General features: G+C 52.6%; 106 protein-coding genes, 1 tRNA gene and 1 other RNA gene (1 of these 108 running past the window's edge). 61 read left to right on the top strand and 47 right to left on the bottom strand.

The window, feature by feature from the left end:
* Positions 1-35: 35 nt before the first annotated feature.
* The 5 genes from lsrF to lsrA are packed head-to-tail and all read right to left on the bottom strand — an operon-like array spanning position 36 to position 5622.
* Positions 36-911 carry a 3-hydroxy-5-phosphonooxypentane-2,4-dione thiolase gene (lsrF, locus tag KGP26_RS16180; RefSeq protein WP_059201010.1) on the bottom strand — a complete coding sequence of 292 codons (876 nt, stop codon included), beginning with the start codon at positions 909-911 and terminating at the stop codon, positions 36-38.
* Between the two features lie 34 nt (positions 912-945).
* Entirely contained in the window at positions 946-1968 is a 1023-nt protein-coding gene (gene lsrB / locus KGP26_RS16175; protein ID WP_021806688.1) for an autoinducer 2 ABC transporter substrate-binding protein LsrB, read from the bottom strand.
* A gap of 44 nt (positions 1969-2012) precedes the next feature.
* Positions 2013-3014, bottom strand: a complete 1002-nt coding sequence (lsrD, locus tag KGP26_RS16170) for an autoinducer 2 ABC transporter permease LsrD (protein ID WP_021806687.1) — start codon at positions 3012-3014, stop codon at positions 2013-2015.
* Positions 3011-4060, bottom strand: a complete 1050-nt coding sequence (lsrC, locus tag KGP26_RS16165; protein ID WP_115158816.1) for an autoinducer 2 ABC transporter permease LsrC — start codon at positions 4058-4060, stop codon at positions 3011-3013. The genes lsrD and lsrC overlap by 4 nt, the downstream gene beginning before the upstream one ends.
* A complete protein-coding gene (gene lsrA / locus KGP26_RS16160) occupies positions 4054-5622 on the bottom strand; it encodes an autoinducer 2 ABC transporter ATP-binding protein LsrA (RefSeq protein ID WP_021806685.1) in 1569 nt (522 codons plus the stop codon). The genes lsrC and lsrA overlap by 7 nt, the downstream gene beginning before the upstream one ends.
* 249 nt (positions 5623-5871) lie before the next feature.
* Here lsrA and lsrR point away from each other — a divergent pair, with 249 nt between their 5' ends.
* The 4 genes from lsrR to KGP26_RS16140 all read left to right on the top strand — a co-directional run bounded on the left by lsrR (position 5872) and on the right by KGP26_RS16140 (position 9986).
* The gene (lsrR, locus tag KGP26_RS16155; protein WP_059201007.1) at positions 5872-6837 is read left to right on the top strand and encodes a transcriptional regulator LsrR; all 966 of its coding nucleotides are present in this window, start codon (positions 5872-5874) and stop codon (positions 6835-6837) included.
* Positions 6838-6889: 52 nt separating this feature from the next.
* The gene (lsrK, locus tag KGP26_RS16150) at positions 6890-8482 is read left to right on the top strand and encodes an autoinducer-2 kinase (protein WP_223664280.1); all 1593 of its coding nucleotides are present in this window, start codon (positions 6890-6892) and stop codon (positions 8480-8482) included.
* Between the two features lie 11 nt (positions 8483-8493).
* A complete protein-coding gene (locus KGP26_RS16145; RefSeq protein WP_094981370.1) occupies positions 8494-8844 on the top strand; it encodes a cupin domain-containing protein in 351 nt (116 codons plus the stop codon).
* A gap of 131 nt (positions 8845-8975) precedes the next feature.
* Positions 8976-9986: an AI-2E family transporter gene (locus tag KGP26_RS16140; protein WP_223664279.1), complete on the top strand. Its 1011-nt coding sequence runs from the start codon at positions 8976-8978 to the stop codon at positions 9984-9986.
* A 104-nt stretch (positions 9987-10090) separates the two neighbouring features.
* On the opposite strand, the gene KGP26_RS16135 is transcribed toward KGP26_RS16140, so the two are convergent.
* Together KGP26_RS16135 and KGP26_RS16130 are read right to left on the bottom strand one after the other, a co-directional pair.
* Positions 10091-10223: non-coding RNA, RtT sRNA (locus tag KGP26_RS16135), on the bottom strand.
* Positions 10224-10268: 45 nt separating this feature from the next.
* Positions 10269-10358: transfer RNA gene (locus KGP26_RS16130), tRNA-Ser, on the bottom strand.
* 224 nt (positions 10359-10582) lie between these two features.
* On the opposite strand from KGP26_RS16130, the gene ghrA reads away from it, so the two are divergent.
* From ghrA to KGP26_RS16115, 3 genes are all read left to right on the top strand, one after another.
* On the top strand, positions 10583-11524 hold the full coding sequence (gene ghrA, locus KGP26_RS16125) for a glyoxylate/hydroxypyruvate reductase GhrA (RefSeq protein ID WP_223664278.1): 942 nt from the start codon (positions 10583-10585) through the stop codon (positions 11522-11524).
* Between the two features lie 106 nt (positions 11525-11630).
* Positions 11631-12368 carry a phosphatase gene (locus KGP26_RS16120; protein WP_021806677.1) on the top strand — a complete coding sequence of 246 codons (738 nt, stop codon included), beginning with the start codon at positions 11631-11633 and terminating at the stop codon, positions 12366-12368.
* A 38-nt stretch (positions 12369-12406) separates the two neighbouring features.
* A complete protein-coding gene (locus KGP26_RS16115) occupies positions 12407-12985 on the top strand; it encodes a molecular chaperone (RefSeq protein ID WP_021806676.1) in 579 nt (192 codons plus the stop codon).
* Between the two features lie 40 nt (positions 12986-13025).
* Here the strand turns inward: KGP26_RS16115 and KGP26_RS16110 are convergent, their stop codons facing one another.
* The 4 genes from KGP26_RS16110 to mdtH form a co-directional block, all read right to left on the bottom strand.
* Entirely contained in the window at positions 13026-13589 is a 564-nt protein-coding gene (locus KGP26_RS16110) for a lipoprotein (RefSeq protein ID WP_024486936.1), read from the bottom strand.
* A 144-nt stretch (positions 13590-13733) separates the two neighbouring features.
* Entirely contained in the window at positions 13734-15374 is a 1641-nt protein-coding gene (locus tag KGP26_RS16105; RefSeq protein ID WP_059201004.1) for an AarF/ABC1/UbiB kinase family protein, read from the bottom strand.
* Positions 15375-15405: 31 nt separating this feature from the next.
* Positions 15406-16053, bottom strand: coding sequence for a glutaredoxin 2 (grxB, locus tag KGP26_RS16100; protein ID WP_223664277.1), 648 nt, complete (start codon positions 16051-16053; stop codon positions 15406-15408).
* Between the two features lie 169 nt (positions 16054-16222).
* A complete protein-coding gene (mdtH, locus tag KGP26_RS16095) occupies positions 16223-17428 on the bottom strand; it encodes a multidrug efflux MFS transporter MdtH (RefSeq protein WP_024530481.1) in 1206 nt (401 codons plus the stop codon).
* A 334-nt stretch (positions 17429-17762) separates the two neighbouring features.
* On the opposite strand from mdtH, the gene rimJ reads away from it, so the two are divergent.
* The 5 genes from rimJ to KGP26_RS16070 all read left to right on the top strand — a co-directional run bounded on the left by rimJ (position 17763) and on the right by KGP26_RS16070 (position 22233).
* Positions 17763-18347, top strand: a complete 585-nt coding sequence (gene rimJ / locus KGP26_RS16090) for a ribosomal protein S5-alanine N-acetyltransferase (RefSeq protein ID WP_021181129.1) — start codon at positions 17763-17765, stop codon at positions 18345-18347.
* A 10-nt stretch (positions 18348-18357) separates the two neighbouring features.
* Positions 18358-19002, top strand: coding sequence for a YceH family protein (locus KGP26_RS16085; protein ID WP_024486701.1), 645 nt, complete (start codon positions 18358-18360; stop codon positions 19000-19002).
* The gene (locus tag KGP26_RS16080) at positions 18995-19912 is read left to right on the top strand and encodes a Gfo/Idh/MocA family protein (protein WP_059201002.1); all 918 of its coding nucleotides are present in this window, start codon (positions 18995-18997) and stop codon (positions 19910-19912) included. The genes KGP26_RS16085 and KGP26_RS16080 overlap by 8 nt, the downstream gene beginning before the upstream one ends.
* Before the next feature lie 119 nt (positions 19913-20031).
* Entirely contained in the window at positions 20032-21567 is a 1536-nt protein-coding gene (gene murJ / locus KGP26_RS16075) for a murein biosynthesis integral membrane protein MurJ (protein ID WP_024530484.1), read from the top strand.
* 303 nt (positions 21568-21870) lie between these two features.
* Positions 21871-22233: a nitrogen fixation protein NifS gene (locus KGP26_RS16070; RefSeq protein ID WP_166732709.1), complete on the top strand. Its 363-nt coding sequence runs from the start codon at positions 21871-21873 to the stop codon at positions 22231-22233.
* A gap of 312 nt (positions 22234-22545) precedes the next feature.
* Here KGP26_RS16070 and argS read toward each other — a convergent pair whose 3' ends face one another.
* Positions 22546-24276, bottom strand: coding sequence for an arginine--tRNA ligase (argS, locus tag KGP26_RS16065; RefSeq protein ID WP_059200999.1), 1731 nt, complete (start codon positions 24274-24276; stop codon positions 22546-22548).
* Positions 24277-25123: 847 nt separating this feature from the next.
* Here argS and KGP26_RS16060 point away from each other — a divergent pair.
* From KGP26_RS16060 to KGP26_RS16050, 3 genes are all read left to right on the top strand, one after another.
* A complete protein-coding gene (locus KGP26_RS16060; protein WP_021806670.1) occupies positions 25124-25693 on the top strand; it encodes a VOC family protein in 570 nt (189 codons plus the stop codon).
* Between the two features lie 233 nt (positions 25694-25926).
* Entirely contained in the window at positions 25927-26676 is a 750-nt protein-coding gene (cutC, locus tag KGP26_RS16055) for a copper homeostasis protein CutC (protein WP_037376006.1), read from the top strand.
* Positions 26677-27421: 745 nt separating this feature from the next.
* Positions 27422-27919, top strand: a complete 498-nt coding sequence (locus KGP26_RS16050; RefSeq protein WP_179253855.1) for a hypothetical protein — start codon at positions 27422-27424, stop codon at positions 27917-27919.
* Positions 27920-27977: 58 nt separating this feature from the next.
* On the opposite strand, the gene cmoB is transcribed toward KGP26_RS16050, so the two are convergent.
* The 5 genes from cmoB to KGP26_RS16025 form a co-directional block, all read right to left on the bottom strand.
* On the bottom strand, positions 27978-28949 hold the full coding sequence (gene cmoB, locus KGP26_RS16045; protein ID WP_021181137.1) for a tRNA 5-methoxyuridine(34)/uridine 5-oxyacetic acid(34) synthase CmoB: 972 nt from the start codon (positions 28947-28949) through the stop codon (positions 27978-27980).
* Positions 28946-29689: a carboxy-S-adenosyl-L-methionine synthase CmoA gene (cmoA, locus tag KGP26_RS16040; RefSeq protein WP_021806664.1), complete on the bottom strand. Its 744-nt coding sequence runs from the start codon at positions 29687-29689 to the stop codon at positions 28946-28948. Before cmoA ends, cmoB begins: the two co-directional genes overlap by 4 nt.
* A 95-nt stretch (positions 29690-29784) precedes the next feature.
* On the bottom strand, positions 29785-30180 hold the full coding sequence (locus tag KGP26_RS16035) for an MAPEG family protein (RefSeq protein WP_021806663.1): 396 nt from the start codon (positions 30178-30180) through the stop codon (positions 29785-29787).
* Positions 30181-30281: 101 nt separating this feature from the next.
* The gene (locus KGP26_RS16030) at positions 30282-31097 is read right to left on the bottom strand and encodes a DUF72 domain-containing protein (protein WP_021806662.1); all 816 of its coding nucleotides are present in this window, start codon (positions 31095-31097) and stop codon (positions 30282-30284) included.
* A gap of 246 nt (positions 31098-31343) precedes the next feature.
* Positions 31344-31916 (bottom strand): hydrolase, encoded by a 573-nt coding sequence (locus KGP26_RS16025; protein WP_223664276.1) that lies wholly within the window; start codon positions 31914-31916, stop codon positions 31344-31346.
* Between the two features lie 201 nt (positions 31917-32117).
* Between KGP26_RS16025 and KGP26_RS16020 the strand changes: the two genes are divergently transcribed.
* The 7 genes from KGP26_RS16020 to ruvB all read left to right on the top strand — a co-directional run bounded on the left by KGP26_RS16020 (position 32118) and on the right by ruvB (position 37812).
* Complete coding sequence (locus tag KGP26_RS16020; protein ID WP_021181142.1) at positions 32118-32348, top strand: FmdB family zinc ribbon protein; 231 nt, start codon at positions 32118-32120, stop codon at positions 32346-32348.
* Between the two features lie 82 nt (positions 32349-32430).
* Complete coding sequence (aspS, locus tag KGP26_RS16015) at positions 32431-34215, top strand: aspartate--tRNA ligase (RefSeq protein ID WP_021806659.1); 1785 nt, start codon at positions 32431-32433, stop codon at positions 34213-34215.
* Entirely contained in the window at positions 34215-34661 is a 447-nt protein-coding gene (nudB, locus tag KGP26_RS16010; protein WP_021181144.1) for a dihydroneopterin triphosphate diphosphatase, read from the top strand. Before aspS ends, nudB begins: the two co-directional genes overlap by 1 nt.
* A 21-nt stretch (positions 34662-34682) precedes the next feature.
* Complete coding sequence (locus tag KGP26_RS16005; protein WP_021181145.1) at positions 34683-35426, top strand: YebC/PmpR family DNA-binding transcriptional regulator; 744 nt, start codon at positions 34683-34685, stop codon at positions 35424-35426.
* Between the two features lie 67 nt (positions 35427-35493).
* Positions 35494-36015, top strand: coding sequence for a crossover junction endodeoxyribonuclease RuvC (gene ruvC / locus KGP26_RS16000; protein WP_021181146.1), 522 nt, complete (start codon positions 35494-35496; stop codon positions 36013-36015).
* Between the two features lie 156 nt (positions 36016-36171).
* On the top strand, positions 36172-36786 hold the full coding sequence (gene ruvA / locus KGP26_RS15995; RefSeq protein ID WP_094981360.1) for a Holliday junction branch migration protein RuvA: 615 nt from the start codon (positions 36172-36174) through the stop codon (positions 36784-36786).
* 18 nt (positions 36787-36804) lie between these two features.
* Positions 36805-37812, top strand: coding sequence for a Holliday junction branch migration DNA helicase RuvB (gene ruvB, locus KGP26_RS15990; RefSeq protein ID WP_021806657.1), 1008 nt, complete (start codon positions 36805-36807; stop codon positions 37810-37812).
* 42 nt (positions 37813-37854) lie between these two features.
* Here ruvB and znuB read toward each other — a convergent pair whose 3' ends face one another.
* Together znuB and znuC are read right to left on the bottom strand one after the other, a co-directional pair.
* Positions 37855-38640, bottom strand: a complete 786-nt coding sequence (znuB, locus tag KGP26_RS15985) for a zinc ABC transporter permease subunit ZnuB (RefSeq protein WP_021181150.1) — start codon at positions 38638-38640, stop codon at positions 37855-37857.
* Entirely contained in the window at positions 38637-39395 is a 759-nt protein-coding gene (gene znuC / locus KGP26_RS15980) for a zinc ABC transporter ATP-binding protein ZnuC (protein WP_021181151.1), read from the bottom strand. Before znuC ends, znuB begins: the two co-directional genes overlap by 4 nt.
* 78 nt (positions 39396-39473) lie before the next feature.
* On the opposite strand from znuC, the gene znuA reads away from it, so the two are divergent.
* From znuA to lpxM, 3 genes are all read left to right on the top strand, one after another.
* Positions 39474-40415: a zinc ABC transporter substrate-binding protein ZnuA gene (gene znuA, locus KGP26_RS15975; protein ID WP_059202041.1), complete on the top strand. Its 942-nt coding sequence runs from the start codon at positions 39474-39476 to the stop codon at positions 40413-40415.
* 21 nt (positions 40416-40436) lie between these two features.
* A complete protein-coding gene (gene mepM, locus KGP26_RS15970; RefSeq protein ID WP_223664274.1) occupies positions 40437-41759 on the top strand; it encodes a murein DD-endopeptidase MepM in 1323 nt (440 codons plus the stop codon).
* 192 nt (positions 41760-41951) lie between these two features.
* Positions 41952-42920: a lauroyl-Kdo(2)-lipid IV(A) myristoyltransferase gene (gene lpxM / locus KGP26_RS15965; protein ID WP_037376004.1), complete on the top strand. Its 969-nt coding sequence runs from the start codon at positions 41952-41954 to the stop codon at positions 42918-42920.
* 221 nt (positions 42921-43141) lie between these two features.
* Here lpxM and KGP26_RS15960 read toward each other — a convergent pair whose 3' ends face one another.
* From KGP26_RS15960 to KGP26_RS15945, 4 genes are all read right to left on the bottom strand, one after another.
* Positions 43142-43294: a Hok/Gef family protein gene (locus KGP26_RS15960; protein ID WP_021181155.1), complete on the bottom strand. Its 153-nt coding sequence runs from the start codon at positions 43292-43294 to the stop codon at positions 43142-43144.
* A gap of 292 nt (positions 43295-43586) precedes the next feature.
* Complete coding sequence (locus tag KGP26_RS15955; RefSeq protein WP_021806653.1) at positions 43587-44468, bottom strand: leucine-rich repeat domain-containing protein; 882 nt, start codon at positions 44466-44468, stop codon at positions 43587-43589.
* Positions 44469-44543: 75 nt separating this feature from the next.
* Positions 44544-45986, bottom strand: a complete 1443-nt coding sequence (gene pyk / locus KGP26_RS15950; RefSeq protein ID WP_021181157.1) for a pyruvate kinase — start codon at positions 45984-45986, stop codon at positions 44544-44546.
* Between the two features lie 190 nt (positions 45987-46176).
* The gene (locus KGP26_RS15945) at positions 46177-47043 is read right to left on the bottom strand and encodes a MurR/RpiR family transcriptional regulator (protein ID WP_037376120.1); all 867 of its coding nucleotides are present in this window, start codon (positions 47041-47043) and stop codon (positions 46177-46179) included.
* Positions 47044-47435: 392 nt separating this feature from the next.
* Here KGP26_RS15945 and zwf point away from each other — a divergent pair, with 392 nt between their 5' ends.
* The 5 genes from zwf (at position 47436) to KGP26_RS15920 (ending at position 53627) form a co-directional block, all read left to right on the top strand.
* A complete protein-coding gene (gene zwf, locus KGP26_RS15940; RefSeq protein ID WP_021181158.1) occupies positions 47436-48911 on the top strand; it encodes a glucose-6-phosphate dehydrogenase in 1476 nt (491 codons plus the stop codon).
* Between the two features lie 343 nt (positions 48912-49254).
* On the top strand, positions 49255-49896 hold the full coding sequence (locus KGP26_RS15935) for a bifunctional 4-hydroxy-2-oxoglutarate aldolase/2-dehydro-3-deoxy-phosphogluconate aldolase (protein WP_021181159.1): 642 nt from the start codon (positions 49255-49257) through the stop codon (positions 49894-49896).
* 49 nt (positions 49897-49945) lie between these two features.
* A complete protein-coding gene (locus tag KGP26_RS15930; protein ID WP_223664272.1) occupies positions 49946-50161 on the top strand; it encodes a hypothetical protein in 216 nt (71 codons plus the stop codon).
* Positions 50162-50248: 87 nt separating this feature from the next.
* The gene (locus KGP26_RS15925) at positions 50249-51535 is read left to right on the top strand and encodes an HlyD family secretion protein (RefSeq protein WP_223499905.1); all 1287 of its coding nucleotides are present in this window, start codon (positions 50249-50251) and stop codon (positions 51533-51535) included.
* Complete coding sequence (locus tag KGP26_RS15920) at positions 51528-53627, top strand: peptidase domain-containing ABC transporter (protein WP_223499904.1); 2100 nt, start codon at positions 51528-51530, stop codon at positions 53625-53627. Before KGP26_RS15925 ends, KGP26_RS15920 begins: the two co-directional genes overlap by 8 nt.
* Positions 53628-54072: 445 nt before the next feature.
* Here KGP26_RS15920 and KGP26_RS15915 read toward each other — a convergent pair whose 3' ends face one another.
* The 6 genes from KGP26_RS15915 to KGP26_RS15890 form a co-directional block, all read right to left on the bottom strand.
* On the bottom strand, positions 54073-55647 hold the full coding sequence (locus KGP26_RS15915; RefSeq protein WP_223499903.1) for a TcdA/TcdB catalytic glycosyltransferase domain-containing protein: 1575 nt from the start codon (positions 55645-55647) through the stop codon (positions 54073-54075).
* Between the two features lie 48 nt (positions 55648-55695).
* Complete coding sequence (locus tag KGP26_RS15910) at positions 55696-55872, bottom strand: hypothetical protein (protein WP_173409193.1); 177 nt, start codon at positions 55870-55872, stop codon at positions 55696-55698.
* A gap of 286 nt (positions 55873-56158) precedes the next feature.
* Entirely contained in the window at positions 56159-60301 is a 4143-nt protein-coding gene (locus tag KGP26_RS15905) for a non-ribosomal peptide synthetase (protein ID WP_223499902.1), read from the bottom strand.
* Between the two features lie 4 nt (positions 60302-60305).
* Positions 60306-64121, bottom strand: a complete 3816-nt coding sequence (locus tag KGP26_RS15900; protein WP_223664271.1) for an AMP-binding protein — start codon at positions 64119-64121, stop codon at positions 60306-60308.
* Positions 64118-64588 carry a toxin-activating lysine-acyltransferase gene (locus KGP26_RS15895; protein ID WP_209523624.1) on the bottom strand — a complete coding sequence of 157 codons (471 nt, stop codon included), beginning with the start codon at positions 64586-64588 and terminating at the stop codon, positions 64118-64120. The genes KGP26_RS15900 and KGP26_RS15895 overlap by 4 nt, the downstream gene beginning before the upstream one ends.
* Positions 64589-64608: 20 nt before the next feature.
* The gene (locus tag KGP26_RS15890) at positions 64609-66138 is read right to left on the bottom strand and encodes a hypothetical protein (RefSeq protein WP_179247580.1); all 1530 of its coding nucleotides are present in this window, start codon (positions 66136-66138) and stop codon (positions 64609-64611) included.
* Between the two features lie 820 nt (positions 66139-66958).
* On the opposite strand from KGP26_RS15890, the gene KGP26_RS15885 reads away from it, so the two are divergent.
* The 9 genes from KGP26_RS15885 to mdtI all read left to right on the top strand — a co-directional run bounded on the left by KGP26_RS15885 (position 66959) and on the right by mdtI (position 75559).
* Complete coding sequence (locus tag KGP26_RS15885) at positions 66959-69769, top strand: sigma 54-interacting transcriptional regulator (protein WP_223499898.1); 2811 nt, start codon at positions 66959-66961, stop codon at positions 69767-69769.
* A 137-nt stretch (positions 69770-69906) separates the two neighbouring features.
* Positions 69907-70323, top strand: a complete 417-nt coding sequence (locus KGP26_RS15880; protein ID WP_371822638.1) for a PTS sugar transporter subunit IIA — start codon at positions 69907-69909, stop codon at positions 70321-70323.
* Positions 70324-70328: 5 nt separating this feature from the next.
* On the top strand, positions 70329-70814 hold the full coding sequence (locus tag KGP26_RS15875; protein ID WP_021806650.1) for a PTS sugar transporter subunit IIB: 486 nt from the start codon (positions 70329-70331) through the stop codon (positions 70812-70814).
* Between the two features lie 32 nt (positions 70815-70846).
* Positions 70847-71593: a PTS sugar transporter subunit IIC gene (locus KGP26_RS15870; protein ID WP_223535647.1), complete on the top strand. Its 747-nt coding sequence runs from the start codon at positions 70847-70849 to the stop codon at positions 71591-71593.
* Positions 71593-72453 (top strand): PTS system mannose/fructose/sorbose family transporter subunit IID, encoded by an 861-nt coding sequence (locus tag KGP26_RS15865; protein WP_161629439.1) that lies wholly within the window; start codon positions 71593-71595, stop codon positions 72451-72453. Before KGP26_RS15870 ends, KGP26_RS15865 begins: the two co-directional genes overlap by 1 nt.
* Before the next feature lie 10 nt (positions 72454-72463).
* Complete coding sequence (locus KGP26_RS15860; RefSeq protein WP_223535645.1) at positions 72464-73588, top strand: DgaE family pyridoxal phosphate-dependent ammonia lyase; 1125 nt, start codon at positions 72464-72466, stop codon at positions 73586-73588.
* On the top strand, positions 73575-74321 hold the full coding sequence (locus KGP26_RS15855; RefSeq protein ID WP_223664270.1) for a KDGP aldolase: 747 nt from the start codon (positions 73575-73577) through the stop codon (positions 74319-74321). The genes KGP26_RS15860 and KGP26_RS15855 overlap by 14 nt, the downstream gene beginning before the upstream one ends.
* Before the next feature lie 553 nt (positions 74322-74874).
* Entirely contained in the window at positions 74875-75243 is a 369-nt protein-coding gene (gene mdtJ / locus KGP26_RS15850; protein ID WP_021181165.1) for a multidrug/spermidine efflux SMR transporter subunit MdtJ, read from the top strand.
* Positions 75230-75559 carry a multidrug/spermidine efflux SMR transporter subunit MdtI gene (mdtI, locus tag KGP26_RS15845; protein WP_021181166.1) on the top strand — a complete coding sequence of 110 codons (330 nt, stop codon included), beginning with the start codon at positions 75230-75232 and terminating at the stop codon, positions 75557-75559. Before mdtJ ends, mdtI begins: the two co-directional genes overlap by 14 nt.
* Positions 75560-75622: 63 nt before the next feature.
* Here the strand turns inward: mdtI and KGP26_RS15840 are convergent, their stop codons facing one another.
* Positions 75623-75967, bottom strand: a complete 345-nt coding sequence (locus tag KGP26_RS15840) for a RidA family protein (protein WP_021806645.1) — start codon at positions 75965-75967, stop codon at positions 75623-75625.
* A gap of 133 nt (positions 75968-76100) precedes the next feature.
* Between KGP26_RS15840 and KGP26_RS15835 the strand changes: the two genes are divergently transcribed.
* The 5 genes from KGP26_RS15835 to rnd all read left to right on the top strand — a co-directional run bounded on the left by KGP26_RS15835 (position 76101) and on the right by rnd (position 82602).
* Positions 76101-78002: an ATP-dependent DNA helicase gene (locus KGP26_RS15835; RefSeq protein ID WP_021181168.1), complete on the top strand. Its 1902-nt coding sequence runs from the start codon at positions 76101-76103 to the stop codon at positions 78000-78002.
* Positions 78003-78074: 72 nt separating this feature from the next.
* Complete coding sequence (tsaB, locus tag KGP26_RS15830; protein WP_037376119.1) at positions 78075-78776, top strand: tRNA (adenosine(37)-N6)-threonylcarbamoyltransferase complex dimerization subunit type 1 TsaB; 702 nt, start codon at positions 78075-78077, stop codon at positions 78774-78776.
* Between the two features lie 105 nt (positions 78777-78881).
* Entirely contained in the window at positions 78882-79472 is a 591-nt protein-coding gene (locus tag KGP26_RS15825; protein WP_046808505.1) for a Slp family lipoprotein, read from the top strand.
* A gap of 230 nt (positions 79473-79702) precedes the next feature.
* The gene (gene fadD / locus KGP26_RS15820) at positions 79703-81391 is read left to right on the top strand and encodes a long-chain-fatty-acid--CoA ligase FadD (RefSeq protein WP_021806642.1); all 1689 of its coding nucleotides are present in this window, start codon (positions 79703-79705) and stop codon (positions 81389-81391) included.
* 89 nt (positions 81392-81480) lie between these two features.
* A complete protein-coding gene (rnd, locus tag KGP26_RS15815; RefSeq protein ID WP_039996064.1) occupies positions 81481-82602 on the top strand; it encodes a ribonuclease D in 1122 nt (373 codons plus the stop codon).
* Between the two features lie 234 nt (positions 82603-82836).
* Here rnd and minE read toward each other — a convergent pair whose 3' ends face one another.
* From minE to minC, 3 genes are read right to left on the bottom strand one after another with little or no spacing between them, the layout of a single operon-like run.
* Positions 82837-83106, bottom strand: coding sequence for a cell division topological specificity factor MinE (gene minE / locus KGP26_RS15810; RefSeq protein WP_021181173.1), 270 nt, complete (start codon positions 83104-83106; stop codon positions 82837-82839).
* Positions 83107-83109: 3 nt separating this feature from the next.
* On the bottom strand, positions 83110-83922 hold the full coding sequence (gene minD, locus KGP26_RS15805) for a septum site-determining protein MinD (protein WP_021806640.1): 813 nt from the start codon (positions 83920-83922) through the stop codon (positions 83110-83112).
* 25 nt (positions 83923-83947) lie between these two features.
* Positions 83948-84640 (bottom strand): septum site-determining protein MinC, encoded by a 693-nt coding sequence (gene minC, locus KGP26_RS15800; RefSeq protein WP_021806639.1) that lies wholly within the window; start codon positions 84638-84640, stop codon positions 83948-83950.
* Positions 84641-84775: 135 nt separating this feature from the next.
* On the opposite strand from minC, the gene KGP26_RS15795 reads away from it, so the two are divergent.
* The 4 genes from KGP26_RS15795 (at position 84776) to KGP26_RS15780 (ending at position 87575) form a co-directional block, all read left to right on the top strand.
* Positions 84776-85048 (top strand): YcgL domain-containing protein, encoded by a 273-nt coding sequence (locus KGP26_RS15795; protein ID WP_021806638.1) that lies wholly within the window; start codon positions 84776-84778, stop codon positions 85046-85048.
* 87 nt (positions 85049-85135) lie between these two features.
* Entirely contained in the window at positions 85136-86170 is a 1035-nt protein-coding gene (locus KGP26_RS15790; protein WP_371824919.1) for a lytic transglycosylase domain-containing protein, read from the top strand.
* Between the two features lie 89 nt (positions 86171-86259).
* Entirely contained in the window at positions 86260-86916 is a 657-nt protein-coding gene (locus KGP26_RS15785; protein ID WP_021181178.1) for a fumarylacetoacetate hydrolase family protein, read from the top strand.
* Between the two features lie 212 nt (positions 86917-87128).
* Entirely contained in the window at positions 87129-87575 is a 447-nt protein-coding gene (locus KGP26_RS15780; protein ID WP_021181179.1) for a YcgN family cysteine cluster protein, read from the top strand.
* Between the two features lie 232 nt (positions 87576-87807).
* Here KGP26_RS15780 and KGP26_RS15775 read toward each other — a convergent pair whose 3' ends face one another.
* The 4 genes from KGP26_RS15775 to nhaB form a co-directional block, all read right to left on the bottom strand.
* On the bottom strand, positions 87808-88245 hold the full coding sequence (locus KGP26_RS15775; RefSeq protein ID WP_094981347.1) for a universal stress protein: 438 nt from the start codon (positions 88243-88245) through the stop codon (positions 87808-87810).
* Positions 88246-88385: 140 nt separating this feature from the next.
* Positions 88386-89285, bottom strand: coding sequence for a Kdo hydroxylase family protein (locus KGP26_RS15770; protein WP_021806635.1), 900 nt, complete (start codon positions 89283-89285; stop codon positions 88386-88388).
* A gap of 669 nt (positions 89286-89954) precedes the next feature.
* The gene (gene dsbB / locus KGP26_RS15765; RefSeq protein WP_021181182.1) at positions 89955-90485 is read right to left on the bottom strand and encodes a disulfide bond formation protein DsbB; all 531 of its coding nucleotides are present in this window, start codon (positions 90483-90485) and stop codon (positions 89955-89957) included.
* Between the two features lie 122 nt (positions 90486-90607).
* On the bottom strand, positions 90608-92182 hold the full coding sequence (nhaB, locus tag KGP26_RS15760; protein ID WP_223664269.1) for a sodium/proton antiporter NhaB: 1575 nt from the start codon (positions 92180-92182) through the stop codon (positions 90608-90610).
* Positions 92183-92425: 243 nt separating this feature from the next.
* On the opposite strand from nhaB, the gene fadR reads away from it, so the two are divergent.
* Complete coding sequence (fadR, locus tag KGP26_RS15755; protein ID WP_021181184.1) at positions 92426-93145, top strand: fatty acid metabolism transcriptional regulator FadR; 720 nt, start codon at positions 92426-92428, stop codon at positions 93143-93145.
* A 67-nt stretch (positions 93146-93212) separates the two neighbouring features.
* Here the strand turns inward: fadR and KGP26_RS15750 are convergent, their stop codons facing one another.
* Positions 93213-94748: a SpoVR family protein gene (locus KGP26_RS15750; protein WP_021806633.1), complete on the bottom strand. Its 1536-nt coding sequence runs from the start codon at positions 94746-94748 to the stop codon at positions 93213-93215.
* 526 nt (positions 94749-95274) lie between these two features.
* Here KGP26_RS15750 and KGP26_RS15745 point away from each other — a divergent pair.
* Together KGP26_RS15745 and dadX are read left to right on the top strand one after the other, a co-directional pair.
* On the top strand, positions 95275-96579 hold the full coding sequence (locus tag KGP26_RS15745) for a D-amino acid dehydrogenase (RefSeq protein ID WP_021806631.1): 1305 nt from the start codon (positions 95275-95277) through the stop codon (positions 96577-96579).
* 23 nt (positions 96580-96602) lie between these two features.
* Positions 96603-97679 (top strand): catabolic alanine racemase DadX, encoded by a 1077-nt coding sequence (dadX, locus tag KGP26_RS15740; RefSeq protein WP_223664267.1) that lies wholly within the window; start codon positions 96603-96605, stop codon positions 97677-97679.
* Positions 97680-97681: 2 nt separating this feature from the next.
* On the opposite strand, the gene KGP26_RS15735 is transcribed toward dadX, so the two are convergent.
* From KGP26_RS15735 to KGP26_RS15725, 3 genes are all read right to left on the bottom strand, one after another.
* A complete protein-coding gene (locus KGP26_RS15735) occupies positions 97682-98875 on the bottom strand; it encodes a multidrug effflux MFS transporter (protein ID WP_021806629.1) in 1194 nt (397 codons plus the stop codon).
* 122 nt (positions 98876-98997) lie between these two features.
* The gene (locus KGP26_RS15730; protein WP_223664265.1) at positions 98998-99558 is read right to left on the bottom strand and encodes a 3'-5' exonuclease; all 561 of its coding nucleotides are present in this window, start codon (positions 99556-99558) and stop codon (positions 98998-99000) included.
* Positions 99559-99853: 295 nt separating this feature from the next.
* Positions 99854-100336 (bottom strand): hypothetical protein, encoded by a 483-nt coding sequence (locus KGP26_RS15725; protein ID WP_223664263.1) that lies wholly within the window; start codon positions 100334-100336, stop codon positions 99854-99856.
* Positions 100337-100658: 322 nt separating this feature from the next.
* On the opposite strand from KGP26_RS15725, the gene KGP26_RS15720 reads away from it, so the two are divergent.
* Positions 100659-102776 (top strand): TonB-dependent siderophore receptor, encoded by a 2118-nt coding sequence (locus KGP26_RS15720; protein ID WP_223664262.1) that lies wholly within the window; start codon positions 100659-100661, stop codon positions 102774-102776.
* Between the two features lie 45 nt (positions 102777-102821).
* Here the strand turns inward: KGP26_RS15720 and KGP26_RS15715 are convergent, their stop codons facing one another.
* Positions 102822-102998, bottom strand: coding sequence for a GhoT/OrtT family toxin (locus KGP26_RS15715; protein WP_021181193.1), 177 nt, complete (start codon positions 102996-102998; stop codon positions 102822-102824).
* A 359-nt stretch (positions 102999-103357) separates the two neighbouring features.
* Here KGP26_RS15715 and cspA point away from each other — a divergent pair, with 359 nt between their 5' ends.
* The 6 genes from cspA to KGP26_RS15685 all read left to right on the top strand — a co-directional run bounded on the left by cspA (position 103358) and on the right by KGP26_RS15685 (position 106848).
* The gene (gene cspA, locus KGP26_RS15710; protein ID WP_024485401.1) at positions 103358-103570 is read left to right on the top strand and encodes an RNA chaperone/antiterminator CspA; all 213 of its coding nucleotides are present in this window, start codon (positions 103358-103360) and stop codon (positions 103568-103570) included.
* Positions 103571-103982: 412 nt separating this feature from the next.
* Complete coding sequence (locus KGP26_RS15705; protein ID WP_021181194.1) at positions 103983-104543, top strand: fasciclin domain-containing protein; 561 nt, start codon at positions 103983-103985, stop codon at positions 104541-104543.
* Positions 104544-104603: 60 nt separating this feature from the next.
* Positions 104604-105158, top strand: coding sequence for a sigma-70 family RNA polymerase sigma factor (locus KGP26_RS15700; RefSeq protein ID WP_021806624.1), 555 nt, complete (start codon positions 104604-104606; stop codon positions 105156-105158).
* On the top strand, positions 105155-105817 hold the full coding sequence (locus tag KGP26_RS15695) for an anti-sigma factor domain-containing protein (protein ID WP_223664261.1): 663 nt from the start codon (positions 105155-105157) through the stop codon (positions 105815-105817). Before KGP26_RS15700 ends, KGP26_RS15695 begins: the two co-directional genes overlap by 4 nt.
* 97 nt (positions 105818-105914) lie before the next feature.
* Positions 105915-106166, top strand: a complete 252-nt coding sequence (locus KGP26_RS15690; RefSeq protein ID WP_209526967.1) for a hypothetical protein — start codon at positions 105915-105917, stop codon at positions 106164-106166.
* 247 nt (positions 106167-106413) lie between these two features.
* Positions 106414-106848: a DUF2570 family protein gene (locus KGP26_RS15685; protein WP_223664260.1), complete on the top strand. Its 435-nt coding sequence runs from the start codon at positions 106414-106416 to the stop codon at positions 106846-106848.
* A gap of 214 nt (positions 106849-107062) precedes the next feature.
* Here the strand turns inward: KGP26_RS15685 and KGP26_RS15680 are convergent, their stop codons facing one another.
* Both KGP26_RS15680 and yeaG read right to left on the bottom strand, forming a co-directional pair.
* Positions 107063-108331 (bottom strand): YeaH/YhbH family protein, encoded by a 1269-nt coding sequence (locus KGP26_RS15680; protein ID WP_037375997.1) that lies wholly within the window; start codon positions 108329-108331, stop codon positions 107063-107065.
* 117 nt (positions 108332-108448) lie between these two features.
* Positions 108449-110383: a protein kinase YeaG gene (gene yeaG / locus KGP26_RS15675; protein ID WP_021806619.1), complete on the bottom strand. Its 1935-nt coding sequence runs from the start codon at positions 110381-110383 to the stop codon at positions 108449-108451.
* Between the two features lie 493 nt (positions 110384-110876).
* On the opposite strand from yeaG, the gene KGP26_RS15670 reads away from it, so the two are divergent.
* Positions 110877-111581, top strand: a complete 705-nt coding sequence (locus tag KGP26_RS15670; protein ID WP_037376116.1) for a MipA/OmpV family protein — start codon at positions 110877-110879, stop codon at positions 111579-111581.
* A 120-nt stretch (positions 111582-111701) separates the two neighbouring features.
* On the opposite strand, the gene KGP26_RS15665 is transcribed toward KGP26_RS15670, so the two are convergent.
* Together KGP26_RS15665 and gapA are read right to left on the bottom strand one after the other, a co-directional pair.
* Entirely contained in the window at positions 111702-112577 is an 876-nt protein-coding gene (locus KGP26_RS15665) for a D-hexose-6-phosphate mutarotase (RefSeq protein ID WP_223664259.1), read from the bottom strand.
* Positions 112578-112660: 83 nt separating this feature from the next.
* Positions 112661-113656 carry a glyceraldehyde-3-phosphate dehydrogenase gene (gene gapA / locus KGP26_RS15660; RefSeq protein ID WP_021181204.1) on the bottom strand — a complete coding sequence of 332 codons (996 nt, stop codon included), beginning with the start codon at positions 113654-113656 and terminating at the stop codon, positions 112661-112663.
* A 347-nt stretch (positions 113657-114003) separates the two neighbouring features.
* Between gapA and msrB the strand changes: the two genes are divergently transcribed.
* Together msrB and KGP26_RS15650 are read left to right on the top strand one after the other, a co-directional pair.
* Positions 114004-114417 carry a peptide-methionine (R)-S-oxide reductase MsrB gene (gene msrB / locus KGP26_RS15655; protein WP_021181205.1) on the top strand — a complete coding sequence of 138 codons (414 nt, stop codon included), beginning with the start codon at positions 114004-114006 and terminating at the stop codon, positions 114415-114417.
* A gap of 64 nt (positions 114418-114481) precedes the next feature.
* On the top strand, positions 114482-114754 hold the full coding sequence (locus KGP26_RS15650) for a YeaC family protein (RefSeq protein WP_021181206.1): 273 nt from the start codon (positions 114482-114484) through the stop codon (positions 114752-114754).
* Between the two features lie 41 nt (positions 114755-114795).
* Here the strand turns inward: KGP26_RS15650 and KGP26_RS15645 are convergent, their stop codons facing one another.
* A protein-coding gene (locus KGP26_RS15645) for a glycoside hydrolase family 18 protein (protein WP_223499890.1) crosses the window boundary here: on the bottom strand, positions 114796-115343 show its end. 733 nt of this gene lie beyond the right edge of the window; the window shows 548 of its 1281 coding nt (coding positions 734-1281); its start codon lies beyond the right edge, outside the window; its stop codon occupies positions 114796-114798.

Here is a 115343-nt window from a genome sequence, read left to right as displayed (position 1 = left end):
GGCGGGCCTGGAAACCGGCCCGCATTTCAGCCGTATCAGCCTTTTTCGCTGAGGAAGAGTTCGTAGGCGTGTTCTACCGTTTCGTTCTGATGAACGATGGCGTGCACCGCCTTGATCATGGCAACCGGGCTTGCTGACTGGAAAATATTCCGCCCCATATCGACCCCGGACGCCCCTTGATCGATGGCCTGGAAGCACATCTCCAGCGCCTCGCGCTCTGGCAGTTTTTTCCCACCGGCGATGACGATAGGGACTGGACAGCCAGCCACAATGCGTTCGAACCCTTTATCCACGTAGTAAGTCTTGATGATTTGCGCCCCCATCTCGGCGGCAATACGCGTGGCCAGTGAGAAATAGCGCTGATCGCGCGCCATATCTTTCCCTACGCCGGTCACCGCCATGGTGGGCATGCCGACTTTAAGACCTGCATCGACCAGCTGGATGATGTTTTTAATCGACTGGTGTTCATGTTCCGTACCGATGTAAACCTGCGCGGCGACGGCACAGCTATTAAGACGGACCGCGTCGTCCATGGCGACAGCCACCGCCTCATTGCTCAATTCGGTCAGAATGGAGTTTGCTCCTGAAGCGCGCAGGACGATGGGTTTGTTAGTGGCAGGCGGGATCACGCTACGCAGAATACCCCTGGTACACATCAACACGTCTGCATGCTGAAACAGCGGTGCAATATTGATATCAATCCGCTCCAGCCCGGTCGTCGGGCCTTGGAAATAGCCGTGGTCAAAGGCCAGCATCACGGTTCGGTTAGTGCGGGGGTTGAAAATGCGTGCCAGGCGGGACTGCATACCCCAATCCAGCGCACCACACCCTTTTAAACTAAACAGGGCATTTTGCTGCGGCCGGTCAATATGGAAGTCTTTACCGTCTTTGATGTCATCTAAATCAGCCATTGTCTTACTCCCTCCAAATAATCGGGGCGATAGGTTAGAAGTTGTATTTGTCGATATTGTCTTTATTGAACACCACGCGCTCAGGTAGCAGCACGATGCCATTGCCTTTTGCCTGGTAGTCATAGCCTTGAACGCTGTTTGGCGAAACCTCTACCTGGCCCACACCAGGGATGTCGAGCTTGTCGCCAACCTTCAATTCACCGTTTTTCAGCAGGGCGTTGGCCACGTAAACCGAAATTTTCCCTTGTTCGACCACATCCCACAGGCCGAACTCTTTAACCGTGCCGCGCTGAATATAAGGGCGCATGACGTTTGGGGTGCTGAACCCCACAATCGCCACGTTGTCACGCTTGAGGTTTTCTGCCGCCTGGGCCGCTGCGGGCAGGGCATTGGCATCCGGGGCGATGATGGCGTCCAGATCGCCGTAGGCTTTCAGGATCCCTTCGGCGGTTTGCAGTGACTTGGTGGCATCGTTGTAACCAAACTGGGTGGTGACCACTTCCCAGCCCGGATGGTCTTTCTCGATTTTACGTTTGGCTTCATTCACCCACTGGTTTTGGTCGGTGACCGTCGGGCTGGAATAGAAGAAGGCGACTTTGGCCTTTTCTTTCTTCACCTGATTGGCTGCCATATCGACCAACATGCCTCCGAGTTGGGCTGGCGTACCCTGATTGATGTAATAAGAGCGGCATTCGGGCTTGGTGTCTGAGTCCCAGGTCAATACCTTCACGCCACGCTGCATGGCTCGTTTTAATGCCGGGCATAGTCCTTCCGGGGAGACGGCAGAGACGATAATGGCGTTATAGCCCTGGTTAACGAAGTTATTGATCAACTGAACCTGGCCGGAAACACTGGGCTCGGTTGGGCCATCGTAGGTTACGTCAACGCCCAGCTCTTTCCCCGCCTCTAATGCTCCATTACCGCCGCTGGTGAAAAAGCCGACGCCCACCAGCTTGGGGATAAAGGCAATGCGCTCTGCTGCCTGTACGCCAATGCTTAGCGAAGCCATGCCGAGTACGCTTAAAAGCGCGATTTTTTTGATACGTTGTAGGCTCATGTTGTTCTCCGTATATCGCGTTGTCAGAAGATGTATGTCATCGTTCAAACCTGATGGATGCTGCTGCGCCGTTGGATCCACTCTCTGATTTGATGCCGATGCAGGCTGATGGAGCGGCCAACGACGACAATAATCAGCAGCGCTCCGGAAAGTGCGCTGGAGATCTGATTGGGCACGCCAGCCATTTGTAATCCTTGTTGCAGATAACCGACCAGCAAGACGGCTACGGCGGTACCGAGAATGGAACCTGAGCCGCCGTAAATATTTGCCCCGCCAAGTACTACCGCCGTGATGGCTGGCATCAGGAAAGAGGCGCCGAGGTCGGAACGAGCCGAACCAAAGTAGGAAACCAGCAGCACCGCAGCGATGGCTGAAGCAAAGCCGGTCATTGCATAGAGTGCGTACAGCGTTCGGTTAACCGGGATCGCACTGTATTGCGCCACGCGCTGGCTTTGGCCAATCAGGAAGATGTTGCGCCCTGCATGTGTCCGGTGCATCAGCAGCCAGCACAGCAGCACACAGACCATAAAGAAGGTCAGCGGTACTGGTAGGCCGAACACGGTCAGGTTGGCGAAATCGGTAAAGACCATCGGGAATCCGCCGATGCCTTCATAGCCGGTGGCACCAGAGATGCCCGAAAGCAGCAGGGCGCTACCGCCAAACAGGTACATGGTGCCGAGGGTGATCACTAGAGGATTGATACCGGTGTAGATGATCAAGCCGGCGTTGATCAAACCGCACAGGGCGCCCAGGGCCAGCGTTATCGCTATTGCCAACGGCAAGGGCAGGCCCGCCTGGAACATCACTCCTAGCGCAATGGCGCACAGGCCAATGGTGGAACCAAATGAAATATCAATGCCGCCACTGACGATCACCATGGTTAACGGCAGTGCCACAATGCCAATACAGATAAAATCGCTGGTGCTGAACAGCAGGACATTAATGTCCAGCATGCGTGGATTTACGACCCCGAACGCCAGGATCTCAATCAGCAGCAGGGCGGCCAGCGCCAGTTCCCAGCCGAAACGTCGCCATTGTGCCATCATGCGATCTCCCGTTTTTTTCCCTGGGCAGGGCGTTGGGTGGTGTGAGGGGATGTGGGGGCCGAGGGTGGAGGATCGATAAACCTGGCATACTTCTGGCGGCGGATATTCTTTTGCAGGGCACAGCGCAGGCGGCCATCAAACACCAGAACCCCCAACAAAACCAGGCCAGCGATAAAGTCGTTCCACCAGGCAGGAATGCGCAACAGTACCAGCACGCTGTCGATCTGCGTCAGGAAATAGGCTCCCAAAATGGCCCCCACCACCGTGCCAGAGCCACCAAGCAGGCTGATGCCTCCCAGCACGCAGGCGGCAATAGCCTTCATTTCCAGGCCGGTGCCGGTTTGATTTGGAATAAAGCCAATCTGTGCGGCAAACACGATCCCGGCGAGCGCTGCCATTAGCCCATTCAGTGAGAAAGCGATGATGCGGATGGCCTCGGTGCGGATCCCGAGTTGACGAGCCCCCTGCAGGTTGTCACCGGTGGCATAGAAGCTGCGGCCGAATGAGGTTTTCAACAGTAGCCAGGCCATTAACGCCACCAGCAGTAAGGTTAGCCAGCCAATCGGTGAGATGCCCAGCAGCACCGGTGAAGAAAGCTGCTTGAGCGAGCTTGGCAACCCTTCGATCCATTTACCGCCGGTCCATAGCAGCATGATGCCACGATAAAGACCAAGGGTGCCCAGGGTGGCGACTATGGCAGGAATTTTAAACCAGGCGACCAGCACGCCATTAAAAAAGCCCGCCAGCAAACCGAGTAGCAGCGTGACGCCAAAGGCGACGGGCAAGCTGTACCCGGCATTGAGCGTTATCCCAAGCAGCACCGCACACATCCCGGTGATGGAACCGACGGAGACATCAATGTTACGGGTCAGCATGACCAGCGCCGCGCCGATGGCCAGCAACATCAGGATTTGCGAACTGCTGAAGATCATGGTCAGCGTCTGAAAACTGAAATAGCTGCTATCAATGCTCCCCAGTAGCGCAAACAGAGCGATGATGGCCAGCAGCGCCGTCAGCTCTCGGTTGTTTTGTATTATCTTTAGCATGAGGTCTCCCCGTTGGTATGAGGTTGATAGGAGGAGGGAGATACGACGTGTTGTTCGCCAAAGGCCATATGCATGATGGTATCCACAGTAATCTCGTTGCCACACAGAGCGCTGCTTGCCACCTCGCCCTGGTGCATGATGCAGACGCGATCGGACATCATGGCTATCTCTTCGAGATCGGATGAAATAAACAGGATAGCGACATGCTGTTGGGCAATGCTCCGAATGAGCTGATAGATATCGTTGCGTGCACCGACGTCGACGCCACGGGTCGGTTCATCAACGATCAGCAACTGTGGCGATGCTTCCAGGCATTTGGCGATCAGTATTTTTTGTTGATTACCGCCAGACAGGGTGCGGGCCGGTTGTTCTGGGTGGTTGAATTTGATATTCAGTGCCCGGCGATAACGTTCAAGCGTAGCGTTATCACGCTGTGGATGGGCCCAGAACCCGCCGTTATTATGGGTCAGGGCACAGACGTTCCAGGATAACGATGAATCCAGATACAGCCCGGAAGACTGCCGGTCTTCCGGTAAATAGATCAGCCCGCGCTGCAACCGCTGGCGGGTGCTCAGTTGCGCGATCTCTTCACCATTGAGCAGGATGCTGCCCGCACTGGCTGGGCGTAATCCATACAGCGTTTCAGCCAACTCGGTGCGCCCGGAACCGACCAGGCCAGCCAGACCCAGGATTTCCCCGGCGTGGACGTTGAGTGTCACCTGCCGGAAGCCTTCTCCAGTGAGTTCCCTCAACTGCAATACGGCTTTGCCCTGAGGGTTGGCTGGCCGATTGCCAGGCAGTTCGAGCCACAGTTTCTGGCTAGCGGAGAGATCCACATTACGGGCGGCTGGGGTGATTGCCTGAATAATCTCATCCGTGGTCAGCGAGGCGGTTTTCCCCGTCAGGGCGATTTTGCCGTCACGCATTACGCTAACGCGGTCGGCAATCTGGCGGATTTCCGGCAGCTTATGGGAAATAAAGACGATACCGACACCTTTGCCAAGCAGTTCATGCAGGCGGGCAAATAGTCTGTCCGTTTCGGCAGGCGTCAGCGACGCCGTGGGTTCATCCAGGATCAGGATCTGGGAATCACGCATTAATCCCCGCATGATCTCTACAATCTGGCGGTCAGCCACATCCAGCGACCCTGCCATACTGTTGGGCTCAAGCTTGCATCCCAACAGTTCGAGTAATTGCTGCATTTTTTCAACAGCAGCCCGCTTGGCAGGCAGACCAAACAGAATATTCTCTTTAACCGACAGGCTGGGGAACAACAGCGGTTCCTGCGGCACCAGATAGATCCCCAGTTGATGCGCTTTTACCGGGGTCAGGCTGGCACAACGCTGGCCATTGATCTCGATAGCGCCGCCGTCCGGTGGTACTACGCCAGCAATGATCTTCATCAGCGTGGACTTCCCTGCGCCATTGCCACCGAGCAGGGCATGTACCTCCCCGGCGTGCAAGGTAAAGTCGATGCCTTTCAGCACCGCAACACCGGAATAGTGCTTATTGATATTTTGTACACAGAGCAGAGGTGGGTCTGGGTATTCACCGGTTTGCATCTTGCCTCCGTTCACTCAAAGATGAGCGACTGAGTTGAATAAATATTTTTTAGAAAACTAATTGTTCATAACCTTAGTCATGGTTTGGCGATAAAACCATCACTGCGATCACGTTTTTTGAATAATTGTGTTCTGTAGAAACCGATGTTCAAATTTGGTGTATATTTGTGGCATGACTCACAGCTATTGTTGAGCGATAGCGGAACAATTGTGTTCAAGATTTAAAAATGTTCAAAGAGAAGCGGATTTATGACGATAAATGACAGTGCATTGATTACCGAACATGGCATGTGCGAGGAGGAGCAGGTTGCCCGCATCGCCTGGTTCTATTATCACGATGGGCTGACGCAAAGTGAGATCAGTACCCGGCTTGGGCTAACGCGGCTTAAAGTTTCGCGTTTGCTGGAGAAAGGGCATCAGTCTGGGATCATTCGGGTGCAGATTAACTCCCGCTTTGAAGGTTGCCTACAGTATGAAGATGCGTTGAAAAAACATTTTGACCTGAAAAACATTCGCGTATTGCCCTCTTTGGCCGATGCTGATGACAGCGCGAGGTTGGGGATCGGTGCGGCACACATGCTGATGGAATCGCTGCAGCCGCAACAGATGTTGGCGGCGGGATTTGGTGAGGCTGCCATGAGCACCTTGAAAAGGCTCAGCGGCTTCATTTCTTCGCAGCAAATTCGCCTGGTTACGCTTTCCGGTGGTGTAGGGCCTTATATGACCGGGATTGGTCAGTTGGATGCGGCCTGCAGCGTCAGCATGATCCCAGCGCCATTGCGCGCTTCCTCTGCCGATATTGCCCGTACCCTGCGGGATGAAAATAGCGTCAGGGACGTGCTGCTTGCGGCCCAGGCTGCCGATGTCGCCGTCGTTGGGATCGGTGCGGTGAGTCAAAAAGATGCCGCTACCATTTTACGCGCTGGCTATATCACCGAAGGCGAGCAACTGATGATTGGCCGCAAAGGCGCTGTTGGCGATATTCTTGGCTACTTTTTCGATGCCAGCGGCGACATTATTCCCGACATGCAAATTCATCAAGAATTGATAGGGCTGAGCTTGAGCGCGCTTGCCACCATACCTACCGTTGTCGGGGTTGCGGGGGGAGTAGCAAAAGCCGAAGCGATCGTGGCGGCATTGAAGGGCGGCTATATCAACGCGTTGGTCACCGATCAGGACACGGCGGCAGAAATGCTCAAACTTATTGGAAAGTAAAGGTTAATAGCGATGTAACAGACTGTCTCAAACACCAGCCGAGGACAAACTCATGGCTCGACTCTGTACTCCTGCCACATCAGGCCAATACCTGATGGCTCTGGATGCCGGTACCGGCAGCATCAGAGCGGTAATTTTTGATTTGCAAGGCAATCAAGTCTCAGTAGGGCAAGCCGAATGGCAACATTTGGCGGTCCCTGATGTACCGGGCTCCATGGAATTCGATCTTGCCAAAAATTGGCACCTCACCTGCCAATGCATCCATCAGGCGTTAAAGATGGCGGCCATTGCACCGGAGGCGATTGCGTCCGTAGCTGCGTGTTCAATGCGTGAAGGGATTGTGATCTATGATGCAGAAGGTCAGCCGATTTGGGCATGTGCCAACGTAGATGCACGGGCAACGCGTGAGGTCAGCGAGTTAAAAGAGATCCACAACCATACTTTTGAAGATGAGGTTTACCGTTGTTCAGGGCAGACACTGGCACTCAGCGCCATGCCCCGGCTGCTGTGGTTGGCGCATTACCGCCCTGATATCTATCGCCAGGCAGCCGCGGTTACCATGATCAGTGACTGGCTGGCTTATATGCTCAGCGGTGAACTTGCGGTCGACCCATCAAATGCCGGGACTACCGGGTTGCTTGATCTGGTCACTCGAGACTGGAGAAAAGGCCTGTTGGAAATGGCGGGCCTGCGCTCTGACATCCTTTCACCGGTAAAAGAGACGGGAACGCCGTTGGGGTCGGTGACGGCCAACGCTGCTGCACTTTCAGGCCTGCGGGCAGGCACACCGGTGATTGTCGGGGGAGGTGATGTCCAACTGGGATGCGTGGGTCTTGGCATTGTCAGACCAGCACAGACCGCCGTATTGGGCGGAACGTTCTGGCAGCAGGTGGTGAACCTTCCTGCGCCGGTTACCGATCCCAATATGAATGTGCGCATTAACCCGCATGTGATCCCGGGAATGGCTCAGGCTGAATCCATCAGCTTTTTTACCGGCCTGACCATGCGTTGGTTCCGCGATGCCTTCTGCGCCGAGGAGAAGCTGATTGGTGAACGTCTGGGCGTGGATACCTATGCCTTGCTGGAAGATATGGCCAGGCGGGTACCATCAGGTGCTCATGGCGTGATGCCCATCTTCTCCGATGTCATGCGCTTTAAGAACTGGTATCACGCCGCCCCCTCATTTATCAACCTGTCGATCGATCCGGAAAAGTGCAACAAAGCTACGTTGTTCCGCGCCCTTGAAGAGAACGCGGCCATCGTGTCGGCCTGTAATCTACAACAAATCGCCGAGTTTTCAGGTGTCAAAGCCGATTCGCTGGTGTTTGCGGGCGGTGGTTCAAAAGGCACGCTCTGGAGCCAGATCCTGGCCGATGTCACCGGGCTGACCGTACGAGTCCCGGTGGTTAAGGAAGCTACCGCGCTGGGATGTGCTATTGCGGCTGGTGTGGGGGTAGGGGTCTATTCGTCGTTGGCAGATGCGGGGGAGAGCCTGGTGCGTTGGGATAGGGAACATATCCCGAACCCAGATAACAGTGAGGTTTATCAACAGGCACGTCAAAAATGGCTGGAGGTGTATCTGGATCAACTTGGTTTGGTTGATCACGGGTTGACGACCTCAATGTGGAAGGCTCCCGGCCTTTAAAGGAGGGTATCATGATCAAGACCAATGAAATGGATCACGACTATCGCTTCGGCGACAATGGCCCCAAATACCTGATCCGTGGGCCGATGTGCGATATGGGCGTCGTGGTGTTACAGCCAGGGCAGTCATTTAGAAATCACCGTCACAAGGAGGTTTGCGAAGTCTTTTATACTGTTAGTGGAGAAGTGTGCCTGTATCTGGAAGGGGAGATGCACATGCTGCGTGAAGGGGATGTGTTGCAGTGTGATCCTGGCGAGGCGCATTTCCTGGTCAATACTGGCTCGATACCGTGGAAAGGGGTATTTGTGAAATCGCCGCATATTTTAGGGGATAGCCATCCCGCAGAGCCTGAGAGCTATTAGGGCGAAACCCTGAGCTCCCGCCTTGAAGCCAGGTGATTTAAGTTGTCGTGTTCTGTTTGGCATGTTAAATAAAACATAATACTAAAACAGATACTTAAAAATCCTATCCTCTCAAGGACAAGCGAGTAACAATGCAGATAATGAATGTCAAACAGGCCAGGATAATCAGTTTCATCTTTGTGATGGGGGGGATCCTGCTGCTGTTGCCGTTGCATCTTCTTACCTGCTTTATGGCGGGTTTTCTGGTTTACGAAATCGTGAATATCCTTACGCCACATTTTCAGAAGGTGATCGGCGGCCATCGGGCCAGATGGCTGGTGGTGGCGGTGATCAGCACGTTGGTGGTCGGCCTGTTGATCACCATTGTGGGGAGTATCGTCGGCTATCTGATGCAGGATATGAAGAACATCTCTGGCATCAACACCCGTATTGCGTTCATCCTGCAGGATGTCCAGCAAGAGGTGGCAAAATATATGCCGGGCTATCTGCCGTTGAGTGTGGCAGAACTGAAGAACGAGATCCTGAGCCGTCTGCAACAGCACATAGCGCTGCTGCAGACTATGGGTAAAAGCGTACTGCATGGCCTGGTGACCATGCTGATCGGGATGGTGCTCGGTGCCATCGTCTCACTGTATAACATTGATAGCAGCGAGGAGCGGCCATTACTGAAAAGTGAGCTGATGAAAAGGATTTCCCTGCTATCGCAGGCGTTCCGCAATATTGTGTTTGCTCAGGTTAAAATATCGGCAATCAATACCTTCTTCTCGGCTATCTTTATCCTTGGTGTGCTACCGCTGTGCGGGATCCATATCCCGCTGGCGAAAACGCTGGTGGTGTTTACCTTTATCTTTGGCCTGCTGCCGGTGATCGGCAATCTGATCTCCAACACCATTGTTTTCATCTCTGGCCTGTCGGTTTCACTCGGAGTGGCGCTGATTGCGTTGCTCTACCTGATCGTCATCCACAAGTTTGAGTATTTCCTCAATGCCCGTATTGTTGGCACTAAAATCAGGGCTAACTCTTGGGAGATCTTGCTGGCGATGTTGGTCTTTGAGGCGGCATTTGGTCTGGCTGGTGTGGTTGCCGCTCCTATCTATTATGCTTACCTGAAAAGTGAACTTAGAGAAGCTAAGCTGATTTGAGGACGTGCCATTTTTTCGAACCAGTCGAGGCTTCTCACCCCTCCCTGAGTGTGGTACATGCAATAAAAAAGCCTGAATGTGAATTCAGGCTTTCACATTTAATATGGCGGTGAGGGAGGGCTTGATTCGCAAGCTCACCCTGCGGGCGGCCGGTCGGCCGTCCAAAATGTCCAAGCGGTGCGGGCCATTTTGTCGAACCCTGTCGAGGCTTCTCATCCCTCCCAGATTGGGGGATATGCAAAAAAAAAGTCTGAACGTTAGCTCAGACTTCTTCTTTAAATATGGCGGTGAGGGAGGGGTTCGAACCCTCGATACACTTACGCGTATACACACTTTCCAGGCGTGCTCCTTCAGCCACTCAGACACCTCACCGTTTTGTCATCGGCAACGTTTACGCTGTCGACGGGCGCTAATGTAGGAGAATCTGATCCCAGCGTCAATAGCCTTGTGACATTACCGTGTGCGTTTAGCCAAACTTCCAGCAATCTGCTGATTTGTCGCACGATAATTCCGCCCTCCCAGTGTCAGTTTATTCTTGCATCGTGCGGCAAAGCGCGAAAGGATAGCTAAAAATCTACCCAACAAGGGAACCGGCAGTGAATATCATTTTCTATCACCCGTTTTTTGATGCGCAAGAGTGGCTGGCAGGCATGGCGAAGCGCCTACCACAGGCGAATATCCGGGCATGGCGACCGGGCGACGATCGTCCGGCGGACTACGCGCTGGTATGGCGGCCACCTTATGAGATGCTGGCCAACCGCCGCGATCTGAAAGGGATCTTTGCTCTGGGGGCTGGCGTAGACGCCATCCTTGAACAGGAGCGCCAGCATCCCGGTAGCCTACCGGCGGGAGTGCCGGTGATCCGGCTGGAGGATACCGGCATGGCACAGCAGATGGATGAATACGCGTTGGCCGGCGTGTTGCGTTATTTTCGCCGTTTTGATGAGTATCAGTTGCAGCAACAGCAGCAGAACTGGTTGCCGCTTGAGCCTCATCAGCAGAGCGATTTCACTATCGGCATTCTGGGCGCTGGGGTGTTGGGGAAAAGCGTGGCGCAAAAGCTGGTGGCGTTCGGTTTTAACGTCCGCTGCTGGAGCCGCAGCCCCAAGCAGATTGAGCACGTACAGAGTTTTGCCGGGCAACCTCAGCTAGCAGCGTTTCTTGATGGCACGCGCTTGCTGATCAACCTGTTGCCTAATACGCCTGAAACGGCGGGTATCCTCAACCGCCAGTTGTTTAGCCGTTTGGTGCCGGGCGCTTACCTGATCAACATTGCGCGCGGTGCCCATCTGGTGGAAGACGATCTGCTGGCGATGTTGGCACAAGGACAACTGACGGCCGCCATGCTTGACGTCTTCGTCAACGAACCTTTGCCGTCCGCTCATGCCTTCTGGCGTCATCCTCGTGTCACGATTACACCGCATATTGCTGCTGTTACCCTACCGGAACAGGCGATGGATCAGGTTAGCGCCAACCTTCTGCGGCTTGAGGCGGGTGAACAGCCTTCAGGCCTGGTTGATATTCAGCGTGGCTATTGATGCTTTCACAACCCGCTAACATGTCGATAGCTGCGTTAACTGCTATCATGAACAAGGATCGGCCCGCCATCCGCTGACCCTGGCGAGGGCCTAAGAAGGAGAAAGAATGTACCCCGTTGATTTACATATGCATACCGTAGCCAGTACCCATGCCTATAGCACCCTGCACGACTATATCGCCGAAGCGAAACAAAAAGGCATCAAACTGTTCGCCATCACTGACCACGGGCCGGATATGGCCGATGCACCACACTACTGGCACTTTATGAACATGCGTGTGTGGCCACGCCTGGTGGATGGCATTGGCATTCTGCGCGGCATTGAAGCCAATATCAAAAACCTGGCCGGTGATATCGACTGCACCGGACCCATGCTCAACGAAATCGATCTGATTATTGCCGGGTTCCATGAGCCGGTATTTGCACCGCAGGATCGGGCCGCCAACACTGAGGCGATGATTGCCGCCATGGCGCAGGGCGATGTCCATATCATCAGCCATCCGGGCAACCCCAAATATCCGGTCGATATCCCGGCGATAGCCGCCGCGGCAGCCAAATATCAGGTAGCCCTGGAACTGAATAACTCTTCGTTTATTCATTCACGCAAGGGCAGTGAATCAAACTGCCGTGCGATAGCGGCCGCCGTGCGTGACGCGGGCGGCTGGCTGGCATTAGGCTCAGACTCGCACGTGGCTTTTGCTCTCGGTGGTTTTGAACACTGCGAACGTATCATTGAAGAAGTGAATTTCCCGCAGGAGCGCATTTTAAATGTGTCACCGCGCCGGATCCTGAGCTTTCTTGAGCAGCGTGGCAGACCGGCAATTGCGGAATTAGCCGATCTGTGACATCGTCACGGCAAATTTTGGTTTTATAGGGTGTTATCATGAATGAGTTTTCCGTTGTCTGCCGGGTGTTGGGCACGCTGTTTTACCGCCAGCCACAGGATCCGTTGTTGGAGCCGCTGTTTACCTTGATCAAAGAGGGCAAACTGCAACAGCACTGGCCGCTCGAGCAGGACGAACTGCTGACTCGTTTGCAACAGCATTGTACCGATCCGCAGTTGGCCGCCGATTTTAACGCTCTGTTTGTCGGCAGCGAATGTAGTGTGTCACCACTGCGTTCGTCCTACGTTGAAGGTGCCAGCGAAGCGGACGTGCGGGTATTTCTCCAGCAGCGTGGGATGCCATTAGGCGAAGCGCCAGCCGATCATTTCGGTTTGCTGCTGCTGGCCGCCTCCTGGCTGGAAGATCAGTCGCAGGAAGATGAGGTCCAGGCGCAAATCACGCTGTTTAACGAGTTCTTGCTGCCTTGGTGTGGCCGCTTCCTGGGTAAGGTTGAAGCACATGCCACCAGCGGTTTTTACCGTACTTTGTCAGAGATCGCTCGCCACGCCATCGCAGCTATGTGTGATGAGCTAGCAGAATATGAGCAGGATGAAGAAGGGAAGGACGAACAAGAGTAAATGAGCGAGGGCGCAGCAAGCACTGCGCCCCTAACAACGATTAGTCGGTAAACGGGATCACCAACTGACCGGGCTTCACTTCCAACCCTTTAGCCAGTTTGAGTGCCATGGCTTCCGTTTTGCTCTTATCCGCATTGAGAACATATACCGGTTTCTGATCGAAATACGATTTCAACGACTGGTTCAGGTAAGGCGATAAAGCCTTCATTACCGTATCCATCTTCTCCGGCTGTACCTGGTAATCGACCAACTCCATGTCTTTGAGGAAGATCGCTCCCTTTTCGCGGTCGTAGACCGGTTGCGCCTTCAACGTTAGCTGCAAATCGGCGGCCTGTGGCCCGAGGATCGAAGTGATATTGACCTTGGCATTACCAGACAGTGTCACCTTGTTAGGTTCAGTGCGGCCAATCTGGCTCTGCAACTGGGTTAACACGATATTGGCATCAACCAACCCCGGCACGCCGATCTGCTTTTGGTAGTCGTTGTGTTTTTGCAGGTAATTATTCACTTCCTGCTCGCTGACGCTGTATTGGGTAAGCTGGTTACAGCCGACAAGCGTACCGGCAACGACCAGGGCGGCCATGCCCATCAGGATCTTCTTCATTCAAACCTCGTAAAACGAAAATGCGGCAGACTTTGACTGTTGCAAACCAAAGGTGACTGCCAGCAAAGAAAAATTTCAGCTTGCAGGATAACAGATGACGCGGCGCAAAGGGTTTTTTACCTGGTCGGATAAGGCTGAAATTACCTATCGCCGCAGCCGCCATACCAACAGCACCACGCCTCCCAGACAGGTTAACCCGCCAAGCGCCGGGAACAGAGGAATTCCCCACAGCTGGCTGGTGGAACGCATTAGATAGGGAGCCAGCCCCAGTGCGAATGCCGCCGTGACGATCGCAATGGCCAGCGTGACAGCCGCACGTTCCAGAGCCTTGCTGAGCTGGTTGAGGTTCTTGACGTTGATTTCGGCATCGATCTTGCCCTGCTTTAAACGGCGCATCAGCAAACGAATGGCCTGCGGAAGTTCCTCTCCGGCATCCAGCGCCTCACCACCCAGTAATAGAGCACGACGGCGCAGCGCTTCGGGTGTATAGCGCTGGAGCATCACCTGGCGCAGCATCGGTTTCAGGGTGGCAACGATATCAAAGGCGGGATCCAAGCGGTGCAAAACGCCATCCGCGGTGATCAGCGCCTTGAATAACAACACCAGATCGGGAGGCAACGGTAGTTGGTGCTCGCGGGCCATCACCAACAGGTCGGTGAGTGCCTTGCCTAGCGTCAGGGTGCTCGAAGCCTGCTTATCGAGAAAGTTTTGCGCAGCTTGTTCCAGATCGATCAGATCCAGCTCCTGGCTGTCAGACCAGGCGATCAGCGTATTGACGATGCCGTCGCTCTGGCGCTCCGCAATGGCCTGCAGCAACAGCAGCAGCTGATTGCGCCGCCGTTCCGACAGTTGGCCAACCATGCCAAAATCGATAAACCCTACGTGGTTGTCACCCAGGGCCATTACGTTACCGGGATGAGGATCGGCGTGATAAAGCCGATGTTCCAGCACCATGGCCATAAAAGCCTGCGCGCCACGCTGTGCCAGCAACGGGCCATCGAACCCGGCGGCGGCTAATTGTTGGGGATTTTCGGGCGCGATGCCGGGTAGATATTGTTGTACCAGCAGGCGTTTTGACGAGTGCTGCCAATAAATTTTCGGGATCACCACGTCGGGCTGTTTGGCAAAGTGTTCCGCAACCCGATCGCAATTATTACCTTCATGCGTCAAGTCCAGCTCGTGATTAAGCGCGGTAGCCAGCGTTTGCACCATCTGGTGCGGGCGATAACGCGCCAGCGCCGGGCTTTGTTGCTCCACGGTTTCTGCCAGATAGGCCAACAGGCGCAGATCGGCATGAATGGTTTTGGCTAATCCGGGGCGCAACACTTTTACCACCACCGACTCGCCACTGTGCAGGCGGGCGCGGTATATTTGCGCCATGGAGGCGGCGGCTAGCGGGATCGGATCAAATTGGGCAAAGACCTGCTGAGGGTCGCTGCCCAGGTCGGCGGTGATCTGCGCAGCCAGCTTTTCCCAGGGTAGGGTTGTCGCCTGGCTATGCAGACGCTCCAGCTCGTCGGTCCAGCGCTGTTCCAGCAGATCGGTGCGGGTGGCCAGGATCTGGCCGAATTTAACGAAGGTTGGCCCCAGCGCTTCCAGGGCCGCGCGCAGGCGTTCTGGCAATGTCTGATTATCGACCTCCACGCCGCCGCTGCTCAGGCCGCCCAGCATCTTGCCTAACCCCAGCAGCCTGATGACATCCTGCAAACCGTAGCGGATCAGTACGGATGAGATTTCTTGCAGCCTGGCGCGATCACGAGCGGTGACAAAAAACATTTTTAGCATCTGCGCGTGACTCCCTTATCGCCGTTGTGGATCATTGCTCCATATCGAACAGCAACGGAATATCAACGCGCTGCGCCATGCGGTTGCGGTAAGCCTCCACGTTGTCCGGCAGGGCGACACCGGCCACGATCGATAGCGAGCGTAACAGTGGGAACAGATGGATATCATCTTCACTGAGAGTGCCGTTGACCGCTTCCGATGACTGGATCAGCGGGGAAAGCGTGGCCATATCCTGTTCCAACTGGGCGATCAGATCGGCGCTGTCGGCCAGTAACACGGCAAAATCACCGCTGGCCGCCTGTTTTTTGTCGCTGAAATAGCGGCGTGCGTTGTCAGTGGCGAACTCTTCGAAATCGGCATTGGCAAAGCGCGGTAACAGCAGTTTGTTGACGTAGGTGGCAGTGTGTTGCAACCACGCGGCGATGGCCGGATTGGTTTTCCCCGTCAGTAGCGGTTTACCGTCCAGGTTATCGACGTAATGCACGATATCCATGCTTTCGGGCAGATAGCTACCGTCGTCTTTTTGCAGGATTGGCGCCATTTTCTTGCCGATCATGCTGGTGGGGGTGATTTCGTCATCGCTTAGCAGGGTCACCAAACGCACCGGCAAATCCTTGAGGCCGAAAATCATGCGGGCCTTTACGCAGAATGGGCAGTGATCGTAAATAAACAGTTTCATGCATGCTCCTGTGGTCGGGTTTAGCAGCCAGTCTGGGCCGCTGCGCAGCTTGTTATGGGATGATGCTCCATCATAAGCCTTTCTGCGCCGTTTTTTGTACTATCAGGATAGCAACTTTGGCAGAGTTGGTCGCCAGAGACTGGGCGCAAGGGATGCGCCCGGGCAAAAATCAGCCACCACGGAGGATTGCGGGGGCCGCGGTACGCGGATTAAATTGCCAGTACAAGGCAAACAGCGTGATAAAGCCCACCAGCCCCAGCAGGAACCAGGGCAACTCCGGCATACCCATCGCATTGCCGGTGTCATACATCCAGCCACCGCCGGTATAACCCAATGCGCCACCGAGTGCCAACCCCAGGCGGCTAAAGCCCATATAGCTGCCGCGTGCCCGTGAATCGGCCAGTGAGGCGCTCAGGGTCTCACGTGCCGGTTCGGCGATGATCGATCCCAGGTAGAAGCAGCAGATCAGAGTAAACACCGCTTGCAGGCTGGTGGCAAAGCCGACAGGCAGCAGGCTGAGGGTCATCAGCAGCAAGCCGGCCATCAAGCGTTGTTCCAGTCGGAAGTGCTTTTCGCTCCAACGGGCCAGTGGGTATAGCAATGAGAGCGATAGCGCAGCTTCGATGGCGTACATCCATTTGACCGCCGACGGCGAACCGGCGATCTCGTTGACCACGATTGGCAGCATCAACATCACCTGCACCGATAACATGTAATAGCCGGTCAACGTCAACACATAAGTCAGGAAGCGGCGATCGCGCAGTACGCGCATCATGCCTTCTTTCATCGGTGCCCGAATGGTAGAGATCCGGTAGTTGGGTAACAGCCAGGCATTCCAACCTGCGGCCAGCACAAAAATACCCGCGCCCACCCAGCAGACGAAATGGAAGTCGTACTGCAGCAGCCAACTGCCGATTAACGCACCGATCACGGCACCGGCGCTGTCTTGCATCATCAGCAGCGAATAGAAACGGCTGCGCTCATGTGGGCGGGTCAGCTTGATCACCAGCGCGGTACGGGGCGGATCGAACAGGGTGCCGCCAATAGCGGACAGCGCGCAGGAAAACCACAGTATCCAGGGTTGATCGGCCATCGCCATGGTGGCAAAGCCCGCAGCGCGCAGCAGCATACCGGTGACGATCATCGGTTTGGCGCCAAAACGGTCGGCAATTGCCCCGCCAAAGATCCCCAATCCCTGCTGAATGAGCTGGCGTAATCCCAGAGCCAGCCCCACGACCACGGCCGCCCAGCCAAGTTGATCGACAAAGCGAATAGAAATAAGTGGGAAGACGACGAAAAAGCCTAAAACCACCAACAGGTTATCGAACAATAAAAAATACTTACCCAAGCTCCGAGCTTGCGATACCAGAGACATGCTTCACCACGAGCAGTTAAAAGGAGAGAAAGACTACCCGGTTATTCTCTACCCAATACATGATGGCTGATAGGGGGGAGATAGATAATATTTTTTAATCGTCAATACGTTACCTGAGTGGCAAAACTACACTTAAAACTGGGCAAAACGGCTAACTGGCGATTTACTGAGCGCTCAGGGGCTTACCTGCCGGGCGGGCTACGGTTATATTACCGGGGGAATACGCGGTTTTACGCCGATAGTCTGCCATGAGTCATGCGAGATAACGCCTGGGCCCGTAGACGTTGACCCAATCAATACTTCTTATCGAACCGTTCAGACCGCGGGGGAAATGATGTTTGGCTATCGCTCTGCATCACCGAAAATACGCCTTACCACCGACCGGCTGGTTGTCCGTTTAGTTCACGAACGTGATGCCTATCGCCTGGCCGAATACTATGCCGAAAACCGGGCGTTCCTGAAGCCCTGGGAGCCGGTGCGCGATGATAGCCACTGTTACCCTTCCGGCTGGCAAGCTCGCCTGGGTATGATCACGGAAATGCAAAAGCAGGGCAGTGCCTACTATTTTATCCTGCTCGATCCGGAAGAACTCCATGTGTGCGGCGTCGCCAACTTCAGCAATGTGCTGCGTGGATCGTTCCATGCCTGCTTCCTGGGGTACTCCCTGGGTGAGAAGTGGCAGGGGCAGGGGCTGATGTACGAAGCGTTGCAAACGGCCATCCGTTATATGCAGCGCCAACAGCGGATGCATCGCATCATGGCCAACTATATGCCGCATAACCAACGCAGCGGAGCGTTGCTGACCCGGCTCGGTTTTGAACGCGAAGGCTATGCCAAGGATTACCTGCTGATCGACGGACAGTGGCAGGATCATGTACTCACCGCATTGACCAATAAAGAGTGGCAACCACCACGCTGAGGCCGTACCAATGAAATATGAATTAAATGCCAAAGAAGCCCGAGTGATTGGCTGCATGATGGAAAAGCAGGTGACCACTCCTGACCAATATCCGCTTTCCCTCAATGCCATAACGCTGGCCTGCAATCAAAAAACCAACCGCGAGCCGGTGATGGACCTGTCGGAAAGCGAAGTCCAGCAGCAGCTTGATTTACTGTTAAGAAGGCACTTCCTGCGTACCTTAAGTGGTTTTGGTAATCGGGTAGTGAAGTATGAACAGCGTTTTTGCAACTCCGAGTTCGGCCAACTGAAACTGTCACCGGCCGAAGTGGCGGTGATTGCTACCCTGTTATTACGCGGCGCGCAGACGCCGGGTGAACTGCGCACCCGCACCAACCGGATGCATGAATTCAACGACGTCAGCGAAGTGGAAGAAGTGTTGCAACAGTTGACGACCCGTGAGGATGGGCCGTTCGTGGTGCGTTTGCCGCGTGAGCCAGGCAAGCGTGAGAGCCGGTTTATGCACCTGTTCAGCGGCCAGATCGATGCGGCTCCGGCTGAAGCTGAGGAGGCCAATGCGGGTGAATTGACTGAACGGGTGGTGCGTTTGGAGGCCGAAGTTGCCGAATTGAAACAGCAGGTGCAGCAGCTACTGGCGCGGGGTTCACATGAGTAAACTACGTATCGGAGTAGTGGGTTTAGGCGGTATCGCGCAAAAGGCTTACTTGCCCATTCTTTCTCAAGCGGTGGACTGGCAGCTTGTTGGCGGCTTTTCACCGAATCAGCAAAAAGCCCAGCCGGTATGCGACAGCTATCGTATGCCCTATTTCTCTCGCCTTGATAGCCTGGCGCAACAGTGTGATGCGGTGTTCGTACACAGCAGCACTGCCAGCCATTTTCAGGTAGTGGGTGAACTGTTAGCGCAGGGCGTACACGTCTATGTGGATAAACCACTGGCGGAAACGTTGGAGCAGGGCGAACAGCTGATCGAACTGGCCGCAAAGCAGGGCGTAGCATTGATGGTGGGTTTCAACCGCCGTTTTGCGCCGCTGTATCGCCAGTTGAAACAGCAAATGCAGCTACCGGCCTCGATCCGCATGGACAAACACCGCGCCGATAGCGTCGGGCCAAATGACCTGCGATTCACCCTGCTGGATGATTATCTGCACGTGGTGGATACCGCGCTGTGGTTAGGCGGCGGTAGCGCCAGCTTGCAGAGTGGCCAGTTGCGCGCAAACGAAGCGGGCGAGATGCTTTACGCGGAACACCACTTTGCCTGCGGTGACACCATCGTTACGACCAGTATGCACCGGCGTGCTGGCAGCCAACGGGAGAGCGTGCAGGCAGTCACCAACGGTGCGGTCTATCAACTGAACGATATGCGACAATGGCTGCGGGAAGACCCGCAAGGCGTGCTCGAGAAACCAGCCCCAGGCTGGCAAACCACGCTGGAACAACGCGGTTTTGCCGGTGCAGTTCACCATTTTATTCAGTCCATCAGCAACCAGACCGCTCCGGAAACTGCTGGAGAACAGGCCATTTACGCCCAGCGATTGATCGAGAAAATGCTGCGTGATGCCAGTTAACCCCATGTAACATATGGCGGTAGCTATTAACGGCGTGGAGCCGTAGACTAACGCCACTCAACTGACGCCTGCCGATGCAGGCGTTGATATTTACCCGTCGTACTCATCAGAAAAACCACATGAATCTACTTAAATCACTGGCAGCCGTTAGCTCGATGACCATGTTTTCACGGGTGCTGGGCTTTGCGCGTGATGCCATCGTGGCACGCGTTTTTGGGGCAGGGATGGCTACGGATGCTTTCTTTGTGGCGTTCAAGCTGCCAAACCTTTTACGCCGCATCTTTGCGGAAGGGGCTTTCTCCCAGGCGTTTGTGCCGATCCTGGCGGAATACAAAAGCCAGCAGGGTGAAGAGGCAACGCGCACCTTTGTTGCCTACGTTTCCGGCCTGTTGACGCTGGTGCTGGCGGTAGTGACCGTGCTTGGCATGCTGGCCGCGCCCTGGGTGATCTTTATTACGGCTCCGGGGTTTACCGATACGCCGGATAAGTTTGCCCTGACCTCGTCGCTGTTGCGTATCACCTTCCCTTATATCCTGTTGATTTCGCTGGCCTCGCTGGTGGGGGCGATCCTCAATACCTGGAACCGTTTCTCCATTCCGGCCTTTGCGCCAACGCTGTTGAACGTCAGCATGATTGGCTTTGCGCTGTTTGCCGCGCCGTACTTCAATCCACCGGTGCTGGCTTTGGCCTGGGCGGTAGTAGTGGGGGGCGTGCTGCAACTGGGGTATCAATTACCGCACCTCAAGAAAATTGGCATGCTGGTATTGCCACGCCTGAAGCTGAATGACGCGGGCGTATGGCGTGTGATGCGCCAGATGGGGCCAGCGATACTGGGGGTTTCGGTCAGCCAGATCTCGCTGATCATCAACACCATCTTCGCCTCGTTCCTGGTCTCCGGTTCGGTGTCGTGGATGTATTATGCCGACCGCCTGATGGAGTTTCCGTCCGGGGTGTTGGGCGTGGCATTGGGAACCATTCTGCTACCGTCCTTGGCGAAGAGTTTCTCCAGCGGAAACCATGATCAATATAACCGCCTGATGGACTGGGGCCTGCGTCTGTGCTTTGTGCTGGCTTTACCGAGTGCCATCGCGTTGGGCATCCTCGCCAAGCCGCTAACCGTCTCGTTGTTCCAGTACGGCAAGTTCTCCGCCTTTGATGCGGCGATGACCCAGCGTGCGCTGGTGGCCTACTCGGTTGGCTTGATGGGCCTGATCGTGGTGAAAGTGCTGGCACCGGGTTTCTACTCGCGCCAAGACATCAAAACCCCGGTGAAGATTGCCATCATTACGCTGATCCTGACCCAGGTGATGAACCTGATATTTATTGGCCCACTGAAGCATGCCGGGCTTTCGCTGTCGATTGGTCTGGGGGCCTGTCTGAATGCTTCGCTGTTGTATTGGCAACTGCGCAAGCAGGATATTTTCCAACCGCAGCCCGGCTGGGCGATGTTCCTGTTCAAGCTGGTAGTCGCCGTGCTGGTGATGGCTGCGGTACTGCTTGGTGTGATGTGGCTGATGCCGGAATGGGATCAGGGCAATATGCTGGCTCGCTTACTGCGTCTTTCGGTCGTGGTGGCTGCGGGGATTGTTGCCTACTTTGCGGTGTTGGGGATACTTGGTTTCCGTCCTAGAGACTTCGCTCGGCGGGTAGACTGACTTCTTCCGTTAATTGTTCAAAAGAAAAGGCCACCGAAGTATCCTCAGATTACTGACAAAGTCCTGGCTATGAAGCCAGGACTTTGATCTCATCAGGTTCGTGCAATAAAACGGACTGACTGCCATTTACCTAGAACCCATTCCCTGCCATACCAGTTTGCAATCCCCTTAAAATGAGGCGCAAGTCACATTACCGACTCAAAAATGCGCTTCTGGATGTATTTCATCGTTCTTTATTGATAATAAATATCATCTATGGGTGATTGCTTGAACAGGACAAACACACTGATTAGGAGGATGACGATGGTAAATAAAAAAATTTACTTTATTTACAGACCCAGCCCGACATTGGGGCGTTCTCCTAGCCAAGGTGCTGGTGGTGGTTTGTTCGGCTATTATAAAGAAGACAACTATATTACCGTTTTGCAGGAATATCTAAATAAAAATAATCTCAACTGGATCGTTGAGAGAGATGACACTGAATCAGATATAGAGAAGCTGATAGAACAACATGCGGCATTACTGGTTTGCGTACCCGGATTACGCAGCCAGTTCTATCGCAATGGATTTAATAAAAACAACATTATTTATCTGAGTACAATGGAATATATGAACAATAATGTCAATCCCGTCATTAAACGCCTAAGGGAAATAGACAATGAATAAGTGTCATACTTGGCTTTGCAGAGAAATCACAGATGAAATTGAACTAATGCCCCATTTTTTTGCATACTAGCCCGATAGTTTTACCACGCTCACCACCAATCGGGCTGTCGAAGTAGTTGCGCAAACTCAGTTCGGGGGCTATTGCATCCAGGGTGATTACTCAAATTGGTCCTGATGAGCGAGAGTTCTCTGAAAATGAAAGCCAGTCTGTTAGTGGCACTGGCTTTATTCGATCAAGGTTTTGGCGACCGTCAGGTAAGCACGGTGTTAGCAACCAGAGGTCGCCAACGTGACCTTGTTTACGTTTATGGATTACATGCGTTCGACGGTTTCGATCCCGAGCGTATCCAGGCCGGTTTTCAACGTCTTGGCGGTCAGCAGGGCCAACTTCAGGCGGCTCTGACGTGCCTCTTCGCTTTCGGCGTTGAGGATCTGGCAATGCTCGTAGAAGCCAGAGAACAGCCCCGCCAGATCGTACAGATAGGTACACATCACGTGCGGTGTACCTTCACGGGCGACCACGGTAAGGGTTTCTTCGAACTGTAGCAGGCGAGTTGCCAGCGCGACTTCACGCTCTTCGGTCATCACCAACGGCAGCGTCAGGTTGCTTTCATCCACGCCAGCACGCTTGAACACCGAGGCAACGCGGGTATAGGCATACTGCATATACGGCGCAGTGTTGCCCTCGAAGGTCAGCATGTTATCCCAATCGAAGATGTAGTCCGTGGTGCGGCTTTTCGACAGATCGGCATATTTCACCGCACCGATGCCGACCGCATTAGCCACGTTCTGCATTTCATCGGCAGGCATGTCCGGGTTCTTCTCGGCAATCAGTTTGCTGGCGCGTTCAACGGCTTCATCCAGCAAATCGGAAAGTTTGATGGTGCCGCCTGAACGGGTTTTGAACGGTTTGCCGTCTTTACCCAGCATCATGCCGAACATGTGGTGTTCCAGCGAGACGGAGTCTGGCACGTAACCTGCTTTGCGCACGATAGTCCAGGCTTGCATCAGATGCTGATGCTGGCGCGAGTCGATGTAATAGAGAACACGATCGGCACCCAGGGTCTCGAAACGGTATTTGGCGCAGGCGATATCGGTAGTGGTATACAGGTAACCGCCATCTTTCTTCTGGATGATGACACCCATCGGATCGCCGTCTTTATTTTTATACTCGTCCAGGAACACCACGGTAGCGCCTTCGCTTTCTACCGCCAACCCCTTCGCCTTGAGATCGGCAACGATGCCCGGCAGCATGGCGTTGTACAGGCTTTCGCCCATCACGTCATCTTCGGTCAGGGTGACATTCAGACGGTTATAGGTCAGTTGGTTCTGCGCCATGGTGATATCCACCAGCTTGCGCCACATCTTCAGACAGTATTGGTCGCCGCCTTGCAGTTTGACCACGTAACCACGGGCGCGCAGAGCGAAATCTTCGTCTTCGTCGTAGTTTTTCTTGGCTTCGCGGTAAAATTGCTCCAGATCCGACAGCCCCATATCGCTGGCATGCTCGTTTTGCATCTTTTCCAGGTAGGCGATCAGCATGCCGAACTGGGTACCCCAGTCGCCCACATGGTTGGCGCGTATCACTTTATGGCCCAGGAATTCCTGAGTACGGGCAGCGGCATCGCCAATAATGGTGGAGCGCAGGTGACCTACATGCATTTCTTTCGCCACGTTGGGCGCAGAATAGTCGATCACGATGGTTTGCGGCTTAACGGGGGCAATGCCCAGCTTCTCTGCGCCCAGGGTGGCATCGGCCTGGCGGGCAACCCATTCGCTGTTCAGGAAGATATTGATAAAGCCTGGGCCGGCGATTTCCACTTTGCTGCTGATGTCACCCAGGTCAAGCAGTTGGACTACTTTCTCTGCCAGTTGTCGTGGCGGCATACCAAGAGTTTTGGCAACGGACATCACGCCGTTGGCTTGGTAGTCACCAAACTGTGCTTTCGCGGACTGACGAACCTGAGCTTCGCAATCGGCAGGCGCACCTGCGGCAATCAGCGCCTGGCTGACTTTATCTGATAGAAGAGCCTGAATATTCACCGGGTTACCTTAAATGACAAACGAGGGCCGTGCAGTACGCCCTCCGGATCAAAAGGTGGTTTTACTCTATTGGTTTGCAAAACGCCTTGACGCACAACTTGCAATCCAGCAGGGACGACGCCGCGTATCGCAGGCGACGCTCAACCACAAAACAGCCTGCAATTGTACCCGATTGACGGCACCGCGTCAGTAGTTGACGCGGGCTGGCATGGTGAAAGATAGGGAAAAGTGAAGACCAAAAAGGTAAGTAGGTGAATCAAATCGTCCGCTGTCATTGGTTTGATGGGAGCGGATTAATGGACGCTTTAACGCTTTTTATTGCCTCGGCCAGAACGTAACACACTATTCTGGCGAGTTTTGAAATGGCGATAAATCGCGTAGCCAGCAATGACTATTAAAACAAGGGATATACCTAACAGGGTCATGTTTATTTATCCAAAATCAAATGCTCTCCTAACCTAACTTATTAACGCCACCTAATCAATTGTAATGCCTCTGTTTAGGATTTCTCGCATCATTATTATTTTTTTTGAATAAAAACATAGTGTTAAATTTTACTCTGGCTGAGGTGTCAGTTTCATTGTCAGCGATTGGCCTTGTGGAAACTAAAACGATTAAACATTAGTCATTCTTAATGGTTTTGATGCGAATTAATGGAGTGCGATATAAGAAGATTCTTGATTGTTTCTTTCCTCATGAAGGATAGTTCGGTCTTAAATAGGTCGTTGCGCACCAAATGCAACATTATCTTTATCCTCTAGGTTTTTATTCTCTGATCCATAGCCTCCAGGCGATTCGACGTGTAGATTATTGGCCTGCCAAAGATCCTGGAGAACCTGAGAAACTTATGACTACCTTGTCATCGATCGCCGAACTTAACGACCTGACGCTGGATTTACCTCGCTTTGAACTGGCTCTGGAGCAGTTTGCACAACGGCTCCATCTTGAGCTGGCAACATTCAGCGCAGACCATATCTCGCTGCGTTGCCATCAGAACAGCACCGCCGATCGTTGGCGGCAAGGGTTACTGCAATGCGGATCGCTACTTTCGGAAACGATGATTAACGGCAGGCCGATTTGCCTGTTTGATCTCCATGAGCCGTTGAAGGTTGGCCCTTGGCAGATTGACTGTATCGAGCTGCCATACCCCGGTGAGAAGCGCTATCCGCATGAAGGATGGGAACATGTAGAGCTGGTGTTAAGCGGCGATCCCGCTACCCTGTATGCCCGCGCCCTGGAACATCTGCCTGACGAAGCCTTGCTGCTACCTGGCATCAAACTCAAGCAGAGCTCACCTAAAGGTGAGGGCGAACGCCTGGCCAATCCGACCTTGGCGATCAGCGATGGCAATGTCACCATCAAATTCCATCCGCATCATATTCGTGACATCGTGGCCAGTGAACGGGTGAAACCGTAGCGTGTCGTTTGTTGCCGATTTCGAATGGGGTGTCAGGGAGAAAAATGATGCGTTCGCGTTATTTATCCGACTTAACGCCGCCACTGTGACTGCGATCGATCCATTAATCAAAATTGAGTGCCATAGTTAGCACCTTGTGCCATTAAGACTTTTATCAGATTGTCATCCTGTGGCCTGTAGGGCGGCGGGTAAACGTTTGCTGTAGCATTTTTGACCGTTATCTGGGGGTAACAATAATGAAGCTGGAAGTTTGTTGCTATAGCGTCGACTGTGCCATGACAGCAGAGCATGCGGGCGCTGACCGCATAGAATTGTGTGCCAGTCAGAGTGAGGGCGGGTTGACGCCGAGCTTTGGATCGTTGCGGCTGGCTCGGGAGCGGGTAACGATACCCGTTCATCCAATAGTGCGGCCGCGCGGGGGCGATTTCTGCTACAGCGCCGTCGATTTCGAGATTATGAAGAACGACGTGGCGCAAATCCGCGAGATGGGTTTTGCCGGTGTGGTCATCGGCATGTTGGACGATGAAGGGCATATCGATCTTGCGCGGATGCGCGAGGTGATGAAATTAAGCGGTAATATGGCGGTGACCTTCCATCGCGCGTTCGATATGTGTCAAAACCCGATGGTGGCGCTGGAACAACTGACGCAGCTCGGCGTGGCGCGCATTCTGACCTCTGGGCAGCAGCAGAATGCCGAGTTGGGCTTACCGCTGTTACGCGACTTGGTGCATGCCAGCAACGGTCCGGTGATCATGGCCGGTGCCGGTGTCCGTTTGAGCAATATGCATAAGTTTGTGGATATCGGTATTCAGGAGTTGCATAGTTCGGCTGGGCATACGGTGCCTTCCACCATGCGTTACCGCAAGGCGGGTGTCACGATGTGTGCCGACAATGAGTTTGACGAATTCAGCCACTACTGCGTGGACGGGGAAACGGTAGAGGCGATGAAGAACGCGCTGGCCATGCTAACTCCTGTCGAATGAGATCGTAGGGAGCCGTATGCTGAGAGCGTTTAGCAATGGCCCAACGTTGTGAGCCTGGTTTGAAGCCCCGAATATTCGGGGCTTTTTGCATTTGTGCGCAAAAAAAGCCCTGAACAGGGTAGAGGTGCTCAGGGCAAACAGGTTCATACTTCTCTGGTGTTGGCGCGATACCAACACTTTAACTTTAGTTAACGATGAGCCACTGCCTTAAGTTTAAATGTTGATAAAATGTAACCGGCTGTTGTCGCTTATCGCAGACTCTCCACCCAGTGACAAATGGCCGAGAGTATTTGCACGGTGCCGCCGATATTGAATATGGCTGCAATCCCTATGCCGGTCATTATGGTCAGCAATGCCATCAACAGTCTGTCAACACCTCGCATTAATCACCCTTATGAATTTGTTGAGTTTTTCCAGTCTACTAAAAGCGTTCAGTCTTCAACGCTGAGCCTCGATAGGATTTCCCCACGATTGTATTGCCAGCGCTGACACACATGACAGGAGGCGACACGTTGATGTGTAGACGATACCGTTTGATGGTGCTGTTACTAAACAAGTTCAACCGCTTTTGGTCAGGAGGATACATGAGAGTTTATGTTGTGTGGTTAATGCTGGTTTGTTGTTCATTATCGGGCTGTGTTGCGGCCTATTATCGTTAACGGAGGAGGGGGAGATGCGTTATTTACTGATTGTCGGCCTTGTTATGTCGTTAACGGCCTGCGCAACGCTGTATTACAGGTGAGTGATGAGACATTTTATTATTTTGCTGGCATTGGCATTGAGTGGTTGCGTCTCGGTGTATGGGCCAACTAAAACCGGTAACCAGCCCGGCAGTGCGGCTGAAACTGCCGCTGGTGAGTCGACTGCTGGTGCGAAGCCCACCTTGATAGGCAACCGTAATCCGGATGAGCTGTTAACCCGTACTGAGGAAATTTTTGCGCAGAAAGGGCTAGAGGCCAAGGTTGTCGACCCGCATCTGGGGATCGTTGGCACGACGGGCAATGACGCTGAACTGGCCAGCCTGTATCTGACTTGTTCAGACCAGCCAGGGCCATCTAATCTGAATGTTACCTACCGGATCCTGGTGCAGATTTTTAGCGCCGGAGAAGGGACTAACGTGATGGTGCAAGTCAATGGCGTTGCGGGGCTGGTGGCGGGCGATGGCAACGATAAGGTCAAGCCCTTCGAATGTTCATCCAGCGGGGTGTTTGAAAAGGATCTGCTAGAGGCTTTGAGAAAATAACAAGGTAACTAAAAGGGCGTAGAATTGCTACGCCCTTACATAATGAGTCGGTTAAGGCTTACGGTTTTTTGGCGATCAGCACGGCGCGGATCGGTGCCGGGTAACCTTCAATCGTTTTGGTTGGATCCTGGGGATCGAGGAACTCGGCCAGTGACTCGCTGGTCATCCAGTCGGTGCGGCGCTGCTCTTCGGTGCTGGTTGGGCAGATATCGGCAATGCTGACGTCGACAAATCCGCATTTTTCCAGCCAGCACTTCAGCGCTTCGGCAGACGGAATAAAGTAGACGTTACGCATCTGCGCGTAGCGGTCGCCCGGCACCAATACCTGATGGCGATCGCCTGGCACGACCAGCGTTTCCAACACTAGCTCGCCCTCGGAAACCAGCTGGTTCTTCAACTGATACAGGTGATCCAGCGGGGAACGGCGGTGATAGAGCACGCCCATCGAGAAAACGGTGTCGAAAGCGGCCAACTCGGGCAGTTGTTCGATACCCAGCGGCAACACATGGGCGCGTTGATCGCCACCCAGCAGTTTTCGCACCGCTTCGAACTGGCACAGGAACAGCTGCATTGGATCGATACCGACCGCCAGATGTGCTCCAGCACCGACCATGCGCCACAGATGGTAACCGCTGCCGCAACCCACATCCAGGATGGTACGGCCAGCCAGCGGGGAAATATGCGGCAGCACGCGATCCCACTTCCAGTCGGAATGCCATTCGGTATCGATATCAATGCCGTAAAGCGAGAACGGCCCTTTACGCCACGGCATCAGCGTACGCAGCATTTTCTCAATGCCTTCGAGCTGGCCAGGTGACAGCGGTTGTTCCATCTCGGCACGTACGCCATGCAATAAATCCAACTGGGTCGGCGTCAGGGAAGGCAGGTGCTCTACCGAATTGAACCACTGCTTGAACTTGCCATGCAGCGATTCGCGCTGCCAGGCGGTGATTTGGGCCGGCAGCGTATCCAGCCAGTGGCTCAGCGGGCTTTTGGCGATGCGCTGGTAGAAGTCTCCAAACTCGATCATGCGGTTTCTCCTGATTTCAGGGCGATCAATGAGCCGAAGTTGAAGCATTGGAACCAGACTTCTGCATGTTCAAAACCGGCTTGCCGAAGGCGCGCTTTATGCGCTTCGACCGAGTCGGTCAGCATCACGTTTTCCAGCATGCTACGCTTTTGGCTGATTTCCAATTCGCTGTAGCCGTTGGCGCGTTTGAAATCATGGTGCATGTTGAACAACAGTTCACCGACGTCCGCATCCTCAAAGCTGAATTTCTCTGACAGCACCAAGGCACCGCCCGGACGTAGCCCGCGATAAACCTGTTCGAGCAGGCGCAGCCGGTCAGCCGGTTCAAGAAACTGTAGGGTGAAGTTCAGCACCACCATCGAGGCATTTTCGATGGTAATGTCTAAAATGTCCGCCTCAATGACGTCGACGGGCGTATCGGCGCGAAAAGCATCAAGATGGCGGCGGCAGCGCTCTACCATCGCGGGGGAATTATCGACCGCAATAATCTGACAACCTTCGACGCTGATGTTCCTGCGCATCGATAGCGTGGCCGCGCCGAGCGAGCACCCCAGGTCATACACCCGGCTGTGCGGCTGGACAAAACGTTCGGCCAGCATGCCAATCATCGAAATGATATTGGAGTAGCCCGGAACGGAACGCTGGATCATGTCTGGGAAGACTTCAGCAACGCGCTCGTCGAAGGTCCAGTCGCCCAGTTTGGCGATCGGGGCGGAAAAAAGAGTATCGCGGTTTGGCATAGCGGCAAATCAGGTCAGAATTCGAAGGGGCGTATACTAACAGAAAAGCGGCGCAGGCAGAAGCAGGCGGCGTGGCCGCCTGAACAGAGGGGATATCAGTGTAAACTAAAGATAATGTCCCACGGCAGATAAACGATATTGGCTATCACCATCAGTATCAAAGAAAGATAGGTAGCCGCCATACCCGAACGGCGCCAGCGGACTTCACGGTTACGTAAACCGTAGTAGTGAACCAGCCGGCCTGCCATCAGCAGCAAACCACACAGATGCACCATCCAGACTTCAGCACCGTTCATCTCCATGATCACCAACAGGATGGCGGCGATCGGGATGTACTCCACGGCGTTACCGTGTACGCGGATCGCGGTTTGCAGCTCGTAGAACCCACCGTCACCGTAGGCAACCCGGTACTGCATTCTCAACCTGACCACGTCAAAAGAGAGTTTGATCAACAACAATGCGCCAAGCACCACATAGAGCGCGCTTACCATTCTTAACTCCATTCGTAACCAAATCTGGCAACGAGCATCATAACTGCCATCCTCGCGGCTGTCGCGAGGAAATATCCGATAGGACCCATCAGATTAATAGGTTAAAACAAGGCTTCTTGCTCAGGCCAGTCCGGAGGCATCGCTAAATTCGGAATTATGCCGTGTAGCCCTTGCCAGATTTTCTGTGCCTGCTGAGGAGAATCGCTGTTATCTGGCGTGTGAATAAACAGATAAGGCTGATGTTGTTGCGCCCAGTCAGGCAGCCTCTGTTGCCATGAATCAAACCAGCGCTGATTGTCCGCCAGCACGTCACCGCCGATAAAGCGGATCAACGGGTTGTCAGCCGTTATCACTGCATGTACCGGCAGCTTGGGCTTTTTCTGCTGCGCATCGCGGATCGCTGGGCTGTGCGGTTTGGCATGGTGCAGCGGGCGGCTATCGAGGATGGTCCGGTTAATGCCGCGTTGGTGCAAACCCTGATTCAGTTGGCGCTCTGCGTCACCCTTGGCGAAAAATTCCAGATGACGGACCTCGACTCCGTAGGTGAACTCCGGCGGTAAGGCATCAAGAAATGCCCACAGAACACCCAGATGCTCGGGTGCAAAGGCGGCGGGCAACTGCAGCCACAGTTGTCCGATACGCCCTTCGAGGGGGCGCAGGCAGTCATAAAATGCCTTGATATCGGCCTCACAGCCACGCAGTGCTGCTTTATGGCTGATCGCTGACGGGAATTTAAAGCAAAAACGGAAATCATCGCCGGTCATATCGCGCCAGCGATGCACAATTTCCGCCTTTGGCAGGGCATAGAAGGTGGTGTTACCTTCCACGCAGTTGAAGTAGCGGCTGTAGTCTGCCAGATCGCGCAGGCCGATACGGTTCCAGGCTGGATGTTGCCATTGCGGTAGTCCGATATACATCAAACGCTCATCTTCCCTGTTTTACATTTTGGCAACAACGGTAGCGTCATCCTGCCTTGCTTTCAAGTGCCTAAAACTGCGTTCACCACCGCAACACCTGAGCTTGAGGCGGGTGGAGGTCAATGCAGGTTAGCCGACCGTTGAGCGCAGGGATGCGCGATACGAGCCTCCATGGACGGATTTACGGCGTGTCGGCGTCCTGCATGACTTCCACCTGTTACTCTTTATCAACAGCTAGATGAGCTTTTACAGCGCAGCAAGGATCTCACTGGTGCTACGCACACGGGCAATACGCGGGAAGATATTATCGAAGGCGAATTGGTGCATCTCGGCGCTGTAGGTGCTGCACATGTCTTCGGCGATCACCAACTCGTAGCCATGTTCCCAGGCCGCGCGCGCGGTAGACTCCACGCCAATATTGGTGGCGATACCGCCCAATACCACCGATTTGATACCCCGACGGCGCAGTTGCAGGTCCAGGTCGGTGCCATAGAATGCTCCCCATTGACGCTTGGTGATCAGCACATCGCTGTCTTGTACCACCAGCGCTTCGGGGAATTCCCACCAGGAGGCTGGCAGCCCGCCGACCGGAGACGGTGAAGGCTTATCTACCGGTTGCTTGAGCGCTTCGGCAAAGGAATCAGACCAGCCGACGCGCACCAGAAACACGGGGGCATTCAGCGCGCGGAAACGCCCTGCCAGATGGGCCGCATGGGTGACGACTTGGCTGGCACTGTGCGGACCAGCGGCGTAAGGTAGAATGCCGTTTTGCAGATCGATCAGGACCAGGGCGGTGGTTTGGGCATCAAGTTTCAACATTGGGAGCGTCTCTGGGTTAAAGTGGATTTAAGGTTGTGCTACCGGCTTTTGAAAGACGACGGAGACATAGGCTACGTGATAAAACTGCTGCCAGTTAATGGGAAATTTGTTAACCGATGTGTTGTTTGCTACCGCTAGGTGCGATTTAGCATTGCAACAATGCCGTGTTCGCTCTTATCTGGCGCATGAATTTCCTTTATAATGACCGCCTTTTTTCACCAATCTTTAATCCAGCGATCTATGCCGATTTATGAATATGCATGTGGCTCATGCCAACATCGATTAGAGAAACTACAAAAATTTTCCGACGCGCCGTTGACTCAATGTCCGGCGTGTGGGCAGCCCGCACTGACCAAGTTGATCTCTGCCAGCGGTTTCCAGTTAAAGGGCACCGGCTGGTATGCAACAGACTTCAAACCGGGTGATAAATAACAATTCGTCAGATAATAGCCGTGCGGAAACAGCAACTGCTGCCAACCTCCGGCCGAATCGGCTTAAGTCAAAAGGATAGCGTATGCGTACTGAATATTGCGGGCAGTTGAATCTGGCCCACGTCGGCCAGGAAGTCACTTTGTGTGGTTGGGTCAACCGCCGCCGCGATCTGGGTGGCCTGATCTTTATTGATATGCGTGACCGCGAAGGCATCGTGCAGGTGTTCTTCGATCCGGATCAGAAAGTGGCCTTCGACAAAGCCTTCGAACTGCGTAACGAGTTCTGCATCCAGATCGTCGGTACCGTGCGTGCGCGCCCGGAAAGCCAGGTCAACAAGGATATGGCGACTGGCGAAGTTGAGGTGTTCGCTCATCAGCTTGAGATCATCAACCGCTCTGAACCGCTGCCGTTAGACTCGAATCAGACCAACAGCGAAGAAGCGCGTCTGAAATATCGCTACCTGGATCTGCGTCGCCCGGAAATGGCCGACCGCCTGAAAACCCGTGCCAAGATCACCAGCTTTGTGCGCCGCTTTATGGACAGCCACGGTTTCCTGGATATCGAAACCCCAATGCTGACCAAAGCCACGCCGGAAGGTGCCCGTGACTATCTGGTACCAAGCCGCGTACATAAAGGTAAATTCTACGCGTTGCCACAGTCCCCACAGTTGTTCAAACAGCTGCTGATGATGTCTGGCTTCGACCGTTACTACCAGATCGTCAAGTGTTTCCGTGACGAAGACCTGCGCGCCGATCGCCAGCCGGAATTCACCCAGATCGACGTGGAAACCTCTTTCATGAGCGCCGAGCAGGTGCGTGAAGTGATGGAGCAACTGGTGCATGAACTGTGGCTGGACGTGAAGGGCGTCGATCTGGGTAAATTCCCAATCATGACCTTTGCCGAAGCGATGCGCCGTTTCGGTTCCGATAAGCCAGACCTGCGTAACCCGCTGGAGCTGGTGGACGTTGCCGACCTGGTTAAAGACGTTGAGTTTAAAGTGTTTTCTGGCCCGGCGAACGATGCCAAAGGCCGCGTGGCCGCGATTTGTGTTCCGGGTGGCGCGCAGCTGACCCGTAAGCAGATCGACGAATACGGCGCTTTCGTGAATATCTACGGTGCCAAAGGTTTGGCATGGCTGAAGGTTAACGATCGTGCTGCGGGTATGGAAGGCGTGCAAAGCCCGATTGCCAAATTCCTCAGTGCCGAAGTGCTGGAAGCGATCCTGGCGCGCACCAATGCGCAAACCGGCGACATTCTGTTCTTCGGTGCCGACAGCTTTAAAATCGTTACCGACGCCATGGGCGCGCTGCGCTTGAAAATCGGCCGCGATCTGGGCCTGACCAAGCTCGACAGCTGGGCACCGCTGTGGGTGGTCGATTTCCCAATGTTCGAAGAGGACGGCGAAGGTGGCCTGGCGGCGATGCACCATCCGTTTACCGCCCCGCGCGATATGAGCCCGGAAGAGCTGCAAAAAGATCCTACCTCAGCTATCGCCAATGCCTACGATATGGTGCTGAACGGCTATGAAGTGGGTGGTGGTTCCGTGCGTATTCACCGCAGTGAAATGCAGCAAACCGTCTTCGGTATTCTTGGCATCAACGAACAAGAACAACGTGAGAAGTTTGGCTTCCTGCTGGATGCGCTGAAGTACGGTACTCCTCCGCACGCCGGTTTGGCCTTCGGTCTGGATCGTCTGGTGATGTTGGTAACCGGTACCGAGAACATCCGTGATGTTATCGCTTTCCCGAAAACCACCGCGGCAGCCTGTCTGATGACCGATGCACCAAGCTTCGCCAACCCGGCTTCGTTGCAGGAACTGGCGATCAGCGTAGTGAAGAAAGCCTCAGCCGAACAAGAGAGCGAGTGATGAATTACAAGCGGCCCGAGTCTATTCTGGTGGTGATTTATGCAAAATCCAGTGGCCGGGTGCTGATGTTACAGCGGCGTGACGATACGGAGTTCTGGCAGTCGGTCACCGGCAGCCTTGAAGACGCCGAATCGCCGCCGCATGCCGCACAGCGCGAAGTCATGGAAGAGATTGGCATCGATATCGCAGCAGAGGGTCTGCCGTTGTTCGATTGCCAGCGCTGTGTGGAATTTGAACTCTTTGTCCATTTGCGACACCGCTATGCGCCGGGAACCACGCGTAATAAAGAGCACTGGTTCTGTCTGGCGTTACCTGATGAGCGCGATCCGGTCTTGACCGAACATCATGCTTACCAATGGCTTGAGGCGTCCGAGGCGGTCAAACTGACCAAGTCCTGGAGTAATCAGCAGGCGATTGAAGAGTTTGTGATCCATTCTGTCCAGTAGTTCTTTTTGGAGATATTTTTTATGGCAGGTCATAGTAAATGGGCCAACACCAAACACCGCAAAGCTGCACAAGATTCCAAACGCGGTAAGATTTTCACTAAAATTATCCGTGAGCTGGTGACTGCCGCCAAATTGGGCGGCGGCGATCCGGGTTCGAACCCGCGTCTGCGTGCGGCTATTGATAAAGCGCTGTCCAACAACATGACGCGCGATACCCTGAACCGTGCTATCGCCCGTGGCGTAGGCGGCGATGATGATACCAATATGGAAACCATCATCTATGAAGGTTACGGCCCTGGCGGCACTGCGGTAATGATCGAATGCCTGAGTGACAACCGTAACCGTACCGTGGCAGAAGTGCGCCATGCCTTCACCAAGTGTGGTGGCAACCTGGGTACCGACGGTTCCGTGGCCTATCTGTTCACCAAAAAAGGCGTGATCACCTATGCACCGGGTCTGGATGAAGACACGGTGATGGAAGCCGCATTGGAAGCGGGTGCTGAAGATATCCAGACCTATGACGACGGTGCCATTGACGTCTTCACCGCCTGGGAAAATCTGGGTGAAGTGAAAGACGCGTTGACCGCGGCAGGCTTTGAGGCAGACTCGGCGGAGGTTTCCATGATCCCGTCCACCAAAGCGGACATGGATGCTGAAACGGCGCCTAAGTTACTGCGCTTGATCGACATGCTGGAAGACTGTGACGACGTGCAGGAGGTTTACCATAACGGTGAGATCTCCGACGAGATCGCTGCAACGCTGTAATGCAGGTGAATGATGGCGTTGCCAACCGGCAACGCCAGGCAACAATCAATGCAGGGTGGTGGTAGCAATGGCGATCATACTGGGTATCGATCCCGGCTCGCGCGTCACCGGCTATGGCCTGATCCGCCAGCAGGGCCGCCAACTGACCTATGTTGCCAGCGGTTGTATTCGTACCGTGGTGGATGATATGCCAACGCGCCTGAAGCTGATTTATGCTGGCGTGAGCGAAATCATCACCCAGTTTCAACCGGACTTCTTCGCCATCGAACAGGTGTTTATGGCCAAGAACCCGGACTCGGCGCTGAAGTTGGGGCAAGCGAGGGGCGTGGCGATCGTTGCCGCCGTCAATCAAAACCTGGAAGTGTTTGAGTATGCGGCGCGCCAGGTGAAACAGACGGTGGTCGGTACCGGTGCGGCGGAAAAGTCTCAGGTGCAGCATATGGTTCGCTCACTGCTGAAGCTGTCTGCCAATCCTCAGGCGGATGCCGCGGATGCGTTGGCTATCGCCATTACCCACTGCCATCTCAGCCAGAACGTGCTGCGTATGAGTGAAGGGCGGTTGAATCTGGCGCGTGGGCGTTTACGTTAGGGGTCTGTAACGTAGAGGCTGCATGCTGGCCCGCCGAGGCATGGCCATTTTGTTATCGTTCGGAGGCTGGATATTCATCCAGCCTTTTTTATGGTATAAGCTGTATCAATACTGCGTGGCAGTGCGCCACGTACAGGGATCCATTCAGGAGGGGTAATGATAGGTCGTCTCAGAGGAATTATTCTGGAAAAGCAGCCACCGCTGGTGTTACTTGAAACCAATGGCGTCGGGTATGAAGTGCATATGCCGATGACCTGCTTTTACGAGCTGCCGGAACTGGGGCAAGAGGCTATCGTGTTTACCCAATTCGTGGTGCGTGAAGATGCACAGCTGCTGTATGGGTTCAATGATAAACAAGAGCGTGCGCTGTTCCGTGAGCTGATTAAAGTGAACGGCGTGGGGCCAAAACTGGCACTAGCGATCCTCTCCGGCATGTCTGCCCAGCAGTTTGTCAGCGCGGTGGAACGTGAAGAGATCACTACGTTGATCAAATTGCCAGGCGTGGGTAAGAAAACCGCCGAGCGTCTGGTCGTCGAAATGAAAGACCGCTTCAAAGGCCTGAACGGCGATCTGTTCAACAACAGCAGCGAAATCCCTCTACCGACCAGTGCGGCCAAAGCGGCGGAGATGGATATTGAAGCCGAAGCGGCCTCAGCACTGGTGGCCTTGGGCTATAAGCCGCAGGAAGCCAGCCGCATGGTCAGCAAGGTTGCCAAGCCGGGTGCGGATTGCGAGGCATTAATCCGCGAAGCATTACGTGCCGCACTGTAGGCCGGAAAGGGGTAGACCATGATTGAAGCCGACCGCCTGATCTCTGCCGAGCCGTTCAATGAAGAAGAGGTGCTGGATCGTGCGATCCGCCCTAAGCTGCTGACGGAGTACGTTGGCCAGCCGCACGTGCGTGAGCAGATGGAAATCTTTATTCAGGCTGCCAAACAGCGCGGCGATGCACTGGACCACCTGTTGATCTTCGGGCCGCCTGGGTTGGGTAAAACCACCTTGGCCAACATCGTGGCTAATGAGATGGGCGTTAACCTGCGTACCACTTCTGGTCCGGTGCTGGAAAAGGCTGGGGATCTGGCGGCAATGCTGACCAACCTGGAGCCCCATGACGTCCTGTTTATCGACGAAATCCACCGTCTTTCGCCGGTAGTGGAAGAGATCCTGTATCCAGCGATGGAAGACTATCAGTTGGATATCATGATCGGTGAAGGTCCGGCGGCGCGCTCAATCAAGCTCGACCTGCCACCGTTCACCCTGGTTGGAGCCACCACGCGGGCCGGTTCCTTGACCTCTCCATTACGCGATCGCTTTGGCATCGTGCAGCGTCTGGAGTTTTATCAGGTGGCCGATCTGGAGCATATCGTTTCCCGCAGTGCCAACTGCCTGGGGCTGGATCTGTCTCCCGATGGGGCGCATGAAGTGGCACGTCGCGCCCGTGGTACGCCGCGTATTGCCAACCGTCTGCTGCGCCGCGTGCGCGACTTTGCCGAAGTCCGTGCCAACGGAGTGATCAATGGTGAAGTGGCCATGCAGGCATTGGATATGCTGAACGTCGATGCGGAAGGTTTCGACTATATGGACCGCAAGCTGTTGCTGGCGATCATCGACAAGTTTACCGGTGGCCCGGTGGGGTTGGATAACCTGGCGGCGGCAATCGGTGAAGAGCGTGAAACGATAGAAGACGTGATCGAACCCTTCCTGATCCAACAAGGGTTTATTCAGCGTACTCCGCGTGGCCGAATGGCGACCAATCATGCCTATAAGCACTTTGGTATCGAGCGGGAAGAGAAGTAGCAATCCAGGAGTTACGCCAGGGGAGACCCTGGCGTAATGAGATCAAGCCTGCTGCTTTTTCGACAGGCTCAGTACAAACAGCACCGCAGCGCTTAACACTACCGAGGGCCCAGCTGGCGTATCGTAGAATGCCGAGAAGGTTAGCCCGCCGGTGACCGCAATTATCCCTATCAATACCGCATAACCGGCCATTTGTTCAGGAGTGCGGGCAAAACGCCGTGCGGTTGCGGCTGGGATAATCAGTAGCGACGTAATAATCAGCGCACCGACAAATTTCATGGCCAGCCCGATGGTCAAGGCGGTGACCAGCATTAAAATGGTGCGTGCGCGTGGCAGGTTAACGCCGTCGACATGAGCCATCTCCGGGCTGATGGTCATCGACAGCAGATCGCGCCATTGCCACCAGAGCACCAACAGCACAATCACCACGCCAGTACCGATCATCCAGATATCGCCGATCGTCACCGACAGCAAATCCCCAAACAGATAAGCCATCAGATCTACGCGCACGTTGGACATCAGTGCGACCACCACTAAACCCAGCGATAGCGCACTATGCGCCATAATGCCGAGCAGCGTATCGATCGACAACTGCGGGCGGCGCTCCAGCCAAACCAGCACCAGGGCTAACAGTAGCGTGACGGCAATCACGGCGTAAAACGGGTTGACGTCCAGCAATAAGCCGAAGGCAACGCCAAGCAGCGATGCATGTGCCAGCGTATCGCCAAAGTATGACATTCGGCGCCAGACCACAAAGGAACCCAACGGGCCCGCCGCCGCAGCCAGCAGCACACCGGCCAGCCAGCCGGGCAATAACAGTTCAATCATGCCTCACGGCCCCCGGTTTTTTTCAGCACAATTCTGCCTTGCAGGTCGTGACGGTGATTATGGTGATGGCGATAGATCGCCAACTGCTCAGCGCCCCGGTTACCGAACATGGCGATAAACTCCGGGTGCATTGACACCACTTCCGGTGTGCCAGAGCAGCAGATATGTTGGTTCAGGCACAGGACGTCGTCGGTTTTGGCCATCACCAGGTGCAGGTCATGGGAAACCATTAGCACCGCGCAGCCCAGCTCTTTGCGCAATTGGTCGATCAGGTCGTATAACGCCAACTGGCCGTTAACGTCCACACCTTGCGTGGGCTCATCCAGCACCAGCAACTGCGGTTGATTCAACAGCGCTCGTGCCAGCAACACCCGCTGGTTTTCGCCGCCGGACAGCTTTTGCATGGGCTGATCCAACAGGTGTGCGGCATGCACGCGTTTGAGCGCGGGCAAGATATCGGCCTTTTTCACCCCGGGTTTGAGCCGCATAAAGCGGTTGACGGTCAGGGGCAGGGTGGCATCGAGATGCAGCTTTTGCGGCACATAGCCAATGCGCAGCCCAGGCAGACGTTCCAGCGTGCCTTCCGTTGGGGCAATTAAGCCCAGCACTACGCGAACCAGCGTTGACTTGCCGGCCCCGTTAGGCCCGAGGAGCGTCAGAATACGACCCGGTTGCAGGTTAAGAGAGATATTTGTCAGTACCCGCCGGGTACCAAAAGAAACAGAGATATTTTTTAGCGTTGCCAGTGTAGACATATCGTGATTACATTTTGCAGAACTAACCGAATGTTATAATATCACGCTTCTTTGCTGAAAACGACGGGATTACTGATGATGGTACAGAAAAATAAATGGCTGCAACGCACTCTGCTGGCGACGGCTTTGGTAATGGCTGGCAATGCGACGGCCGCCGTAGTGACCTCTATCCGCCCGCTGGGCTTTATCGCATCCGCTATTGCTGATGGTGTAACACCTACCGAGATTTTATTACCGGACGGTGCCTCGCCTCATGACTTCGCCTTACGCCCGTCGGACATTCAGCGGCTGCGTAGCGCCGACCTGGTACTGTGGGTCGGACCAGATATGGAGGCTTTTCTGACCAAGTCCCTGACGCAGCTGCCCGCCAATAAGCAGTTGGCGATCGGTGAACTGCCTGCGGTACAGCCGTTGCTGATGAAAGGCGATGACGATCATGACCATGATCATGCAGACGAAGCGCATAGTCATGCGGATGGCGACGATGGACATGACCATCATCACGGTGACTATAATATGCACGTTTGGCTGTCGCCAGAGGTGGCAAAAGTGACCGCGATCGCGATTCACGACAGATTATTGGAACTTATGCCGCAAAAGAAGGACAAATTAGACGCAAACCTGCGCCAGTTCGAGGATCAGCTAGCGCAAACTGATAAAAATCTTGTTAAGATGCTAACGCCTGTGCAAGGTAAGGGATATTTTGTTTTTCATGACGCTTATGGCTACTTTGAAAAACACTTCGGCTTGAGCCCACTGGGCCATTTTACCGTTAACCCCGAAATTCAACCTGGCGCACAGCGTTTACACCAAATTCGAACACAGTTGGTTGAGCAGAAAGCAGTCTGCGTTTTTGCTGAGCCACAATTCAGACCGGCCGTAATTAATGCCGTTGCCAAGGGGACCAATGTGCGTTCTGGAACGCTGGACCCGCTGGGCACCGGCATCGCACTGGGGAAAGACAGCTACGGGAACTTCCTGACAGCGCTGTCCAACCAGTACGTGAGCTGCCTGAAGTAAAGATTATGAGGATATTATTGAGTGCAGAAGATAGTCCGAACTATCACTCTGGCGTATAACAACCTGCCTCGGCCCCATCGCGTAATGCTAGGGTCGTTGACAGTCGTTACGTTGGCCGTCGCTGTTTGGCGGCCTTCCGTTTATCACCCAGAACATAACCCTATCGTTAAAAGCGTCGAGTTGGAAGCCAACCAGTTAAGGGCATTACAGCCCGAAGCCAGTGAACCTATTGATGCCGACCAACCCACCCCCGATGATGACATCCCTGAGGATGAGCTGGACCAGAAGGTCGCCGGAGAGGAAGGTGTGCATGAATATGTGGTTTCTACCGGTGACACGCTAGGCAGTATTCTGACCCAGTACGGCATCGAAATGTCGGATGTCTCACTGCTGGCTTCGCAGAACCGCGATTTGCGTAACCTGAAAATCGGCCAGCAACTCTCCTGGACGCTTACCGAAGATGGCGATCTCAAGCGCCTGACCTGGGAAGTTTCACGCCGTGAAACCCGCACCTATGACCGTGTGGGCAATTCCTTTAAAGAAACCAAGGAAACTCAAAAGGGCGAATGGCGCAACAGCGTGCTGACCGGCAAGCTGAACGGCAGCTTTGTCAGCAGCGCCTCGGCGGCTGGCCTGAGCCGTGCCGAGATCAATGCGGTGATCAAAGCCCTGCAATGGCAGCTTGATTTTCGCAAGCTGCGCAAAGGCGATCAGTTCGCGGTGTTGATGTCGCGCGAAGAGTTTGACGGCAAGAGCGAGCAAAGCCAACTGTTGGGCGTGCGTATGCGCAGCAGCGGCAAAGACTACTTCGCCATCCGCGCCGATGACGGCAAGTTCTACGATCGTCAGGGTTCCGGGTTGGCGCGTGGCTTTATGCGTTTCCCGACCATGAAGCAGTTCCGTATTTCTTCCAACTTTAACCCACGCCGCGTAAATCCGGTGACCGGGCGCATTGCACCGCATAAAGGCGTCGACTTCGCCATGCCGGTCGGCACGCCAGTGTTGGCGGTGGGTGACGGTGAAGTGATGATCGCCAAACGCAGTGGCGCGGCAGGTAACTATGTGGCGATCCGTCATGGCCGCCAATATACCACGCGCTATATGCACTTGAAAAAGCTGTTGGTCAAGCCAGGGCAGAAGGTGAAACGTGGCGATCGCATTGCGCTTTCCGGTAACACCGGCCGCTCTACCGGCCCACATTTGCATTATGAAATGTGGACTAACCAGCAAGCGGTTAACCCATTGACGGCTAAGTTGCCTCGCTCGGAAGGGCTGATGGGGAAAGATCGCAGCGATTACCTGGCACAGGTGAAGGAAGTGGTGCCACAGCTGCAGCTGGATTAACCATCGCTATCCCTTATGATTTCCCATCGGCCTGATTTCGGGCCGATGTTTTTTTATTAATGCCTGCTCGAGATAACGATAGCTGCATTTTGTCAGTGAACGGTGCTGGTTTTAACCTGACTCACCCGCCTGACTGCAACTAGGTATATAGTTTATATCTTCCGAGCAGGTGCGTTGAATAAAGAGCAGGTCATGCAAAACGAGAAGAAATCGAACGTAGAGTTCATCCCACAATTTGATAAAGCCTTCTATCATCCGCGCTACTGGGGCGTTTGGTTGGGAACCGGGCTGATGGCCGGTATTTCTCTGGTCCCTGCTCGAATGCGAGACCCATTACTGGGTGCGATTGGTAAACTGGCTGGCAAGGTTGCTAAAGGGGCACGACGCCGCGCCCGTATCAATCTGCTTTATTGCATGCCGGAACTGCCAGAACAGCAACGCGAGCATATTATCGATGAGATGTTTGCTACCGCGCCGCAATCGATGATCCTGATGGCGGAACTGGCCTGTACCAAACCGGAGAAAGTACTCAAGCGCGTGCGTTGGCACGGTGAAGAAGTGCTGGATAAAATCCGTGAGGAAGGCCGCAACGTGATTTTCCTGGTGCCGCACGGCTGGGCCGTTGATGTGCCAGCGATGCTGATGGCTGCGCGCGGGCAACCCATGGCAGCGATGTTCCATAACCAGAGCAACCCATTGGTCGACTATCTGTGGAATAGCGTGCGCCGCAAGTTTGGTGGCCGTATGCATGCCCGCAACGATGGCATCAAGCCTTTTATCAGTTCGGTGCGCCATGGTTATTGGGGCTATTATCTGCCTGACCAGGATCACGGTGCCGAGCACAGTGAATTCGTGGATTTCTTTGCGACCTATAAAGCCACATTGCCTGCAGTCGGCCGCTTGATGAAAGTCTGCAAAGCGGCGATCGTGCCGCTATTCCCGGTTTATGACGGTAAAACCAGCATGCTGGACATTTATATCCGTGAGCCGATGGATGATCTGGCCGAAGCCGACGATGTTCGCATTGCGCGCCGCATGAACGAAGAAGTGGAAAACCTGGTGGGCCCTAATCCAGAGCAATATACCTGGATTTTGAAGCTGCTGAAAACGCGCAAGGAAGGTGAGATTGAACCTTACTCGCGGGACGATTTATATCGTTAATGTCGCTTATCAACTCTCTACCGGGCGTTACACTCTGCTAAATAAGCGCAGTATGCGGCGCCCCTACGCGCTAACCTGTTCGTTTCCTACAATTTCAGCAGCTTTTGGCAAACTGTAACGACGGGCTATAACCTGTCCTTTTGGTTTGTAGGAGAAGGGTGCTCCTAGATCTACACGCCAACAACCAACGGGCGGGAGCAGGCCCCCGCCGTTGGGTTGCCTTACCGTTCGGATTCGTAGGCCAAAATGGCCGCAACCTCCGTGTTGCCCGATCGAATACGCAGCTCACAAAGTTTGCTGCGCGTTAGCCATACCAGCAAAATAACGGTGGTACAGATAACGACCAGTTTGACGATGTTTCCTTTATTCAACATTGTGTTTCCTTCTCCTTGCCTCTCGGCAGGTAAGAAGCTAACCTAACGTTGTCTGGCGTTAGAGTTGGCCTCGGGTTGATGTTATCGACTCGGGGCTTTTCTCTTTGTATCCATCACCTTGGCTTTTGGCTCCAGATACAAAGATCCAGAGCACCCACGCGTAGTATATTCATCACACCCGTCTGGCTCGTGTCTGTTTTATTCCCAAATACCAACTCTGCGCAGCGTTACGCAATGCTCTGCAACGGCCTGAAAAACCCACTGTTCACCGTTGCAGATTTTAGTCAGGCAATTAGCAATGAACCATACAGCCCTGCTGGATTAGCGGTTCAAGCACCGCTGGATAATGGTCGAAGTCATTCCAACGCAGGTCCAGTCGCCGTAGGTTTTTCATTTGCGCCATGCTGGTCGGTAATTGACTTAATCGGTTGGCACGCAAGTCTAATGAAACCAGTGAACTCAATGCACCCAAGTCTTCAGGCAGCTGGGATAATTGGTTGAAACGCAGATTGAGCGTAGCTAACTTGGGCAATTGGCAGAATTGATCGGGTAAGTACGCAATGGCGTTGTTTTCCAAATCCATCACCTGTAACTCTGACAGTTGAGCGATCTCGCTGGGCAGGGTAGTGAGACGGTTTTTCATCAGGTGTAATTCACGCAACTGGCCCAGCAAACCGATCTCGGAGGGTAATGCGGTGATGGCGTTATTGTAGAGACGCAACTCTTGTAGCGCCGCTAGGGCGCACAGCGCCGTGGGGAGTTCCACTAGCTGATTATCCGTCAGATTCAGATAACACAACGCCTGCAACTGGCGAAGTGAATCGGGTAGCTGGCTGAAGCCGTTATCACTTAAATACAGATACTTTAATTCACGCAATTCCCCGATTTCGGCGGGAATGGATGCTGCCTGGTTGTGACCAAAATCGAACATTTGCAACTGGCGGAGCAAACCGATTTCCGTCGGCAGTTCGGCAATCTGGTTGCAGGAAATGTTGAGCACTTTCAGGTCACGATGGTGAAAAATCTGCTCGGGGAAGCGGGTCAGGCAATTATTGTACAGGCTGATTTTTTGCAGGGAGGTGCCGCTGAGATCTTCACTCTCCAGATTGGCCAATTGCCGCCCATCAAGATCCAGCGAGCCACGAGTATATTGCTGATGATGTTGATGTAGCATGAAGAGGTTCCCCAAATAGCAATAAAAAAGCCAGTCAGCGTAAACCGACCGGCCTTAACATTAAATGCGCGGTAATCAGTCTACGCGCAGGATACGGCTGGTATTGGTGGTGCCCACGGTGCTCATGACGTCACCTTGGGTAACCAGCACCAGATCGCCAGACACCAGGTAACCTTTATCACGCAGACGGGCGATAGCGTCATTAGCGGCGGCAACGCCATCGCTGTGGCTGCCAAAGTAGACCGGGGTGACACCGCGATACAGCGCCGTCAGGTTCAGCGTGTGCTCATGGCGAGACATGGCGAAGATCGGCAAGCCGGAGCTGATACGTGACATCATCAGCGCGGTGCGGCCAGATTCGGTCATGGCGATGATGGCGGTAACCCCTTTAAGGTGGTTAGCGGCATACATGGTCGACATGGCGATGGCTTCTTCGATATTGTCGAACTGCACGTCCAGACGGTGCTTGGACACGTTGATGCTTGGGATTTTTTCTGCACCCAGGCAAACACGCGCCATGGCGGCTACCGTTTCGGCTGGATACTGGCCCGCAGCGGTTTCGGCAGACAGCATGACCGCATCGGTACCATCCAGCACGGCGTTCGCCACGTCCATCACTTCGGCGCGGGTCGGCATCGGGTTGGTGATCATCGATTCCATCATCTGCGTGGCGGTGATCACCGCACGGTTCAGCGTACGGGCGCGACGGATCAGTTTCTTCTGGATGCCCACCAGCTCCGGATCGCCGATTTCGACGCCCAGATCGCCACGGGCAACCATGACCACGTCGGAGGCCAGGATGATGTCATCCATCGCTTCGTCGCTGCATACGGCTTCAGCACGTTCAACTTTCGACACGATTTTGGCGTTGCAGCCAGCGTCACGTGCCAAGCGGCGAGCATAGTTCAGGTCTTCGCCGGTGCGCGGGAAGGAGACAGCCAGGTAGTCGACGCCAATTTTGGCGGCGATCAGGATATCGGCTTTGTCTTTCTCGGTCAGGGCTTCGGCAGAGAGACCACCGCCCAGTTTGTTGATGCCTTTATTGTTCGACAGCGGGCCACCTACGGTGACTTCGGTGAACACTTTCATGCCCTGAACTTCCAGCACTTTCAGCTGTACACGGCCATCGTCCAGCAACAGGACATCGCCAGGCACCACGTCCGCAGGCAGGCCTTTATAGTCGATACCGACTTTTTCTTTATCGCCTTCCCCCTTGGTCAGGTTGGCATCCAGCAGGAATTTATCGCCGATGTTAAGGAAAATCTTGCCTTCCTTAAAGGTGGAAACGCGGATTTTTGGCCCTTGAAGATCGCCCAGGATAGCGACATGACGCCCCAGCTTGGCCGCAATCTCACGCACTTTATCTGCCCGTGCCTGATGGTCTTCTGCATTGCCGTGGGAAAAGTTAAGCCGAACTACGTTCGCACCAGCAGCAATAATCTTTTCCAGATTATTGTCGCGGTCGGTAGCCGGACCCAGTGTGGTAACGATTTTGGTTCTTCTGAGCCGTCTGGTCATGTATTACTCCGTTGACTTGTGACGCAAGTATTGGTGTTGCTGAACGTCAGATAACGAAACCGGATGAGGGAGCCGACGCTTTTCGCCTACCCAATTTTCATCAGGGTTATCTGTATGAACGAGCTATCAGGGTACAACTATAATCCCGCGGGTCAACTTGTGATCTGACCGGCGGTTTTTAAAACCGTTTTCAGTCGAAACTGTTGGGGACGATCCCTTTATCAAAGCGCGATTCTTTCAACGCTTCCTTGACCCGCTTCAAGTTATCTCTGAATTTAGCCCCTCGACGCAAGGTAAATCCGGTGGCCAGCACGTCAATCAGGGTTAACTGTGCAATTCGGGACACCATTGGCATATAAACATCGGTGTCTTCCGGCACGTCCAGCAGTAGGGGGAGGGTCGCAGCCTGGGCCAGTGGAGTATCTTTCGAGGTGATGGCGATGACCGTGGCGTCATTCTCTCGTGCCAGATGCGCCATCTCGACCAGATTCTTGGTGCGCCCGGTATGGGAGATCAGTACCACGACATCCCCCTCGACGGAGTTCATGCAGCTCATGCGCTGCATGACGATATCGTCAAAATAGACCACCGGAATATTGAAGCGGAAAAATTTGTTCATGGCATCATGCGCCACGGCGGCAGAGGCCCCGAGCCCGAAGAACGAGATTTTTTTTGCCTGGGTAAGCAGATCAACCGCACGATTGATTGCGGTAATGTCGAGATTTGCCTTTACTGTATCCAGGCTGGCCATCACCGACTCAAAGATCTTACTGGTGTAAGCGGCAACGGTGTCGTTTTCTTCGACATTGCGGTTTACATAGGGCGTACCGTTAGCCAGGCTTTGTGCCAGATGCAGTTTGAAGTCGGGGAACCCTTTGGTTTCCAGGCGGCGGCAAAAGCGATTAACGGTCGGCTCACTGACATCGGCCAGTTTGGCCAGCCGGGCGATGCTGGAGTGAATAGCGGTTTGTGGGGAGGCCAGGATCACCTCGGCGACTTTCCTTTCCGATTTGCTCAGGAGCTCCAGATGGCTCTGGATTTTTTCCAGCGTATTCATATAACGGGAGTCACTCATGGTTTATACCTGCCGGACACCGGCTTTCACGGGTGATCCATCGGGTATGTCGATTTCAATCAAAGGAGAAATCAATCCGGTTTAATGAAAATATACTACGTGCTGGTAAGCGTTGGCAGTGTCGACAAGGGATAAGCTGGCTTTTTTCACCAGAACATGACCTGTGTCTAACTTTCATAATGGTAAAAGAGTGTCAAAAAAGACAGAAAATTACAGTTTTCCCTGTTGCCAACAGCGTTCGCGCTGCACCAGGGATAACGCCGTAGTTTCTGGGGCTTTTTTTCTGCTTTTGATCCGGGTTTACTGGCCGTAGCGAAAGAGAGTACATTAGTAATGTAAGAAAATTACAAATATCCTGCATCGAGGAGATGAACATGGCGGTAACCTCTACAGCCCAGGCCTGTGACCTGGTTATTTTCGGCGCGAAAGGCGATCTGGCGCGTCGTAAACTGCTGCCTTCCCTGTACCAGTTAGAGAAAGCCGGTCACATCCACCCGGATACCCGTATCATCGGGGTAGGCCGTGCCGAGTGGGATAAAGAAGCTTATACCAAGGTGGTCAAGGAAGCCCTGGGCACCTTTATGAAAGAAAAACTGGACGATGAGCTTTGGGCCACGCTGAGCGCACGCCTGGACTTCTGTAATCTGGACGTCAACGACAGCAAGCACTTCGCTGAATTGGGCAAGATGCTGGACCAGAAACATCGTACCACCATCAACTATTTCGCCATGCCGCCAAGCACCTTTGGCGCCATCTGCAAGGGCCTGGGCGAGGCCAAGCTGAATAAAGAGCCGGCGCGCGTGGTGATGGAAAAGCCACTTGGTACTGACCTGGCATCCTCACGGGTGATCAACGATCAGGTTGCTGAGTACTTTAACGAATCCCAGGTTTACCGTATCGACCACTATCTGGGCAAAGAGACTGTACTGAACCTGCTGGCGTTGCGCTTTGCCAACTCCCTGTTTGCTTCCAACTGGGATAACCGCACTATCGATCACGTGCAGATCACCGTGGCGGAAGAGGTGGGTATTGAAGGGCGCTGGGGTTACTTCGATCAGGCCGGGCAGATGCGCGACATGATCCAGAATCACCTGTTGCAGATCCTGACCATGATCGCCATGTCGCCACCGGCGGACCTGACCACTGACCGTATCCGTGATGAGAAAGTGAAAGTGCTGCGCTCGCTACGCCGTATCGATCAGACCAATGTCCGGGAAACCACCGTGCGCGGCCAGTACACCGCAGGCTTTGTGCAGGGTAAAAAAGTGCCGGGCTACCTGGAAGAGGAAGGGGCAAACAAGAGCAGCAACACCGAGACTTTTGTGTCCATCCGCGTCGATATCGACAACTGGCAATGGGCCGGGGTGCCGTTCTATCTGCGTACCGGTAAGCGTTTGCCGACCAAATGTTCAGAAGTGGTGGTGTACTTTAAAAACCCACCGCTGAACCTGTTCCGTGACTCCTATCAACAACTGCCACAGAACAAGCTGACCATTCGCCTGCAGCCGGACGAAGGGATCGAAATCCAGGTACTGAACAAGGTGCCGGGGCTGGATCACAAACATCGTTTGCAAACCACCAAGTTGGATCTGAGCTTCTCGGAAACCTTTAACCAGGAACACGTGGCCGATGCCTATGAGCGTCTGCTGCTGGAAACCATGCGTGGCATCCAGGCGCTGTTCGTGCGCCGTGACGAAGTAGAAGAGGCTTGGAAGTGGGTTGACTCAATCATGGATGCCTGGAAAGCGGACAACGAAGCGCCTAAGCCCTACCAGTCTGGGACTTGGGGGCCGGTGGCTTCCGTCGCGATGATCACGCGCGATGGCCGTTCGTGGAACGAATTCGAATAAGCAGCAATTAACCTGTTCCCTCTCCCTCACCCTAACCCTCTCCCAAAAGGAGAGGGAACCGATCGAGCTCGCCGCTGCCTAGGTATTCTTTCTGAGGCCAGAGGTAGATTGAGACCGATTTATTATTGGAGCGGTAGGGGGCTTATTGAGAGCACCGTTCAGCTCCCTCTCCTTGGGGAGAGGGCTGGGGTGAGGGGCTGGTAACACGTCAACAGAATTAGCCTAGGTGACCGGCGTCAGCCTGTCTGCTGGCTTTTAGCGGTGCGATCGGAATCTGCAGCGATGCGGAGCCCTGTGGCAGGGGCGTGCCATACACCAACCGAAAGTAATGGAGAGAATGACGATGAAAAACTGGAAAACCAGTGCAGAACAGATCCTGACGGCAGGCCCCGTAGTTCCGGTGATTGTGATTAACAAACTGGAACACGCTGTGCCGTTGGCTAAAGCACTGGTTGCAGGTGGCGTGCGCGTGCTGGAAGTGACGCTGCGTACCGCCTGTGCGATGGACGCGATTCGTGCGATCGCCAAAGAAGTTCCTGATGCCATCATTGGTGCGGGCACGGTGATCAATCCGCAACAGCTGCAAGAAGTGACCGAGGCTGGCGCTCAGTTTGCCATCAGCCCTGGCCTGACCGCCGATCTGCTGAAAGCTGCTACCGCAGGCAGCATTCCGTTGATCCCGGGTATCAGCACCGTTTCCGAGCTGATGTTGGGGATGGATTATGGCCTGCGCGAGTTTAAATTCTTCCCAGCGGAAGCCAATGGCGGCGTCAAGGCGCTGCAAGCCATTGCCGGGCCGTTCTCACAGGTGCGCTTCTGCCCAACCGGAGGCATCACGCCGAACAATTACCGTGACTATCTGGCACTGAAAAGCGTGCTGTGCATCGGTGGTTCCTGGTTAGTGCCTGCGGATGCGCTGGAAAGCGGCGACTATGCACGTATCACCGAATTGGCGCGTGAAGCCGTCAAGGGTGCTACCGCCTAAACCCGCGTTCGCTCCTGCTGATGCCAATCCTCTGTGATTGGCATTTTTTTTGCCTGTAAATACCACAACTTCACATATTGCGGTGGTTGCTATCAACTTACTGAATGGATTCCCTGATGAAGCGGGCCTAAAGCTATGGGGCGTGAAAAAGATTGAATTATGGCAGATCGCTATATATGATAATGATAATGATAATGATAATGATAATGATAATGATAATGGTTATCCTTACGATGCTGTTTGCAAAATGAGTCAGCATATCTAACCCGCTGGGTACATTTCTGGCAGTATCTTAACGTATATCTTTTCGGGTCAGGATTGGCTTGAAATATTTTTCCGGTAAATAGATTTTATGCGGGATTTATTCAGACAGGAAGTCACAGAACATCAACGGGCCAAATGGGCTGGCAAAGCGTTATTGATAACGGGTATGCCTGCTTGGTGCTTCGGCGTTTTATCACTATTCTTTCTTCTTGTTTTTCTTGCCTTCCTTATATTGGGTAGCTACACCCGCCGCATCAATGTGTATGGAGAAATAACTACCTTTCCTCGCTCGGTAAACGTGTTTGCGCCACAACAGGGATTCATCGCAGAGCGATTTGTCGGCATTGGCGATGTGGTCAAAAAGGGTCAGCGCCTATATCAACTAGATGTCAGCCGTGTGACGGATACCGGTAAAGTCAGCGCCAATACGCGTTTGGCGCTGGAAAACCAGGTACAGCATGTCGATAGCATTATTTTGAAGCTACAAGACAATAAACGTATGACGTTGGAGAATCTACACCAGCAAAAGCAGCAGTATCAAGCGGCCCATTCGCAATCCAAACAGTTGCTGAATAACGCACGTGAAGGGGTCGGCTTTGCTCAAGATAACATGCGCTCATATAAGGAATATCAACGACGCGGCCTGATAACCAAAGATCAGCTTAACGGGCAGACTTATTCATTTTATCAGCAACAAAGTCTGTTCCAAAATTTGTATAGTCAGCATATCCAGGAATCACTGCAAATCACTAATCTGGAGAGTGATATTGTTACGCGCGCAGCGGATTTTGATAACCAGATTTCTCAGTACCAGTTTCAGCGTAATGATTTACAGCGTCAATTGGCTGAAGCAGATGCCAGCGGAGCGTTGATAGTTAACGCACCAACCGATGGTCGTATCGAGTCTCTAAGCGTTACGCCAGGACAAATGGTCAATAGTGGCGATAGTTTGGTGCAGATTATCCCTCGTAGCGATGCGATTTATCAGTTAGTGCTGTGGTTGCCGAACAGTAGCGTACCCTATGTCTCTGCGAATGATGCCATCAACATTCGCTATGACGCCTTTCCCTACGAAAAATTTGGACAATTTCCCGGCAAGATCGAAAGCATTGCTTATGTTCCTGCCTCCGTTCAAGAAATGTCCACTTACAGCAGTTCCCCCGTGCATCAAACGGCCGCGCAGACCGCATCTTATTACAAAGCCATCATCGCGCTGGAAAAAATGCACATCAGTTATCAGGGCAAAGTGCTGCAGTTGACTAACGGTATGTATGCCCAGTCGACGCTTTTCCTGGAGAAAAGGCCCTTATATCAATGGATGTTTTCGCCTTTTTACGATATGAAAAAAAGTCTGATGGGACCGATAAATGACTGATTCTTATTTCGCGACGCTGACTGGAAGATTGAACTTGGCACTTGGTAGAAAGGTGCCGCAGATCCTGCAAGCGGAGGCATCTGAATGCGGTTTGGCTAGCTTGGCGATGGTGTGTCATTACCACGGGTTGCAAATCGACCTGTTCAATCTGCGCAACCGCTACGGCTTTTCTTCACGTGGGGCAACGATGGCCTCATTGATCGATATAGCAAATGCACTGAGGTTACAATCGCGCGCACTGTCACTGAACATCGACGAACTTAAGGTGTTGAAAATGCCCTGTATCCTCCATTGGGATATGAAGCACTTCGTTGTGCTGGTCAGTATCAGCCGCGGACGAGCGGTGATCCACGATCCGGCTTTCGGGCGTAAGGTGATGGAATTGCATGAGCTCTCGCGGCACTTCACCGGGGTAGCACTCGAACTGTGGCCTGACAGCGAATTTCAACCAATCAAGCAGCAGAGCAGGTTACGTTTTCGCAAGCTCATGGCCAACGTGCGCGGCCTCAAGGGGGCATTGTTTAAGATCTTCTGTCTTTCGATAGTGATTGAAGCCATCAACCTGTTGCTGCCAGTTGGCACGCAGTTGGTTATGGATCATGTCATCCTGGCTGGTGACCATGACCTTTTGGCTTTGATATGCATAGGATTGTTGTGCTTCATTTTATTCCGTACTGGCGTATCCATGCTGAGAACGTGGATTTCCATTGTTATGGGGGCGCTGATAGACGTACAGTGGAAAGCGGGGGTTTTCGATCATCTGCTGAAACTGCCTCTTTCTTTTTTCGAAAAGCGCAAGCTGGGTGATATTCAATCCCGCTTCGGTTCGCTGGATACAATCAGAACCACCTTTACCACCAGCATCGTCAGCAGCATTATCGATGGCATCATGTCAGTAGGCGTGTTTATTATGATGTTGCTTTATGGCGGTTGGCTAGTGTGGGTAGTGCTCGGCTTCACGGCGGTATACATCATCTTACGGCTATCGACATACCAATATCATCGGCAACTGTCGGAAGAGCAACTGGTAAAGGGCGCGCGGGCAAGTTCTCACTTTATGGAGACGTTGTATAGCATTGGTACCTTAAAAGCATTGGGATTATCCGAGACTCGGGCACAGTTTTGGTTAAACCTGAATGTGGAAACGATTAACGCTGGCATCAAGTTAACCAAGCTGAATATGATGTTTGGCGGGCTTGGCGCGTTTATTGCGACCTGCGATCAGGTGATCATTCTGTGGTTAGGGGCTGCGTTAGTGATCGACAATCAAATGACGCTCGGGATGTTTGTTGCTTTCAACGCTTATCGAGGCCAATTTTCTGACCGTGCCAGCAGCCTGATCGACATGATGCTCCAGTTGCGTATGCTAAGTTTGCATAATGAAAGGATAGCGGATATCGTATTATCGCCGCCGGAACAGCAAATGCCAATTCGCCAGCTATTTGCCAAAGGCCAGGCGGTGGAACTTCAGATTCGAAATCTGCGTTATCAATACGATCGTCAAACCAAGCCTATTATTGCCGACTTAAACCTCAGCATAGCAGCGGGTGAAAGTGTGGCGATCGTCGGTCCATCCGGTGTGGGTAAGACCACGTTGATGAAATTGATGTGCGGATTGCTGACGCCGGATGAAGGCGCGATTCTGGTTGACGGTCTGGATATCAGTAATATCGGTGTGAATAATTATCGCCAGTGTATTGCCTGCGTGTTGCAGGATGACAAGTTGCTGGCAGGTTCGATTGCTGAAAATATTTCGGGATTTGATGCTGAGTGGGATTTTCAGCGAATTGAGGCTTGTGCCCGCCGATGCAATATGCATGACGATATTCAAAATATGCCAATGGGATACGAAACGTTAATTGGGGAGTTGGGGGGCAGTTTATCTGGTGGACAGAAGCAGCGATTGTTGATCGCGCGTGCACTTTATCGCAGGCCAAGTATATTGTTTATGGACGAGGCAACTAGCCATTTGGATCTGAAAAACGAGCTGCATATCAATGATGCTATTGCGAAAATGAATATTACCCGCGTTATCATCGCGCATCGCCCTTCGACGATTGCCTCAGCGGATAGAGTCATTACGTTAGTGTGAAAATAGAGATGGTGTGATCAAATACTTTTATCTCTATGTGTAAATATTAATTTAAGGTGGCGTAAAGCTATGAAACCCTATGTATTAATAATTTCACATAATCCTGATAATACAAGCGGTATCATTTATGCTAAACAGTGGTGCGGGTGAGGCATTGAGCTTCTTGGCCAATAACGGCTGAACTTGGCTATTATTTATAATGCATTTAAACGTATGTAAGTGATCTAAATAACATGTTTTCGGTGGTTTATTTATTGAACTATCATCTTTAAAATGTTATCTTTTCTATTCCATTAATAGGAAATGGAGGTTTTATGTTTTTAGTTCTAATGGTCTTACAGTTCGTTGTCGCTTTTTTCGCATATGATTATTGTGAAAAAAGATTAGATAAATTAAATAGTAAATAACCTAAACAAGCAGGGTCGTCATTTTTCGACTCTGCTTTCTATTTCATCCACGATGAAGCTAGGCCTGACTCTGTTTCCATCGTCTGTTCGGTGAAGGATAAGTGAGTATTTAAAAAACCTAATAATGCAGACTCCGGTATATCTTGTGGTAATTCTAAGGTGTCAATTATTGTTAAGAAAATTGCTCTTAGTAGAACCCCAGGGCCTGAGATATTCAACGTTAGCCTCGAATTGTTTTTGTATCCATCAAGAGCATAATTGAAAATAAAGTCATTCTGGATGTTGCTTTCTACCAACAAAAATATTTTTCTATAATTTTCATTTATAATCTTTAGCGAGAGGTCTATTGCTGCTGAATTACTGTTGGCGACTATAACGTTACTAAAAAACACATTGTTCTTTTTTTTATGTCTGCTGAGTAGAGGTATGTCGAAAGGGATTCTTATTTCTTTCAAACTGCAGAATATACTGTTATTTCCAGTGTTGCGTAAATCCTTTTTCATGGCATTGAACAATGCTGAGCTATCGAAGCAGTCATTGCTCTCAAACATTTTTCTTTCTTTATGTTCTATCTCCCAAAATTTTTCAAATGTCATTGTGTTTTTCATTGCCTCTATTTTTTCATTGTGTTGATCATGCAGGTTATTATCAGTTAAATATCTGTCAGTATGTGGGAAATCAATGTTTATTTTAGGTAGCGTATCGATATCAATGTAAATTCCACCGAACTCTGATAGAACCAGTAGTCTTATCACATCCGATGCTGCGGCGAGATTAGTTCTATAGAATATTTCAAAATTGTAAATTTTAAGTCTCCCTCTGTTTTCATATTTACTAATTAGGGTGTTAATATCCATTATTTTTATGTTGCGATAGCTTGACTTGATGTTAATAAATTCCTTACGTGCTTTATTTATATAACGACTCGAGAATTTTTTACCTGATACATCAGTAAGATATTCTGCTATTATTTCGTCATTAAATATATTTCTCTCCTGTGAAAAGTACCAACATTGGCGTTGTGCTCGCAATGCTTCGTCCTTTGAAGTTTCATCGGGACGCAATGTTGCTTTTTTTGCTTTCAATAGCTCACCTGCTAAGAGTGTTTTGGGATCCATCCATAACATAACACGATAGTCATTATTACGCTTTGCCCATAACTCAACATGCTTGAGTTGAATTTTTGATATTTCACCAATCCAAATAAAGTGAATTAATTTGTTGTTTAATTCTTTGTGTGTATTTGAGTTAAAAGCGAGTTGGTATAAGACTAATAGCTTTTTTTTCAGGATGTACATAGGAATGTCATGAAAATTATTTTCTATAGAAATAAGTAACTCATCGATAAAAATAAGACTTTTCAAAATATTGCTGGTGATCTCTGACTCATAAGCGATAGCTGCATGGCTAAATGTTTCGGCGATGGAGTTTATGTTGGCTTCTTTACTGTTGTACGATGACTTAGATATAATTTCAACGTAAACAGTTTCAAGTATGTCTAATAGGATTAATAGTTCATTACTGTGTTTCCCTTTTATTTCATTAGGTTTAATTTTATAGCTATAAAAAAATTTTTCTCGCAGTGTGGCTATTTTATCGCTTAGCTTTTTCATTTGTCATAATGCCCTCCTTTAAGGAGGGCATTCTCAATGGTTAAATGTTCAGTTCTGGTTAAAATGGCTGTTATTTGAAGAGCCATTATTACTAGGTACTCTTGAGCCTATAATGGTTCCAGCATTTGTGCTCGGGCTGTTATTGCCTAAACCAGATGCTCCAGCAAGAATACCGCTGTAACCACCAGAAACGTTTTCAAGAAATTCCTTATCTAATTCTTTCATGTTAATCTCTCTCTATTTAGTGTGTTATTTCGTGGGTTGGTGTGCATAACCCGCATGTTGCAATGCTCTGACTGAATTGGTTTTTTACATAAGGATTAGATTTATCGAATGTTCGATTTTCTCTAATTAAGTAAAAACCAAGCGAAATCAGACACGGATAGGATTGATTTTTTGGTACACCTCCTGTTATAAGATAGTATTTGATAATATTAAAAACCAAATGTGTCAAATAAAAATAGCTGCAAAATATTTGGTATGTTCTCTATCGCATTTCTCCTATCAGACATTACAAATTGAGCAATAGAGATTTCAACGTATTATGAAGCAATGTGCTGTCAAGAATGCTGTAATGCGTTTCTGCGCAACAGGTGATACTAACATTATGAGATGATTGTGCTCTCCACCTCTGTGAAAGGTCGGGTTGTTTACGTAATCGTTCTTGGTTAAGCCATAACGTCAACGGAATGTTGAGTTTCGGTAGTTCACCTGCGCTATCAGTCAGTTCGAACGCTTTTTTTATCGCCAAACAAAAGGCTTCAGCATGCTCAAGCGTAATTTTTTCAGCAAGGACAGACTGATTCAAAACGAAGTGCCCCCTGACTTCGTCGATAGTATTGCTCTGAGGTGGCGTTTTTCCAGGCTGGTATAAACGACGAGCTATACCGAGAGAGTCGAAAAGGTTTAGATAACACTGTGCGACGCTAAAGTGACGTTTCTTCGACGGGGATGACGACGGTAAACTGCTGTCGATGACGACAGCATGCGCAAATGACTCGCCTTGCTGTGTGGCTAAGGCTGCCATATGGATGGCTAATTGACCGCCCAACGACCAACCTGCGATCACTGCCGATGCACGTTCGCTTTGTGGAATGCTAGCTAAATGTTCGGCAGCCAACTGCTGCATGGTCACGGAGACGCTGTCTCCTGGCCCCGCCAATCCCGGACTGGCGATCGTTCTGACGTTGGCATAAGGAGACAACTTCCGTATCAATCTGCTGTATTGGTGAATTTGTCCGCCAGCACCATGTACCAAATACAGCGTAGGTAGTGAAGGACGGTTTACTGTCTCGGACAGTACCGACAGCGCTAACGGGCTATTCTGATGAATGCGTTCGGCAAGAGACGTTAGCTGTTGGTAGCTAAGAATTTCGGCAAGCGTCAACTCGACGTTCAAGGCTCGTTTAATTTTCCCCAAGAAGGTAATGCCGGACAGCGAACTGCCGCCATTGCGGAAGAAACTAGCGTGGGGATCTATCTGATTGGGCTCGCAACCCAGCGTTTCTGCCAGTAGCATCTGTAGATGCTGCAACTCAGCCGCGATTGTTGGAGAGATTGGGCCTGGTTGGGCCTGTAAGAGAACGTCGTTCGAGGATAATAATGAACGATCCAATTTTCCATTGTGCGAGAGTGGGAAGTGTTCGATGACGTGGTATCGCGTTGGCGCCATATAGGCAGGTAGCGCGGAGGCCACATGTTCTCGCAGTTGCACTTCCGCTTGCGCACTCGATTTTCCCTCTGGCGTCAATACTATATAAGCTTCTAGGTGACGTATGCCACTGTCTGGATCGTTGCAGCATACTACGCATGCTTCCGAAACCAGTGCGTTGTTTTTAATAACGAACTCGATATCGCCCAGTTCGACACGGAATCCTTGTAATTTAACCTGTTGGTCTTCGCGGCCAAGAAATTCGATATAGCCGCAGCGATTCCAACGACCGCGATCGCCTGTGCGGTACAGACGGCCACCGAGCTCTGAGCACGTAATAAAACTGGCGGAGGTGGTTTGCCGATCGCGCCAATATTCGCGTGCTACCCCAGTGCCACCGATATAGATATCACCCGTTGCGCCATAGCCGCACGGCTTATGATTTTCATCCAATACCCACATGTTCTGGTTGGGCAGAGCTACACCATAAGGTATTGCTTTTCTGAATTGTGTATCTCGCGTAAGAGGATGATAAATCGACCAGATCGCCCCTTCAGTCGCACCGCCCAAGCTGGTGATGCACGCGTTAGGGCATAGTCTGTGCGCTTGTGCGATCAACCGTGGCGAAATGCGATCTCCGCTCAACCAGATTTGTCGCAATTCAGGCAAGGAAGCGATGTTTTCCTGCTCACAATATTGCATCAGCATTTGCAATATGGCGGGGACAGAGTTCCAGATGCTAATCTGGTTTTGCCGTATTGCAAACAGCCATGAGGCTGGTTCTTTGGCGTCTTGCGCCGACAAACTGATGACCGTGGCACCTGCTAACCAACTGCCGAATAGGTCATAAACCGACAGGTCGAAAGCCAAATCCGCGATGGCTAATATGTTGTCCCGAGGAGAAACATGGAACAGCCAGTTCATAGTTAACAGGGTGTTGGTGACGGCACCATGCTCGATTGCCACGCCTTTCGGCGTTCCTGTTGTCCCCGAGGTGTAAATGACATAAGCGAGATCATGCGCTTTCCCTGGAGTGAAATGAAATTCATCATGCAAGCGGAATGTGGAAAATATCGTATCCAGATCCTGACAATGGGTATCCAACGGATAGCGAGAGTGCCGATGTGATGCGTTATTGATAACCCAATTGCAGCCCGACAATCGGATAACGTCAGCGACGCGTGCGTCCGGCAGTCCCTCTGCGAGAGGCAAATAAGCGCGGCCTGACAGAAGGATACCGAGCGCCACGATGGCTTGCAGCGCACCACGAGGGAGATCGATAGCGATCAGTGCTTCCTGAACAGTGTGAGTTTCCAGCCAATATGCGACTGTACTAGCATGATGAAGCAGTTCATCGTAGCTCCACACGCGCTCACCTTCGATCAATGCTGGCAGGGCTGCATGTTCGTTACCAGCGCGCCACAGCTGCTGTGATAGGTTTTGGTGAAGAAACTCCGGCATCTCCACGCCCGTAGAAAGCTTGCGCAATTGCGCGATATCGTCAGTTGGCGTTAGGGAGTAACGGCCGACGGCTTGCATGGGATCGTGTGAAATTTGCTCCAGCAGTAGCGCGTAAGCCTGCGACAATGCTTTGATGCGCTGAGGTGCGAACAGCTTGGCGTTGTATTGCCATTCAAATTGAATGCCGTCCATGGTGGAGATGACTTCCAGCACCAGATCAAATTTAGGTGGGGCATAATTTCTCGGCAGCGTATCAACCTGTGCTGAACCAAAAATCAGTTCGTTGCTTTTGCGATGTTGGCAAACGAACATGATCTGGAAAATGGGATGAAATTTGCCGCGTGCAGGTTTCAATTGTTCAACCAAATAGGAGAAAGGCAGTCCCTGATGCTTAAACGTGCGGGCAAATTTATCGGCGCTTTTTTGCAATAAAGTACTGAATTTGTCGTCTGTGTTGATATGAAATTGGTGAGCTACAGTGTTAACGAAACTTCCAACGGCAGAGTTTAATGCCGGTTCGTTTCTGTTGGCGACCGGGCTGCCGATGACCACTCGTTCCGAAGCCGACTCCCTGGCGATGAGCAGAGCGAAGGCTGTGTGCAGCAATGCAAATAGTGACGTACCGGCGCGTTTAGCCTGTTGCGTCAAGGCTTGCTGCAAATCGCCAGCCAGCGTTTCTCTGACGATGTTTTGCGCTTTATCCGTTGCAGTAATGGCAATGTCATAGTCCAATGTGTGTTTTTCAGGAGCATAGCGCAGCTCATCAAGCCAAAACTCAAGGCTATCATTGACGTTTGCGACGGTTAGAAAAGGATCTTCAAGGAAGCGGAAAAAAGCATGGCTGTCGTCATACTGAGGACGATGTTCTTCATCAGAACAGTAGTCACGGCTGAGTTCGTCAACCAGTAAGTTGGCAGTCCAGCCATCCACTATGCAATGGTGGAAGGTCAAAAACAGATAGTGGTGCTGCGCGTTTTTTCTCAGGATACGGCAACGCAGTGGGAGTTCTGCGCCAAGATTGAACGGAACGCTGCATTGTGCTTCCAGAGCGGACATCACGCTGTTTTGCTGCGCCTCTTCATCAAGCGTGTTGATATCTTCCAGGCAACGTTCAAAAATGGTCGTATCGGGGGAAACGATATCGACGGCGATGTTTTCACCGTCAAGCTGATAGCGACCGCATAGCGCAGCATGACGTTTAAGCATTTTTTTCAACGCGGAAATCAAGCGTGCGGGCTCAAAGGTTCCGATGATCTCCTTGGCTATCGGGATATTATACATGGGGCTATTTTTCGTGAAGTTTTCGTATAGCCAGAGGTATTGTCCCGCATAACGGTTGACGAGATAGTTCGGTTTTTTCCCTTCATCCTGCGCGGATTTAGCCGCTGTGCATGTAGAAAGAAATGCTGCTATGTCTGGTTGCGCGGCATTGATTTCGGTATCGGTGATATTGCTGATTTCCAGATGCTGTGGCGATAGCTTGCCGAAGTTGGCACCTTTTTTTGCCATTTCCATCAGATGTATCAGGCCTGCTACGCTCATAAACTCACTCCTTCCCTAAGGGGGGTACGTCTTGCTTGTCACTGCGTCCATGACATGGCTGCTGCTTGCTGTTCGCGGCAATTAAATTGAGCCAGTAAGACAAGTCGCAAAGTTGTACCCCAGGGTTCCTTTGTTGTACCGCAGCGAAAGCGGTTTGGTGATCGGTACTCTCTCTATCGTCGATGCCGAGACTCTTAAGTACGCAACCTCGCAGCCTCTCATTGGTGGTATCAAATCGAATATGGGGAAAGTATCCCAACTGTGCTGAAAGGGCGATCAGTTCGATTAAGCCATCATCGATGAACCTAAGACTGTGATCGGCTTTGCGCAGCAACAGCAGCTTTTCGTGCCGATATCCGTTCAATAGATCTTGCGTGATCTTGGTACTGCTTGAAGCGTTACACAGAAAGATCATTTTTTGCACTTTCCCCGCCAGTGCGTGCAACAATAGAGGTAGGGTGTTGAGCCAGCTTGCATATTGCAAAGGTGCTTCCGGCACGTTAAATACTGCGGCGGCCAGCAGTTGACCTGTGTAGCAATGAGCATCTTCCTGCGACGTGAGAATGCGCGCGTTATGTTCGGAGGGGAGGGTCTCCAGCAAACGGCGTTCGTCTAGGCCTTCGGGCTGTTGGAAAAACAGCACGGGGCTTGTCGACGAGTTCGCATTGACGGATAGACAGCGGCTGATGGCGCAGCGAATATCCAGATGGTGTTGACTTAGCCCATAACGTAAGAGTGCCAGCTGTGTAATATGTTGGCAAAATTCTGCGAGGCTCGGGTGTTCAAAGATATCCCGCAGGTTCAAATCGAACTGACAGTAAGCGTTAAGTGCATTAATGATTTTTATCGCTTGCAAGGACTCACCGCCGAGAGTGAAAAAATCGCCATCTTCACTGCCCAACGTCCTCAGCCAAATTTCCTGGACTAATGCGTTGAACGTCGTTGAGTGCAACTCATCTTTCAGCGTTGATTCCACGGAGTGCCGTTCAAGCGTGCGATAATCGATCTTGCCGTTAGGTAGTTTTACCAGTGGCGTTTGATGGTGTATGAAGCTTTTGGGAATGTGCGAGTTGGGCAGCATCCCGAACAGCGTGCGTCGGCCAAGCTCATCCAGCGGTTGCGGGCTGTGATAATGCGCGTAAAGCACCGCGCCAGTGTCCCCACTTTTTGCCAACACGGCGACTTCGACAACGCCTGGGAGTCTGCCGATGCAAGCTTCTATTTCGCGCATGTTGACTCGCTTGCCTGCGATTTTTGTTTCGTGAACTTTGCGCCCAAGGAATAATAACTGCCGGTCCTGATCCAAGCAGGCGATATCACCGGTGCGATAGGCGAGTATTTGTCGATCGCCCATCTCAATCGTCACGAATTTTTCCGCGCTCAGTGCTGGCTGATTTAGGTACCCCAAGCAGACAGTAGCCCCGGCGATTAACAGTTCGCCGCTGCACCCCAGTGGAACCGTTGCGAGATTCTCGCCGACGATCGCTACGAATACGCCGCTGAGCGGGGAGCCGATTGTAATGGCGGCATCATCGTTTTTGACCTCTGCGGCTGTAGCCACCACTGTTGCCTCGGTCGGGCCATAGGTATTGATTAACCGCCTACCGCAGGGAGGCTGTAAGAACCAGAGCTCCTTGGCGCGTGCCGAAAGGCTTTCCCCTCCGACGATCACTGTTTTGACCGATGCCGGCAATTGCAGTTCTCCTCCGAGTGCAAACAGTAACTCGTTAAAATAGGCGGTGGGGAGATCCAACAGGCTAAGGCGATGCGTTGCGCAGAATTCTAACAAGTCAGGAAAACTGTGCGCCGAGGCGTCGGGAGCTATATACAGACTGGCGCCAACTGCTAACGTCATAAAAATTTCTTCTATGCTGGCGTCAAAATGCAGAGGAGCAAATTGCAAGACGCGATCGTGCGCTTCAATGTTGTAGCGTTCGATTGCAGCGGCGGTGAAAACGTTAAGCGCCCATCTGCCGCAGATAACACCTTTGGGTACCCCGGTGGTGCCGGATGTAAACATGATATAGCCGATCCCGGCGGGAAACTCGGTATTGTTGGCAGGCATCCGACGATGGAAAAAGGCGCAATGCGTGAAATCCTTTGGTACAGCCAGCGCCAAACTTTGCCAGTGGCACGAGGCGCGGAGCAGTGAATGGCGATTCAACGTGCGCTCGGTTATCAAAATGGCATCGTCAAATTGCTCTAGCAAACGACGATATTCTGCGTCATCGGCGTTCGAGTTCAGATTAACGAACGGCATATTCAATTGCAGTGAGGCCAGCATAAAGATCACTGCCTCTGGCCCTTTGGGCAGGTCGATCAACAGAGCCGTATTTGTTGCGCGGACAGGGGCCAGCAAATTGGACCAGATGCTCACTTGCTGCTGCAAAAGCGCGTAAGACAGTTCCCTAAGAGACTTTGAAGGATGTTCCGGCGTACAAATAGCGAGGTTCTGTGGTGCATGAGTAGCCGTGCGTTCAATGCGTTGCATGACATCAACGACATCGCTATCGTGTTCTTTACCGTACAAAGAAAGTGGGAAATGCTGCCTTAGTTGTCGAACAGAGGCGTTTTCTTGTTCGCTGTGCAGCAATGAGCACAGCTTTTGTACCGCCAGGCTGTGTCGTGCCAGGCTAGCTCGATCATAAAGACCCGAGTCGGCGTCGATTTCCAAGCGAAGTGTCTGGCTATTGATATCGGGACGTAAATTGAATACCAGATCCTGAGCGCCTCCCGAGCGTATGTTGCGTACTACGCTGCGCTGCGTGGGAGAAAACGAAGCCGATGCCTCGAAGGGAATGATATTGACCACTATATTGAACAACGGCAAGTGGCTGGCGTTGCCCCGCATGCTTTTTATCTCTTCATAGCGAAATGCCTGATGTTTTTTGATCTGTTTAAGTTTGCGCTCTACTTCATGCGCCAACTGTAGCCCGGTAGCGGTTTCTTTAATGTCTATGGCCAGCGGGAGTACGTTGGTTTGGCAGGTTAATGCTTGGCGTGCAAGATGCCCCTTGCGCGCCATCATGGGGATGCCGATCACCGGTGCGCTTTCGCCAGTGCAAAAATACAGATGGACCATCACAGCAGCCAGGATCTTCGCCATCCAGGAAGGCTGGTTGGTTTGCAGTGAGAAGAGACTAGCCGAGCACAGAAAAGACTCTGTGTGACGGATAACCCGCCCCGACGGCATGTTGGTACGTGCTAGTGTCGTTGGGACTGGTAGCTGGGAACAGGTCTTATGCCAAAATTGTTTGTCCGCCTGATAGCCCGCTGAAAATTTGTATTCGGACTCTGCTTTGAGCAGTTCATTGAGTGTTGGAGTTTCGGATAACCTCTGTGGCTGCAAGGGCAAATTTCTGTAGGTTTCAGCGACTTGATGAATCAGCAGATAGGCGCTATAGCCATCAAGCAGCAGATGATGACTGCAGAAATACCATAGAAAATGGTTTTCACCCAGCGACAGGATTTTTTGTCTGAATAGTGGTGGTGTATTCAACAAAAATGACTGCCCGGCATCTTCCTCCATTAGCGCAAGAGCAACGGCCATGCTATCGTCATGATGCGATAGGTCCACTAACTCCACCGCAGCTTTACACACTGTGGTGCATTGATAAGGAACCCCATTATCTTCTGCAAACATTGTATAAAGCGTTGGCGTTTGGCTGAACACCCAATCAATGGCGTCCTTCATTCGCGCGATATCTAGCGGGTGACTTATTTCAACATATTCAGCGATGTTATAAATAGACTTGTCGTTGCTGATCTTGTTGCCGTAATAAAACCCAACCTGCGGATCCAGTAATTTATTTTTGATCATGTCTCATCCCCCGACTTTGTCGTTGTTATTTTTTTCACAACCATCAGCTTTCCGGATCTTTTTGCACGCCAAAAAACGGTGTCGTTATCTATTATCGGTGCTATGCCTGCAAGATAGTCCATGCACAGTCGGGCACTACCAGGTTGGCAACAAAAGTCCAAAATGCATAGCGCACCTCCTTCGTTCCATTCGGAGCTATGGGGGATGAATGAGGGTTCGCTGATGAAACGTGCCAATGTGTCTTCTCTAAAATAGGCCCAGGTAATATATCCTAAAGGGTTGTCCAGATGATCGAACAGGATCTTGAACTGGTTCTGATTGATGGCTTGTTGAGTCCATAGTTGCAGTGTTTTGACATGATACAAACTGTAATTGCTATTCATTAGCATGCAACTAAGGGCAAAACCCAAGTTTTCATATTGGTTGAATTCACTTCTACCGTGGCAGTTTTCTTTGACAAAGCTCACTAAATCTCTCCTTAGACTTATTATTGCAACACATTTATCGCCTGGCGCTCGAAGCGCATTTGGTATGTCTGCAATTGTTCGGTGATCTTATCTATTTCACCGTGCCAACCTGCTATTTCCTGATAGATGGTTTCACGGTTCATAAAGGCACGAGAACCCAGCCTCCTGCTGACGGTATCTTTCATCTCTTTATGCAGTTCAGTTCTGCTTTTGCCCTTTGACCGCGATTCGTGGAGATATTTCTCACATAGTAGATGGAAAGTTTGCGAGAATCGCTCCTCCGCTGTCGCAGAATTTTGTGTAGAAACGCCGTTTGCGGAAGCGTCGACCAACTGGTGTAGCAGGGTGATAGCCGGATGCGTATTTCCCTGGCCCAGACCTTGCCGCTGGGTGAAGATGCCAGCGGACAAGTCAAATATGTTTTGCAGGCGCACGCCGAACGCTATCAAGTCATCGGTAAGTATCAAAGTTTGTAAAAACGTTTTATCAAAACCCGCTATTGCGAGATTCTCTAGCAAACAAGTCTGCCCATAGGTGAAGTTGAAAGAAGCATTAATACCCTGTTGTGTTGCAGCAAGAAATTCTGGGCCGAACCGGTACTTGGCCAGATAAAAGCCAAGATCCAGTACGCCTTGCAGCAGTAACGGCGCATCCTCGTTCAGCTTTTTGTGCTGAATATAGCTGCGGCCAGCCTCTTGTCGTTCACCGGGAAACACGCTGCGCATGCCATGAAAATCGAGCAGTCGACCTTGCATATCGCAATTGGATGGCGATGTCATCATCACCAGATGACGACTGCGACAATAGGCGATCTGGGTAGCAAGACGTTGGGCCAGTTCACAAAGGCCATATAAGGCCCGTTCTTCTTGCGGCAACGTAAGCCATTGTTCTTCATCTAGCGTCAAAGGGCGCGGTAATAGAGAGGGAACGACCGTGATCAATTTCTCCACTCGGATAGCATCCGCTGGCTGCGAGAGCATTGCTGCATGGGGTTGGTAGTACGGAGCGCGGCAAAAATGGGCGGGGCGAATCACGGGTTCGCGCACCAATAAAGCCCGACGTTCATGCACCGTTGACGACACCGATGGCGCATTTTTAACACTGATATTGTCAGCCAGTAATATCGCTTTATTGGGTACAGCACCATATGGAAGCAACTTGGCCATTAAGTTTCCCCATAGCGCTTCTAGCACTGCCCCCGTCAACGTTAGTTCACCATTGACCTGTTTGGACCCTCTACCGACCAATGCATTGGCACCGATGCCTTTAACCTGCCAGCGGCCATCGAAACCGCAGCGAGCACCGCCGCCGTTGCGTGAGATAGCTCCTCCGCCATAGCGTTCGGCATAAAATAATTTTTCATCTGCTAAAAGCGGGGTGCAGGGATCGAAAAGAGAATGCTGTTTATTATCTTTGATAAGATAACTGGCTGCCGTTTTCAGTTCTGCCAATTCATCATCGTCTAAAACATTGCTCCAAAGGAGTTGGGTATCTATCTTTTTTGCCGTAAAGGGAACTAGACACTCATTAAGTGCAGAGAGGCTGATCATTTTAATTTCCTTATTATCATTTTTCCAGCATCTGAGGACTTCGCTTAGTAACCTGTTACTGTTGCAACTCGGCAGCTAATGAAATTGACGAAGTTCACTTTGTTATTGTGCTTACGTGCCGTCAATCAAAGATATGATTTATCGCCATCAGAACCATGGGGAAACGACAGTTCAATCCCTGGTTAATGTTCACATGTAGACTCCTTTCTTGTGAGAGGTGACATACAAAAGAAAATGCCATATTGAAAAGCCATAAATTTTCGATGTCATAACTGCAATCACGTATTTAAGCGTTTTCTGTTTCTGCAATAGTAAAACAAAGATCTTTCGATAATGAGTATGGGAATGATAATCATGCTCATTTACGTATAAAAGTTACAGCGCTTAATCTGAAAAGTCAATAGGGTATTCTCATTATTGTTTCCAAGGTCCGTTTGGAAAACGGAATATCCAGCAACCTGGGCTTCCTCATAAAATCAATACTGGGATATATATTGCTGAAGGGAGGGGTAATACTTATAACTATAACTGGTATCTATAATTACTAGCGATTGGGGTCTTGATGAAAGGAGTAATGGTGATAACGTTCCCTCAAGGGAAGCGCGTGTGACCTGAATTTTTCGCATTTTAAGGCTGCTGAAGTTGTCCGAAGGCTCGGACAAAAATCTGAACTTTATTGCCTGTAAATGCCACAACACCACCATTTCGCGGTGGCCGTCTTCCACAACCCTGTATTAGGATGACCTGTGGCGAGATGGCTCGTCAGCTTGCCAATTACCGTCTATTTCTTCTTTATAACTAATAATAACAACAGGTTAAAATGAAACGTAAAGATGCGGTTCGCCAGGAGCTGGAACGTCTTACCCTTACGCTTAACCGGGAAACGCTTGAACAAAGCGCTGGCGGTTTTGCCGCGGAAACCATCGCTTTTAACCTGGGATTGGCACGTAACTCTGTCAGTAAAGAACTTAACGAGCTACACGCTGAGCGATTGGTCATCAAGATTAAATCCCGTCCGGTGCTGTTTTTGCACCGGGCAGTCTGTGAGCAGTTGATTGAGCAATCTTTGCCAGATGACAGGCTGGAAGCCAAAGATTTACTGGCGCTATTACCCGCCAAAGCCTTGCCGCAGCCAGCCAGTGATGATCCTTTTCATACGGTGATTGGCTATGACCGCAGCCTGCGGTTGTCGGTAGAGAAGGGTAAGGCGGCGGTGCTTTATCCCGGTGGATTGCATGTGTTGCTTACTGGGCCTTCCGGGGTGGGGAAAACCTTCTTTGCCGAGGTGATGCACCAATTCGCCATGGTGCAACAGCCCCAGCGCCAAATCCCGTTGGTGTATTTCAACTGTGCCGAGTACGCCCATAACCCGGAGCTGCTTTCATCCCATCTGTTTGGTCACAAACAGGGCGCGTTTACCGGCGCGATTGAAAGCAAACGTGGCCTGATCGAACAGGCGGACGGTGGCTTTCTGTTACTCGATGAAGTCCACCGCTTGCCCTACGAAGGGCAGGAGAAACTGTTTTCGATCCTGGATAAAGGTGAATATCGGCCACTGGGTTCAAGCGAGAAAGCCCGACCCATCAGCGTACGGCTGATCTGCGCTACCACCGAAAGCCCAGACTCAACACTGCTACGCACTTTCCTGCGGCGTATTCAGGTATCGATTGCCATACCGGCGTTGCGGGAGCGCTCATTGGAGGAACAGGTAGAAATCATTACCGGTTTCTTACAGCTCGAGAGCCGCAAGATTGGCCGCATTATCCGTTTGGATAAGGGGTTGCTGCTCTATCTGCTGGAGAAGCCGCTGAGCGGCAATATCGGCCAACTTAAAAGCGATATCCAGTTTCTCTGTGCCCAGGCCTGGGCCAGCGGTATGGGGCACAGTAGCCCGAGGCTGTTGCTGGATAAGCGGCTGATGGATGTCCCGCACTCTGCTAGCGCAAGCAGTCGCCTGCTGGTTGATGCGCTATTTGGTCAGCAGGAGTATCTGGATATCAGTTCACAGCCTCTTGAGCAGCTTAAGCAGCATCTGAGCGCCTTGAGCAGCGAGCAGGACAGCGATCTGTTTTACACCTATCTGACGCGCGAATACGTCAACCTGCGCAATAGCAACGTGCCGCCGCAGGAAACCCTGTCGATCCTGAAGAACAAGCTACGCACCATTTTTGAATATGGGCTGTACAGCCGCAACGGTGGGGAAAGTGAGGAGCGCTATTATGGCGGTCAGGTCGAGCAACGCATTACGTTGTTGATTGGCTGCATTGAACAGGTGTTGGGTTTCCCACTGCCACAGAATATGGCCGGTCATCTGCGTAAACACCTGCTGGCGCTGCTTTCCTATGTGCAGAAAGGCCTGATCCCCAACCTGTACTCCTCTAGCCTGATCCTGGATTACTGCAAGGATGAGTACGATAACGCCAACCAGCTATGCCGCAAAATCAATGAAATCTTCCATATCCAATGCCCATCGACGGAAATCGTCTACCTGTGTCTGTTTTTGAAGGAGTGCCGCAGTTTCCGCCAGCGCAAGGAGGTTAGCCCTGACTGCGGTGCCATGTTGATCGGCCACGGCACCACCACGGCCAGCAGCATGGCGCACTATGTCAATCGGGTACTGGAATGTGAGCTGTTTACCGCCATCGATATGCCGTTCGAGCAGTCGGTGCATGACACATTGGAATTACTGATCGCCACACTGCGGGAAAAGCGCTATCAGCGCTTGATCCTGATTGTGGATATCGGCTCGTTGGTGCACTTTGCCAGCACCGTCAGCAAACTGTTCCACATTGATGTGCTGCTGATCCAGAACATCACCATGGGGGCGTTGCTGGAGATTGGGCTGGATCTGACCTATGAAACCAGTGATTTCGCCCCCTTGATGGAACTGATGGCCAGCAAAGGGATTGCCCATCAGCTTTACGACCAGCGTGAAGATGAGATCGGCAAGGTGTTGGCAATCTCCTGTATTACCGGGATGGGCACGGCGGTGAAGATCAAGAAAGTGCTGGAGGAAAGCTTCGGTGAGCTGATGGCGGAAGACACCCGCATGGTATTGGTGGATTACAACGAAGTGCGCAGCCTGGAGCGATTGCGTCATGCGATAGGCGGTAACGAACGTCTGGTGGGTATCGTGGGGACCTTCCAGCCCGGCTTGCCGGATATCCCGTTTATCGCGTTGGAAGAGCTGTTCTCCGAACAGGGGCCGGAACTGGTGCTCAGCCTGTTGAACCCGGACCTTGGCAGCGCCGAACGCCAGTTGCAGGTCGAGCGCTGTTCAATGCGTTTTATCAGCGCGCTGACGCTGGAGAGCATCATCAACCATATTTCCGTGCTCAATCCTCAACGTATCCTGCAAGAGATCGAAGCGGTGTTGCATCAGATTTGTCGCACGCTGGATTTACAGCCATCAAGGCAAGTGACACTTCGCTTCCTGATCCACTGCTGTTGCATGGTGGAGCGTATCGTTTTAAGCCACAAACCGTTACAGATTGCCCTGGATGCCCAGCAGGATATCGACCAACAGGCGTTTTCTGTCATCAAAGACGCGTTTTCGCCGATTGAACGTGCCTATTCTATCCGCCTGTCCGATGCGGAATATTTTTATATCTACGAGCTTCTCTACCGCTAGACCCTGCCATAGCGGGCCTTCACGGCCCGCTCACCACTGACCTCCCTCCGGTGTGCCACAAAATTGGCACAGGCATTGCTATATCTCTAGGGAACGGAAATTTTCAATGACTTTCAATAGATTGCCAGGAGGCCATTTTGGCTGCATTACCACAGATTTTACTACTGACCCACGGCGGCTGGGGCCAACAACTGCGTGAAAGCGTCCGCATGGTGATTGGCGAAACCAGCGGGATATTCGATATCGCGCTGATGCCGGTCGACACGCTGGCGGAGTTCCATAAACGCGTTGAACAACAGGTGAAAACCATGCCGGAGGGTTCATTGATCCTCACCGACTTTATCGGCGGCACTACCTCCAACGTGGCGGCTCGCTTGAGCCGTGACTACGCCATCGGTGTGATTTCCGGCCTGAATGCCACCTTGCTGCTGGCTGCCATCGATTTACGTGAGCAGGGCAATTTTCTCAACCATCTCGACGAGTTGGTTGAACTGGGGCGCAACAGCTGCCTCGACGTAGTTAAACAAATTAAATCAATAACATCAGGGGAATAATCATTATGGCCAACATCGTTTTATGCCGCATTGACAGCCGTTTGATCCACGGTCAGGTCGTTACCAAGTGGGTTGGGCAGTCGCAGGCCAACCGTATCGCGGTAGTGAGTGATGAGCTGGAAGCCGATCCGTTTATGAAAAGCATCTATCTGATGGCCGCTCCGCCGAATGTGAAAGTGGATTGCTATGGCAACCAGAGTTTTGCGGCGGCTTGGCGGGAGAATCAACTGGGGGAGGGCAACGTATTGGTCTTGTTCCCGAACCTGGTTACGGTGCAACAGGCGGTGGTCGACGGGTTTGACGTCAAAAATATCCAGGTGGGTGGCCTGGGTGGTGGGCCGAACCGTAAAGCGGTATTCCAGAACATTACGCTGGATGAGGCAGATGTGGCGATCCTGCGTGACTTACAGCAACGCGGTGTGACGGTGTTCTTCCAGACCATCCCGGAAGACAAGCCGCAGGCACTGGCAGATATTTTGAAGAAGTTCTGATATTCGGCATCTGATCGATTAGGAGCAATACCATGGATAACTTGACCATTGCCATTTGTATGGGGCTGTATTACTGGTTTGCCCGCCTGCGCTTGGGCTACACCCTCTCGGGGATGTTGGTGCAACCCATCGCCATCGCGGTATTCGTCGGCTTCCTGCTGGGGGATATGAAAACGGCGATGATTATCGGCGCCGGGATGCAGTTGGTGTATCTGGGCGTCACCTCTACGCCGGGTGGGAACGTCCCTTCAGATCCGGCGCTGGCGGCCTGTATCGCGCTGCCGATCGCCGTGAAAGCGGGGATGGATCCTAACCTGGCGATCGCGTTGGCAATCCCGTTTGGGGTGATTGGCGTGTTCGTTGACCAGTTACGCCGTACCGTGAACGCCGTTTGGGTACATATGGCCGATAAGCACGCGGAAGAGGCCAATATCAGCGGGATCATGCGCTGTGCCTTCCTGTATCCGGCACTGCTTGGGCTGGTGATCCGCTTCCCGGTGGTGTTTGCCGCCAACTATTTCGGCCAGGGCGTGGTCGAGAAGTTCCTGGCGTTGATGCCACATTGGCTGACCCACTCGTTCGAAATCATGGGCGGCATCCTGCCTGCGCTGGGCTTTGCGATCACCATCATGGTTATCGGCAAGAAAAGCCTGCTGCCTTACTTCATTGCCGGGTTCTTCGCGGTGTTGTATCTCAAGGTCGACATCATGGCGATGGCCATCTTCGGTACCTGCGCGGCATTCCTGGTTAAAAACATGGCCAAAGGTGAGGGAGCCTGATCATGAGCAGCGACATCATGCAACACGAGCTGGTGGAAAGAGCACGCCAAACCAACGTGCTGACCAAGCGGGACATTACCAAAGCCTGGTTTATTTACTGGTTGGGAGCCGAAGTCTCCAACTCTTATGAACGTTTACAGAGCCTGATTTTCTGCGCCTCAATGACGCCGATTATTAAAAAGCTCTATCCGCAGAAAGAAGAGCAGGTTGAGGCGCTGAAACGCCACCTGAACTTCTTCAACAGTGAACAGACCTTTGGTGCGGTGATCCAGGGCGTTGCCATCGCCATGGAAGAACAGAAGACCCGTGGCGAGCCGATTTCCGATTCGTCCATCACCGGGATTAAAACCGGCCTGATGGGGCCGCTGGCCGGAATTGGTGACTCGGTGGTCTGGGCGGCGATCATGCCGCTGTTGATCGCCATCTTCATACCCTTCGCGGCCAACGGCAGCGCCATGGGTGGCATCATGCCGGTGGTGTTGTATACCGTTATCACCATGGCGATCAGCTACGGCTTGGCCCACAAAGGCTACACGCTAGGGCGGGAATCGATCATCGGGCTGCTGCAAGGGGGCAAGATAAAAGAGCTGATCTACGGGGCCAACGTGCTCGGGCTGATCATGATGGGAGCGCTGTCTGCCAGCTACGTCAAGATCACCTCGCCGCTGAAAATCAGCGCGTTGGAAGGTTCCGAGGTGGTAGTGCAACAGATCCTGGACTCCATCGCCCCCGGCCTGTTGCCGCTGGCTGCGGTGTTCTCGATCTACTTCTATCTGGTCAAAAAAGGGCCGCGCTATACCACCATTCTGCTTTCGGTAGTGGTACTGAGCGTGGTGTGTTCCCTGTTAGGCATTTTGTAATGGAGCAGCGATGAATATTTATCAACGGCTCGGGCTGAAACGGGTGATCAACGCCAGCGGCAAGATGACCCTCCTTGGTGTTTCTTCGGTGCCGAAAGAAGTGATGGCGGCCACGGCCGAGGCGGCGTCGGCCTTTGTGGAAATTGATGCGCTGGTGGATCGCGTTGGCGAACTGATCTCTCAGCATACCGGTGCGCAAGACAGCTATGTGACCTCCTGCGCCTCCGCCGGGGTGGCTATTGCGGTCGCGGCAGCCATTACCCGGGGGGAGCCGGAGCGGGTGGCACTGATGCCATGTAGTAAAGGTTTGGCGAATGAAATCGTCATGCTACGTGGCCACAATATTGACTACGGTGCGCCGATCACCACCGCTATCCGGCTGGGCGGCGGTAAGGTGGTTGAGGTGGGGCAAAGCAATCTGGCGGCCCGCTGGCAACTGGCAAAGGCCATCACGGCGCAGACGGCGGCGCTGTTTTACGTCAAGTCGCATCACTGTGTGCAAAAGGGCATGGTTGCGCTGAGCGATTTTGTCTCCGTGGCCCGTGATGCCGGGCTGCCGCTGATTGTGGATGCGGCCGCAGAGGAAGATTTGCGGGCCTATGTTGCAGCCGGGGCCAACATGGTGGTGTATAGCGGGGCCAAAGCGCTGGACGCACCGACCTCCGGTTTTGTCACTGGCGATCGGCAATGGGTCGCCTGTTGCAAGGCCCAGCATAACGGCATTGCGCGTGCGATGAAGATCGGCAAGGAGAACATGGTGGGGCTGGTGATGGCGCTGGATCATTATCAGCAACATCAACCGGACTGGAGCCGCCAATTACCGGCATTGCGCGAATTGGCACAGCAGATTTCCGCGCTGCCGGGCCTACAGGCGGAGATCGAACAGGATGAAGCCGGGCGAGCGATTTATCGGGTGCGGGTAAGCGTAGACACCTCCAGGCTAGGATTAACCGCCTATCAGGTGGAAGAGCAACTGCGCACTGGCGAGGTGGCGATTTACACCCGCCATTACTGGCTGAATCAGGGCGTCTTCAGCTTCGATCCACGGGCGCTGCGCGACGACGACTTTGCGTTGATTGTGGAGAGGTTGACGGAAATTGTGCAACAGGCCAGGGGGCAACATGCAACAGCTTGATTTTTACCAGGGGCGAGTGGCTATCAACGTGCTGGCCAAAGATATCCCTAACGCATTACAGGTACACCATGCCGCTGAAGGACATGCCGCTATTGGCGTGATCTCGGCGCAGTTCACCAACGTCGAACAGGGTGTGGCCGAGGTGAAGCGCTGGATGGAGCACATCCCGGCTATTTCCGTTGGCTTGGGGGCAGGGTCGGCGGCACAGTTTTATAAGGCGGCAATGATTGCGGCGGCCACCGCGCCTGCACACGTCAACCAAACCTTCACAGGCTGTGGTTTTGCCGCGGGTGCATTGGCGGCCCGTGGCATCAGCAATACCTGCATCAATGCCTTGATCTCGCCAACCGGCACGCCAGGGAAGGTGATCATTTCCACCGGAGTTCACAGCAGCCAGGGCGAGCCTGCCGTGGTGAGCTGTGACAGCGCTGTGCGTATGATCCTCGATCTGGGTGGTCATGCGGCCAAATTCTTCCCGATGGGGGGGTTATCGTCGCTGGCAGAACTGCGCGCATTGGCGGAAAGTTGCGTGCGCAATGGCATGACCATGATCGAACCCACCGGCGGGATCGATACGCGAAACTTCCTGCCAATACTGGAAACCTGCCTTGACGCAGGAGTCGCAAAGGTGATGCCACACGTTTACAGTTCCATCATCGATCCACACAGCGGAGAGACCCGAGCCGAAGAGGTCGCGTTGCTGCTGGAAGGCATCAAACATATCCTGCGCTAAGGCGCGTGGCGCCTGAATTTGCCGCACTTACCGGCTAGCGAAATTCTCACAAGGCTCAGGAATAAATTCGAGCCTTTTTTTAATTTTTAAAAACATTAAGGCTCTTATTTATAACTCATTTTTTTTCGCTAAATGTGAAAACGGCGGTTTGCTTTCTGATTTTCGCTATGGTAAAACTAATGCAGTTGAAAATTTTACATTCATGAGGATATTGGGCAAATCGCACGGTGTGCGGCTGAAGATAGAGAATAATTATGATGAAACTTAATGGAATGCCTCTCAGAACATCTTGTTGCCAACTTTTCCTTTCTGCCATTCTTGCCAGTGAGCATCACTGGTGCAGCGAGCTATAGCGTCTTTCTCCCTTTACCGGTGCTGATGACTGGGTTCACTTCCCGTCTTTTGGCGTTGCCGGGCAAACTTCTTTAATACGTTTGGGTAGGTTTATCCCCAGAGATTTCTATATCTCAAGCGCCGCCGTGCGCCTGTTTGATGAGATAGATTGGGATAAATACGCCTTAGCGTGCGTGATTCGCCGTTTGGGAGAAAAATTATGATTTATTGGATCTTTTTAGGCTTTGCCATTACCGCCGAAATAATCGGCACTCTGTCCATGAAATACGCTAGCGTCAGCGGCGGTATGACCGGACACATCGTCATGTATGTGATGATCACCCTGTCTTACATCATGCTGTCATTAGCGGTAAAACGCGTGGCCTTGGGCGTTGCTTACGCCTTATGGGAAGGGATCGGCATCCTGTTTATTACCCTGTTTAGCGTGATGCTGTTTGATGAGCCAATCTCGGCGCTGAAAGTGCTGGGTCTGGTGGCGTTGATTGCCGGGATCCTGCTGGTGAAATCCGGCACCCGCAAGCCACGAAAACAGGTCAGCCCGCGAGGTAACAACCATGCAACAGCTTGAGTTGTACCACATTGGGTTTCTGGCCTTGGCCATCGTACTGGAGATCGTGGCCAACATCTTTCTGAAGATGTCTAATGGTTTTAGCAGGGTTTGGCTGGGGCTGCTGTCCCTGGTATCGGTATTAGGGGCGTTCAGCGCGCTGGCGCAGGCGGTGAAGGGGATCGATCTTTCGGTCGCTTATGCGCTGTGGGGCGGTTTCGGTATTGCCGCCACCATCGCTGCCGGTTGGATCCTGTTCGGTCAACGGCTCAATGCCAAAGGCTGGATGGGGCTGGCCCTGTTATTGACGGGTATGGTCATCATCAAACTGGCTTAACGGCCAAATAAAAACCGCAGGTAGCTACTCTTGGATTAAGGGTATGACCTGCGGTTTTTTGTTTTACAGCGCCGCGATGATCTTGATTTCAACTTTGTATTTAGGATTCATTAGACGCGCTTCTACGGTACAACGTACCGGCGCGCTGCCTGCAACTACCCAGGCATCCCAGGCGGCATTCATGGCGGCAAAATCATCGCCGTTGGCCAGGAAAATGGTGGCGTCTAAAATCCGGCTCTTGTCCGAACCCACTCGCTCCAACAGCACATCGATAGCGGCCAAGGCGTTGGCGGTTTGCGCCGTAGCGTCATCGTCCAGATTTTCCGGGACGCTGGTGTAATAAACGGTGTCATTGTGGATCACCGCTTCTGACCAGCGCTGTGCCGGATCAATTCGTTCGATATTCATGCAATTATCTCCTTATCATCAACGTCATAAGCGTATCACAGCCAGCAATGGATGTGTGTGTGGATAAAGTCGGTGGTAGCGGCGTGGCAGGCTTGGCATAATCACCGCTGAATGAAACCGGCAGAGAGATAGCGTGGCAGACGATTTCGCACCAGAAGGCGCATTGGCGCAGGCAATTAAAGGGTTCAAGCCCCGTGAACCGCAAAGATTGATGGCAGAGGCGGTAACGGAAGCCATCAATTTCAAACAGGAACTGGTCGTCGAGGCAGGAACCGGCACCGGTAAAACCTACGCCTATCTGGCACCGGCGCTGCGTTCAAAGCGCAAGGTGATTATTTCCACCGGCTCCAAAGCCTTGCAGGATCAGCTTTACGCCCGCGATCTGCCCACCGTGGCCAAGGCATTAAAATACAAAGGCAAGCTGGCGCTGCTCAAGGGGCGTTCCAACTATCTGTGCCTGGAACGTCTGGAGCAGCAATCCATGGCCGGTGGCGATTTGGCTGGCCAGACGCTGATCGATTTGGTGCGGCTGCGCAGCTGGTCAACCCTGACGGAAGAAGGGGATATCAGCTCCTGTAGCGATGTGGCGGAAGACAGCTTTGTCTGGCCGCTGGTGACCAGCACCAACGATAACTGTCTGGGCAGTGATTGCCCGCTGTATAAAGAGTGCTTCGTGGTCAAGGCACGGCGCCGGGCAATGGATGCCGACGTGGTGGTGGTTAACCATCATCTGTTTCTGGCGGATATGGTGGTCAAGGAGGGCGGTTTTGCCGAACTGATCCCGGAAGCGGACGTGATGATCTTCGACGAAGCGCATCAGATCCCGGATATCGCCAGCCAATACTTCGGCAAGCAGCTCACCAGCCGTCAACTGATGGATCTGGCTAAAGACATCACCATTGCTTACCGTACCGAGGTGCGCGATAGCGCACAGTTGCAAAAGAGCGCCGATCGCCTCAGCCAGAGCACGCAGGATTTCCGTTTAGCGCTGGGAGAACCGGGTTTTCGCGGTAACCTTCGGGAGGTGCTCACTCAACCTAACGTCCAGCGCGCCTTGCTGCTGCTCGATGATGCGTTGGAGCTGTGTTACGACGTGGTCAAGCTTTCCCTTGGCCGTTCGGCGTTGCTGGATGCCGCCTTCGAGCGTGCGACGCAGTTCCGCGCCCGCCTTAAGCGGCTCAAAGAGGTCAACGAACCCGGCTTCAGCTATTGGTATGAATGCAACTCACGCAGTTTTGTGTTGGCGCTCACACCATTGACGGTATCAGACCGCTTCCGCGAGATGCTGGACGAAAAGCCGGGCAGTTGGATTTTCACCTCGGCAACGCTGTCGGTGAATGAGCAAATGGGCCATTTTACCGATCGTTTGGGGCTGAATAAGGCCAAAACCCTACTGCTACCCAGCCCGTTTGACTATGCCAATCAGGCGTTGCTCTGTGTGCCACGTTTCTTGCCCTCGCCGAATCAACCCGGTGGCGCACGTCAGTTGGCCCGAATGCTGCGGCCAATGATTGAGGCTAACCAGGGCCGCTGTTTCTTCCTGTGCACCTCGCATCAGATGATGCGTGAGCTGGCCGAAGAGTTCCGCGCCACCTTGACGCTGCCGGTGCTGTTGCAAGGGGAAACCAGCAAGGGTCAACTGTTGGCGCAATTTGTCGAAGCGGGCAATGCGTTACTGGTGGCAACCAGCAGCTTCTGGGAAGGGGTTGACGTACGCGGTGATGCGCTCTCTTGCGTGATTATCGATAAGCTGCCGTTTACCTCGCCGGACGATCCGTTGCTGAAGGCGCGCATTGAAGATTGCCGTTTACGCGGCGGTGACCCGTTCAATGATGTGCAACTGCCCGATGCTGTGATTACGCTCAAGCAGGGAGTTGGCCGTCTGATCCGCGATACCGACGATCGGGGCGTGCTGGTGATTTGTGATAACCGCCTGGTGATGCGCCCTTATGGTGAAGTGTTTCTCAACAGCCTGCCACCAACGCCACGTACCCGCGATCTGGCACAGGCTATTGCCTTCCTCAAGGGTGAATAGGCGCGACTTCTGGGGTGTGCTACAATGCGCGCCCTGTATGAAACCACTGATATTTCCCGCCTGAGGTTTGGCATGTCCACGCGAATTTTAGCGATCGATACGGCGACGGAAGCATGTTCTGTCGCTATCTGGAATCAAGGCGAAGTTCACGCCCTGTTTGAACTGTGCCCACGCGAGCATACCCAGCGCATTTTGCCGCTGGTGCAGCAGGTGCTGGCCGAAACCGGATTATCCCTTTCACAACTCGATGCCTTGGCCTTTGGTCGTGGCCCTGGGAGCTTTACCGGCGTGCGTATCGGCATTGGTATTGCCCAAGGGTTGGCGCTCGGCGCCGAACTGCCGATGCTCGGGATTTCCACGTTGCAAACCATGGCGCAAGGTGCCTGGCGCATGACTGGCGCGCAACGAGTGTTGGCGGCGATCGATGCCCGTATGGGCGAAGTCTATTGGGGCCAGTTTGAACGCCAGCCTGATGGCCAGTGGCTGGAAAGCGCAGGGGAAGCGGTGCTGTCTCCACAGCAGGCTCTGGAGCGAGCGCAACATTTGCAAGGCGATTGGGCCCATGTGGGGACCGGTTGGCAAACCTATCCAGATTTGGTTGCAGGTTCCTCGCTGCACGTTACCGACGGGCAAATGCTGTTGCCGCAGGCCGAAGATATGCTGCCTCTGGCTCTACAGGCTTGGCAACAAGGCCTGGCGGTTAGCGTGGAGAATGCTGAACCGACCTATTTGCGTAACGAAGTCACCTGGAAGAAGCTACCGGGACGCGAATAGTTTCCTATAGTTAATCTAAAGTTGCCGCCGATAGGAAACAGCTCCGCTTGCAACTTGCACTGATGAACGTTGTCGAAGTTACAGCTAATTCAGGAGATTGCGATGATCTTAACCCGTACTGTGAGTAAAAAGCTGTTAACGCTGGCAATCGCAAGCAGCGTGTTGGCGCTCTCTGGCTGTGTGACCATTCCGGATGCCATCCAAGGCACCAGCCCTACGCCGGTCGATCGACTGTCGGTGGTGCAAAACGCACCGAAACAGTTTACCGGCGCGGAGGCTCGCTTCGGCGGTACCGTAGTTGCGGTGGCTAATGAACGTGGGCGTACCATTCTGGAGATTGCGGCGGTGCCGCTGGATTCTGGCGCTCGCCCGATATTGGGGGAGCCTTCGCAAGGCCGTTTGCTGGCTTCGGTTAACGGCTTCCTCGATCCGGTCGACTTCAGAGGACAACTTGTTACCGTGGTTGGGCCGATTACCGGCCTGCGGGATGGTAAGATTGGCATGACGCCTTACCGCTTTGTCACCATGGATGCGACCGGTTTCAAGCGTTGGCGCATCGCTCAGCAGATTGTGATGCCGCCACAGCCAATGGGGCCGTGGGGCTGGCATAATGGCCCATGGGGCCCAGGTTGGGGCGGGGGTTATGGCTGGTATAATCCAGGTCCGGCGCAGGTGCAAACTTTCGTTACGGAGTAAGGACGCAGATCTGAGGCTTCGGCAAGTAGGATAGTTTTTATACTTTAGGGCGGCTTAATGGCCGCCTTAACTTTTTTTGTTGTGCGGTTGCGTCGGCAATTAGTGACGCACATCGCAACCTGAATATTGTTTAAAACCCAAACTGGTACGCTGAGTTAAAATATTGTTAAAGTTTGGCTGCAATTTTGGGGGCTACGATGATAATTAGTAATGATTTCAGGAGTAATAGCTTGGAAAAGGTCTGGTTAAAACGTTACCCGGCGGATGTTCCGGCAGAAATCGATGCCGATCAATACTCATCCCTGATCGAAATGTTTGAGAATGCGGTTGCCCGTTACGCGGATCAACCCGCCTTTATCAACATGGGTGAGGTGATGACCTTCCGCAAGCTGGAAGAGCGCAGCCGAGCATTTGCCGCCTACCTGCAAAACGAGTTGGGGCTGAAGAAGGGCGACCGTGTGGCGCTGATGATGCCCAACCTGTTGCAATACCCGATCGCTCTGTTCGGTATTTTGCGGGCGGGGATGGTGGTGGTTAACGTCAACCCGCTGTATACCCCTCGTGAGTTGGAACATCAACTGAACGACAGCGGTGCCAGCGCGATTGTCATCGTTTCCAATTTCGCCCACACCTTGGAAAAGGTGGTGTTCAAAACCCAGGTTAAACACGTCATTCTGACCCGCATGGGCGACCAGCTTTCTGCAGCCAAAGGCACGTTGGTCAACTTTGTGGTGAAGTACATCAAGCGGCTGGTGCCCAAATACGACCTGCCGGATGCCATCTCGTTTCGCAGCGCGTTGCAGCGTGGCCGCCGCCTGCAATACGTGAAGCCAGATATTATCAATACCGATCTGGCCTTCCTGCAGTATACCGGCGGTACTACCGGCGTGGCGAAAGGGGCGATGCTGACCCACCGCAACATGCAGGCCAATCTGGTACAGGCCAAAGCGGCTTATGTGCCGTTACTGCGTGAAGGGCAGGAGTTGGTGGTTACCGCCTTGCCGCTGTATCACATCTTTGCGTTGACGGTGAACTGCCTACTGTTTATCGAGTTGGGCGGCCGTAGCCTGCTGATCACCAACCCACGTGATATTCCGGGGCTGGTGAAGGAGCTGGCAAAATACCCGTTCAGCGCCATGACCGGGGTAAATACCCTGTTTAATGCGTTATTGAACAATGAAGATTTCCAGAAGCTGGACTTCTCCACGCTGCGGCTTTCCGTTGGCGGAGGGATGTCGGTGCAGAAATCGGTGGCGGAAAAGTGGGAAAAGCTGACCGGCCATCATTTGCTGGAAGGCTATGGGCTGACGGAGTGCTCTCCGCTAGTCTCTGGCAACCCGCATGATTTGAAACACTATAGCGGCAGCATTGGCCTGCCGGTGCCATCTACCGATATCCGTCTGGTGGATGATGAAGGCAAAGATGTGCCGGTCGGTCAACCCGGTGAACTTTGGGTTAAAGGGCCGCAAGTTATGTTAGGCTATTGGCAACGCCCTGACGCGACGGACGAAGTGTTGCGCGATGGCTGGCTGGCGACTGGGGATGTGGTTACCGTGGATGATGAGGGCTTTATCCGCATCGTTGACCGTAAGAAAGATATGATCCTGGTTTCTGGTTTTAACGTCTACCCGAACGAGATCGAAGAGATCGTTAGCCAGCACCCTAAAGTGCTGGAATGTGCGGCCATTGGGGTACCCAGCGATGCTTCCGGTGAAGCGGTGAAGATTTGTGTGGTGAAGAAAGATCAGACACTCACCAAAGAAGAGTTGCTAACCCATTGCCGTCGGCACCTGACAGGGTATAAAGTGCCAAAAATTGTTGAGTTCCGTGACGAGTTGCCGAAGTCGAACGTCGGCAAAATCTTACGACGGGAACTGCGTGACGAACAGAAAAAGCCCAAGGCTGACGATGCCGCCTAGGCCAATCGTTGCTCCCCTTTTCAACAGCGCCGGTGAATAAGCCGGCGTTGTTGTGTTTGAATCCTAAAAATGACCAAGAGAATGATGTTTTGAATTATCAGTTGATCACTACCGACGCCGGATTGCAGCAGGTCTGCGAGCAGGCAAGAAACTACGCCCAGGTGGCGCTGGATACCGAGTTCGTCCGCACGCGTACCTATTATCCGCAGTTAGGCCTGATCCAGTTATATGATGGTGAACAACTTTCCCTGATCGATCCTCTCCCCATCAAGCAGTGGCAACCCTTTATCGACCTGCTGGCCGATACCGCCGTCGTGAAATTCCTGCACGCTGGTAGCGAAGATCTTGAGGTGTTTCTGAACGCCTTCAAGACGCTGCCGACACCGATGGTCGATACCCAAATCCTGGCGGCCTTCAGCGGCCATACGCTGTCCTGTGGCTTTGCCAAGCTGGTGACGGAGTACATGAAGGTCGATCTCGATAAGAGTGAATCGCGTACCGACTGGTTGGCGCGGCCATTGACCGAGCGCCAATGCGTTTATGCCGCAGCTGATGTGTTCTACCTGTTGCCGATGGCCAAGCAACTGGTGCAGGAGACCGAGGAGGCGGGTTGGACCGCTGCAGCCGATAACGAGTGCCGTTTGCTCTGCCAACGGCGCAGTGAAGCGCTGGCGCCGGAATTGGCCTATCGCGAAATCACCAATGCCTGGCAGTTACGTCCGCGTCAGTTGGCTTGCCTGCAAAAACTGGCCGAGTGGCGTTTACGTCAGGCGCGTGAACGCGATCTGGCGGTGAACTTTGTCGTGCGTGAAGAGAACCTATGGGCCGTGGCGCGCTATATGCCGGGTTCGCTGGGTGAACTGGAGGCGCTGGGGCTGAGTGGTCCGGAGATCCGCTATCATGGTAAAACCCTGGTGGCGCTGGTGGCGGAGGCTAACGCTCTCGAAGAATCAGCCTTGCCGGCACCGTTGAGTAACCTGGTCGATCATCCTGGCTATAAGAAAGTGTTCAAGGAGATTAAGGCTGCCATTACGTTGGTAAGTGAGCAGAGTGGCCTTAGCGTCGAACTGCTGGCTTCGCGGCGGCAGATTAACCAGTTGCTGAATTGGCACTGGAAATTGAAAGAGAGCGAGTCACAGCCTGAGTTAATCAGTGGTTGGCGTGGTGAGCTATTGGCCGCGCCGTTGCAGGCGATCCTACAGGATTATTAATCGTTAAAGATCGGGCGGGGCAGTTTAAATCAAACTGTTCCGTTTTATCTCGCTAAAAATAAGGCGAAGAAAATATTAATCGCCAGCCTTCACCATAAAGAAAGTGGTGTCAAAAAGAACTGAGAGTCGTCTCAATAGTGCGGAGTTTTTATTTTTGCACGCGCGTTTATAACTGGACGAATATACAGTTGCCCCCTGTATAAAAATATACAGGGGGCACTCATTGCATCGCAATCATTTAGGTGTTTCTTCCGATTCCGGTAGCGTCACGTTAAGTTCAAGTACCGAAATATCGTCCCCTTTCTGCTCGAATTGCACGTGCAGCATTTCGGGGTCGATCTGAATGTATTTACAAATTACCGCTAGAATATCGCGCTTTAAATCAGGCAGATAGTGGGGTTCGCTGTCCCCACGACGACGTTCTGCGACGATAATCTGTAGCCGTTCCTTGGCTACACTGGCTGTCGATTTTTTGCGGGACAGAAAGAAGTCTAACAGAGCCATGGTTTATCCCCCAAAAAGGCGTTTCAGGAAGCCCTTTTTCTCTTCTTCGATGAAGCGGAACGGGCGTTCTTCCCCTAACAGGCGGTGAACGGTATCGTCATAGGCCTTACCGGCATCGGACTCACTATCAAGAATAACAGGTTCACCCTGGTTAGAGGCACGTAATACCGACTGATCTTCCGGGATCACGCCAAGCAGCGGGATACGCAGGATTTCCAGCACGTCTTCCATGCTCAACATGTCGCCACGGCTGACGCGGCCTGGGTTGTAACGGGTTAGCAGCAGATGTTCCTTGATCGGGGATTCCCCTCTCTCGGCACGGCGCGATTTGGAAGCCAGAATGCCCAGGATACGGTCGGAGTCACGTACTGAAGACACTTCCGGGTTGGTGGTGATGATGGCTTCATCGGCAAAGTACAGCGCCATCAAGGCACCGGATTCGATCCCTGCAGGTGAGTCGCAAACCACAAATTCGAAGGCCATCTCGTCGAGATCGCTGAGTATTTTTTCCACGCCTTCACGGGTCAGGGCGTCTTTGTCACGGGTTTGCGAAGCGGGCAGAATGTAGAGGTTGTCGGTGCGCTTGTCTTTGATTAACGCCTGGTTCAGCGTGGCGTCACCTTGGATAACGTTCACGAAATCGTAAACGACCCGGCGTTCACATCCCATGATGAGGTCAAGATTACGCAGACCGATATCAAAGTCGATCACCACGGTTTTCTTGCCTTTCTGGGCCAAGCCGGTCGCAATGGCCGCACTTGATGTGGTCTTGCCAACGCCCCCTTTACCCGATGTAACAACAATAATGCGTGCCATGAAATGGATTCCTTGTCAAAAGGGCTTAATTTAAAGGTTGTATGGTTAAAGCATTATCCAACAGGCTGAGCCTTGCTGCCTGCCCGAGGTACTCGGACGGGATCTGATCGCTCAACCAATACTGCCCTGCGATAGAGACTAGCTCAGCACCCAGGTGCGTGCAAAAAATCTGACACTGGGTATCGCCAGAGGCGCCAGCCAGTGCGCGGCCACGCATGCTACCGTAAATATGAATATTGCCGTCGGCAATCAGTTCTGCACCGGCGCTGACGCTGCTGGTGACGATCAAATCGCTGTTACGGGCGTAAATCTGTTGGCCTGAACGGACTGGAGTACTGATGATGCGCGTTTTGGCTGGGGCATTATCAGGGACCGGCGCAATCACCGGAGCCTGCGGGGCCGCCTTCTGGCCTTTGCCTTCATTGAGCAGTGGCAAACCGGCGCGGGCGATGGACCGCTTCTGCCGCTCATCTTTGCAACCGCTGATGCCGACCACGCGCAGCCCAGCCGCAGTGACCGCCCGTTGAATTTCTTTCCAGTCTGCGTCGCCGTTAAGCGTAGCAACATTAATAACAACAGGGGCATTTTTGAGAAAAGCGGGCGCTTGTTCCACCTTTTCTTGCAGTGCCTGGCGTATTACCTCGGGTTCGCAATTATGTAAATGAACCACCGATAGGGTAAAACTGCTGCCTTTTAGCTCAATTGGCGATTGTGACATCTATCCTGACTCAGTCTCAGCAACTTAAATCCCCGGAATACCACTCGGGGTGCGATATTCCGAAGTACTATAAGCATGTTATAGTCAGAGTTATATCCAGGCAAGACGCTGCCTCAATTAAATAGAGTTTTAAAAATGTTTTGTGTCATCTATAGAAGCGCCAAGCGCGATCAGACTTATCTTTATGTCGAAAAAAAAGACGATTTCTCTCGGGTGCCGGAAGATCTGATGAAAAGTTTTGGCACGCCGCAGTATGCCATGATGCTGTCGCTTGACGGGCGTAAGAAATTGGCTTCAGCGGATATCGAGAAGGTGAAAGAAGCCCTAAAGCAGGAAGGGTTTTATCTGCAGTTCCCACCGCCGGTGGAAAACCTATTAAACCTTCATTTGTCTGACGCCAACAAATAACCGGGCGTCGATTTTCAACCCTGTGTTAACGCCAGCTTTTAAGCACCATCTGCATCTGGCGGCAGGTCGTCACGGGTAGGGAAAATCATGAAGAAGATGTCGATGATGCTAACGCTGCTCCTTTTGGCTGGCTGCGTTAAACAGGTGGGGGCGGCTCCTGCGTCTGCACCTGTTGCACCGCCTGCCGGGAGTACGCTGGCCGAAACCGGGCGTGATCCCGCGGAGTTCCCGGCCTATGTGGAACAACTGAAGCGGCGGGCCATCAAGCAGGGTATCCCTGCGGCTACCGTTGAGGCTGCCTTTGCCAACGCGCATTTTGTCGATAGGGTGATTAATGCCGATCGCAATCAGTTGGAAAAGAAAATCACGCTGGATGATTACCTCAGCCGGGTGCTGCCTGCTTGGAAAATCCAGCGGGGCCGCGAGATGCTCCAGCAATATCAGCCACGGTTGGCGCGAGTGACTGCGCGCTATGGCGTCCCGGAGCAATATATTGTCGCGCTATGGGGTATGGAAAGCGCCTTTGGCAAGATACAGGGTAAGGAAGACGTTGTTTCTGCCCTGGCGACGCTGGCGTTTGAAGGCCGGCGCGAAGCGTTCTTTACCAAACAGCTGATGGCGGCCTTAAAGATTATTGACCAGGGCCACGTTGATGCGGGCAACCTGAAGGGATCCTGGGCGGGAGCGATGGGGCAGAGCCAGTTTATGCCAACCTCGTTTTTGACCTATGCCGCAGATGGGGATGGCGACGGTAAAATCGATATCTGGAATAATCTCGACGATGTGTTTGCCTCTACCGCCAACTACCTGGCTACCGAAGGCTGGCAACCTGGGGTTGGTTGGGGTCGTGAAGTCAAACTGCCCGCGCAATTCAACGCTGAACAACTAGGGTTGAAAGACTCCCAGGGGCATAGCGAAGAGAAGTGGGCGGCCAAAGGGGTGGTGTTAGCAGAGGGTTCACCCTTGCCAGTCTCTGGCCTGCGTAGTTGGGTGATCGCTCCAGATGATATGCAAGGACGCGCATTCTTGGTTTATGATAACTTCCGTACTCTCATGCATTGGAATCGTTCGTATTATTTCGCGATCAGCGTGGGAATGATGGCCGACGGTATCGGTCAATAGGTCGGTAACTACCCGGTGCCTGGAATGGCACCCCGTATGTATCATGGGCTGAGGTTATCTGGCCCCTACACTGTGGTTGGAGAGGCGGTATGTATCAACATAGAGACTGGCAAGGAGCGTTGCTTGATTTCCCGGTAAGCAAAGTGGTTTGCGTGGGCAGCAACTACAGCGATCATATCAAGGAGATGGGGAGTGCAACTCCGCCTGAGCCGGTGTTGTTTATCAAACCTGAAACGGCATTGTGTGATATTCGTCAACCGGTAGCAATCCCCAAGGGGCTGGGGTCGATTCATCATGAAGTCGAGTTGGCGGTGTTGATTGGTACCCCGTTGAAGCAGGCTAATGAAGATCGCGTGGCCCGTGCCATTGCGGGCTATGGCGTGGCGCTGGACTTGACCTTGCGCGATCTGCAGGCCGGGTTCAAGAAGGCGGGTCAACCTTGGGAAAAAGCCAAGGCATTTGATGGCTCCTGCCCGATCTCCGGTTTTATTCCGGTGGCTGAATTTGGCGATCCGCAAAATGCCGAGTTGTCTTTGTCGATCAATGACGAACTGCGTCAGCAGGGCAATACCCGCGATATGATCAATCCCATTTTGCCGCTGATCGCCTATATGAGCCGTTTCTTCACGCTGCGTGCGGGCGACATCATTCTGACCGGGACTCCTCAAGGGGTCGGGCCAATGGTTTCTGGCGATATGCTGAAAATCTCGCTTAACGGTAAGACCCTCAGCACCCGAGTGATTTAATCCCGCTTTATTTTTCTGCCTGCCGGGCCTTCCGGGTGTTGCAGGCAGAAACCTCTTTGGTCACTTACACTGTTATTATCCACGTTGGATGTCATTGCGGCAGGCAGGGGCAGCCGGGGAAACGTTTCCTTTTGCGCTGAGTGTCTATATAGTGTGCCCCCTTGAACCTGCTTGCAGGTGGTTTGTTCATTTACCTATTTTCGGAAGTCGATATGTCACAACTCCCTTTTTGGCAACAGAAGACGCTGGACGAAATGTCTGAGGCAGAGTGGGAATCGCTGTGCGACGGATGTGGGCAATGCTGTCTGAACAAGCTGATCGATGAAGATACCGATGAGATTTACTTCACCAACGTGGCCTGCGATCAGCTCAATATCAAATCCTGCCAGTGCCGCAACTACGAGCGCCGCTTTGAGCTGGAAGAAGACTGCATCAAGCTGACGCGCGAAAACCTCACCACGTTCGACTGGCTACCGCCAACCTGCGCCTATCGCCTGATCGGCGAAGGTAAACCCTTGTTCGACTGGCACCCGTTGGTCAGCGGATCAAAAGCGGCAATGCACGGTGAGCGTATTACCGTACGTCATATCGCGGTGCGTGAAAGCGAAGTCGTGGATTGGCAGGACCATATCCTCAACAAACCTAGCTGGGCCAGGTAAGTGGCTGCTATAACCAGAAACTGTGGCCAAATAATTACGCTTGTCACCGCAACACCGTAAGCTAAGTCAGGAGGGAGCCATGCAGGTTAGCCGACCGTTGAGCGCATGGACGCGCGATACGAGCCTCCAGGGATGGATTCACGGCGTGTCGGCGTTCTGCATGGCTCCCTCCTGTAGCACTATTACGTACAGCTACGTATTACTAGCGCTTTTTAGAACGTAGTCTGCGGCCTTATCGCACCACCAGGACCGAGGTTTTGGCATATCTGACGACCGATGACGCCGTTGTGCCAAGCAAGAAGGTAGTGATACTAGGCCTTCGCGAACCGACAACGATCAAATCGGCGTTGATCTCATCGGCAAAATTCAAAATCCGATCCCGTGGCGCGCCGATCTCTACCGAACAGTGCACTCGGCCTTCCGGAATATCAAAAGCAGTAACGGCTTTCTTTAACTCCGCCAGTGCAATCTGTATCCGCTCATCATCGCTGGGCAGCAACCGCTCGGGGTGCGATAGCCCATATTCATAATAAGAGAGCATAGGGGAGAGGACGGCGAAAAAATGGATATGCGGGTAATCGATGTTTGCCAGTGAATTAATCGTGGGAATGACTTTCTGTGTTAACTCGATTTCAGCCAAATCAATGGGCGCTAATATAGTCTTGTACATACAACCTCCATAATGAGTAGGTGATGTGCATACTACTGCGTGATTAATATACCAAATTTGCTGCCCAAATGGGGTGACACAGATCGAAGTTATGGCCGATCCAGCGAATAACCCGCGGATCGGCTGAAAAGACAGGCTTTCTATATCAATGGCTTGTGTAACAACGCTTGCAAGACGTTCAGCGGCGCATGCTGCGGGGTTTTCATGGCGCTCACCGGTAAAATAAAGGTCTGTTCCAGCATATACTGCCCGGCCATGGCGGCATGGGGAGTTTGATCGGAAAAACAGATCCAGCTGCTTCCTGGGGGGAATTCAACCGCCTGCTGGGGGCCGCTTTCCTGATAGTCTTTATCTGCCTTCATCGCATCATGCATTTGCAGCATCAGATGATCGTAGTGACTACGGCGCGTTTTGGTAATACCCACTTTATCCTGCAACCAACTGGCAAAGGGCGAATAACGCTTCAGGCGTGGCAGAAAACGTTGCGCCAGCTCAGGGAACGGCTCCCCGACGCGCCACTGGCGGCTTTCACCATGAGGGTTGATATTGGTGAAGATGCGTAAAATACGATTGCCATAATTGGGGCGCGAAGGGAACGCATCGACATGCAGGCGGCGGTCGTCCTTGCGCCATGAAGTCGAGGCTGTCCATGCAGAGATCGGGTGCAGACGCAGGCTATTGGTGGGCATTTGCACTGCGTGCCGATATTCGGGCAGGACGGAATTGATCAAATGCTGGCAGGCTTGATAGTGCCGAGCCATTAATTTATGTACCGCTTCGCGTTTGGCCTCAAGGGCAACCCCTGTCAGCTTTTGCTGTTCAGGCTGATAGCTAATATTCTTGCGTTTGGGATCGACCAACTCTGGAGTGAGTAAGGTTTTTTCCGCGTCGGTCAGATTAAAGGCCAGATGAGGGAAATAGAGTACCTTGCCGCTTTCCAACTCGGCTACGGCATCCAAAGTAGCAGAATAGGTGGCATTCCAGTCTAAATAGGGCAGCGTCGTGATGGCCGATTGCGGATTGATTTTATTTTCTAACATAGTGATCCCTTGCTCAAAATACTCTGTCTATCTTTTTGGCTGCGACTGTTCAGTGTTTGAGCGCCTGCTGCCCTGGTAGACGTAGGCGTTTTATCATGTAGAGCATAGCCGAAATCGTGTGCTAACCGGGCGGTCAGGTTAAACAAAAGTTAAACGAGAGAGGAAATAAATCAGGGTGGATGAGGGGAGTGGCTTATATATGTCATCATTTTATTAGTACCCGCCCTAAAGTATTAATACGGTGAATGAAAAACGGCCAATCAGTGATTAAGTGTAGCCAATATATCTGTGCTTGAAAGGGATGAATTACTAAAGGTTGGACGGTATATCAGCGGGGAATCGCAACAAAACTTAATGTTATGTAAATTACGACGTAATCGCCTGGTGTACGCTTCTTTTTAAACAAAATCTTAGGTAGCTTGTCGGCACCTCCGCCTATGATGAGAATGTGATGATGAAGATGGTACGCCTGTTTGCCGTGGCCGGAGTACTGATCGTGCTCGTGTATTACTTTACCCATACTTGATGTTGCTTACCCACCACACACGATGCCATTGATTATCCAAACGGCCGCAGCATGCAGCGGCCCTACTCGGTAAGCCTGGTGATAGGGTGTCATTAGCAACAAAAAACGGCGCCCTTAGGCGCCGTTTTTGCGATGTTCTAGCGTTAGCGGCCAAACAGATCGCGTTTACGTTGGCGGACAAATTGGCTGAGCAGAACCACAATCCCGATCAGCAAATAGGCAGCAAAAATCCCCACCAACCATTGTGGCATTTCCAACGACAGGAACTGCCACTGACGCACCGAGCAGTCACCGGACGCGTGGAACACCGCTGGCGCCCATTTGTCTAGTGGCAGCCAGGAAGGGAAGCTGACAAAGAAATCACAGGTATTAAACGGCGATGGATGCAGTTGGATCATAGTGTGTTTCCAGGCTAACTGCAGGCCTTCCCAGGCGCTGTATATCCACAACAGGATCGCCACATAGCGTAGCGGCGACTTCGGTGCCAATGCACCAAGCAGCGACGCTCCCAAAATCCCGAATAGCGCGACGCGTTCGTAGATACACATTACGCAAGGCTGTAACAGCATCACGTGCTGAAAATAGAGGGCGGCCAACTCCAGTACCAATGCAGTCAGAGCCAACAACAGCCAAGCACCGCGCCCCTGCGAGCAGCGGTTAAAGAATTGCAACATATCTATATTCTTCCATGCAGTAAGCAATTGAACCGGCAGTGTAAACCAATTCATCCCCGCTGCCAGCTATCTAACGACGATTCAGTGAAAAATATCGTCGTTTGCGGGGACGGTTATGGCGGCTAATGTGCAGCGATTGGGGCCGTTGCGTCAAGCGGTAGCGGCATTAGCCATTGCCATTGGGTAAACAGGTCCGTTACCGGTGCCAGAGTATGCTGCACACACAGCAGGCCAACCAGAGTCAGCACCACCGTGTAAGGCAATGCCATCCAGACCATGCGGCCATAAGACAGACGTACCAACGGTGCCAGAGCAGAGGTCAGCAGGAACAGGAAAGCAGCCTGCCCGTTGGGCGTAGCTACCGAAGGCAGATTGGTGCCGGTATTAATCGCTACCGCCAACAGTTCGAACTGTTGCAGAGAAATTGCTCCTTCCGCCAATGCTGCCTGAGCTTCGTTAATGTAAACCGTACCGACAAAAACGTTATCAGAAACGGAAGAGAGCAGACCGTTGAACAGATAAAACAGGGAAAGCTGTGAGCTCGGCGGTGCCTGTAGAACATAGTGGATCACTGGAGTAAACAGCTGCTGTTCAATGATCACTGCCACAACGGTGAAGAACACCGTCAGCAGCGCGGTAAAGGGCAGGGCTTCCTGGAAAGCCTTGCCGATCGCATGCTCATCGGTTACGCCGCACAGTGAGGTCGCCAAAATGATCACCGAGAGGCCAATCAGCCCCACTTCCGCCAGGTGGAAGGCCAAGGCAATCACCAACCAGAGGCCGATTAACGCCTGTATCACCAACTTCATTTTTTCCTGGCGGCTACGCTTGGCCGTTGCCTGGCGATCGAACTCTTTCAGTACGCTACGCACCTGATCCGGCAGTTTGGTGCCGTAGCCAAAAACTGCAAAACGTTCAACCAGCAGGCAAACCAACAGACCGCAAATAAACACCGGCAGCGTGACGGGGGTCATACGCAGGAAAAATTCGCCAAAGCCCCACCCGGCGCTTTTGGCGATGATCAGGTTCTGCGGCTCGCCCACCATGGTCATCACGCCCCCGAGAGCGGTGCCCACGCCGGCATGCATCAGCAGGCTGCGCAGAAAGCCACGGAACTGTTCCAGCGTCTGTTTATGGTCGGCATCTTCCAGGCGGCTATCGTCACTAATATCGGTCTTCTGATTGGAGGCGACGTTATGGTAGATAGAATAAAAACCTGTGCCGACGCTAATCACCACCGCTACCACGGTCAGGGCATCCAGGAAGGCAGAAAGCAGTGCCGCGGCAACGCAGAAGGACAGCGATAGCAGCATCTTTGAGCGGATGTTCAGGAGCAGTTTGGTAAATACAAACAGCAGCAACTGCTTCATAAAGTAGATGCCTGCCACCATAAACACCAGCAGCAATAACACCTCAAGATTACTGGCAATTTCCGCGCTGACGTGTGCGGGGCTGGTCATGCCGATCAACACTGCCTCAATGGCCAGTAGTCCACCGGGCTGTAACGGGTAGCATTTCAGCGCCATAGCCAGCGTAAAGATGAACTCGATAACCAGTAACCAGCCCGCCACGAAAGGGCTGACCAGGAAAAACACCAAGGGATTGATCACCAGAAAACTGATGATGGCCAGTTTGTACCAATCGGGGGACGCCCCGAGAAAGTTCTTTACCAATGCCGAGCGTATTGTCATATCCATGCTTGTTTTTGCGAAACCTCAAAGTGAGTTGGCTCGTCATACCCTAACAACGGCAGTGGGCCTGATGCAAATAAGGAAGTCCTAATAGACTGAAATTTCGGCGAAGTGGTTTTTTTCATCTTTTTGCCAGCTTATGCACACTTTCGTTTAATGTTTTTGGCTCGCGCTATGTGATGCCCCGGCGATCTGGTATGATCTGCCGATTACAATTACTGATTATCGTCGTTACGGAACATCAAACACATGGTTATAAAGGCGCAGAGTCCTGCCGGTTTCGCGGAAGAGTATATTATTGAAAGTATTTGGAATAACCGCTTCCCTCCCGGCTCTATTTTGCCCGCGGAACGTGAGCTTTCAGAACTGATTGGCGTCACGCGCACCACATTACGTGAGGTTCTGCAGCGACTGGCCCGTGATGGCTGGTTGACTATTCAGCACGGCAAACCGACCAAAGTGAACAATTTTTGGGAAACTTCCGGCCTTAATATTCTGGAAACCCTGGCCCGGCTCGATCACAACAGCGTACCGCAGCTGATCGATAATCTGCTGTCGGTGCGGACCAATATTGCCTCGATCTTTATCCGTGCGGCGGTGCGTAACCACCCGGAGCAGGCGCAGGAAGTGTTGGCGAAAGCGGCGCTGGTTGACGATCAGGCGGATGCTTTCAACCAGCTCGACTATGAAATTTTCCGTGGCTTGGCCTTTGCCTCGGGCAACCCGATTTACGGCCTGATACTCAATGGTTTGAAAGGGCTGTATACCCGCGTTGGCCGTTATTACTTCTCCAACCCGGAAGCGCGCAAACTCGCACTGACCTTCTACAACAAGTTGTCGAGCCTGTGTCATGAGAAGATGTACGATCAGGTGATGGATTGCGTGCGTAATTACGGTAAAGAGAGCGGGGCTATTTGGCAGAGTATGCAGGGCACTATGCCAAGCGATCTGACCGAAGCGCGTCGTTAATTCGCGTCATACCCGTAATCAGTTAGTTGAAGGGGCGCTGCATGCGCCCCTTTGTCATATTGCAGCCTTATAACGCGTTGGGTCTTGGTGGGCAGCGGTCCAGCAACTCAACGCTGCCATCTTCGTTTTGCTGCTCCAGAATAATGTCGAATCCCCACAGACGATGCAGATGCTTCATCACCTCACGGCGGCTTTTATCCAATGGCGCCCGGTCCTGCGGAATATAGCGCAGCGTTAATGAACGGTCGCCACGCAGATCCACATTCCAGACCTGAATATTGGGCTCGTGGTTACTCAGGTTGTACTGAGCCGACAGCTCCTGGCGTATCGCGCGGTAGCCCGCTTCGTTATGGATCGCTGAAATCTCCAGGTAATTATTGCGATCGTCATCCAGCACGGTAAACAAGCGGAAATCACGCATCACCTTCGGTGACAGGAACTGGCTGATAAAGCTCTCATCCTTGAAGTCACGCATGGCGAAGTGCAGGGTATCCAACCAGTCTTTGCCGGCGAAATCCGGGAACCAGTAGCGATCTTCCTCGGTCGGCGACTGGCAGATCCGTTTGATGTCCTGGAACATGGCAAAGCCAAGCGCGTACGGGTTGATGCCGCTGTAGTATTGGCTGTTGTAAGGTGGCTGGTAGACCACATTGGTATGGCTGTGCAAGAACTCGAGCATAAAGCGATCCGTCACGCGCCCTTCGTCGTACAGGTGGTTAAGGATGCTGTAGTGCCAGAAGGTGGCCCAGCCCTCGTTCATCACCTGCGTCTGTTTTTGCGGGTAGAAATACTGGCTTACCTTACGCACGATGCGCAGCACTTCACGCTGCCAGGATTCCAGCAACGGGGCGTTTTTCTCCATAAAGTAGAGAATGTTTTCCTGCGGCTCCCGCGGAAAACGCACGGCCTGTTCCGGCAGGGCTTCGCGATCGACTCGCGGCAAGGTTTTCCACAGCGAGTTGACCTGGCTTTGCAGATACTCCTCACGACTCTTTTGGCGGGCTTTTTCTTCCACCAGCGAGATTTTTTGTGGCCGTTTGTAGCGATCGACCCCGTAATTCATCAGCGCATGGCAGGAGTCCAACAGCTTTTCTACCTCTTCCACGCCATAGCGTTCCTCACACTCGCTGATGTAATGGCGGGCAAACAGCAGATAATCGACAATCGAACTGGCGTCGGTCCAACTGCGGAATAGATAGTTATTTTTGAAAAACGAGTTGTGCCCATAGCAGGCATGAGCCATAACCAGTGCCTGCATGGTGATGGTGTTTTCTTCCATCAGATAGGCAATACACGGGTTGGAGTTGATCACGATCTCATAGGCCAACCCCTGCTGGCCATGCTTATAGCGCTGCTCGGTTTCGATGAACTTTTTACCGAATGACCAGTGGGTATAGTTGATCGGCATCCCGACGCTGGAATAGGCATCCATCATCTGCTCGGAGGTAATGACCTCGATCTGATGCGGATAGGTGTCGAGCCGGTAATGTTTGGCAACCCGGTCGATCTGTTCCAGATACACCTGCAACAGGTCGAATGTCCAGTCCGGTCCATCGCTCAGACGTTTATCTTCCTTAACCTTTTTCTGTGTCGAAGTAGTCATCAGCGCACCCTCGTTATGAACGGCGTCGGCTCTTTTGGCAGACCCTTTAACAATGATAGTCCAAGTCGTAATAAATCGTTTGAAATCATCCGTGCTGAGTACTGATAACCACTTGCGGTTGCTACGCGTAAACCAGCTTTGCGGCCTGTGGTGGCACTCAACCAGGCATTCGAACCGCGAGGCAGAGGAAACTGATGCCCAATGGTGATGGTTGGAATTATTAACCTGTAATATTTAATTAAACAGGTTTATGTTCCAAATTGGGTTGGTTGTCATTCCCGGTGCCACTGGCGATTTTCGCTGATGTGTTTGGGGGCCGAATAGCCTGTTTTATCGGCAAAATGCGCTTTAACAGTATCTTATCGTTATTTTATGTCCGCTATTGCCAAAGACGGGCGCATCAACGATAAAATAATTGTGAATATTGTCACGATTAATAAACGATTTGTTGAGTAGTTTTTTCCACTGAGTTAATTTCCTGTTATTGGTAGATTGTGCTTTATCGATCCTTGGGCTGGAGTCAGCGATGAGAGTGGTTATTTTAGGTAGCGGAGTGGTAGGGGTTGCCAGTGCCTGGTACTTGGCAAAAGCGGGTCATGAGGTGACGGTGATCGATCGTCAACCCGGGCCAGCCTTGGAAACCAGTGCGGCCAATGCCGGGCAAATATCTCCGGGTTACGCCGCACCTTGGGCAGCTCCTGGGGTACCGTTGAAGGCGATTAAATGGATGTTCCAGCGTCACGCGCCGTTGGCAGTCCGCCTCGACGGCAGCAGTTTCCAACTGCGCTGGATGTGGCAGATGCTGAAAAACTGCGATACTGCCCACTATATGACTAACAAAGGCCGTATGGTACGTCTGGCGGAATACAGCCGTGACTGCATTAAAGCCCTGCGCCAGGAAACCGGCATCCAGTACGAAGGCCGTCAAGGCGGCACGCTGCAACTGTTCCGCACCCAGCAGCAGTTTGACAGCGCTGCCAAGGACATTGCCGTGCTGGAGGATGCCGGGGTGCCTTACAAACTGCTGGAGGCCAGCCAGTTGGCGACGGTCGAACCGGCGTTGTCGCAGGTTGCTCACAAGCTTACCGGCGGATTACAGCTGCCGAATGATGAAACCGGGGACTGCCAACTGTTCACCCAGCAGTTGGCCAAGCTGGCGCAGCAGGCCGGAGTCAACTTCCTGTTTAACCGCAACGTTGAACGCTTGCTGGTGGAAGGAGATAAAATTACCGGCGTGCAGTGTGATGGTGAAATCATGACTGCCGATAGCTATGTTGTGGCGTTCGGTGCCTATTCTACCGCACTACTGCGCGATCTGGTGTCCATTCCGGTTTATCCGTTGAAAGGTTACTCATTAACCATCCCGATAACCGATGAAGCGGCAGCGCCGTTCTCTACCGTGCTGGACGAAACCTATAAAATTGCCATTACTCGCTTCGATAAGCGCATCCGCGTGGGCGGTATGGCGGAGATTGTTGGCTTCAATACCCAGTTGGAGCAGAAGCGGCGTGAAACGCTGGAAATGGTGGTACGCGATCTGTACCCGAACGGTGGGCGAGTTGAAGAGGCCACATTCTGGACGGGGCTGCGCCCGATGACGCCAGATGGCACGCCGATTGTGGGGCGCACCTCGCTGAAAAATCTCTATTTAAATACCGGCCATGGCACCTTGGGTTGGACGATGGCCTGCGGCTCCGGCCAGTTGCTTGCCGACTTGATCTCTGGGGTTACCCCGGCCATTGCTTCAGACGATCTGGCGGTGGCGCGTTACCGCGCAGACTTTCGGCAGGGGCCTGTTGTTCCATTGAATGACGTGCACCCGGCACGCTGAAACCCAATCTGATAGGAGAGCCCATGCCTCGCCCGATTACCGCTACGCTGCATTTGGCCGCGTTGACCAATAACCTGCAGGTAGTTCGTCGTTTTGCACCCTCGGCTAAAATCTGGGCCGTGGTTAAGGCCAACGCTTATGGCCATGGTTTGCAGCACGTCTGGCGCAGCCTGGCCGAGAATAGCGATGGTTTTGCCTTGCTCGATCTGAACGAGGCAGTGTTACTACGCGAATCTGGCTGGCAGGGGCCGATTCTGTTGCTGGAGGGCTTTTTCCAGCCCTCAGACCTTATGCTGATCGATCGTTACCGGTTAACCACGGCGGTGAACAGCGACTGGCAACTACAGGCGATTGCCGAAGCGCGTTTACAGGCCCCTTTGGATGTTTATCTCAAGTTGAACAGTGGGATGAACCGCCTAGGGTTTGCCCCGGAGCGGTTGCACAGTGCTTGGTTAACTGCAAAGGAGTTGCACAATATTGGTTCGATAACGCTAATGAGCCACTTTGCCACCGCCGACGGTCCTGAAGGCGTAACGGAACAGATGGCCGTAATTGACCGCGCCACTGCTGCGATTGATCTGCCGCGTTGTCTGGCCAACTCGGCGGCCACCTTGTGGCACCCGCAGACGCAGGCGGAATGGGTGAGGCCGGGGGTTATACTTTATGGCGCATCACCCAGCGGCCACTGGCAGGACATCGCCGATACCGGTTTGCAACCGGCGATGACGCTGAGCAGCAAAATCATTGGCATCCAACAGTTGCAAGCGGGAGATCGGGTGGGGTATGGCTGGCGTTATGCCGCTGGTGGGGCGCAGCGTATCGGCGTCGTGGCCTGTGGTTATGCGGACGGCTACCCTCGCCATGCGCCCACCGGCACTCCGGTCTGGGTGGACGGTGTTCTGACGCATACGGTAGGTTCGGTTTCCATGGATATGATGACGGTGGATCTGACACCGTGCCCGCATGCAACCATTGGTACTGATGTCGAACTGTGGGGGAGGAAACTGCCGGTCGATGATGTGGCTGCCGCAGCCGGAACCTTGGGTTACGAGCTGCTGACAGCCTTGGCGGCACGGGTGCCTATTGTTATTGAGAAATAAGCTCAGCCGATTTTTTTCAACTGCCCTTTGATTTGCTTGCTGCGCTGCCGTGCGTGTAGCGCCAGCAGGCAACCTACCAACATCACCAACGCCAGCGACAGTTTCGGCTGCAGCGGCAACGCCATCGCGATCAGGCCCAGCGCGGCCCCTCCGGCCATCTGAATAAAACCTACCAGTGCTGAAGCCACGCCCGCTTCGTTAGAGTAAGGCTCCAACGCATAGCTGGTTGACGGCCCCATGACAAAAGCCAATCCGGCACAGGCGCAGGCCACGGGCAGGATATAAGCCAACCAATGGCTTTGTGCAGCTTCACCCAGTAGTGCCACCCCCAACACTAAAGCGAGACAGCCTAACCCCATCAGTATGCCGCCGGTCGCCAGGCAGAAAGGGCGGCCAATCTTGTGAATGATGCGGTTGGCGACAAAGCTGACCAGCATGATCCAGAAACCGTTGGCACCAAATACCAAAGAGAACTGCAGCGGTGATAGCCCGGCGGTGCCCATCAGCACGTTAGGTGCCAATGAAACATAAGTTAGCGCCATCCCCATCGCCCCGGCGTTGACCACTGCAAAGGAGATAAAACGGCGATCGCCAAGAATGCGCAGATACTGGCGTACCGGCAGCCCTTTGACGGCAACGGTAGTAGCGGGGCGGGTTTCCGGCAGGAAGAAGATGACCAGCAATAATACCACCGCGGCATAACCGACCAGGAACCAGAATGGGGCGCGCCAGCCGAAGGCTTCTGCCAACAAACCACCGAGCAGCGGGGCCAGTGCAGGAATGATATTCAGCGTGCCGTTGAGAAAACCGAAAGCGCGTGCGGCGTCATCGCCATTCATCCGATCGCGCACGCCACTGAATGCTACAACGGCGGTACAGCAAACGGCCACGCCTTGCATCAGGCGTGAAGCGACAAAGATATCTGCCGTTGTCGCCAGCGCAGCCATGGCTGCGCCCACCATATAAATCAGGATCCCGGCGATAGCCACAGGCTTACGACCGTAATTATCCACCAGCGGACCGGCGATCACCTGGCCAAGACCCAACACCAGAATAAACAGCGAAATGGTGGATTGGATCAAGGCTTCGCTGCTGTTAAGGCCCAGGGCAATGGCAGGAATGGTGGGCAGATAGAGATCGATTCCCAGAGGGCCGAGCAACACCAGGCTAAGCAGGAGAAAGAGAAATTTTTGCATAACAAAAATGGCACATCCGAATGACAAAGAGAACTAGAGTAGAGATCCCAACCGCAAATGGGAAGCGATAACGTATTGATGACAGACAGGAAACCGTTTGCGCTTGATTTGACCTGGCGCGATCATTTTGCCGCGGGCTGGCGGTAATAAAGCGCTGAAATGGTATCTGCAACGTAGCGCGCCTGGTGTTTGGCATCATCCAGCGCCCGGTGTGGTGTGCCTTCAAACGGACGCTGTTTCTTGGGGTTGAAACCATGCAACTCTGCCAGCGTAATGATAGTGCGGGCGTCTTGGGTATCCCAGAACTTCCAGGGGCAGGGCATTGCCAACTGGTGGTAGGCATGTTCCAGGATCGAGCAGTCAAACTCTTTGCCATTGCCCCAGACTTTCACCGTATCGGTGCTGTGCATATGAATAAAACGGCTCAGGTTGGTCAAGACCCGCTTGAGACTTTCGCTGCCCCCGAAGGCCAGTTTACGAGCTTCGTCTGACTGTTTTGCCCACCAGGCCACGGTATCCAGGTTGATTGTCCGACCCGGTTGTTCCTGCTGGCTGTTCACTGCCGCTTCAAATTCTGCTCCTAACTCACCGGTCTTGGGGTTAAAAAACACCCCGGCAACCACCAGGATCACCGCGCTCGGGGTAATATCCAGCGTTTCAATATCTAGCATCAAATGGTTCATGGGGTCTCCAGGCTGAACAAGTTCGTGATGGTACTGCATACAGTCTGGCAGAATATCCAGTGACTTTGAAATAGGCGAAAACGGTCTGATCACGGTATGATGACTTTAGTCATGTTGCAGAGTTGGTAGCTAGCGTTGAGAACACTTATTTTTATTCTATGTATGATCGGCTATCTGCTGGTATTAGGCTATTTTGGCGTTTACGTTACCGATAAAATCTGCGAAAACGCGCAAAACTTAAGTAAACTCTGCCGCATGGTGGATATCTCTGAACCTCACATCCCACCGTCATCCGTCACCCCAGATAGTCGCGGGTGACTAATAGCGTCAATATCGCCGTTATCCCGATTAACACGGCCCATTGGCGCCATCCAAAGCGCGCCAACCATTCCTGTTGCACCTGGTTAGCGTTGAATTGCCTAACGGTTAGGGTACCAGCCAGTAACATTGTCATGACGACCCAAACCAGGCTCAGGCTGGCGGCGGAGAACTCAGTGTGCAAGATATTGGCGTAATACAGGCGCATGGACATAAAGTAAATCAGCAATACCCAACTGAACCCTCTTCGTTTCTTCAGGATCTGGCTGAGCACAAAAGCGATAAACAGGCTATGAGCCATGGAGATTAACGGTGATTCAAAGGGGTGGCGAACGCAAGTGTTGTATACCGCCAGATAGAGATTAAAGACCAGTAACGCATACACTGTATAAACATACCAGCCATAGACCACTTTCAGTCTTCTGGAGGGGGCTGAGATGGGATTTGCTGTTTGAGTCATGCACTCTCCTTGAGTTATCCAGATTTATAGCATTTAAAAGCTAAATGAAAACTAAACGGCTCAGGAGCATAACCTGCTGAGAAAAAGGTTTTTATCAATATGACGTACCAATCATAAGGCAATAAACCCGCCTGAAACGCCCAGCACCAGAGTGTCTTGCAACTTGAATTCATTGATGGTAAAGATAATAATTATCATTGTTATTAGTATTTGTTATCTAACAACATCTGAGCACCGTGACTTCTGTTCGCCAAACTGGCCAGCGTTGCCAGCGCGGTTCGTTTTCGGTGCAATTTCAATAGATCCCATGGGGAATACAGGTATGCCTGCGTTTTTTCCTGCCAGTCGTTCTTATCTTTACTGCTCGTTAGCGATTTTCCTGCCACTGACCTCATTTGCTGAAGATACCCTCGTGGTAACGGCAAAACCCGCCGATACGGCGGAAACGGCAACGCATGGCTATGAGGCCAGCACCAGCCAGGGGGCCACTAAAACGGATCGGCCCCTGATACTCACTGCGCAATCCGTCTCCGTAGTAACACGCCAACAGATGAGCGACCAAGGGGCTTTGACGGTTAACGATGCGCTGAAATATACCCCAGGCGTATTCACTAACTTCTCTGGTGGCGCGACGCGTTACGATACTATCGCTCTGCGCGGTTTCCACGGTGGCGACGTCAATAACACCTTCCTGAACGGCCTACGACTGCTTAGCGACGGCGGCAGTTATAACGCTTTGCAGGTCGACCCTTGGTTCCTGGAACGTATTGACGTGATTAAGGGCCCGTCCTCCGTGATGTATGGGCAAAGCATCCCTGGTGGGTTGGTGGCGATGACCAGCAAACGGCCGCAGTTTGCCAGTGAAAACCACCTCAATGTGATGGCGGGTAACAACAATACCAAAGGCGGTGCATTTGATTCGACGGGGGCACTGAGCGATCGGTGGGCATACCGTTTGACCGGCATTACCCGCACCAGTGACACCATGTATGACTATCAGCGTGAAGAGCGCTATGCGATTTCGCCTTCGTTGCTGTGGCAACCGGATGAAAATACCTCATTATTGTTGCAGGCCAATCTGCAAAAAGATCCTTCCGGTGGCTACCACAGCGCGGTACCGTCAGACGGCAGCATATATACCACCAGTGGGGACAAGCTGGGCCGGGGATTTTTTGACGGGGAAAGCAGCCGCAATGTGTTTAAACGTTGGCAGCAAATCTACAGTTATGACTTCTCGCATAGTTTTAACGACGTCTGGTCATTCCGTCAAAACGCCAGCTACACCCACTCCAACGTTGAGCTGGAGCAGGTTTACCAGATTGGCTGGAACGCCGACCGCAGCGAGTTGAACCGTTGGTACAGCGGCTCCAATACGTCGTTGGATGCTTATGCCGTGGATAACCAACTGGCGGCGGAGTTCGCGACGGGTGCGTTGGAACACAAGGTGATGCTGGGGCTGGATTATCAACGTTTTACCAATAACCAGTGGGAAGAGTCTGGTTCGGCCACGCCGTTGAACCCGTTCACCGGCGTTTCCGGCGGGCCAGATATCACTATTCTCAGCCATACCGATTCTAAACGGCGTTATGAGCAGACCGGCGTCTATCTGCAGGACGAAGTCAGCCTCTATAACTGGTATCTCAATCTTTCCGGGCGCGTTGACCGTTTGGAAACCAAGAATACCGTGCTGAATACCGATTCTACCGATGCCCGTACTGACGACCACTTTACGGGCCGAGCCTCTTTGCTGTACCACTTTGACAGCGGTTTCTCGCCGTATATGAGTTACAGCTCCGCGGTGACACCAGCGGTCCTGGCCGATAAAGAGGGGCATCTGCTCAAACCGACCACCAGCGAGCAATATGAGGCCGGGCTGAAGTATCAGCCTCCTGGTAGCAGCTCGATCTACAGCATTGCCCTCTACGATCTGACGCAGAATGACGTAGCCAACCGCGTGGTGAAGGACAGCTACTATGTGCCTGCCGGTAAGGTACATTCGCAAGGGATTGAACTGGAGGCCCGTAGTCAGGTGAGCGAGCGCCTGAATATCATTGCCGGTTACAGCTACAACAAAGTGAAATTCAAAGACGCCGTTGACGGTAACGATGGCAATACGCCATACCTGGCGCCTAATCAGATGGCTTCTTTATGGGGGCAGTACAAGGCTGGGCTGGGTATCAATCTGGGGGCTGGCGTGCGTTATATTGGCAAACAGTGGGCGGATAATGAGAATACTCTGCGTATTCCTTCGGTCACGCTGCTGGATGCTTCGGTGCGCATGGATCTGGACAGCGTAAAACCGTCGTTGAAAGGGGCTTACGTGCAGCTGAACGCCAATAACCTGACGGACAGGGAATATGTTGCTGGTTGCTATGGTACTGGCTACTGCTATTGGGGAGCGGGGCGTTCAGTTATCGCTACCGTGGGGTATGACTTTTAACGGTTAAACCGTACTCATCCCGCTGAACGTGAGCGGGATGAGGCGCTAAAACAGCGAAAACAACAGCACCACGGGCAGGCTGAGTGGCCAGGTCAGGCCGATAATCAGCGCACTGAGCAGGCGGATGGGGAGGGTATCGCGGCTGACCAGAAAAGTGACAATCATCGAAACCAACAGGCCAATAAAATAAACGTATTGCGTGACTTCCCACAGCGATAACATGAAAACCATCCCGGTAATTTTTTCCGCTCATTTTAGGCGGCTCCCCGCAAGTAATCAATGTGTTAATGCGGTGTAAAAGGGTGGAGGGAGTGTCTTGTCGCACGGCTGAAAGAGCGCCTTATCGAAATTAATTATAAATAGCCCTTGCTAATAACTCTGGGTTATGAGTAAATAGCGTCATCGGTTTGAAGTACAGACCTTATGAAAGCAGTTTTAGTAAAGTAGTTCTCAGTATTAGCGATATCCGACAGATACCTCTTCTTCCGCGAATTTCCTTCTAGTGCCCCCATAAGTTTCCACTGAATTGCAGACCTCATTCGCCATTATGGCGGCCTAAAAAAACAATGAAGGAAGTATCTATGTCTAATAAAATGACTGGTTTAGTAAAATGGTTTGACGCTGGTAAAGGTTTTGGTTTCATTTCTCCTGCTGATGGCAGCAAAGACGTGTTCGTACACTTCTCTGCAATCCAGGGTAATGATTACAAGACGCTTGATGAAGGCCAGCAGGTTGAATTCAGCATCGAAAATGGTGCCAAAGGCCCATCAGCAGTCAACGTTACAGCAATGTAATGTGACTCGGTAGTGTGGTTGAAACTTGCAATAGCGATGATGGTGTAGACCGGAGCAGACAAGCGATATCGACACTACCACATCAATCCCGGCCTGGTGCCGGGATTGAATATATCCTCCTAGCCATGAGGGTAGACAGAAAAGCCAATTTCACCAAAGTTTGCTTTTCTGTTGTGAAAAAGCCGTGCTTAGGCTGTGCAATGCTGGAGTGTTCGATGGACGCTTGCGCCGCATCATGACAGCCGGGAAAGCGACCGGCACTACTTTTAACCCTGGCGTTTACGCCGGGGTTTTTTACATCCAGTTTCCCCGCTCGAAAAATATTTTCAGATTACTGCATCCAATATTCTCGTTCACTACGTATATGGCTATGTGAGGACATCTTCCCACATCACTCTTCGAGGATATGACCATGAAAAAGCTTCTTTGTACTGCCCTGTGTTCATCACTGTTGTTCAGTAGCGTCTCAATGGCTGCCATGATGTCCGATACGGTAATGGTAGGTGGTGCCGCCATGTACCCCAGCAAAAATATTGTCGAGAATGCCCTCAACTCCAAAGATCACACCACGCTGGTTGCTGCGGTGAAGGCGGCTGGCCTGGTTGACACTCTGCAAGGCGCAGGTCCGTTTACGGTGTTTGCTCCGACTAATGAAGCCTTTGCCAAACTGCCTGCCGGGACGGTCGATACCTTGCTCAAACCTGAGAATAAGGCGGCGCTGACCGGCGTGTTGACCTACCATGTGGTTGCCGGCCGCTATGATATGAAACAGCTGGAGAAGAAAATCAAGGAAGGGCACGGCACGGCCGAGCTGAAAACGGTCAATGGCCAACCGCTGTGGATTATGAATAATGGCCCCCACAATATTCAGCTCAAAGATGGCCAAGGTCATATTGCCAACATCAGCACCTATGATGTCTATCAGAAAAATGGCGTGATCAACGTTATCGATAGCGTTCTGTTGCCAAAATAAATCCCGTCTATACTAGGTGCAGGCTGCCAAAAGGCTGCCCGCACCTTGATAGGACAGGACATGACCAAAGCACTTCCCGAACAGCATGTCGAATTGATGCAGGCCGTTGCGCTTGGCGACCGCAACGCATTTGAACAACTTTATCGGCAGACCTCGCCGCGCTTGTTTGCCGTTGCTCTGCGTTTACTGCGCCGTCAATCCTGGGCCGAAGAGGTGCTGCACGAAAGCTTTATCAGCGTGTGGAATCGCGCTGCCAGCTATGACCCCAATCTCAGTTCCCCCTTGACCTGGCTGACGCACATTGTGCGCAACAAGGCTATTGATTGGTTGCGCAGTGCTGGAGGCCGGGCGGGGCAAACGGAAGAGGAGTGGCTGGATGACCTGGGGGCGGGCACGGAAGAACCCGCTAGTCAGTTGCTGCTGGGTGAGGAGGCTGGAAAGCTGGCCGAGTGCCTGAATCATCTGAACGTTGAACAACGTCAGAGCATTGTGTTGGCTTACTACCAAGGCATGTCTCATGGCGAGGTTTCGGCACATCTGCAACAACCGCTTGGCACGATCAAAAGCTGGATCCGCCGGGCACTGGATCATTTGAAAAACTGTGTGGGCCTATGAAAAGCAAAGGTGAGTATGACTCGGCGTTAGCCGCAGAATATGCCTTGGGCACGTTGCGCGGGCCTGCGCGGTTGAACTTTGAACAGCGTATCCAGCGGGAGCCGACGCTGGCCGCCTTGGTGGCACGTTGGCAAACGCTGCTGGCTCCGTTGGATCTGGCATTGACCCCAGTATTGCCACCGGAACGCGTGTGGAAAAAGATCAAACTTGGTTTGCCCATTGAGGTCGTGCAACGACGTAAACGCTGGGACTACCTTGGCTGGGCGCTGGCTGCCGGTTTGGCCGCGTTGTTGCTGGTGCCGCGTTTTATCACTCAGCCGCAGGATTTTGCTCCGGCAGTGGTGCTCAATGCGGGTCAGCAGGGCAGTGGGCAATGGATTGTCAGCATGGACAGTGGCAAACGCCATCTGAGACTGACCCCGCTTAACCCGAAAACGTTAGCCGTAGCCAATAGCCTGCAACTGTGGGCAATCTCGCCGGGTGAAAAGCCGCGTTCCTTAGGGTTGGTTGCTGCAGAGAAGCCGACCGAGCTGGCCTTGAACTCGATGACGCTGGCGCAAGGCATGACCATTGCCATCAGCCTGGAGCCAGCGGGTGGCTCACCTACAGGGCTTCCAACCGGTCCGGTACTGTACAGCGGCCAGTTAACTTCACTGTGATCTGATTGATATTCTTGCCGATGGTTTTTCGCTGAAGGCGACGATAATCCCATTTACGACCATACTAAAGTTATCAACCATCGTTACAGGTGACTTTATGATATGGATCGAGCAAGGGTTGTACTTGAGAGTGGTGCAGATGGAAAATGCACCCAAGCCTTATCCGTTGGATAGCGGATTCAGCCTGTATACGGCCTATCGTGCATTGGGGGTGTATAATCCTTCGGAAACCGCCGATGCTTATTTCATCCTCTCGAACGATCGCGATGAGATCTGGTTTATCTGCAACCGCCATCTTAGGACGGTGGGCCTGTTCCCCGATATCCACGATTTTAGGTATTTGTTGTGACTTCGAAACATCGTCACCTTATGGCTGCCTGAACCATTTTGTGAATCACCAAAAATCTCGCCTCGGTGAGATTTTTGCCATTTGAGTCCTAACGATTAGTTGTGGCATGGCTAGTACAACCCTCGCGAATACACCTCATCCTTCTGCTTTGAGATACTGCTTATCTAAAGCCGTGTTTTGGCTTCAACGGAGGAATTCAAATGCAGACAAATAGACAAGGTGTTACCGATCGCGAGGTGTTGCTGTCATGAGCCTGGCGGGGTTAATTCAGTTTTCCAAAGGTCATTGGCAACTATTACTGGTCTGCTTGCTTGCAGCCCTGTTGTTCAGCATGCGTCAACGCATCGAAGATTTGAATAGGGACATCGATCAGTCTCAAAAAGATAACGAGGCGTTGGGCTTCGCATTAATCGGCAGGGATGAAACCATTCAGGCGCTGAAAGGTGCCGCGGATGCCGATCGTCGTGCTACCGAACAACAGCTCAAGATTGAACAGCAAAAGAGAGTAAAGGCCGATGCTGAAAATAGAACGTTACGCAAAGCGTTGGAGGATAACGACTGCGGTCATCAGCGGTTGCCTGCTGATGCTCTCGATATCCTGCGCGGAGCGACCAAAACCGGTGCCACCGGCTCCGCAACTGATCTACGTATATCCGCCAGCGGTATTGCTACAGCAGTGTGAGAAGACACCGTTTACCGGAGAGACTTTCGGGGATGTCGTTATGGCCTTACAAGTGAGCCAGAGTGAGCTTGATATCTGCGCCTCACGGATCGAAGCGTTGATCAAATGGCGGTGTTGTTGAGTTTATAGCGGTTGCGGCTGGTTGGCGAGGATGCAGCATTCCTATGAGTTAAAACGGCCAGCTAACTTTCGTTGCTGGCCGTTTTCTATTAGATCACGCCGTTTGCTTATGAAACAGTTCCCTGAATACCGGATAGATATCATCCGGCTCGCGGATATGCTGCATGGCAAAGTTTTCAAACGTCGCCTGCAGATGTTCATATTCACGCCACAGCGTCTGGTGAGCACGGCGGGTAATTTCGATATAGCTGTAGTAACGCACCATCGGCAGAATGTTTTTTGCCAACAGTTCATGGCACAGTGGCGAATCATCAGCCCAGTTATCCCCGTCCGAAGCCTGAGCGGCATAGATATTCCACTGTGCAGGATCGTAACGCTCCTCGACCACTTCGTTCATCAGCTTGAGGGCGCTGGAAACGATGGTGCCGCCGGTTTCCTGTGAGTAGAAGAACTCCTGCTCATCCACTTCTTTAGCCTGGGTATGGTGACGAATATAGACCACCTCAACGTTCTTATAGGTTCGGCTGAGGAACAGATACAGCAGAATATAAAAGCGTTTGGCCATGTCTTTGGTTGCCTGATCCATCGAGCCTGATACGTCCATCAGGCAGAACATGACCGCCTGGCTGGAGGGTTCAGGCCGACGTTCGTAGTTCTTGTAGCGCAGGTCGAAGGTGTCGATAAACGGCACGCTGTCGATTTTTTTGCGCAACTCGGCAATCTCCTTACGCATGCGCTCTTCTTCCAGCAGTTGCACCGGTTCGGTGTTTTCCAACTGGGCAAGGCTGTCTTCAAGCTCATGCAGAGCACGTCGCTTACCGGCGGTCATGGCGGTTCGACGCGCCAGCGAGTTTTGCAGCGAACGCACCACGCTGATATTGGCCGGTACGCCGTTGGCGGTGTAGCCTGCACGGTGGGTTTTGTATTCGGTCAGCTGTTTGTACTGATTTTTCTTCAGGTTGGGCAGCGCCAGATCCTCGAACAACAGGTCGAGATACTCATCTTTGGAGATCTGGAAGACAAATTCATCCTGGCCATCCCCATCCTGGCTGGCATTGCCCTGGCCGCCACCACCACCGCCGCCGCCTTGTGGGCGTTCAACGCGGTCATTTTGTACGAAGTGATCGTTACCGGGATGAACGCGATGGCGTTTACCGCCGCGCCCTTGATGGAACATTGGCTCGTTGATATCGCCACCGGGGATCGATACCGATTCCCCGCTGTCCACGTCGGTAACCGAACGCTTGTTGATGGCTTCGGCAATCGACTGTTTGATTTGCGACTTATAGCGACGCAAGAAGCGCTGGCGGTTCACCATGCTCTTGTTTTTGCCATTCAGCCGTCGGTCAATGAAATACGCCATACATCCCCCAAACAACGTTGCCAACTTTCTCTACCTTGGGTGTTTCAGGCTGTAGCCGTTAGGCTACAACCCGAAATCCTCAGGTATAGGCTATCTATGACGTCAGCGGTCGTCGGTTTATGAAGATTTTCTCACCCGCAGATACCATTCGCACAGTAGACGAACCTGCTTGCGGGTGTAGCCTTTCTCCATCATCCGGTCGACGAAGTCATCGTGTTTTTTCTGCTCATCCGTTGAGGTTTTAGCATTAAAGGAAATGACTGGCAGCAGCTCTTCGGTGTTCGAGAACATTTTCTTCTCGATAACCGTACGCAGCTTCTCGTAACTGGTCCAGTTCGGGTTCCGGCCGCTGTTATTGGCACGGGCACGCAGGACAAAGTTGACGATTTCGTTGCGGAAATCTTTCGGGTTGCTGATACCCGCTGGCTTCTCGATTTTCTCCAGTTCAGCGTTCAAGGACTCACGGTCAAACAGCTGGCCGGTATCTGGATCACGGTACTCCTGATCCTGGATCCAGAAGTCTGCATAGGTCACGTAGCGGTCAAAAATGTTCTGACCGTATTCGGAGTAGGATTCCAGATAGGCGGTCTGGATCTCTTTGCCGATAAACTCGGCGTATTTCGGGATCAGGTAGCCTTTCAGGTGCTCCAGGTATTTCTCTGCCAGATCCTGCGGGAACTGCTCACGCTCGATCTGCTGTTCCAGGATATAGAACAGGTGTACCGGGTTAGCCGCGACTTCGGCATGGTCAAAGTTGAACACCCGAGACAGAATTTTGAAGGCGAAACGGGTCGAAAGGCCGTTCATACCTTCATCCACCCCGGCATAGTCACGATACTCCTGATACGACTTGGCCTTCGGATCGGTGTCTTTCAGGCTTTCACCATCGTAGACACGCATCTTCGAATAGATGCTGGAGTTGTCTGGCTCTTTCATACGCGACAGTACGGTAAAGCGAGCCAGCGTTTCCAACGTGCCAGGGGCGCAAGGCGCGTGGGTCAGTTCGCTGTTATCGAGCAGTTTGTCGTAGATTTTAATCTCTTCCGACACCCGCAGGCAGTAAGGCACCTTGACGATGTAAACACGGTCGAGGAAGGCCTCGTTATTTTTGTTGTTGCGGAAGGTCACCCATTCCGATTCGTTAGAGTGCGCCAGGATAATCCCGCTGAACGGCAGGGCAGAGATCCCCTCGGTACCGTTGTAGTTACCTTCCTGGGTGGCGGTCAACAGAGGATGTAGCACCTTGATCGGCGCTTTGAACATCTCCACAAACTCCATGATCCCTTGGTTGGCGCGGCACAGTGCGCCGGAGTAGCCATAGGCATCCGGATCGTTCTGCGCGTGATTTTCCAACTTACGGATATCCACTTTACCGACCAACGCAGAAATATCCTGGTTGTTCTCATCGCCCGGTTCGGTTTTGGCGATGGCAATTTGTTCAAGTATTGAAGGACGAACCTTCACCACTTTGAATTTGGTGATGTCCCCGCCGAACTCATGCAGGCGTTTAGCGGCCCACGGCGACATAATGGTGCCAAGATAGCGCGTCGGGATGTTGTATTCTTTTTCCAGAATAGTGGCATCCTCCTGCGGGTTGAACAGGCACAGCGGATGGTCATTGACCGGGCTGCGCTCGCCGTTGGCGCTCAGGGTGTAAATCGGTACACGCTGCATCAAGGCTTTCAGCCGTTCTGCCAGTGAGGATTTACCGCCACCCACCGGGCCCAACAGATAAAGGATTTGTTTCTTCTCTTCGAGGCCCTGGGCAGCGTGTTTCAGGTAAGAAACTATCTGTTCGATAGCTTCTTCCATGCCGTAGAACTCCTCGAATGCCGGATAGCGTGCGATCACGCGGTTGGAGAACAGGCGAGACATACGCGACTCAAGCGCGGTATCGACCATCACTGGTTCACCGATAGCCATGAGTAGACGTTCTGCCGCATTGGCATAGGCACTGCGATCTTGCCGGCAGATGGAAAGAAATTCCTGCAGTGTGAACTCTTCGTCCTTGGCAGCTTCGTAGCGCTGGCGATAGTGGTCAAATATGTTCATGGCGATGCCCGTCCTTTCGTTATTAGCACAGGTTAAAAAAGGAGCTGGTGTTGGTATTCTGGCTCCCGAAAGCGTGAAGCTATGACTGAGTACAGCAACCCGTATGCCAACTTGGTGCGCTTATTCTCGCGAGTTGCGCTGTATTGCCACTGGGCTCAGCCTAAATTCACCTTCTGATTTTAAGCTTAGTTGCATACTGGAAAATTTCCTGCAAGAGAAAGGGTCTTTTTTAAGTCATTTCAATGACTCAGTTAGGGCGAGGGGCGGCAAATGCCTTGTCTGGCGCGGGTTGCGGCAAAAAACGTCATCTTTTTGCCATCAATAATTCATCTTTGGGTTCTAAGTTATTCGATCTTGGTTGTTTTCTATTGTAAAGATCCGGCAGGCTGGTCGGTTTTCACATAAACTATAGTCGTTAATTACATCTTGTTATCTATGGAAAAAGCCAGTGAAGATATCTAAACTCAAAACGCTAGCAATTATCGCTTCCGCAATGGTTTGTGCGCACAGTGCTCAGGCAGGAAGCTGGTCACTCGGTGCTTCAGCGCTGGTTAGCCCAGATCCTTATCGTGGTTATCAGGATCGTGTCTATCCCGTTCCTATTATCAATTACGATGGCGATGATTTTTACTTCCATACGCTGTTGGCCGGTTACAACCTGTGGAAAGATCAGCAAAATCAGCTGAGCCTGATCGCCTATTACTCACCGTTGCACTATAAGCCAGGCGACAGTGACGACGACCGCATGAAGCAGTTGGACAAGCGCCGTAGCACCATGATGGCCGGTGTGGCCTTTACACACAGGGCCGAGTGGGGATCGATCCGTACGGCTTTCTCTGGCGATATGCTGGACAACAGTAACGGCCTGGTGGGCGATATTGCCTATCTCTATAAGTTCCAGGTGGACTCCTGGAGCTTTGCTCCTGGCATCGGGGTAAACTGGAACAGCTCAAACCAGAACCAATATTACTATGGCATCAATGGTGATGAGTCCCGCCGTAGTACCTTCAACACCTATAAGCCGAGCGATAGCTGGTCGCCATACGTCGAATTGAGCACCAACTATAATATCAACGCCAACTGGAATGCCTTCTTCACGGGGCGTTATACGCGCCTGGACAGCGAAGTTAAAGACAGCCCAATGGTTGATAAATCTTATACCGGCATGTTGTGGACGGGTGTGACTTACACCTTCTAATGGCTGGTTGCACTATCATGGTGCATTAGGTGCATCGAAAAGGGGCGGAAACGCTCCTTTTGCACATCTGTAGAGCGGTGGATGAAGAGAAGAGGGGCGAAATGATTCGCCCCAGTTTGATCAGCTATTTTTAATGCTGCGGATTTTCATCGCCAAGCGGGCAGGTTGCTCCCCAGAGGCGATCAGCGGCTTGCTTACGCGCCCGGTTTCCACACACACCATGGTTTTGTAACCGTCGTTTGGCATGTCGGCCATGCTGCAGGAAAGCTCGACGCCTGGGTTCCAGGCGATCACATCACTCATATAGTGATGATTGACCTCGATGGTCCGTTGCAATACCGGGTCTTTGATCAGACTGCAAGGCGTGGCCTGCGTGTAAACGCGATCGGTTTGCCCGGTAAACTCCAGCTCGCCAACCTGACGTGCCTCGATCCCCTTCGCCACCTTATCGATGTAATGCTCGCCCAAACCGGCAACTTTCACCTTGTCGATGTCGCCGATCTGGAAATAGCTGTGCAGAGCGGCGGTAGCCTGGTAGTCACCGTGTGATTCCAGCTCCATCTCGCACTCTTCACCCAGCTTGAAGCGGGCGATCAGGGTGAAAGCATGTGGCCACAATTTGCGGGTTTGTTCGTTATCTTGCAGCGTGAAGGTCAGGATCACGCCGTTTTCATCTTCATCGTGCGCGGTAAACTGCCACGGCTGATTACGGGCAAAGCCGTGGGATGGGCTACCTGCCGGGCCAAACCAAGGCCAGCAGATCGGTACGCCGCCGCGGATCGCCACGCCGTTTTTGAATGGCGTATTGTTGCTCAGCCAAAGCACCGGTTTATCACCGCTTGGCTGCCAGGCCAGCAGGTGAGCCCCTTGCAGAGTAATGGCCGCACGGACTTTCGGGTGAGAAACCACCACCACGGGCAGTTCGTCCAGTTGGCGTTGGCTGATAAAAGGGGTGATTTGTTCGCTAACGGGTAGGGTGAAGATTTTTTCGTTCATGTTGTTGCCTTCTTTTCGCCGCAAAAACAAATAAAAAGGGCGACACTAGTGTCGCCCTTGATAATCAACTGCGCATCAAGCCATTACTTGGAGATGTGAGCGATCAGGTCCAGTACTTTGTTTGAGTAGCCAGTTTCGTTATCGTACCAAGAAACCAGTTTCACAAAGGTGTCGCTCAGCGCGATACCGGCTTTAGCATCGAATACAGAAGTCAGTTTCTCGCCGTTGAAATCGGTAGAAACCACTTCGTCTTCGGTATAGCCCAGCACGCCTTTCAGCTCGCCTTCTGAAGCGGCTTTGATAGCAGCACAGATTTCTTTGTAAGAAGCTGGTTTTGCCAGACGGGCAGTCAGGTCAACCACAGACACGTTCGGAGTAGGAACGCGGAACGCCATACCGGTCAGTTTGCCGTTCAGTTCTGGGATGACTTTACCTACAGCTTTAGCAGCACCGGTAGAAGAAGGGATGATGTTCTGGGATGCGCCGCGGCCGCCGCGCCAGTCTTTGTGAGACGGGCCATCAACGGTTTTCTGAGTTGCGGTAGTCGCATGCACGGTGGTCATCAGAGCTTCAACGATGCCGAACTTGTCGTTGATTACTTTAGCCAGTGGTGCCAGGCAGTTGGTGGTACAAGAAGCGTTGGAAACGATTTCTTGGCCAGCGTAAGACTTGTGGTTCACGCCCATAACGAACATAGGGGTGTCATCTTTAGATGGGCCAGTCAGAACAACTTTCTTAGCACCTGCAGCGATGTGTTTACGTGCAGTTTCGTCAGTCAGGAACAGGCCAGTTGCTTCAGCAACGACGTCAACGTTGACTTCGTTCCACTTCAGGTTAGCCGGATCTCTTTCTGAGGTACAACGGATGGTTTTGCCGTTAACAACCAGGTGGCCGTCTTTAACTTCTACAGTACCGTCGAAACGGCCGTGAGTAGAGTCATACTTCAGCATGTAAGCCATGTACTCTGCGTCTAACAGGTCGTTGATTGCAACGATTTCGATGTCAGAACGTTCCTGAGCAGCACGGAAAACAATGCGACCGATACGGCCAAAACCGTTGATACCTACTTTGATAGTCATATATTCCACCAGCTATTTGTTAGTGAATAAAAGGTTGGTTGTAAAATTACAAAAACCTTACCGAGCGTCAAGCGGAATCGTGTCAATTCTTGCTGCAAGTCAAACCAGAGGCCCGGTTTTGCACACAAATCGCACATTCCATTTACGTTTGTCCTTCCATCGATATGGGGGCAAACCGCCAAGTATAAAGTCAGTACGTGCAAGATATGTGATCGAAGTCACATATGGTGGCAGCGTAACCTTTATGCCGTACAGTTTAGGCTAAAAAGGCCTGCAGCGTTGTTAATTTTTTGTTATTATTACTCATTGTTTTCGTTGACATTATCCACATTGCGGGAATAGCACAAATGGCTAAAGAGACAACCCCTAAGACACCGCTCACGGAACTGAATGAAATCCAACGTTATGTGACGCAAGAGCGTGGCACCGAAGCCCCCTATAGCGGTAAATTACTGCATAACCAGCGTGAGGGCGTGTACCACTGCCTGTGCTGTAACGCGCCGCTGTTCTTCTCCGCCAGCAAGTTTGATTCGGGCTGCGGCTGGCCCAGCTTCTATCAGCCCGTTTCGGACGATGCTATTCGTTATCTTGATGATAATTCACATAATATGCATCGAGTCGAGATCCGCTGTGGTAACTGCGACGCGCATTTGGGGCACGTATTCCCCGATGGTCCGCAGCCGACTGGCGAACGCTACTGTGTCAACTCCGCGTCACTGAATTTCACCGACGACGAGAATGGCGAGCAGACGGCAGGTTAAGCTGTAACTAAACCAACAAAATCGATTCAGCTAATTATTCATTCCCGGGTGAGGACATGCTCTGATGGAAGTAAAAGATCTGATTGCGGCCATGACGCCGGAAATCTACCAGCGGCTGGTGCTGGCTGTGGAACTGGGCAAATGGCCTGATGGTGTGGCACTGACGCCAGAGCAGAAAGAACACAGCTTGCAGGCGGTGATGCTGTGGCAGTCGATGAACAATGCAGACCCGCAACACATGAGCATTGGCACCGACGGGCAAATCGTGATGAAAAGCAAACAGGAGCTGAAGCAGCAGTTTATGGCCGAGCCGTTGGCCAAGCTGAAGCCGCAGTAATCTGTTGCTGGCAGGGCGATGTTGCCATCGCCCTGAAGGTTTTACTGCTTCTGCTGGCCCAAGCCTAAGCTTTCGGCTAACTGGTGGGCCAGGCGGTTGTTATCGTCCGCGCCATACTCCCAGAACATCGCCCCTCCCAATCCTTTGCTCTTGATGTACTCGGCCTTGATGGCTACCGAGCGCGGGTTTTCATAGCTTATCGCGAACAGTGGTTTGCCTGCGGATGACTTCATCATCAGATAGGGCACCTTGGCCTCGCTATCCCAATGCGCGGTGAAGCGCCGTTGTGGGTCTTTCAGCATCTTGTTCACAATATCGTTGTACTTGATGTAACTGTCTTTATCCAAATCCACGCCCAGCGACTTGAAGACGTCTTTTTCACGTGTGGTGAAATAGGGCTGGGTGACGGGATGCTTGGCCGCATCTGCCACATCCCAATCAATACCCGGCTCGGTGGCGCGTTTAGGTACCCGGCCATAGAAACCGATCCCCAGATTGAGCTGGGTTGGCTTCAGCCCGGCGGCCAGATAGTTGTTGACCACAAAGTCGGCGCTGTACTTGTCGGCGGCGGCCACGGTTGGCCATTGTT

The organism is Serratia sp. JSRIV002 (genome assembly GCF_019968725.1).
Classification (GTDB): Bacteria; Pseudomonadota; Gammaproteobacteria; order Enterobacterales; family Enterobacteriaceae; genus Chania; species Chania fonticola_B.
The sequence above is the reverse complement of the archived record's forward strand: the minus strand, read 5'-3'. Positions and strand labels throughout refer to the sequence as shown.

Excerpts from the sequence above, each read along its gene's own strand:
- lsrF (WP_059201010.1), bottom strand. The coding sequence starts at position 911 with ATGGCTGATTTAGATGACATCAAAGACGGTAAAGACTTCCATATTGAC.
- lsrB (WP_021806688.1), bottom strand. The coding sequence starts at position 1,968 with ATGAGCCTACAACGTATCAAAAAAATCGCGCTTTTAAGCGTACTCGGC.
- lsrD (WP_021806687.1), bottom strand. The coding sequence starts at position 3,014 with ATGATGGCACAATGGCGACGTTTCGGCTGGGAACTGGCGCTGGCCGCC.
- lsrC (WP_115158816.1), bottom strand. The coding sequence starts at position 4,060 with ATGCTAAAGATAATACAAAACAACCGAGAGCTGACGGCGCTGCTGGCC.
- lsrA (WP_021806685.1), bottom strand. The coding sequence starts at position 5,622 with ATGCAAACCGGTGAATACCCAGACCCACCTCTGCTCTGTGTACAAAAT.
- lsrR (WP_059201007.1), top strand. The coding sequence starts at position 5,872 with ATGACGATAAATGACAGTGCATTGATTACCGAACATGGCATGTGCGAG.
- lsrK (WP_223664280.1), top strand. The coding sequence starts at position 6,890 with ATGGCTCGACTCTGTACTCCTGCCACATCAGGCCAATACCTGATGGCT.
- KGP26_RS16145 (WP_094981370.1), top strand. The coding sequence starts at position 8,494 with ATGATCAAGACCAATGAAATGGATCACGACTATCGCTTCGGCGACAAT.
- KGP26_RS16140 (WP_223664279.1), top strand. The coding sequence starts at position 8,976 with ATGCAGATAATGAATGTCAAACAGGCCAGGATAATCAGTTTCATCTTT.
- KGP26_RS16120 (WP_021806677.1), top strand. The coding sequence starts at position 11,631 with ATGTACCCCGTTGATTTACATATGCATACCGTAGCCAGTACCCATGCC.
- KGP26_RS16115 (WP_021806676.1), top strand. The coding sequence starts at position 12,407 with ATGAATGAGTTTTCCGTTGTCTGCCGGGTGTTGGGCACGCTGTTTTAC.
- KGP26_RS16110 (WP_024486936.1), bottom strand. The coding sequence starts at position 13,589 with ATGAAGAAGATCCTGATGGGCATGGCCGCCCTGGTCGTTGCCGGTACG.
- KGP26_RS16105 (WP_059201004.1), bottom strand. The coding sequence starts at position 15,374 with ATGCTAAAAATGTTTTTTGTCACCGCTCGTGATCGCGCCAGGCTGCAA.
- grxB (WP_223664277.1), bottom strand. The coding sequence starts at position 16,053 with ATGAAACTGTTTATTTACGATCACTGCCCATTCTGCGTAAAGGCCCGC.
- mdtH (WP_024530481.1), bottom strand. The coding sequence starts at position 17,428 with ATGTCTCTGGTATCGCAAGCTCGGAGCTTGGGTAAGTATTTTTTATTG.
- rimJ (WP_021181129.1), top strand. The coding sequence starts at position 17,763 with ATGTTTGGCTATCGCTCTGCATCACCGAAAATACGCCTTACCACCGAC.
- KGP26_RS16085 (WP_024486701.1), top strand. The coding sequence starts at position 18,358 with ATGAAATATGAATTAAATGCCAAAGAAGCCCGAGTGATTGGCTGCATG.
- KGP26_RS16080 (WP_059201002.1), top strand. The coding sequence starts at position 18,995 with ATGAGTAAACTACGTATCGGAGTAGTGGGTTTAGGCGGTATCGCGCAA.
- murJ (WP_024530484.1), top strand. The coding sequence starts at position 20,032 with ATGAATCTACTTAAATCACTGGCAGCCGTTAGCTCGATGACCATGTTT.
- KGP26_RS16070 (WP_166732709.1), top strand. The coding sequence starts at position 21,871 with ATGGTAAATAAAAAAATTTACTTTATTTACAGACCCAGCCCGACATTG.
- KGP26_RS16060 (WP_021806670.1), top strand. The coding sequence starts at position 25,124 with ATGACTACCTTGTCATCGATCGCCGAACTTAACGACCTGACGCTGGAT.
- KGP26_RS16050 (WP_179253855.1), top strand. The coding sequence starts at position 27,422 with ATGAGACATTTTATTATTTTGCTGGCATTGGCATTGAGTGGTTGCGTC.
- cmoB (WP_021181137.1), bottom strand. The coding sequence starts at position 28,949 with ATGATCGAGTTTGGAGACTTCTACCAGCGCATCGCCAAAAGCCCGCTG.
- cmoA (WP_021806664.1), bottom strand. The coding sequence starts at position 29,689 with ATGCCAAACCGCGATACTCTTTTTTCCGCCCCGATCGCCAAACTGGGC.
- KGP26_RS16035 (WP_021806663.1), bottom strand. The coding sequence starts at position 30,180 with ATGGTAAGCGCGCTCTATGTGGTGCTTGGCGCATTGTTGTTGATCAAA.
- KGP26_RS16030 (WP_021806662.1), bottom strand. The coding sequence starts at position 31,097 with ATGTATATCGGACTACCGCAATGGCAACATCCAGCCTGGAACCGTATC.
- KGP26_RS16025 (WP_223664276.1), bottom strand. The coding sequence starts at position 31,916 with ATGTTGAAACTTGATGCCCAAACCACCGCCCTGGTCCTGATCGATCTG.
- KGP26_RS16020 (WP_021181142.1), top strand. The coding sequence starts at position 32,118 with ATGACCGCCTTTTTTCACCAATCTTTAATCCAGCGATCTATGCCGATT.
- aspS (WP_021806659.1), top strand. The coding sequence starts at position 32,431 with ATGCGTACTGAATATTGCGGGCAGTTGAATCTGGCCCACGTCGGCCAG.
- nudB (WP_021181144.1), top strand. The coding sequence starts at position 34,215 with ATGAATTACAAGCGGCCCGAGTCTATTCTGGTGGTGATTTATGCAAAA.
- KGP26_RS16005 (WP_021181145.1), top strand. The coding sequence starts at position 34,683 with ATGGCAGGTCATAGTAAATGGGCCAACACCAAACACCGCAAAGCTGCA.
- ruvC (WP_021181146.1), top strand. The coding sequence starts at position 35,494 with ATGGCGATCATACTGGGTATCGATCCCGGCTCGCGCGTCACCGGCTAT.
- ruvA (WP_094981360.1), top strand. The coding sequence starts at position 36,172 with ATGATAGGTCGTCTCAGAGGAATTATTCTGGAAAAGCAGCCACCGCTG.
- ruvB (WP_021806657.1), top strand. The coding sequence starts at position 36,805 with ATGATTGAAGCCGACCGCCTGATCTCTGCCGAGCCGTTCAATGAAGAA.
- znuB (WP_021181150.1), bottom strand. The coding sequence starts at position 38,640 with ATGATTGAACTGTTATTGCCCGGCTGGCTGGCCGGTGTGCTGCTGGCT.
- znuC (WP_021181151.1), bottom strand. The coding sequence starts at position 39,395 with ATGTCTACACTGGCAACGCTAAAAAATATCTCTGTTTCTTTTGGTACC.
- znuA (WP_059202041.1), top strand. The coding sequence starts at position 39,474 with ATGGTACAGAAAAATAAATGGCTGCAACGCACTCTGCTGGCGACGGCT.
- lpxM (WP_037376004.1), top strand. The coding sequence starts at position 41,952 with ATGCAAAACGAGAAGAAATCGAACGTAGAGTTCATCCCACAATTTGAT.
- KGP26_RS15960 (WP_021181155.1), bottom strand. The coding sequence starts at position 43,294 with ATGTTGAATAAAGGAAACATCGTCAAACTGGTCGTTATCTGTACCACC.
- KGP26_RS15955 (WP_021806653.1), bottom strand. The coding sequence starts at position 44,468 with ATGCTACATCAACATCATCAGCAATATACTCGTGGCTCGCTGGATCTT.
- pyk (WP_021181157.1), bottom strand. The coding sequence starts at position 45,986 with ATGACCAGACGGCTCAGAAGAACCAAAATCGTTACCACACTGGGTCCG.
- KGP26_RS15945 (WP_037376120.1), bottom strand. The coding sequence starts at position 47,043 with ATGAATACGCTGGAAAAAATCCAGAGCCATCTGGAGCTCCTGAGCAAA.
- zwf (WP_021181158.1), top strand. The coding sequence starts at position 47,436 with ATGGCGGTAACCTCTACAGCCCAGGCCTGTGACCTGGTTATTTTCGGC.
- KGP26_RS15935 (WP_021181159.1), top strand. The coding sequence starts at position 49,255 with ATGAAAAACTGGAAAACCAGTGCAGAACAGATCCTGACGGCAGGCCCC.
- KGP26_RS15925 (WP_223499905.1), top strand. The coding sequence starts at position 50,249 with ATGCGGGATTTATTCAGACAGGAAGTCACAGAACATCAACGGGCCAAA.
- KGP26_RS15920 (WP_223499904.1), top strand. The coding sequence starts at position 51,528 with ATGACTGATTCTTATTTCGCGACGCTGACTGGAAGATTGAACTTGGCA.
- KGP26_RS15915 (WP_223499903.1), bottom strand. The coding sequence starts at position 55,647 with ATGAAAAAGCTAAGCGATAAAATAGCCACACTGCGAGAAAAATTTTTT.
- KGP26_RS15910 (WP_173409193.1), bottom strand. The coding sequence starts at position 55,872 with ATGAAAGAATTAGATAAGGAATTTCTTGAAAACGTTTCTGGTGGTTAC.
- KGP26_RS15905 (WP_223499902.1), bottom strand. The coding sequence starts at position 60,301 with ATGAGCGTAGCAGGCCTGATACATCTGATGGAAATGGCAAAAAAAGGT.
- KGP26_RS15900 (WP_223664271.1), bottom strand. The coding sequence starts at position 64,121 with ATGATCAAAAATAAATTACTGGATCCGCAGGTTGGGTTTTATTACGGC.
- KGP26_RS15890 (WP_179247580.1), bottom strand. The coding sequence starts at position 66,138 with ATGATCAGCCTCTCTGCACTTAATGAGTGTCTAGTTCCCTTTACGGCA.
- KGP26_RS15885 (WP_223499898.1), top strand. The coding sequence starts at position 66,959 with ATGAAACGTAAAGATGCGGTTCGCCAGGAGCTGGAACGTCTTACCCTT.
- KGP26_RS15875 (WP_021806650.1), top strand. The coding sequence starts at position 70,329 with ATGGCCAACATCGTTTTATGCCGCATTGACAGCCGTTTGATCCACGGT.
- KGP26_RS15870 (WP_223535647.1), top strand. The coding sequence starts at position 70,847 with ATGGATAACTTGACCATTGCCATTTGTATGGGGCTGTATTACTGGTTT.
- KGP26_RS15860 (WP_223535645.1), top strand. The coding sequence starts at position 72,464 with ATGAATATTTATCAACGGCTCGGGCTGAAACGGGTGATCAACGCCAGC.
- KGP26_RS15855 (WP_223664270.1), top strand. The coding sequence starts at position 73,575 with ATGCAACAGCTTGATTTTTACCAGGGGCGAGTGGCTATCAACGTGCTG.
- mdtJ (WP_021181165.1), top strand. The coding sequence starts at position 74,875 with ATGATTTATTGGATCTTTTTAGGCTTTGCCATTACCGCCGAAATAATC.
- mdtI (WP_021181166.1), top strand. The coding sequence starts at position 75,230 with ATGCAACAGCTTGAGTTGTACCACATTGGGTTTCTGGCCTTGGCCATC.
- KGP26_RS15840 (WP_021806645.1), bottom strand. The coding sequence starts at position 75,967 with ATGAATATCGAACGAATTGATCCGGCACAGCGCTGGTCAGAAGCGGTG.
- tsaB (WP_037376119.1), top strand. The coding sequence starts at position 78,075 with ATGTCCACGCGAATTTTAGCGATCGATACGGCGACGGAAGCATGTTCT.
- minE (WP_021181173.1), bottom strand. The coding sequence starts at position 83,106 with ATGGCTCTGTTAGACTTCTTTCTGTCCCGCAAAAAATCGACAGCCAGT.
- minD (WP_021806640.1), bottom strand. The coding sequence starts at position 83,922 with ATGGCACGCATTATTGTTGTTACATCGGGTAAAGGGGGCGTTGGCAAG.
- minC (WP_021806639.1), bottom strand. The coding sequence starts at position 84,640 with ATGTCACAATCGCCAATTGAGCTAAAAGGCAGCAGTTTTACCCTATCG.
- KGP26_RS15795 (WP_021806638.1), top strand. The coding sequence starts at position 84,776 with ATGTTTTGTGTCATCTATAGAAGCGCCAAGCGCGATCAGACTTATCTT.
- KGP26_RS15790 (WP_371824919.1), top strand. The coding sequence starts at position 85,136 with ATGAAGAAGATGTCGATGATGCTAACGCTGCTCCTTTTGGCTGGCTGC.
- KGP26_RS15785 (WP_021181178.1), top strand. The coding sequence starts at position 86,260 with ATGTATCAACATAGAGACTGGCAAGGAGCGTTGCTTGATTTCCCGGTA.
- KGP26_RS15780 (WP_021181179.1), top strand. The coding sequence starts at position 87,129 with ATGTCACAACTCCCTTTTTGGCAACAGAAGACGCTGGACGAAATGTCT.
- KGP26_RS15775 (WP_094981347.1), bottom strand. The coding sequence starts at position 88,245 with ATGTACAAGACTATATTAGCGCCCATTGATTTGGCTGAAATCGAGTTA.
- KGP26_RS15770 (WP_021806635.1), bottom strand. The coding sequence starts at position 89,285 with ATGTTAGAAAATAAAATCAATCCGCAATCGGCCATCACGACGCTGCCC.
- dsbB (WP_021181182.1), bottom strand. The coding sequence starts at position 90,485 with ATGTTGCAATTCTTTAACCGCTGCTCGCAGGGGCGCGGTGCTTGGCTG.
- nhaB (WP_223664269.1), bottom strand. The coding sequence starts at position 92,182 with ATGGATATGACAATACGCTCGGCATTGGTAAAGAACTTTCTCGGGGCG.
- fadR (WP_021181184.1), top strand. The coding sequence starts at position 92,426 with ATGGTTATAAAGGCGCAGAGTCCTGCCGGTTTCGCGGAAGAGTATATT.
- KGP26_RS15750 (WP_021806633.1), bottom strand. The coding sequence starts at position 94,748 with ATGACTACTTCGACACAGAAAAAGGTTAAGGAAGATAAACGTCTGAGC.
- KGP26_RS15745 (WP_021806631.1), top strand. The coding sequence starts at position 95,275 with ATGAGAGTGGTTATTTTAGGTAGCGGAGTGGTAGGGGTTGCCAGTGCC.
- dadX (WP_223664267.1), top strand. The coding sequence starts at position 96,603 with ATGCCTCGCCCGATTACCGCTACGCTGCATTTGGCCGCGTTGACCAAT.
- KGP26_RS15735 (WP_021806629.1), bottom strand. The coding sequence starts at position 98,875 with ATGCAAAAATTTCTCTTTCTCCTGCTTAGCCTGGTGTTGCTCGGCCCT.
- KGP26_RS15730 (WP_223664265.1), bottom strand. The coding sequence starts at position 99,558 with ATGAACCATTTGATGCTAGATATTGAAACGCTGGATATTACCCCGAGC.
- KGP26_RS15725 (WP_223664263.1), bottom strand. The coding sequence starts at position 100,336 with ATGACTCAAACAGCAAATCCCATCTCAGCCCCCTCCAGAAGACTGAAA.
- KGP26_RS15720 (WP_223664262.1), top strand. The coding sequence starts at position 100,659 with ATGCCTGCGTTTTTTCCTGCCAGTCGTTCTTATCTTTACTGCTCGTTA.
- KGP26_RS15715 (WP_021181193.1), bottom strand. The coding sequence starts at position 102,998 with ATGTTATCGCTGTGGGAAGTCACGCAATACGTTTATTTTATTGGCCTG.
- cspA (WP_024485401.1), top strand. The coding sequence starts at position 103,358 with ATGTCTAATAAAATGACTGGTTTAGTAAAATGGTTTGACGCTGGTAAA.
- KGP26_RS15705 (WP_021181194.1), top strand. The coding sequence starts at position 103,983 with ATGAAAAAGCTTCTTTGTACTGCCCTGTGTTCATCACTGTTGTTCAGT.
- KGP26_RS15700 (WP_021806624.1), top strand. The coding sequence starts at position 104,604 with ATGACCAAAGCACTTCCCGAACAGCATGTCGAATTGATGCAGGCCGTT.
- KGP26_RS15695 (WP_223664261.1), top strand. The coding sequence starts at position 105,155 with ATGAAAAGCAAAGGTGAGTATGACTCGGCGTTAGCCGCAGAATATGCC.
- KGP26_RS15690 (WP_209526967.1), top strand. The coding sequence starts at position 105,915 with ATGATATGGATCGAGCAAGGGTTGTACTTGAGAGTGGTGCAGATGGAA.
- KGP26_RS15685 (WP_223664260.1), top strand. The coding sequence starts at position 106,414 with ATGAGCCTGGCGGGGTTAATTCAGTTTTCCAAAGGTCATTGGCAACTA.
- KGP26_RS15680 (WP_037375997.1), bottom strand. The coding sequence starts at position 108,331 with ATGGCGTATTTCATTGACCGACGGCTGAATGGCAAAAACAAGAGCATG.
- yeaG (WP_021806619.1), bottom strand. The coding sequence starts at position 110,383 with ATGAACATATTTGACCACTATCGCCAGCGCTACGAAGCTGCCAAGGAC.
- KGP26_RS15670 (WP_037376116.1), top strand. The coding sequence starts at position 110,877 with ATGGTTTGTGCGCACAGTGCTCAGGCAGGAAGCTGGTCACTCGGTGCT.
- KGP26_RS15665 (WP_223664259.1), bottom strand. The coding sequence starts at position 112,577 with ATGAACGAAAAAATCTTCACCCTACCCGTTAGCGAACAAATCACCCCT.
- gapA (WP_021181204.1), bottom strand. The coding sequence starts at position 113,656 with ATGACTATCAAAGTAGGTATCAACGGTTTTGGCCGTATCGGTCGCATT.
- msrB (WP_021181205.1), top strand. The coding sequence starts at position 114,004 with ATGGCTAAAGAGACAACCCCTAAGACACCGCTCACGGAACTGAATGAA.
- KGP26_RS15650 (WP_021181206.1), top strand. The coding sequence starts at position 114,482 with ATGGAAGTAAAAGATCTGATTGCGGCCATGACGCCGGAAATCTACCAG.